The 107,301-nt window shown below is 60.9% G+C and carries 128 protein-coding genes, 2 tRNA genes, 1 rRNA gene and 1 pseudogene (1 of these 132 only partly in view); 50 read left to right on the top strand and 82 right to left on the bottom strand.

Annotated features, from left to right (window positions below; all coding sequences use genetic code 11):
* A protein-coding gene (locus ACN5AZ_RS12815) for a GntR family transcriptional regulator (RefSeq protein WP_419429283.1) crosses the window boundary here: on the bottom strand, positions 1 to 157 show its beginning. Its footprint begins 545 nt before the window's first position; 157 of the gene's 702 nt are visible here — the first part of the coding sequence; its start codon is at positions 155 to 157; its stop codon lies beyond the left edge, outside the window.
* A gap of 84 nt (positions 158 to 241) precedes the next feature.
* On the opposite strand from ACN5AZ_RS12815, the gene ACN5AZ_RS12810 reads away from it, so the two are divergent.
* The 4 genes from ACN5AZ_RS12810 to ACN5AZ_RS12795 all read left to right on the top strand — a co-directional run bounded on the left by ACN5AZ_RS12810 (position 242) and on the right by ACN5AZ_RS12795 (position 4,332).
* Positions 242 to 1,396 (top strand): LLM class flavin-dependent oxidoreductase, encoded by a 1,155-nt coding sequence (locus ACN5AZ_RS12810; RefSeq protein ID WP_419429282.1) that lies wholly within the window; start codon positions 242 to 244, stop codon positions 1,394 to 1,396.
* Positions 1,396 to 2,289: an aldo/keto reductase gene (locus ACN5AZ_RS12805; protein ID WP_419429281.1), complete on the top strand. Its 894-nt coding sequence runs from the start codon at positions 1,396 to 1,398 to the stop codon at positions 2,287 to 2,289. The genes ACN5AZ_RS12810 and ACN5AZ_RS12805 overlap by 1 nt, the downstream gene beginning before the upstream one ends.
* Positions 2,290 to 2,299: 10 nt before the next feature.
* Entirely contained in the window at positions 2,300 to 2,821 is a 522-nt protein-coding gene (locus ACN5AZ_RS12800; protein ID WP_419429280.1) for a flavin reductase family protein, read from the top strand.
* Between the two features lie 209 nt (positions 2,822 to 3,030).
* Positions 3,031 to 4,332, top strand: coding sequence for a cytochrome-c peroxidase (locus ACN5AZ_RS12795; protein WP_419429279.1), 1,302 nt, complete (start codon positions 3,031 to 3,033; stop codon positions 4,330 to 4,332).
* Between the two features lie 40 nt (positions 4,333 to 4,372).
* On the opposite strand, the gene ACN5AZ_RS12790 is transcribed toward ACN5AZ_RS12795, so the two are convergent.
* On the bottom strand, positions 4,373 to 4,834 hold the full coding sequence (locus tag ACN5AZ_RS12790; RefSeq protein ID WP_419429278.1) for an NUDIX hydrolase: 462 nt from the start codon (positions 4,832 to 4,834) through the stop codon (positions 4,373 to 4,375).
* 220 nt (positions 4,835 to 5,054) lie between these two features.
* On the bottom strand, positions 5,055 to 5,135 hold the full coding sequence (locus ACN5AZ_RS12785) for a hypothetical protein (RefSeq protein WP_419429467.1): 81 nt from the start codon (positions 5,133 to 5,135) through the stop codon (positions 5,055 to 5,057).
* A gap of 120 nt (positions 5,136 to 5,255) precedes the next feature.
* On the opposite strand from ACN5AZ_RS12785, the gene ACN5AZ_RS12780 reads away from it, so the two are divergent.
* On the top strand, positions 5,256 to 5,384 hold the full coding sequence (locus ACN5AZ_RS12780) for a hypothetical protein (protein WP_419429277.1): 129 nt from the start codon (positions 5,256 to 5,258) through the stop codon (positions 5,382 to 5,384).
* Between the two features lie 137 nt (positions 5,385 to 5,521).
* Here the strand turns inward: ACN5AZ_RS12780 and ACN5AZ_RS12775 are convergent.
* From ACN5AZ_RS12775 to ACN5AZ_RS12760, 4 genes are all read right to left on the bottom strand, one after another.
* Positions 5,522 to 5,598: transfer RNA gene (locus ACN5AZ_RS12775), tRNA-Arg, on the bottom strand.
* Positions 5,599 to 5,653: 55 nt separating this feature from the next.
* On the bottom strand, positions 5,654 to 7,036 hold the full coding sequence (locus ACN5AZ_RS12770; protein ID WP_419429276.1) for a sensor histidine kinase: 1,383 nt from the start codon (positions 7,034 to 7,036) through the stop codon (positions 5,654 to 5,656).
* A gap of 6 nt (positions 7,037 to 7,042) precedes the next feature.
* On the bottom strand, positions 7,043 to 8,452 hold the full coding sequence (locus ACN5AZ_RS12765; RefSeq protein ID WP_419429275.1) for a dihydrolipoyl dehydrogenase family protein: 1,410 nt from the start codon (positions 8,450 to 8,452) through the stop codon (positions 7,043 to 7,045).
* A 1-nt stretch (position 8,453) separates the two neighbouring features.
* Positions 8,454 to 9,200: a TVP38/TMEM64 family protein gene (locus ACN5AZ_RS12760; protein ID WP_419429274.1), complete on the bottom strand. Its 747-nt coding sequence runs from the start codon at positions 9,198 to 9,200 to the stop codon at positions 8,454 to 8,456.
* Positions 9,201 to 9,597: 397 nt separating this feature from the next.
* Here ACN5AZ_RS12760 and rpmH point away from each other — a divergent pair, with 397 nt between their 5' ends.
* The 10 genes from rpmH to ACN5AZ_RS12710 all read left to right on the top strand — a co-directional run bounded on the left by rpmH (position 9,598) and on the right by ACN5AZ_RS12710 (position 17,922).
* Positions 9,598 to 9,732, top strand: a complete 135-nt coding sequence (gene rpmH, locus ACN5AZ_RS12755; protein WP_050929300.1) for a 50S ribosomal protein L34 — start codon at positions 9,598 to 9,600, stop codon at positions 9,730 to 9,732.
* A 17-nt stretch (positions 9,733 to 9,749) separates the two neighbouring features.
* Complete coding sequence (gene rnpA, locus ACN5AZ_RS12750; protein WP_419429273.1) at positions 9,750 to 10,145, top strand: ribonuclease P protein component; 396 nt, start codon at positions 9,750 to 9,752, stop codon at positions 10,143 to 10,145.
* Positions 10,142 to 10,375: a membrane protein insertion efficiency factor YidD gene (gene yidD / locus ACN5AZ_RS12745; protein WP_419429272.1), complete on the top strand. Its 234-nt coding sequence runs from the start codon at positions 10,142 to 10,144 to the stop codon at positions 10,373 to 10,375. Before rnpA ends, yidD begins: the two co-directional genes overlap by 4 nt.
* A gap of 57 nt (positions 10,376 to 10,432) precedes the next feature.
* Positions 10,433 to 11,275: a tRNA 2-thiocytidine(32) synthetase TtcA gene (ttcA, locus tag ACN5AZ_RS12740; protein ID WP_419429271.1), complete on the top strand. Its 843-nt coding sequence runs from the start codon at positions 10,433 to 10,435 to the stop codon at positions 11,273 to 11,275.
* Positions 11,276 to 11,366: 91 nt separating this feature from the next.
* Positions 11,367 to 12,911, top strand: a complete 1,545-nt coding sequence (locus ACN5AZ_RS12735; protein WP_419429270.1) for a putative bifunctional diguanylate cyclase/phosphodiesterase — start codon at positions 11,367 to 11,369, stop codon at positions 12,909 to 12,911.
* A gap of 165 nt (positions 12,912 to 13,076) precedes the next feature.
* Positions 13,077 to 14,876 (top strand): membrane protein insertase YidC, encoded by a 1,800-nt coding sequence (yidC, locus tag ACN5AZ_RS12730; protein WP_419429269.1) that lies wholly within the window; start codon positions 13,077 to 13,079, stop codon positions 14,874 to 14,876.
* 288 nt (positions 14,877 to 15,164) lie between these two features.
* On the top strand, positions 15,165 to 15,818 hold the full coding sequence (yihA, locus tag ACN5AZ_RS12725; RefSeq protein ID WP_419429268.1) for a ribosome biogenesis GTP-binding protein YihA/YsxC: 654 nt from the start codon (positions 15,165 to 15,167) through the stop codon (positions 15,816 to 15,818).
* A gap of 67 nt (positions 15,819 to 15,885) precedes the next feature.
* Positions 15,886 to 16,776 (top strand): acetylglutamate kinase, encoded by an 891-nt coding sequence (gene argB / locus ACN5AZ_RS12720; protein ID WP_419429267.1) that lies wholly within the window; start codon positions 15,886 to 15,888, stop codon positions 16,774 to 16,776.
* Positions 16,773 to 17,429 carry a ferredoxin gene (locus tag ACN5AZ_RS12715; protein ID WP_419429266.1) on the top strand — a complete coding sequence of 219 codons (657 nt, stop codon included), beginning with the start codon at positions 16,773 to 16,775 and terminating at the stop codon, positions 17,427 to 17,429. Before argB ends, ACN5AZ_RS12715 begins: the two co-directional genes overlap by 4 nt.
* 4 nt (positions 17,430 to 17,433) lie before the next feature.
* Positions 17,434 to 17,922 (top strand): SixA phosphatase family protein, encoded by a 489-nt coding sequence (locus ACN5AZ_RS12710; protein ID WP_419429265.1) that lies wholly within the window; start codon positions 17,434 to 17,436, stop codon positions 17,920 to 17,922.
* Between the two features lie 4 nt (positions 17,923 to 17,926).
* Here the strand turns inward: ACN5AZ_RS12710 and ACN5AZ_RS12705 are convergent, their stop codons facing one another.
* From ACN5AZ_RS12705 to ACN5AZ_RS12680, 6 genes are all read right to left on the bottom strand, one after another.
* On the bottom strand, positions 17,927 to 18,937 hold the full coding sequence (locus ACN5AZ_RS12705) for an amino acid ABC transporter substrate-binding protein (protein WP_419429264.1): 1,011 nt from the start codon (positions 18,935 to 18,937) through the stop codon (positions 17,927 to 17,929).
* A 158-nt stretch (positions 18,938 to 19,095) separates the two neighbouring features.
* The gene (locus ACN5AZ_RS12700) at positions 19,096 to 19,818 is read right to left on the bottom strand and encodes an ATP12 family chaperone protein (protein ID WP_419429263.1); all 723 of its coding nucleotides are present in this window, start codon (positions 19,816 to 19,818) and stop codon (positions 19,096 to 19,098) included.
* Entirely contained in the window at positions 19,815 to 20,483 is a 669-nt protein-coding gene (locus ACN5AZ_RS12695) for an HAD-IA family hydrolase (RefSeq protein WP_419429262.1), read from the bottom strand. The genes ACN5AZ_RS12700 and ACN5AZ_RS12695 overlap by 4 nt, the downstream gene beginning before the upstream one ends.
* Positions 20,480 to 21,523: an RluA family pseudouridine synthase gene (locus tag ACN5AZ_RS12690; RefSeq protein WP_419429261.1), complete on the bottom strand. Its 1,044-nt coding sequence runs from the start codon at positions 21,521 to 21,523 to the stop codon at positions 20,480 to 20,482. Before ACN5AZ_RS12690 ends, ACN5AZ_RS12695 begins: the two co-directional genes overlap by 4 nt.
* Positions 21,520 to 21,894, bottom strand: a complete 375-nt coding sequence (crcB, locus tag ACN5AZ_RS12685; protein ID WP_419429260.1) for a fluoride efflux transporter CrcB — start codon at positions 21,892 to 21,894, stop codon at positions 21,520 to 21,522. The genes ACN5AZ_RS12690 and crcB overlap by 4 nt, the downstream gene beginning before the upstream one ends.
* A gap of 70 nt (positions 21,895 to 21,964) precedes the next feature.
* Entirely contained in the window at positions 21,965 to 23,341 is a 1,377-nt protein-coding gene (locus ACN5AZ_RS12680; protein ID WP_419429259.1) for a trypsin-like peptidase domain-containing protein, read from the bottom strand.
* Positions 23,342 to 23,473: 132 nt separating this feature from the next.
* On the opposite strand from ACN5AZ_RS12680, the gene ACN5AZ_RS12675 reads away from it, so the two are divergent.
* From ACN5AZ_RS12675 to ACN5AZ_RS12665, 3 genes are all read left to right on the top strand, one after another.
* Positions 23,474 to 23,713, top strand: a complete 240-nt coding sequence (locus tag ACN5AZ_RS12675) for a hypothetical protein (RefSeq protein WP_419429258.1) — start codon at positions 23,474 to 23,476, stop codon at positions 23,711 to 23,713.
* 1 nt (position 23,714) lies between these two features.
* On the top strand, positions 23,715 to 24,170 hold the full coding sequence (locus ACN5AZ_RS12670; RefSeq protein WP_419429257.1) for a host attachment family protein: 456 nt from the start codon (positions 23,715 to 23,717) through the stop codon (positions 24,168 to 24,170).
* Positions 24,171 to 24,235: 65 nt separating this feature from the next.
* Complete coding sequence (locus ACN5AZ_RS12665; RefSeq protein ID WP_419429256.1) at positions 24,236 to 24,658, top strand: DUF4174 domain-containing protein; 423 nt, start codon at positions 24,236 to 24,238, stop codon at positions 24,656 to 24,658.
* A gap of 56 nt (positions 24,659 to 24,714) precedes the next feature.
* Here the strand turns inward: ACN5AZ_RS12665 and rplQ are convergent, their stop codons facing one another.
* From rplQ to ACN5AZ_RS12640, 5 genes are all read right to left on the bottom strand, one after another.
* Complete coding sequence (gene rplQ, locus ACN5AZ_RS12660) at positions 24,715 to 25,131, bottom strand: 50S ribosomal protein L17 (protein WP_419429255.1); 417 nt, start codon at positions 25,129 to 25,131, stop codon at positions 24,715 to 24,717.
* 148 nt (positions 25,132 to 25,279) lie between these two features.
* The gene (locus tag ACN5AZ_RS12655) at positions 25,280 to 26,296 is read right to left on the bottom strand and encodes a DNA-directed RNA polymerase subunit alpha (protein ID WP_419429254.1); all 1,017 of its coding nucleotides are present in this window, start codon (positions 26,294 to 26,296) and stop codon (positions 25,280 to 25,282) included.
* A gap of 119 nt (positions 26,297 to 26,415) precedes the next feature.
* The gene (gene rpsK, locus ACN5AZ_RS12650; RefSeq protein ID WP_419429253.1) at positions 26,416 to 26,808 is read right to left on the bottom strand and encodes a 30S ribosomal protein S11; all 393 of its coding nucleotides are present in this window, start codon (positions 26,806 to 26,808) and stop codon (positions 26,416 to 26,418) included.
* Between the two features lie 15 nt (positions 26,809 to 26,823).
* On the bottom strand, positions 26,824 to 27,192 hold the full coding sequence (rpsM, locus tag ACN5AZ_RS12645; RefSeq protein WP_419429252.1) for a 30S ribosomal protein S13: 369 nt from the start codon (positions 27,190 to 27,192) through the stop codon (positions 26,824 to 26,826).
* Between the two features lie 196 nt (positions 27,193 to 27,388).
* Positions 27,389 to 28,258 (bottom strand): calcium-binding protein, encoded by an 870-nt coding sequence (locus ACN5AZ_RS12640; RefSeq protein WP_419429251.1) that lies wholly within the window; start codon positions 28,256 to 28,258, stop codon positions 27,389 to 27,391.
* A gap of 170 nt (positions 28,259 to 28,428) precedes the next feature.
* Here ACN5AZ_RS12640 and ACN5AZ_RS12635 point away from each other — a divergent pair, with 170 nt between their 5' ends.
* Positions 28,429 to 28,887 (top strand): BLUF domain-containing protein, encoded by a 459-nt coding sequence (locus ACN5AZ_RS12635; RefSeq protein WP_419429250.1) that lies wholly within the window; start codon positions 28,429 to 28,431, stop codon positions 28,885 to 28,887.
* Between the two features lie 63 nt (positions 28,888 to 28,950).
* On the opposite strand, the gene ACN5AZ_RS12630 is transcribed toward ACN5AZ_RS12635, so the two are convergent.
* The 3 genes from ACN5AZ_RS12630 to rplO all read right to left on the bottom strand — a co-directional run bounded on the left by ACN5AZ_RS12630 (position 28,951) and on the right by rplO (position 31,548).
* A complete protein-coding gene (locus tag ACN5AZ_RS12630; protein ID WP_419429249.1) occupies positions 28,951 to 29,595 on the bottom strand; it encodes an adenylate kinase in 645 nt (214 codons plus the stop codon).
* Positions 29,592 to 30,956, bottom strand: a complete 1,365-nt coding sequence (gene secY, locus ACN5AZ_RS12625; protein ID WP_419429248.1) for a preprotein translocase subunit SecY — start codon at positions 30,954 to 30,956, stop codon at positions 29,592 to 29,594. The genes ACN5AZ_RS12630 and secY overlap by 4 nt, the downstream gene beginning before the upstream one ends.
* Before the next feature lie 130 nt (positions 30,957 to 31,086).
* The gene (gene rplO, locus ACN5AZ_RS12620) at positions 31,087 to 31,548 is read right to left on the bottom strand and encodes a 50S ribosomal protein L15 (RefSeq protein ID WP_419429247.1); all 462 of its coding nucleotides are present in this window, start codon (positions 31,546 to 31,548) and stop codon (positions 31,087 to 31,089) included.
* 406 nt (positions 31,549 to 31,954) lie between these two features.
* Between rplO and ACN5AZ_RS12615 the strand changes: the two genes are divergently transcribed.
* On the top strand, positions 31,955 to 33,247 hold the full coding sequence (locus ACN5AZ_RS12615) for a DEAD/DEAH box helicase (protein WP_419429246.1): 1,293 nt from the start codon (positions 31,955 to 31,957) through the stop codon (positions 33,245 to 33,247).
* Between the two features lie 59 nt (positions 33,248 to 33,306).
* On the opposite strand, the gene ACN5AZ_RS12610 is transcribed toward ACN5AZ_RS12615, so the two are convergent.
* The 13 genes from ACN5AZ_RS12610 to ACN5AZ_RS12550 all read right to left on the bottom strand — a co-directional run bounded on the left by ACN5AZ_RS12610 (position 33,307) and on the right by ACN5AZ_RS12550 (position 39,785).
* Positions 33,307 to 34,098: an MBL fold metallo-hydrolase gene (locus tag ACN5AZ_RS12610; RefSeq protein WP_419429245.1), complete on the bottom strand. Its 792-nt coding sequence runs from the start codon at positions 34,096 to 34,098 to the stop codon at positions 33,307 to 33,309.
* A gap of 368 nt (positions 34,099 to 34,466) precedes the next feature.
* Positions 34,467 to 34,655: a 50S ribosomal protein L30 gene (gene rpmD, locus ACN5AZ_RS12605; RefSeq protein ID WP_419429244.1), complete on the bottom strand. Its 189-nt coding sequence runs from the start codon at positions 34,653 to 34,655 to the stop codon at positions 34,467 to 34,469.
* A gap of 5 nt (positions 34,656 to 34,660) precedes the next feature.
* A complete protein-coding gene (gene rpsE, locus ACN5AZ_RS12600) occupies positions 34,661 to 35,239 on the bottom strand; it encodes a 30S ribosomal protein S5 (RefSeq protein WP_419429243.1) in 579 nt (192 codons plus the stop codon).
* Positions 35,240 to 35,382: 143 nt separating this feature from the next.
* Positions 35,383 to 35,742, bottom strand: a complete 360-nt coding sequence (gene rplR, locus ACN5AZ_RS12595; RefSeq protein ID WP_419429242.1) for a 50S ribosomal protein L18 — start codon at positions 35,740 to 35,742, stop codon at positions 35,383 to 35,385.
* Between the two features lie 12 nt (positions 35,743 to 35,754).
* Complete coding sequence (gene rplF / locus ACN5AZ_RS12590; RefSeq protein WP_419429241.1) at positions 35,755 to 36,288, bottom strand: 50S ribosomal protein L6; 534 nt, start codon at positions 36,286 to 36,288, stop codon at positions 35,755 to 35,757.
* A 12-nt stretch (positions 36,289 to 36,300) separates the two neighbouring features.
* Complete coding sequence (gene rpsH / locus ACN5AZ_RS12585; RefSeq protein WP_419429240.1) at positions 36,301 to 36,693, bottom strand: 30S ribosomal protein S8; 393 nt, start codon at positions 36,691 to 36,693, stop codon at positions 36,301 to 36,303.
* 13 nt (positions 36,694 to 36,706) lie between these two features.
* Positions 36,707 to 37,012, bottom strand: coding sequence for a 30S ribosomal protein S14 (gene rpsN, locus ACN5AZ_RS12580; RefSeq protein ID WP_419429239.1), 306 nt, complete (start codon positions 37,010 to 37,012; stop codon positions 36,707 to 36,709).
* 13 nt (positions 37,013 to 37,025) lie between these two features.
* The gene (gene rplE, locus ACN5AZ_RS12575) at positions 37,026 to 37,607 is read right to left on the bottom strand and encodes a 50S ribosomal protein L5 (RefSeq protein WP_419429238.1); all 582 of its coding nucleotides are present in this window, start codon (positions 37,605 to 37,607) and stop codon (positions 37,026 to 37,028) included.
* The gene (gene rplX, locus ACN5AZ_RS12570; RefSeq protein ID WP_419429237.1) at positions 37,607 to 37,912 is read right to left on the bottom strand and encodes a 50S ribosomal protein L24; all 306 of its coding nucleotides are present in this window, start codon (positions 37,910 to 37,912) and stop codon (positions 37,607 to 37,609) included. Before rplX ends, rplE begins: the two co-directional genes overlap by 1 nt.
* Positions 37,912 to 38,280: a 50S ribosomal protein L14 gene (gene rplN, locus ACN5AZ_RS12565; protein WP_419429236.1), complete on the bottom strand. Its 369-nt coding sequence runs from the start codon at positions 38,278 to 38,280 to the stop codon at positions 37,912 to 37,914. Before rplN ends, rplX begins: the two co-directional genes overlap by 1 nt.
* 92 nt (positions 38,281 to 38,372) lie before the next feature.
* Entirely contained in the window at positions 38,373 to 38,696 is a 324-nt protein-coding gene (rpsQ, locus tag ACN5AZ_RS12560; RefSeq protein WP_419429235.1) for a 30S ribosomal protein S17, read from the bottom strand.
* A gap of 3 nt (positions 38,697 to 38,699) precedes the next feature.
* Positions 38,700 to 38,909: a 50S ribosomal protein L29 gene (gene rpmC / locus ACN5AZ_RS12555; RefSeq protein ID WP_419429234.1), complete on the bottom strand. Its 210-nt coding sequence runs from the start codon at positions 38,907 to 38,909 to the stop codon at positions 38,700 to 38,702.
* A 177-nt stretch (positions 38,910 to 39,086) separates the two neighbouring features.
* On the bottom strand, positions 39,087 to 39,785 hold the full coding sequence (locus ACN5AZ_RS12550) for a hypothetical protein (RefSeq protein WP_419429233.1): 699 nt from the start codon (positions 39,783 to 39,785) through the stop codon (positions 39,087 to 39,089).
* Positions 39,786 to 39,936: 151 nt separating this feature from the next.
* Here ACN5AZ_RS12550 and ACN5AZ_RS12545 point away from each other — a divergent pair, with 151 nt between their 5' ends.
* On the top strand, positions 39,937 to 40,179 hold the full coding sequence (locus tag ACN5AZ_RS12545; protein WP_419429232.1) for a hypothetical protein: 243 nt from the start codon (positions 39,937 to 39,939) through the stop codon (positions 40,177 to 40,179).
* Here ACN5AZ_RS12545 and ACN5AZ_RS12540 read toward each other — a convergent pair whose 3' ends face one another.
* Positions 40,180 to 40,653 (bottom strand): acyl-CoA thioesterase, encoded by a 474-nt coding sequence (locus tag ACN5AZ_RS12540; RefSeq protein WP_419429231.1) that lies wholly within the window; start codon positions 40,651 to 40,653, stop codon positions 40,180 to 40,182.
* Between the two features lie 18 nt (positions 40,654 to 40,671).
* Positions 40,672 to 41,295 carry a 2OG-Fe(II) oxygenase family protein gene (locus ACN5AZ_RS12535; protein ID WP_419429230.1) on the bottom strand — a complete coding sequence of 208 codons (624 nt, stop codon included), beginning with the start codon at positions 41,293 to 41,295 and terminating at the stop codon, positions 40,672 to 40,674.
* A gap of 153 nt (positions 41,296 to 41,448) precedes the next feature.
* On the opposite strand from ACN5AZ_RS12535, the gene ACN5AZ_RS12530 reads away from it, so the two are divergent.
* Positions 41,449 to 42,582: a calcium-binding protein gene (locus tag ACN5AZ_RS12530; protein ID WP_419429229.1), complete on the top strand. Its 1,134-nt coding sequence runs from the start codon at positions 41,449 to 41,451 to the stop codon at positions 42,580 to 42,582.
* Positions 42,583 to 42,655: 73 nt separating this feature from the next.
* On the opposite strand, the gene rplP is transcribed toward ACN5AZ_RS12530, so the two are convergent.
* From rplP to rplB, 5 genes are read right to left on the bottom strand one after another with little or no spacing between them, the layout of a single operon-like run.
* Positions 42,656 to 43,069 carry a 50S ribosomal protein L16 gene (rplP, locus tag ACN5AZ_RS12525; protein ID WP_419429228.1) on the bottom strand — a complete coding sequence of 138 codons (414 nt, stop codon included), beginning with the start codon at positions 43,067 to 43,069 and terminating at the stop codon, positions 42,656 to 42,658.
* A 2-nt stretch (positions 43,070 to 43,071) separates the two neighbouring features.
* Positions 43,072 to 43,791, bottom strand: coding sequence for a 30S ribosomal protein S3 (gene rpsC, locus ACN5AZ_RS12520; RefSeq protein WP_419429227.1), 720 nt, complete (start codon positions 43,789 to 43,791; stop codon positions 43,072 to 43,074).
* Positions 43,791 to 44,171, bottom strand: a complete 381-nt coding sequence (gene rplV, locus ACN5AZ_RS12515; RefSeq protein ID WP_419429226.1) for a 50S ribosomal protein L22 — start codon at positions 44,169 to 44,171, stop codon at positions 43,791 to 43,793. The genes rpsC and rplV overlap by 1 nt, the downstream gene beginning before the upstream one ends.
* A gap of 3 nt (positions 44,172 to 44,174) precedes the next feature.
* Entirely contained in the window at positions 44,175 to 44,453 is a 279-nt protein-coding gene (gene rpsS, locus ACN5AZ_RS12510) for a 30S ribosomal protein S19 (RefSeq protein ID WP_419429225.1), read from the bottom strand.
* 3 nt (positions 44,454 to 44,456) lie between these two features.
* A complete protein-coding gene (gene rplB / locus ACN5AZ_RS12505) occupies positions 44,457 to 45,299 on the bottom strand; it encodes a 50S ribosomal protein L2 (protein WP_419429224.1) in 843 nt (280 codons plus the stop codon).
* A 388-nt stretch (positions 45,300 to 45,687) separates the two neighbouring features.
* On the opposite strand from rplB, the gene ACN5AZ_RS12500 reads away from it, so the two are divergent.
* Complete coding sequence (locus ACN5AZ_RS12500; protein WP_419429223.1) at positions 45,688 to 46,218, top strand: hypothetical protein; 531 nt, start codon at positions 45,688 to 45,690, stop codon at positions 46,216 to 46,218.
* Positions 46,219 to 46,795: 577 nt separating this feature from the next.
* On the opposite strand, the gene ACN5AZ_RS12495 is transcribed toward ACN5AZ_RS12500, so the two are convergent.
* From ACN5AZ_RS12495 to rpsJ, 4 genes are read right to left on the bottom strand one after another with little or no spacing between them, the layout of a single operon-like run.
* Positions 46,796 to 47,092 carry a 50S ribosomal protein L23 gene (locus ACN5AZ_RS12495; protein WP_419429222.1) on the bottom strand — a complete coding sequence of 99 codons (297 nt, stop codon included), beginning with the start codon at positions 47,090 to 47,092 and terminating at the stop codon, positions 46,796 to 46,798.
* Positions 47,089 to 47,706, bottom strand: coding sequence for a 50S ribosomal protein L4 (rplD, locus tag ACN5AZ_RS12490; RefSeq protein WP_419429221.1), 618 nt, complete (start codon positions 47,704 to 47,706; stop codon positions 47,089 to 47,091). The genes ACN5AZ_RS12495 and rplD overlap by 4 nt, the downstream gene beginning before the upstream one ends.
* Complete coding sequence (gene rplC, locus ACN5AZ_RS12485; RefSeq protein WP_419429220.1) at positions 47,703 to 48,422, bottom strand: 50S ribosomal protein L3; 720 nt, start codon at positions 48,420 to 48,422, stop codon at positions 47,703 to 47,705. The genes rplD and rplC overlap by 4 nt, the downstream gene beginning before the upstream one ends.
* 10 nt (positions 48,423 to 48,432) lie before the next feature.
* Positions 48,433 to 48,738 (bottom strand): 30S ribosomal protein S10, encoded by a 306-nt coding sequence (gene rpsJ, locus ACN5AZ_RS12480; protein WP_017467315.1) that lies wholly within the window; start codon positions 48,736 to 48,738, stop codon positions 48,433 to 48,435.
* A 274-nt stretch (positions 48,739 to 49,012) separates the two neighbouring features.
* Between rpsJ and ACN5AZ_RS12475 the strand changes: the two genes are divergently transcribed.
* The gene (locus tag ACN5AZ_RS12475; RefSeq protein ID WP_419429219.1) at positions 49,013 to 49,750 is read left to right on the top strand and encodes a hypothetical protein; all 738 of its coding nucleotides are present in this window, start codon (positions 49,013 to 49,015) and stop codon (positions 49,748 to 49,750) included.
* A gap of 123 nt (positions 49,751 to 49,873) precedes the next feature.
* Here ACN5AZ_RS12475 and tuf read toward each other — a convergent pair whose 3' ends face one another.
* Together tuf and ACN5AZ_RS12465 are read right to left on the bottom strand one after the other, a co-directional pair.
* Positions 49,874 to 51,049, bottom strand: coding sequence for an elongation factor Tu (tuf, locus tag ACN5AZ_RS12470; protein WP_419429466.1), 1,176 nt, complete (start codon positions 51,047 to 51,049; stop codon positions 49,874 to 49,876).
* Between the two features lie 98 nt (positions 51,050 to 51,147).
* Complete coding sequence (locus tag ACN5AZ_RS12465) at positions 51,148 to 51,726, bottom strand: hypothetical protein (RefSeq protein ID WP_419429218.1); 579 nt, start codon at positions 51,724 to 51,726, stop codon at positions 51,148 to 51,150.
* Positions 51,727 to 51,904: 178 nt separating this feature from the next.
* On the opposite strand from ACN5AZ_RS12465, the gene ACN5AZ_RS12460 reads away from it, so the two are divergent.
* Complete coding sequence (locus tag ACN5AZ_RS12460) at positions 51,905 to 53,203, top strand: cytochrome P450 (protein ID WP_419429465.1); 1,299 nt, start codon at positions 51,905 to 51,907, stop codon at positions 53,201 to 53,203.
* A gap of 16 nt (positions 53,204 to 53,219) precedes the next feature.
* Here ACN5AZ_RS12460 and ACN5AZ_RS12455 read toward each other — a convergent pair whose 3' ends face one another.
* The 4 genes from ACN5AZ_RS12455 to ACN5AZ_RS12440 form a co-directional block, all read right to left on the bottom strand.
* On the bottom strand, positions 53,220 to 53,792 hold the full coding sequence (locus tag ACN5AZ_RS12455; protein ID WP_419429217.1) for a cob(I)yrinic acid a,c-diamide adenosyltransferase: 573 nt from the start codon (positions 53,790 to 53,792) through the stop codon (positions 53,220 to 53,222).
* Between the two features lie 11 nt (positions 53,793 to 53,803).
* Positions 53,804 to 54,007, bottom strand: a complete 204-nt coding sequence (locus ACN5AZ_RS12450; RefSeq protein WP_419429216.1) for a twin transmembrane helix small protein — start codon at positions 54,005 to 54,007, stop codon at positions 53,804 to 53,806.
* A 102-nt stretch (positions 54,008 to 54,109) separates the two neighbouring features.
* Entirely contained in the window at positions 54,110 to 54,940 is an 831-nt protein-coding gene (locus ACN5AZ_RS12445) for an SDR family NAD(P)-dependent oxidoreductase (RefSeq protein ID WP_419429215.1), read from the bottom strand.
* Between the two features lie 40 nt (positions 54,941 to 54,980).
* Entirely contained in the window at positions 54,981 to 55,523 is a 543-nt protein-coding gene (locus ACN5AZ_RS12440) for an SH3 domain-containing protein (RefSeq protein WP_419429214.1), read from the bottom strand.
* Positions 55,524 to 55,699: 176 nt separating this feature from the next.
* On the opposite strand from ACN5AZ_RS12440, the gene ACN5AZ_RS12435 reads away from it, so the two are divergent.
* The 5 genes from ACN5AZ_RS12435 to ACN5AZ_RS12415 all read left to right on the top strand — a co-directional run bounded on the left by ACN5AZ_RS12435 (position 55,700) and on the right by ACN5AZ_RS12415 (position 62,549).
* Positions 55,700 to 58,129, top strand: a complete 2,430-nt coding sequence (locus ACN5AZ_RS12435; RefSeq protein WP_419429213.1) for a DNA topoisomerase IV subunit A — start codon at positions 55,700 to 55,702, stop codon at positions 58,127 to 58,129.
* Between the two features lie 130 nt (positions 58,130 to 58,259).
* Positions 58,260 to 59,501 carry a YjgN family protein gene (locus tag ACN5AZ_RS12430; protein ID WP_419429212.1) on the top strand — a complete coding sequence of 414 codons (1,242 nt, stop codon included), beginning with the start codon at positions 58,260 to 58,262 and terminating at the stop codon, positions 59,499 to 59,501.
* Positions 59,501 to 60,631, top strand: coding sequence for a M48 family metallopeptidase (locus tag ACN5AZ_RS12425; RefSeq protein WP_419429211.1), 1,131 nt, complete (start codon positions 59,501 to 59,503; stop codon positions 60,629 to 60,631). Before ACN5AZ_RS12430 ends, ACN5AZ_RS12425 begins: the two co-directional genes overlap by 1 nt.
* Positions 60,632 to 60,864: 233 nt before the next feature.
* Positions 60,865 to 61,623 carry an electron transfer flavoprotein subunit beta/FixA family protein gene (locus ACN5AZ_RS12420; protein WP_419429210.1) on the top strand — a complete coding sequence of 253 codons (759 nt, stop codon included), beginning with the start codon at positions 60,865 to 60,867 and terminating at the stop codon, positions 61,621 to 61,623.
* Entirely contained in the window at positions 61,623 to 62,549 is a 927-nt protein-coding gene (locus tag ACN5AZ_RS12415) for an electron transfer flavoprotein subunit alpha/FixB family protein (protein ID WP_419429209.1), read from the top strand. The genes ACN5AZ_RS12420 and ACN5AZ_RS12415 overlap by 1 nt, the downstream gene beginning before the upstream one ends.
* Positions 62,550 to 62,629: 80 nt before the next feature.
* On the opposite strand, the gene ACN5AZ_RS12410 is transcribed toward ACN5AZ_RS12415, so the two are convergent.
* The gene (locus tag ACN5AZ_RS12410) at positions 62,630 to 63,475 is read right to left on the bottom strand and encodes a DUF6473 family protein (protein WP_419429208.1); all 846 of its coding nucleotides are present in this window, start codon (positions 63,473 to 63,475) and stop codon (positions 62,630 to 62,632) included.
* Positions 63,476 to 63,633: 158 nt separating this feature from the next.
* On the opposite strand from ACN5AZ_RS12410, the gene ACN5AZ_RS12405 reads away from it, so the two are divergent.
* Positions 63,634 to 64,509: a 3-hydroxybutyryl-CoA dehydrogenase gene (locus tag ACN5AZ_RS12405; RefSeq protein WP_419429464.1), complete on the top strand. Its 876-nt coding sequence runs from the start codon at positions 63,634 to 63,636 to the stop codon at positions 64,507 to 64,509.
* 26 nt (positions 64,510 to 64,535) lie between these two features.
* On the opposite strand, the gene ACN5AZ_RS12400 is transcribed toward ACN5AZ_RS12405, so the two are convergent.
* From ACN5AZ_RS12400 to ACN5AZ_RS12370, 7 genes are read right to left on the bottom strand one after another with little or no spacing between them, the layout of a single operon-like run.
* Positions 64,536 to 65,414: a lysophospholipid acyltransferase family protein gene (locus ACN5AZ_RS12400; RefSeq protein ID WP_419429207.1), complete on the bottom strand. Its 879-nt coding sequence runs from the start codon at positions 65,412 to 65,414 to the stop codon at positions 64,536 to 64,538.
* A 30-nt stretch (positions 65,415 to 65,444) separates the two neighbouring features.
* Entirely contained in the window at positions 65,445 to 65,723 is a 279-nt protein-coding gene (locus ACN5AZ_RS12395) for an HPr family phosphocarrier protein (RefSeq protein ID WP_419429206.1), read from the bottom strand.
* Positions 65,724 to 65,759: 36 nt separating this feature from the next.
* A complete protein-coding gene (locus tag ACN5AZ_RS12390; protein ID WP_419429205.1) occupies positions 65,760 to 66,158 on the bottom strand; it encodes a PTS sugar transporter subunit IIA in 399 nt (132 codons plus the stop codon).
* Positions 66,155 to 67,078 (bottom strand): RNase adapter RapZ, encoded by a 924-nt coding sequence (rapZ, locus tag ACN5AZ_RS12385; protein WP_419429204.1) that lies wholly within the window; start codon positions 67,076 to 67,078, stop codon positions 66,155 to 66,157. Before rapZ ends, ACN5AZ_RS12390 begins: the two co-directional genes overlap by 4 nt.
* Position 67,079: 1 nt before the next feature.
* Positions 67,080 to 67,493 (bottom strand): HPr kinase/phosphorylase, encoded by a 414-nt coding sequence (locus ACN5AZ_RS12380; protein ID WP_419429203.1) that lies wholly within the window; start codon positions 67,491 to 67,493, stop codon positions 67,080 to 67,082.
* A gap of 3 nt (positions 67,494 to 67,496) precedes the next feature.
* Positions 67,497 to 69,215 carry an ATP-binding protein gene (locus tag ACN5AZ_RS12375; protein ID WP_419429202.1) on the bottom strand — a complete coding sequence of 573 codons (1,719 nt, stop codon included), beginning with the start codon at positions 69,213 to 69,215 and terminating at the stop codon, positions 67,497 to 67,499.
* Between the two features lie 3 nt (positions 69,216 to 69,218).
* Complete coding sequence (locus tag ACN5AZ_RS12370) at positions 69,219 to 69,920, bottom strand: response regulator (protein ID WP_419429201.1); 702 nt, start codon at positions 69,918 to 69,920, stop codon at positions 69,219 to 69,221.
* A 347-nt stretch (positions 69,921 to 70,267) separates the two neighbouring features.
* Here ACN5AZ_RS12370 and ACN5AZ_RS12365 point away from each other — a divergent pair, with 347 nt between their 5' ends.
* The 6 genes from ACN5AZ_RS12365 (at position 70,268) to ACN5AZ_RS12340 (ending at position 75,646) form a co-directional block, all read left to right on the top strand.
* Positions 70,268 to 71,866 (top strand): phosphoenolpyruvate carboxykinase, encoded by a 1,599-nt coding sequence (locus tag ACN5AZ_RS12365; RefSeq protein WP_419429200.1) that lies wholly within the window; start codon positions 70,268 to 70,270, stop codon positions 71,864 to 71,866.
* 102 nt (positions 71,867 to 71,968) lie between these two features.
* Positions 71,969 to 72,481 (top strand): DUF3859 domain-containing protein, encoded by a 513-nt coding sequence (locus tag ACN5AZ_RS12360; RefSeq protein ID WP_419429199.1) that lies wholly within the window; start codon positions 71,969 to 71,971, stop codon positions 72,479 to 72,481.
* A gap of 260 nt (positions 72,482 to 72,741) precedes the next feature.
* Complete coding sequence (locus tag ACN5AZ_RS12355) at positions 72,742 to 73,242, top strand: YbjN domain-containing protein (protein WP_419429198.1); 501 nt, start codon at positions 72,742 to 72,744, stop codon at positions 73,240 to 73,242.
* A gap of 66 nt (positions 73,243 to 73,308) precedes the next feature.
* Positions 73,309 to 74,124: a pyrroline-5-carboxylate reductase gene (gene proC, locus ACN5AZ_RS12350; protein ID WP_419429197.1), complete on the top strand. Its 816-nt coding sequence runs from the start codon at positions 73,309 to 73,311 to the stop codon at positions 74,122 to 74,124.
* Positions 74,117 to 74,455: a tRNA-binding protein gene (locus ACN5AZ_RS12345; RefSeq protein WP_419429196.1), complete on the top strand. Its 339-nt coding sequence runs from the start codon at positions 74,117 to 74,119 to the stop codon at positions 74,453 to 74,455. The genes proC and ACN5AZ_RS12345 overlap by 8 nt, the downstream gene beginning before the upstream one ends.
* A gap of 72 nt (positions 74,456 to 74,527) precedes the next feature.
* The gene (locus ACN5AZ_RS12340) at positions 74,528 to 75,646 is read left to right on the top strand and encodes a beta-ketoacyl-ACP synthase III (protein ID WP_419429195.1); all 1,119 of its coding nucleotides are present in this window, start codon (positions 74,528 to 74,530) and stop codon (positions 75,644 to 75,646) included.
* Here ACN5AZ_RS12340 and ACN5AZ_RS12335 read toward each other — a convergent pair.
* Both ACN5AZ_RS12335 and ACN5AZ_RS12330 read right to left on the bottom strand, forming a co-directional pair.
* Positions 75,610 to 76,788: a benzoate/H(+) symporter BenE family transporter gene (locus tag ACN5AZ_RS12335; protein ID WP_419429194.1), complete on the bottom strand. Its 1,179-nt coding sequence runs from the start codon at positions 76,786 to 76,788 to the stop codon at positions 75,610 to 75,612. The genes ACN5AZ_RS12340 and ACN5AZ_RS12335 overlap by 37 nt on opposite strands.
* Complete coding sequence (locus ACN5AZ_RS12330) at positions 76,788 to 77,366, bottom strand: thymidine kinase (RefSeq protein WP_419429193.1); 579 nt, start codon at positions 77,364 to 77,366, stop codon at positions 76,788 to 76,790. Before ACN5AZ_RS12330 ends, ACN5AZ_RS12335 begins: the two co-directional genes overlap by 1 nt.
* A 319-nt stretch (positions 77,367 to 77,685) precedes the next feature.
* Here ACN5AZ_RS12330 and ACN5AZ_RS12325 point away from each other — a divergent pair, with 319 nt between their 5' ends.
* Positions 77,686 to 78,147 (top strand): hypothetical protein, encoded by a 462-nt coding sequence (locus ACN5AZ_RS12325; RefSeq protein ID WP_419429192.1) that lies wholly within the window; start codon positions 77,686 to 77,688, stop codon positions 78,145 to 78,147.
* Positions 78,131 to 79,000 carry a helix-turn-helix transcriptional regulator gene (locus ACN5AZ_RS12320; RefSeq protein ID WP_419429191.1) on the top strand — a complete coding sequence of 290 codons (870 nt, stop codon included), beginning with the start codon at positions 78,131 to 78,133 and terminating at the stop codon, positions 78,998 to 79,000. The genes ACN5AZ_RS12325 and ACN5AZ_RS12320 overlap by 17 nt, the downstream gene beginning before the upstream one ends.
* Here the strand turns inward: ACN5AZ_RS12320 and rimO are convergent.
* From rimO to ACN5AZ_RS12305, 3 genes are all read right to left on the bottom strand, one after another.
* A complete protein-coding gene (gene rimO / locus ACN5AZ_RS12315; RefSeq protein ID WP_419429190.1) occupies positions 78,988 to 80,355 on the bottom strand; it encodes a 30S ribosomal protein S12 methylthiotransferase RimO in 1,368 nt (455 codons plus the stop codon). The genes ACN5AZ_RS12320 and rimO overlap by 13 nt on opposite strands.
* Before the next feature lie 95 nt (positions 80,356 to 80,450).
* Positions 80,451 to 81,041, bottom strand: a complete 591-nt coding sequence (locus ACN5AZ_RS12310) for a GcrA family cell cycle regulator (RefSeq protein ID WP_419429189.1) — start codon at positions 81,039 to 81,041, stop codon at positions 80,451 to 80,453.
* Between the two features lie 133 nt (positions 81,042 to 81,174).
* On the bottom strand, positions 81,175 to 82,302 hold the full coding sequence (locus ACN5AZ_RS12305) for a sensor histidine kinase (RefSeq protein WP_419429188.1): 1,128 nt from the start codon (positions 82,300 to 82,302) through the stop codon (positions 81,175 to 81,177).
* Between the two features lie 235 nt (positions 82,303 to 82,537).
* On the opposite strand from ACN5AZ_RS12305, the gene ACN5AZ_RS12300 reads away from it, so the two are divergent.
* Complete coding sequence (locus tag ACN5AZ_RS12300; protein ID WP_419429187.1) at positions 82,538 to 83,059, top strand: acyloxyacyl hydrolase; 522 nt, start codon at positions 82,538 to 82,540, stop codon at positions 83,057 to 83,059.
* Between the two features lie 33 nt (positions 83,060 to 83,092).
* Here the strand turns inward: ACN5AZ_RS12300 and ACN5AZ_RS12295 are convergent, their stop codons facing one another.
* Entirely contained in the window at positions 83,093 to 83,644 is a 552-nt protein-coding gene (locus ACN5AZ_RS12295) for an NADPH-dependent FMN reductase (protein ID WP_419429186.1), read from the bottom strand.
* A 95-nt stretch (positions 83,645 to 83,739) separates the two neighbouring features.
* Complete coding sequence (locus ACN5AZ_RS12290; RefSeq protein WP_419429185.1) at positions 83,740 to 84,402, bottom strand: OmpA family protein; 663 nt, start codon at positions 84,400 to 84,402, stop codon at positions 83,740 to 83,742.
* Positions 84,403 to 84,637: 235 nt separating this feature from the next.
* Between ACN5AZ_RS12290 and ACN5AZ_RS12285 the strand changes: the two genes are divergently transcribed.
* Positions 84,638 to 84,925: an SH3 domain-containing protein gene (locus tag ACN5AZ_RS12285; RefSeq protein ID WP_419429184.1), complete on the top strand. Its 288-nt coding sequence runs from the start codon at positions 84,638 to 84,640 to the stop codon at positions 84,923 to 84,925.
* Entirely contained in the window at positions 84,922 to 85,677 is a 756-nt protein-coding gene (locus tag ACN5AZ_RS12280) for a sulfite exporter TauE/SafE family protein (RefSeq protein ID WP_419429183.1), read from the top strand. Before ACN5AZ_RS12285 ends, ACN5AZ_RS12280 begins: the two co-directional genes overlap by 4 nt.
* Positions 85,678 to 85,680: 3 nt before the next feature.
* On the opposite strand, the gene ACN5AZ_RS12275 is transcribed toward ACN5AZ_RS12280, so the two are convergent.
* From ACN5AZ_RS12275 to ACN5AZ_RS12255, 5 genes are all read right to left on the bottom strand, one after another.
* The gene (locus tag ACN5AZ_RS12275; protein ID WP_419429463.1) at positions 85,681 to 86,481 is read right to left on the bottom strand and encodes a methylated-DNA--[protein]-cysteine S-methyltransferase; all 801 of its coding nucleotides are present in this window, start codon (positions 86,479 to 86,481) and stop codon (positions 85,681 to 85,683) included.
* A gap of 102 nt (positions 86,482 to 86,583) precedes the next feature.
* Positions 86,584 to 87,990, bottom strand: coding sequence for a PepSY-associated TM helix domain-containing protein (locus ACN5AZ_RS12270; RefSeq protein WP_419429182.1), 1,407 nt, complete (start codon positions 87,988 to 87,990; stop codon positions 86,584 to 86,586).
* Between the two features lie 137 nt (positions 87,991 to 88,127).
* Complete coding sequence (locus tag ACN5AZ_RS12265) at positions 88,128 to 88,487, bottom strand: hypothetical protein (RefSeq protein WP_419429181.1); 360 nt, start codon at positions 88,485 to 88,487, stop codon at positions 88,128 to 88,130.
* An 83-nt stretch (positions 88,488 to 88,570) separates the two neighbouring features.
* Positions 88,571 to 89,431, bottom strand: coding sequence for an SDR family oxidoreductase (locus ACN5AZ_RS12260; protein ID WP_419429180.1), 861 nt, complete (start codon positions 89,429 to 89,431; stop codon positions 88,571 to 88,573).
* 17 nt (positions 89,432 to 89,448) lie between these two features.
* Positions 89,449 to 90,021 (bottom strand): TetR/AcrR family transcriptional regulator, encoded by a 573-nt coding sequence (locus tag ACN5AZ_RS12255; protein WP_419429179.1) that lies wholly within the window; start codon positions 90,019 to 90,021, stop codon positions 89,449 to 89,451.
* A gap of 126 nt (positions 90,022 to 90,147) precedes the next feature.
* Here ACN5AZ_RS12255 and nth point away from each other — a divergent pair, with 126 nt between their 5' ends.
* The 3 genes from nth to ACN5AZ_RS12240 all read left to right on the top strand — a co-directional run bounded on the left by nth (position 90,148) and on the right by ACN5AZ_RS12240 (position 93,077).
* Positions 90,148 to 90,792 (top strand): endonuclease III, encoded by a 645-nt coding sequence (gene nth / locus ACN5AZ_RS12250; RefSeq protein WP_419429178.1) that lies wholly within the window; start codon positions 90,148 to 90,150, stop codon positions 90,790 to 90,792.
* A complete protein-coding gene (locus tag ACN5AZ_RS12245) occupies positions 90,789 to 91,778 on the top strand; it encodes an adenosine kinase (RefSeq protein ID WP_419429177.1) in 990 nt (329 codons plus the stop codon). Before nth ends, ACN5AZ_RS12245 begins: the two co-directional genes overlap by 4 nt.
* A 120-nt stretch (positions 91,779 to 91,898) precedes the next feature.
* Complete coding sequence (locus ACN5AZ_RS12240) at positions 91,899 to 93,077, top strand: S8 family serine peptidase (RefSeq protein ID WP_419429176.1); 1,179 nt, start codon at positions 91,899 to 91,901, stop codon at positions 93,075 to 93,077.
* Here ACN5AZ_RS12240 and ACN5AZ_RS12235 read toward each other — a convergent pair.
* From ACN5AZ_RS12235 to ACN5AZ_RS12215, 5 genes are all read right to left on the bottom strand, one after another.
* On the bottom strand, positions 93,074 to 93,649 hold the full coding sequence (locus ACN5AZ_RS12235; protein ID WP_419429175.1) for a ferric reductase: 576 nt from the start codon (positions 93,647 to 93,649) through the stop codon (positions 93,074 to 93,076). The two genes, ACN5AZ_RS12240 and ACN5AZ_RS12235, sit on opposite strands and share 4 nt — an antisense overlap.
* Positions 93,650 to 94,126, bottom strand: coding sequence for a twin-arginine translocation pathway signal (locus ACN5AZ_RS12230; protein ID WP_419429174.1), 477 nt, complete (start codon positions 94,124 to 94,126; stop codon positions 93,650 to 93,652).
* A gap of 79 nt (positions 94,127 to 94,205) precedes the next feature.
* Positions 94,206 to 97,001, bottom strand: coding sequence for a DNA polymerase I (polA, locus tag ACN5AZ_RS12225; RefSeq protein WP_419429173.1), 2,796 nt, complete (start codon positions 96,999 to 97,001; stop codon positions 94,206 to 94,208).
* A gap of 87 nt (positions 97,002 to 97,088) precedes the next feature.
* The gene (locus ACN5AZ_RS12220) at positions 97,089 to 97,268 is read right to left on the bottom strand and encodes a zinc-finger domain-containing protein (protein WP_419429172.1); all 180 of its coding nucleotides are present in this window, start codon (positions 97,266 to 97,268) and stop codon (positions 97,089 to 97,091) included.
* Between the two features lie 174 nt (positions 97,269 to 97,442).
* Entirely contained in the window at positions 97,443 to 97,811 is a 369-nt protein-coding gene (locus ACN5AZ_RS12215; protein ID WP_419429171.1) for a histidine triad nucleotide-binding protein, read from the bottom strand.
* A gap of 134 nt (positions 97,812 to 97,945) precedes the next feature.
* Between ACN5AZ_RS12215 and ACN5AZ_RS12210 the strand changes: the two genes are divergently transcribed.
* Together ACN5AZ_RS12210 and pssA are read left to right on the top strand one after the other, a co-directional pair.
* Positions 97,946 to 98,629 carry a phosphatidylserine decarboxylase gene (locus ACN5AZ_RS12210; RefSeq protein WP_419429170.1) on the top strand — a complete coding sequence of 228 codons (684 nt, stop codon included), beginning with the start codon at positions 97,946 to 97,948 and terminating at the stop codon, positions 98,627 to 98,629.
* Between the two features lies 1 nt (position 98,630).
* Positions 98,631 to 99,410 (top strand): CDP-diacylglycerol--serine O-phosphatidyltransferase, encoded by a 780-nt coding sequence (gene pssA, locus ACN5AZ_RS12205; RefSeq protein ID WP_419429169.1) that lies wholly within the window; start codon positions 98,631 to 98,633, stop codon positions 99,408 to 99,410.
* A gap of 6 nt (positions 99,411 to 99,416) precedes the next feature.
* Here pssA and ACN5AZ_RS12200 read toward each other — a convergent pair whose 3' ends face one another.
* On the bottom strand, positions 99,417 to 100,994 hold the full coding sequence (locus tag ACN5AZ_RS12200) for a DUF5928 domain-containing protein (protein WP_419429168.1): 1,578 nt from the start codon (positions 100,992 to 100,994) through the stop codon (positions 99,417 to 99,419).
* 158 nt (positions 100,995 to 101,152) lie between these two features.
* Between ACN5AZ_RS12200 and ACN5AZ_RS12195 the strand changes: the two genes are divergently transcribed.
* Positions 101,153 to 101,971: a sulfotransferase family protein gene (locus ACN5AZ_RS12195; RefSeq protein WP_419429167.1), complete on the top strand. Its 819-nt coding sequence runs from the start codon at positions 101,153 to 101,155 to the stop codon at positions 101,969 to 101,971.
* Positions 101,972 to 102,041: 70 nt separating this feature from the next.
* Here ACN5AZ_RS12195 and rpiB read toward each other — a convergent pair whose 3' ends face one another.
* The 3 genes from rpiB to ACN5AZ_RS12180 all read right to left on the bottom strand — a co-directional run bounded on the left by rpiB (position 102,042) and on the right by ACN5AZ_RS12180 (position 104,775).
* Complete coding sequence (gene rpiB, locus ACN5AZ_RS12190) at positions 102,042 to 102,491, bottom strand: ribose 5-phosphate isomerase B (RefSeq protein WP_419429166.1); 450 nt, start codon at positions 102,489 to 102,491, stop codon at positions 102,042 to 102,044.
* Positions 102,492 to 102,564: 73 nt separating this feature from the next.
* Positions 102,565 to 103,968: an aspartate aminotransferase family protein gene (locus ACN5AZ_RS12185; RefSeq protein WP_419429165.1), complete on the bottom strand. Its 1,404-nt coding sequence runs from the start codon at positions 103,966 to 103,968 to the stop codon at positions 102,565 to 102,567.
* A gap of 144 nt (positions 103,969 to 104,112) precedes the next feature.
* Positions 104,113 to 104,775, bottom strand: a complete 663-nt coding sequence (locus tag ACN5AZ_RS12180; protein ID WP_419429164.1) for a GntR family transcriptional regulator — start codon at positions 104,773 to 104,775, stop codon at positions 104,113 to 104,115.
* A 122-nt stretch (positions 104,776 to 104,897) separates the two neighbouring features.
* Between ACN5AZ_RS12180 and ACN5AZ_RS12175 the strand changes: the two genes are divergently transcribed.
* Together ACN5AZ_RS12175 and ACN5AZ_RS12170 are read left to right on the top strand one after the other, a co-directional pair.
* The gene (locus tag ACN5AZ_RS12175; protein WP_419429163.1) at positions 104,898 to 105,983 is read left to right on the top strand and encodes a polyamine ABC transporter substrate-binding protein; all 1,086 of its coding nucleotides are present in this window, start codon (positions 104,898 to 104,900) and stop codon (positions 105,981 to 105,983) included.
* Between the two features lie 182 nt (positions 105,984 to 106,165).
* Positions 106,166 to 106,403 (top strand): annotated as a pseudogene (locus ACN5AZ_RS12170) (transposase); the annotation flags it as partial.
* 419 nt (positions 106,404 to 106,822) lie between these two features.
* Here ACN5AZ_RS12170 and ACN5AZ_RS12165 read toward each other — a convergent pair.
* Positions 106,823 to 106,899 (bottom strand) — tRNA-Met (locus tag ACN5AZ_RS12165).
* Positions 106,900 to 107,007: 108 nt separating this feature from the next.
* A 5S ribosomal RNA gene (gene rrf / locus ACN5AZ_RS12160) occupies positions 107,008 to 107,122 on the bottom strand.
* Positions 107,123 to 107,301: the final 179 nt, after the last annotated feature.

Genomic DNA, 107,301 nt, shown 5'->3' with positions numbered 1-107,301 from the left:
GCGCCTTGCGCAGCGTGCCCACGGAAATGCCCAGCGCATCCGCGTAATCACGCTCTGGCGGCAACCGTTCACCATCCTGCAAACGCCCCGCATTGATGTCGCGGATCAGCATTTCGCTGATCTGAAGATACAGGGGCAAGGCGTGGCGATCGGTCATTCGGACATCCAAGGATTGATACATTATTGATCTACCCAGAATCCCCTGCTACGCAATAGAAAAGATGACCAGCGGAGACATGTCATGACGGTCGTGCCCATCACCTCCCCCGATCTGGACGCCGCCGAGGTGTCATGGTTCGCAGCCCTATGTTCCGACGATTACGAATTCCTCGGCGTGCCCGAGGGCCGGCTGCGGTCCTCTTGGGAGCATTGCTCCGGTATCGTCAAAGAGGCCGAGGCCCAAGGCTTTCGCAACATTCTGTGCCCCTCCTCCTATCAGGTCGGTCAGGACACGCTGTCCTTCGTGGCGGGCTGCGCGCCTATCACCGAGAAGATCAACATGCTGGCGGCGGTTCGCTGCGGCGAGATGCAGCCCATCATGCTGGCACGCACAATTGCCACGCTCGATCATATGCTGCAGGGCCGCCTGACAGTGAACATCATCTCCTCGGACTTTCCCGGCGAAAAGGCCGACAGCGGCTTTCGCTATCAGCGGTCGCGCGAGGTGGTCGAGATCCTCAAACAGGCGTGGACGCGGGACGAGATCAACCATCACGGCGAGGTCTACCAGTTCTCGGGGCTGACCACCGATCCCGCCAAACCCTACCAGACCGGCGGCCCGCTGTTGTACTTCGGGGGCTATTCGCCCGCCGCGCTGGAACTGTGCGGCCAGCATTGCGACGTCTACCTGATGTGGCCCGAACCCAAGGACCAGATCGCCGAGCGTATGAAAGCGGTCAATGCCGTGGCCGAACGCTATGGCCGGACGCTGGATTACGGGCTGCGCGTGCACATGATCGTGCGCGACACAGAGGCCGAAGCCCGCGAATACGCGGAATACATCACGTCGAAACTTGATGACGAGATGGGCCAGCTGATCCGCAACCGCGCGCTGGATTCCGGCTCGCTCGGCGTGTCGCATCAGGCCCGCGCGCGCGAGCTTGCCGATCAATACGGCTATGTCGAACCGCATCTGTGGACCGGCGTGGGCCGTGCGCGTTCGGGCTGCGGTGCGGCCATCGTCGGATCGACCGATCAGGTTCTGTCCGAACTCGAAGAATATCGCAAAATGGGCATCCGTGCCTTCATCCTGTCGGGCTATCCGCATATGGATGAGTGCAAGCATTTCGGCACCCGCGTGATGCCCCATCTGAACACATGCTCCCTGCCCAAAGTCTACGGCAGGGTACCCTCCGAGACCCCGAAGACGCCGCTTGGCGCAGGAGACCGCCGCTGATGACCCTTGACCGCGTTCAACTGACTGATGACCTATCCCTGTCCCGCCTTGTCTATGGCATGTGGCGGCTGGGCGACGATCAGGACACCTCTGCCGATCATATCCGCGCCAAGATCGAGGCCTGCCTTGAACAGGGCATCACCACGATGGATCAGGCCGACATCTACGGAGATTACATGGCCGAAGAGATCCTTGGCCATGCGCTGACGCCTGACTTGCGCGACCGCATCGAGATCGTGACAAAATGCGATATCGTCGCGCCCGTTGGCCGCTATGCCGACAAACGCGTCAAATATTATGACACCACGCGCGCGCATATCCGCAACTCGGTCGACACATCGCTGAAGCTGATGAACACCGACCGCATCGACCTGTTGCTGATCCACCGCCCCGATCCGCTGATGGATCACAAGGAAACCGGCGCGGCGCTGGACGAGATCGTCAATTCCGGCAAGGTGCGCGCTGTCGGCGTGTCAAACTTCCGCCCCTGGGACTGGGAGCTGTTGCAATCCGCGATGGACACCCCGCTGGCGACCAACCAGATCGAGATTTCGCTGGTCCACAACGACCCGCTGACCAATGGCGATCTGGCGTTTCACCAGCGGCAGGACCATCCGGTGATGGCATGGTCGCCCTTGGGCGGGGGCAGCCTGTTTGCGCAAAGCTCTGGCGCGCTTCGTGAAAAGCTGACCGCCATTGGCGCGGAATATGACACTGACGCCGCTGCCGTGGCGGTGGCTTGGCTGCTGCGCCACCCCGCGACGATCCTGCCGGTTCTGGGCACAAACACCCTGTCGCGCATTGCCAGCATCGGTGACGCGGCCCGCGTCAAATTGGATCGTGAAACATGGTATGAGCTGTACACCCTCGCCCTCGGGCATGAGGTGCCCTAAGTCCGTGACCATGACAGATCATCCGCCGCATATCTTTGACCCCTCAGATGCCGACCCGCGCGCCTTTCGCGATGCGCTGGGTCGATTCGCCACCGGCGTCTGCGTGGTCACCTGCAACACGCCCGACGGCCCGCTGGGCATCACGGCGAACAGCTTTGCCTCTGTTTCGCTGGACCCGCCGCTGGTCCTGTGGTCTCCGGCCAAGAATTCGTATCGCCACCCGCTGTTTTGCGCCGCCGAACGCTTTGCCATCCATGTGATGGGCAGCGAGCAAGAGGCGATCTGCAACGGATTTGCCAAAACCGGCGACGCCTTTGACGATTGCACGCTCAGCTATGACGCCCACGGCACCCCATTGATCGAAGGCTGCCTGTCGCGTTTTGAATGCTCTCTTGAAGCGGCCCATGACGCGGGCGACCACACCATTCTGGTGGGGCACGTCCATCGTGTCAGCGCCCGCCCCAAAGGTGCGCCCGATGCACCCTTGCTGTTCCACGCAGGGTTCTATGGGCGACTGGCTGCGCCCACCTGATGGCGCAGCCCCATTCCGTTAACGGGAAATGATCCCTGGAAATCAGCCGTTCGCGCGATTTCCGGGGATAACTCGCCTCAAGGTCCGGAATCTATGGCTTGCGCCAAACCTCTGATCTGTTCACATTTTAGTTAGTAATTTTCATTTTTTCAGATCAAAGGTCTGCCATGCCCTTGATGCATTTATTTTCTCTTTCCATCAGACGCGCTTTGCGCGCCCTGCCCTTTCTTCTCGCCACCGGCGCTTTTGCCAATGGTGATGAGACAATCACCCCCGCCGACTACGTCCACGCCGATCCCGCGCAGGCACGGCTTGGGCAGCTGTTGTTCTACGACAAGATGCTGTCGGGCAATCGCAACATCAGTTGCGCCACATGCCATCATCACAGCCTGCACGGCACCGACGGGCTAAGCCTCGGCATCGGAGAAGGCGGTTTCGGACTGGGGGAAAACCGCCGGTCCGGCACAGTCGGCGCCACCCAGATCCACGAACGCATCCCGCGCAATGCGCCCGCGCTTTGGAACGTCGGGCATAAGGACCGGCATACGCTGTTTCATGACGGTCGGGTGCAAACCGACCCGTCCCAGCCGTCCGGGTTTCGCACGCCCGCCAAGGACCAGACCCCGATGGGCCTAAGTTCCATTGTGGCGGCGCAGGCGCTGTTCCCGCTGACCTCCGCTGCCGAAATGGCGGGACAGGCAGAGGACAACGACATCGCCGCGGCCTTTGCCCAAAGCTTCACAGCCGGGTGGGAGGTCGTCGCCCAGCGCGTCCGCGACAAGCCCGCCTATGTGGCGGCTTTCAGCGTCGCCTTCGATGACGTCACGCAAGCCGATGACATCGAAATCACGCATATTGCCAATGCGATTGCGGCTTTTGAAACCTCGGAATGGCAGAGCTTTGACAGCCCCTTTGATGCCTATTTGCGCGACGGCACACCGCTCGACCCGTTGGCGGAACGCGGGCGTATGCTGTTTTTCGGGGATGCGGGATGTGCCGCGTGTCATTCCGGCCCGCTGTTCACCGATCAGAATTTCTACGCCGCCGGCGTGCCGCAGTTCGGGCCCGGCCGTAAATTCGATGGCAACGACCTGCCCCGCGATATGGGGCGCATGGAAACCACCCGCGATCCGCTGGACGCGTATAAGTTCCGTACGCCCAGCCTGCGCAACGTGGCCCTGTCAGGGCCATGGGGGCACAACGGGGCCTATTCCAACCTGCGCGATATGATCCGGCATATGTGTGATCCCGTGACCATGCGCGCCAATTGGACGCCGGGCATGGCGCGCCTGCCGGACGTGCCTTGGCTGGCGGATCATGACTTCACAATTGTTGCCCACTACGCGGAACAGGAACGGCAGGCGACCACGCTGGATATCGCGCCGGTGGAAATGGTCGAGGCCGACATCGACGCGCTGGAGGCTTTCTTGCATGCGCTGACGGGCGAAACCGCCTTGCAGCGCCCATTGGGACGCCCCGACCGGGTGCCATCAGGCTTGCCAGTGGATTAATCGATGGCGCGGGCGGGCAGCCCCGTCCGCGCAGCTCCGATCAGGCGCAATCCTTGAACCAGTCGAACACTTCGGCGCGGCGGTTTGAATCATCCTCTAGTGACCGAAGCAGCTGAGCCAGTTCGGGCTCTGCAACACGCTTGGCTGCGGCTGCGGGCGAGAACCAGCGGCGCTTCCGCTCCTTACGCTCTTTCCAATTGCGTTTCAGCTTGTCCACCAGCAAGGGGTAGACGCGCACCAGACAGGGCTGAGCCGAGCCATCTTTCAGGATCTTGTCATAGGTGTACGTGCCCAGCAGGTCCGACCCGATATGACCGACGGCCCCCGCCTCTTCGAGCGCTTCGATCTCGGCGGCGCGCCACGGCTTTTTGCCGTCCATCTCCCACCCTTTGGGCATGACCCACCGTCCCGTGTCACGGGATGTGATCATAAGGACCTGAATGGCCTTTTCGCGATCCCACTTCATGGCGAGCGCAGCAATCTGGTCTCCGACCTTGGGCATCGGATTTCCTCCCACGAGGTGAACACAAACACATGCCGCCAACGGGCGGCGCACTTAGAACAGGGAGGTGTTAATATGCCGAAAAGGGCGCGGAATAAAGGGATCGGAGCCGTCGAAAGCGCCTGAATATGTGTCAACGCAGCCATCGCATTGCCACACAAGGACAATTTTATTGCGCGTACGGTCGCAAATATGCCGAGTAATAACTGAAACTCTCCATCTATTGACCGAAAAGACTGACCAGCAGGAACCCAAACACCCCAAGGTAAATCTGCCTACTAGCCCTTTCGTCCCAAAGCACGCCAACGATGAACCTCCCCAGAACACCCACAAGGAAAAGGTACAAAGTCTAAGGCGACCACCCAAAGCCCGTGGCGGCATCCGCGCTCGCTTGACTCCGACCTTTGCCTCCTAACGATTTATGTCCCAGCAGGCGGAATGTACGTCTGCCCCCATATCGAACAACGAGGCACTGGAGGGGGACATGGGCTTTCACCTGCTGCGCCCGAGACAAGAAAGCTCCGAGGCCACATTGCAGACCCGCGCTTGACTGATGAATATGCGGGACACCGAAAGCAGGGCCTAGGCAGATGGCCGTGACCGGCGCCAAATTCGGTTGCCCGTAAACCTGCAAAACCGGCCAAAATAAAAGGCCGTGTCAGGTGTCTGACACGGCCTTCTGAATTCTGGCGGACCGAGGAGGATTCGAACCCCCGACCCCTTGATTCGTAGTCAAGTACTCTATCCAGCTGAGCTATCGGTCCGTGAGGCGGGGAATACATTTGCCACCGGGGATGCGCAAGCGCCTTTTTTGATTTTTTATGACATATTTCCCATCGGCAGCCGGATTTCAAAGCAAGTGCCTGTATTATCTGTATTTTTTAGGGTCAAATTTCCACCATGCCCGCGGATCAGTTCGGAAACGATGGCCAGACCCAGACCAGAGCCGCCCTTGCGCACGCCACCCTGAAACGGCTGGAACAGATGTTCGCGGGCTTTGGGCGGCAGACCCGGTCCGGTGTCCGCAACCTCGATCAGCCAAGCGTCATCTTCACTGCGGGCGGAGACTGAAATCTCTCCCGGCTGGCCGGTCGCGACGATGGCCTGACGCGCATTGCGCACGAGGTTGGACAAGGACCGGTAAATCTGTTCGGGATCGCCGCGCACCATCAGGCTGGCGGGGATGTCTTCGGACAGGGAGACGTCCGCATCGCCGATGGCCAGACGCTCGGCCTCCATCACCTCGTTGGCCAATTCGGCGAGGTTGAACAATGTCAGCGCGGGTGCAGGTTCCTCGGCGCGACCAAAGGCAAGGGTGTTCTCGCACAGGCTGACCGCCCGCGCGATGGAGTTCACCAGCTTGGGCGCCATCCGCTTGACTGTCGGATCCTCGGACATCTCGATCCGGTCGGTGAATAGCTGCGCCGATGTCAGAATGTTGCGTAGGTCATGAGAGACGCGGGCGACAGCGCCACCAAGCTGGGCGAGCCGCTCTTTCTGGCGCAGCGCCTGTGTCAGTTGCGTCTCCATCGCTTGCAGCGCGGTTTCCGCCTCCAGCAGCTCATGCACGCGGGCGCGCGGGGTGATGATCCGCCGCGCGTCTTCAGGGGCTTCGGCGTATAACATCATATGACTGATCACGCCCTTCATCGGCGTCACGATAAGACGACGCACCGCCAGAAACAGCATCCCTGCCGTGATGATCGAAATCACCGCAGACAGCAGCAGAACCCGCATCCCGTAGTCGAGCATGGCCACGCGCAGATCGGCGGTGTCCATCGTGACCTCGATCAGTTGGCCCGCGTCCAAAGACGGCGCGCCAATCACACGGATAATCGACGGCTCGTTCGACAAAAGCCGCATCATGGCGTCACGGATCAGATCCAGCGCCGTGGCGTCGCGTAGATCGAAGGATTGGTCAATCTCCGCCGGGATCGGTGAGCTCAGGACCAACTGCCGGATCGTGTCACGGCGCAAAACCACGTTGTAGACGCCAGCATTGTCGAGCAGCTCCGCCTCCAGCTCCGCCGACAGCATGTCATCGGCCAGCAAAGCCAAAGAGGCGATCTGCGCCCGTTCAAGACGGGCCAGCAGGTAATCCTCTCTGAACCGCGCCACAGAGGGCACAAAAATCAGAACCTCTGCCAGCATGACGAAAATGACGGTCAAGAACAGGAAACGTCCAGAGAGGGAATTCAGCATCAGCACCTACGGCAGCCAGCGTTGCACCAGCTTTACGATCTTTTTCACGGTTTCGTTTTCAAACAGTCTTGGCGTGAAATAGGCACCTGCGACGCGTTTGTTAATCTCTCCGACGGTCGGATAGGGCGAAACCATCGCAGAAACTGCCGACATTTTCAGCCCGTTGGCAATAACCAACGACCAGAGATTGACCAATTCGCCCGCCTGAGCCCCCACAATCGTGACACCGACCGGCTTGCCCTTGACCACCATGGCCTTGATGAAACCGGTGGTCTGACGCTCCGCGATCAGCCGGTCATTGTGGTGAAAGTCAAACCGCGCGACCTCCATCGACTCACCGTGCTTTTCACGGGCTTCCGCCTCTTTCAGCCCGACCTGCGCCAGTTCGGGCTGGGTGTAGGTCGCGCGCGGGATGTGATCCGTTTTGGCCTTGGCCGGCAATCCCAGCACGGCGGAGCGTACAATAATGCCGGCGTGATAGCCTGCCAGATGGGTGAACTGCATCCCACCGGCCACATCACCGATGGCATAGACACGGCGGTTGCTGGTCTTCAGGTGATCGTCGACCTGAATGCCCGCCTTTGTGGTCTCGATCCCCGCCGCCTCAAGGTTCAGGCGTTCCGTGTTGGTCTTGCGACCAACCGCCACCAACAGGTGAGAGCCGGTGAAGCTGCGGCCATCCTCGACCTCGACCGTGATGCCGGCGGCGACCTTGGTGACTTTGGCATCTTCGACGATCTCGACACCTTCGCTGCGCAGGCGATCCAACACGATGGCTGCGGCTTCGGGATCATCGCGGCCCAGCGCCTTGGCCCCCTCGATCACCGTGACTTTGGAGCCGAGCCGCGCATGGGCCTGTGCCATCTCCATCCCGATGGGGCCGCCGCCGATGACCAACAGATGCTCGGGCCGCTCGCGCAGCTCCCACAGGGATTCGTTGGTCAGATAGGGCACATCCGACAGACCGGGAATCGGCGGCACCAACGGTGAAGACCCGGTGGCCAGAACGATGCGCCGCGCGGTGATGCGATAGTCGCCCGCCTCAACCTCTGTCTCGGAAACGAACCGGCCATATTCGCGGATCACGCGGACGCCGAATCCCTCGAACCTTTCGACGCTGTCCATCGGGGCGATCTGGTCGATGACGCCATGGACATGATCCTTGGCCGCGGCGTAATCAATGTCAGGCTCGACCGAAGCCACGCCATAGGCGGAGGCGCCGCGCATACCCTGCGCCCGACCACCGGAGGCAATCAGCGCCTTGGACGGAACGCAGCCGTAGTTCAGGCAGTCGCCCCCCATTTTGTGTCCTTCCAGAAGGATCACATCCGCGCCCATTTGGGCAGCCCCCGCTGCCACGGACAAACCGCCCGAGCCCGCGCCGATGATCAGGATATCACATTTCAGGTTTTGCATTTCAGATATCCTTCTTGCCGCGCAGGGCTTTGATAACAATGGGCATGGCCGACAGGGCCGCCAGTCCCAGGATAGGGCCGATCACATGCGGCGCCCACAGAAGCGACAGATCGGGCCGCTCGCCTCGGTCAAACACCTCACCCAGACCCACGCCAATCGACGTGAAGACCAACGCGCCAGGCACGATGCCCAAGGCCGTGGTGAACACGAAGTTACGCAGCTTCACCCCGACCAGTGCAGGCAGCAGGTTGGCCACAAAGAACGGCACAACCGGCACCAGACGCAGCATGAACAGGACCGAGATTTCGTTGTCTTTCAGCCCGTCACGCACTCGTTTCCATCGGCCTTCGGCCCCGTCCATCCTGGCCGAAAGCGTTTGACCCAGACCAGCGCGCGCCGCCAGAAAGATCGCCACCGCCCCCAAAGTGGCCGCCAGCACATTATATGCTGTGCCCGCCCAAAGCCCGAACAGAAAGCCGCCGGTCACCGATGCCACCGCCGCACCGGGCAGGGAAAACGCCACGATGGCCACGTAGATTGCCACAAACCCCATCGCCATCAGGATGTAGTTGGAATCGCGCAAGGCCAGCAGCTTTTCGCGGTTGGCGGCGAGCGTGTCGAAACTGATGTAATCGCGTAAGGTGAAGGCCCCGACAATCGCCACGGTCGCAATGGCGATCAGCGGCAAATGGCGGGTCCAGCTCTTAGGCTGTTGCGGGGTACTGTCTGTTTGGGTCATGTCACTCATCGGGTTGGGGCCTGTGGTTGCGCTGTAACTTGCATCAAAGATGGCGCTCATGCGCCCCCTGCAACGGCCGCCTCACGCGGGGTTGAAGGAAACGATCACGCCCGTGATAGATTCGCCCCCATCCGGTCAATTCTGAAACATTCGCTGACGGGTCTACTGTCTGGACTGTAACAAAACCCTAGAACGCCCTTGGCCTCAGCCGGATAATGCTCTGGAATTTCAATCGAATTATCAGGTAACATCGCCTATCCGTCGCACGTCGCTTCGAAATCGGAATGAATTGTCGGATGTTCCAAAACGGATATTTGACAATGTCTTTATGCCCCCCTATAGGACGGGCTTCGAATATTCCTGGCGGCGACACGCGTCGTCAGCCAATGAACCCGGAGCAACCGCGATGAAACGCACTTTTCAACCGTCGAACCTCGTCCGCAAGCGCCGCCACGGTTTCCGTGCGCGCATGGCAACCAAAGCTGGCCGCAAGATCCTGAACGCGCGCCGTGCACGTGGCCGCAAGGTCCTCAGCGCCTGAGCCGGACAGACCAGTTTATGGCTGCGACACAAGCACCCGCCCCGGATCATGCCGCGGCGGGTTCTTCGTCATTTGAGGTGCTCGCAAAGCGGGCGGATTTCCTGCGTGCGGCCAATGCACGGCGGGTGCCCTGCCCTGCGTTCCTGCTGCAGGCCCGACAGCGCAAGGCGGGCGAGGCCGAGGGCATGCGCATCGGGTTCACCTGCTCAAAGAAGGTCGGCAATGCCGTCGCCCGCAACCGAGCCAAACGCCGGCTGCGCGAAATTGCGCGGCTAGTTCTGCCCCAGCACGGCTTGCCGGATCACGACTATGTCCTGATTGGCCGCGCTGAAAAGACAGCCAACCATGATTTCGAGGCGATGCAAGCCGATCTGCGCCGTGCTTTGGCCAAGCTTCACGGACCAAAGCCGTGACCCCGCTGGCATGGGTCGTGTCGCTGCCGGTCCGCGCCTATCGGCTGGTTGCATCCCCTTGGGTGGGTCACGGATGCCGCTTCCACCCCACCTGTTCCGCATACGCGATGGAAGCGCTAGAAACCCATGGCGCGCTGCGGGGCAGTTGGCTCACTGTGCGCCGGATTATCCGCTGCAACCCATGGGGCGGATCGGGCATCGACAACGTGCCTCCAAAAGACAAAACCTGAACGACGATACCGTCTTATAAACAGACCGACCTGACGCTGGAACAAAGGGCCCCACCCATGCTTGATGATGCCGACGAAATTCATCCGCTGTTTTACGGCGCGCCCAAAACCACCGAATTTAAAAAGCTGCGCAAACGTCTGGTCCAGAACGTACGCGAGGCCGTGGAACACTATGGGATGGTCGACGGGGACAAGCCTCAAAAATGGCTGGTCTGCCTCTCGGGCGGCAAGGATTCCTATACCCTGCTGGCGATTCTCTACGAATTGAAATGGCGTGGTCTTCTGCCGGTCGAGCTTCTGGCCTGCAATCTTGATCAGGGGCAGCCGGGATTTCCCGCGACCGTTCTTCCCGAATTCCTTGAAAAAATGCAGGTTCCGCATCGGATCGAATATCAGGACACCTACTCCATCGTCATGGACAAAGTCCCCCAAGGGCGCACTTTCTGTGCGCTCTGCTCTCGCCTGCGCCGTGGCAATCTGTACCGGATCGCGCGCGAGGAAGGGTGCAACGCGGTGATTCTCGGCCACCACCGTGATGATATTCTTGAGACTTTCTTCATGAATCTGTTCCACGGAGGAAGACTGGCGACCATGCCGCCAAAGCTGGTAAATGAAGAAGGGGATCTGCTTTTGATGCGGCCTCTGGCGCATGTGGCCGAGGCCGATTGCGAAAAATTTGCCAAAGAAATGAAATACCCGATCATCCCCTGCGATCTCTGTGGCAGCCAGGACGGCCTGCAACGTCAGCAAGTGAAGCAAATCCTTGATGGGTGGGAGAAAAACAGCCCCGGACGCCGGCAGGTGATGTTCCGCTCCTTGATGAATGTGCGCCCGTCCCACATGCTTGATCCGAAATTGTTCGATTTTGCCGGGCTTTCGGTGCCCCCACCGAACGATTGAAGAACGTCTTCTGAACAAAAACGAACCGCCCGTTAAGAACCAAGTTACCTGCCTGCGCTAGTCTGATCCTGTCAGGCAAAGGAACAGGCATATGAAGGCGGCCATAAACCATATTTCGACCCGTCTCATATCCGGGATCAAACGCGGCCTCTCCGGTCCGCAGGCGCTGGCTTTTCTGCCCGCACTGTCGCTGGCCGGGTTTTGGATTGGCGGCGAGGGGTTGTTGATTGCGACCGCCCTTGCCGTACCCGCGCTTTATGCGCTGGCCAACCGCGCCGCTCCGGACCCGCTTCCGCCTCGGGCTGCTGACACGCCTGAAGCCGTCGACCGGAATGCTGCCAAGGACATGGCGCAGCATGCGTTAAACCGTGCGCAAGCCGCCAATCTTGCGACAGCCTGCATGATCGTCCAGGTCGATGGTCTTGAAGATGTGGATATGCAATCCTCTGGGGATACCGCGGATACATTGCGCGACCTTACCTTGTCCCGCATCCGCAACACGCTGCGAAGGGACGATGTCGCGGTTCGCACCACTGACAGCCGTTACATATTGTTTTTGGGCCCATCGCTAAGACTGGATTTAGAAGCGCTGTTGCAGCTTGCCTCGCGCATTCAGAATGCCGTCGAAGAACCCGCCGCCGTCGACAACCAAATGCGCTATCTCTCGGCCTGCATCGGCTTTTGCGGCAGCCCGCGGCTGGCCGCAGCGGCCACTGGCCAACAGCTTATCGAGGCCGCCCAAGTTGCCCTGAAAGAGGCGATCGCCAACGGGCCATCCGCCATCCGCGCATGGTCAGAGCATATGCGCCTCGCCCACCGAGAGCAAAAGGCACTGACCTCGGAGATAGATCAGGCGCTTGCCGATGGGCAAATCCAGCCTTGGTTCCAGCCCCAGATTTGCACATCGACCGGCCGCATCAGCGGGGTCGAGGCCTTGGCCCGCTGGCTTCATCCCACCCGTGGCATCGTGCCGCCCTCGCAGTTCCTGCGCGTGCTCGAGGAATCGGGTCGTATGGAAAAGCTAAGCGAAGTCGTTTTGCAGCACTCGCTAACGGCATTGCGCAGCTGGGACACCGCAGGCCTTGCAGTGCCACGTGTCAGCGTAAACTTCTCTGACAACGAACTTCGCGCCCCTCGGCTGGTTGAACGTATCAAATGGGAATTGGACCGATTCGGGCTGCCCCCGCACCGGCTGGGCGTAGAAGTTCTTGAAACCGTCATCGCCGGCTCGCCGGAGGGGATCGTCGCGCGCAACATTGTTGAGCTGAGCAAGCTCGGATGCCATATCGATCTGGACGATTTTGGCACCGGCCATGCGTCCATCACGTCGCTGCGCAGGTTCGCAGTCCATCGTATCAAAATTGACCGCAGCTTCGTATCACGCATTGACCGCGATGAGGATCAGCGTCGGATGCTCGCGGCAGTCTTGGGCATGGCTGACCGCCTTGGGTTGGAAACCCTCGCCGAGGGCGTCGAAAGCGTCGGCGAACACGCCCTGCTGGCGCAGTTGGGTTGCCACCACGTCCAAGGCTTCGGTATCGCCCGCCCCATGCCAGCGGATCAGCTCATCGAGTGGGCTCAATCCCACGCGGCCCGTATCGCGGAGGCGGAAAAGCTCACCCGTCGCTCTGGATAGCGCGACTTGCGAACCTAGGGACGGGCGTCTTGATCTCTCTTCGAAACACGCATTCTTGTGGCGTTTTGCCCAGATCCCGCTTGCGGAACGGAAATATGCTTGACCTTTGGGCCTTGGGGCGTTTGAACCCGTCGGGACTTTCAAACGGAAAGGCAGGCCCCCCCGATGGATGAACAGAACAAGAACCTACTACTGGCGACGGTGCTTAGCTTTGCCGTCATGCTCGTCTGGTTCATCTTCTTCCAACCGCCCCCACCGGTGGAGGATCCCAATGATCCCGCCGCGGTGACCGAAACTATCGCTCCTTCCGCCGATGGCGTGGCATCTGCCCCTGCCGCGGCACCGGGAACGACAGACCAAATCGCGCCAGAGACCACCGCATCCGATGCACCTCGGATCGCCGTCGACACGCCGCGCGTCGAAGGTAGCATTTCGCTGTTGGGTGGCCGGATCGATGATCTCCGCCTCAAGGACTACACCGTATCGTTGGACAGTGATGAAATCGTCCAGATGCTCGACCCGGTCGGCAACGACGATGCCTATTACGTTCTTTACGGTTGGGCGCCCGGCAACGGCCTTGCCGGTGATGATGTGCCCGGCGCGAACACGCAGTGGACGCTGGAATCCGGTGAAAACCTCACACCGGACGCCCCGATCACCCTCCGTTGGGACAGCCCCACCGGGCTGGTGTTCCGGCGCGAGATTTCCATCGACGCCGACTATATGTTTGACGTCACGCAAACAGTGGAAAACCCTACTGACGCCAATGTCAGCCTCGCGCCCTATGGCATCGTGGCACGTCACGGCGAACCCGAAGGCAAGCGTTTCTTCGTCTTGCATGAAGGTGCCATGCAGATGTCGGACGGCATTCTGGAACTGACGACTTATGCGGATATGCCGGACCTCGACGTCAACGCAAGCGAAGGCGCGCCCGCCACGGTCGAACGCGCTGAACAAAGCGGCTGGGTCGGGTTCACCGATCACTACTGGATGGCCATGTTGGTGCCCGGCAACGATCAGCCATTCAAATCAGTCATCAAATACGATCCGCGCAGCGACATCTATCAGTCCGAGGCTGTTCTTGCGACCCGCCAGCTCGCCGCCGGTGAAACCGTCGCGGTCTCGACCCGCTTGTTTGCGGGCGCCAAAGAATGGGAAACCATTCGCGAGTATCAGGCCCAGGGCATTGACCGTTTCATCGATTCGATCGACTGGGGCTGGTTCTTCTTCCTGACGAAGCCGATCTTTGCGGTTCTGCACTGGCTGAACCTGATGATCGGCAACATGGGTCTGGCCATTATCGCGCTGACAGTTCTGCTGAAGGCGATCCTTTTCCCGCTGGCCTATAAATCCTACGCCTCCATGGCGAAGATGAAAGAGCTCCAGCCGGAAATGGAGAAGATCAAGGAGCGTGCCGGCGACGACCGCGAAAAGCTCCAGCGGGACATGATGGCCCTGTACAAAGAGAAAAAGGTCAACCCTGCCGCCGGCTGCCTGCCGATCTTGCTGCAGATCCCGATCTTCTTCTCGCTGTACAAGGTGATTTTCGTCACGCTGGAACTGCGTCATGCGGACTTCTTTGGTCCCTTCCGCGACCTCAGCGCGCCGGACCCCACCTCTATCTTCAACCTGTTTGGCCTGCTCCCGTGGGGCGCGCCCGAAGGTGGCAGCATCATGGCGCTGATCTTCATCGGCATTCTGCCTTTGCTGCTCGGGATTTCCATGTGGCTGCAGCAAAAACTGAACCCGGCCCCCGCTGACCCCGCACAGCAAATGATCTTTGCGTGGATGCCTTGGGTGTTCATGTTCATGCTGGGTGGGTTTGCATCGGGACTGGTGGTGTACTGGATCACAAACAACGTGATTACCTTTATCCAGCAGTACACGATCATGCGCCGCCACGGGTATAAGCCGGACATTCTCGGCAACATTCGCGGCAACAAGGCCAAGACCGCGTCGAAATAACAGCCGGATCGTCGCGTCACAGATGACGCGGCGATCCACCGTTAGACGGCACACCACCGGGCGGGGCGCATCTTGCGCCCTGTCGTCATTTTAGCGTAACGCACAAACCGTCGGGATGCGTCCCGCACCGCCCTTCATGCCAGTGCCTGGTTTGCCCAAGGCGATTGGCCACCGACATCGAAACAGGTTGCCCGGTCTGATGGCTTGGGTCACCCTATGGCTACGGGAACGCCCCGGAACGGCCCACACGCACAGCATCGCCAAGGGCGACAAGAGACAGGTACTGGCATGCAGCTAGAATTCCCGATTGCAGAGACCCCCGATGACGCGACCCGCGAGGCCGCGCGCAAACTTTTTGTCGGCGACGAGGTCGATTTCGTCAAAGGCGTGGTGGCCATGGACGGCCTGCCCCCCGATGACCGCCCCGAGGTCTGCTTTGCCGGACGGTCCAATGTGGGCAAATCCAGCCTGATCAACGCGCTCACCGGGCGCAAGGCGTTGGCACGTGCCTCCAACACGCCGGGCCGCACACAGGAAATCAACTACTTCACGCTTGGCGCGGAAAAATACCTCGTAGACCTGCCGGGTTACGGTTACGCCAACGCGCCCCTGCCGGTGGTCGAGAAATGGCAGCGCCTGTTGAAACAATATCTGTCCGGGCGCGCCACCTTGAAACGGGCTTTTGTGCTGGTGGATTTCCGGCACGGCGTCAAAGCCGTTGACGAGGAGATCATGTCCCTGCTCGACCGCTCTGCTGTGCCGTTTCAGGTCGTGCTGACCAAACAGGACAAGGTTAAGAAATGGGATCAGGACAAGGTTCTGACCCAAGTGCGCGCCGCGTTGAACAAACACCCCGCCGCCTATCCCGAACTGGTGGTGACCTCGTCGGAAAAGGGTGACGGCATTCCCACGCTGCGCGCCATTATTGCCAGTCTGACCTGACGCAGGGCCACTGGAACTTTGCCCCGCTTCGCGGCATGTTGGCCGCACCCCGCCCAAGGACGTCGAAATGAGACCGCGCAACATGAACAAAGACTGGAAAGCCACCGCCCGCACCCTGTCCGAGGCCCTGCCCTATCTGCAGCGCTACTCGGGCGCGATCGTTGTGGTTAAATTCGGCGGCAACGCCATGGGCGATGCAGAGGCGATGGCCCAGTTCGCCCGTGACATCGTATTGATGCGACAGGTCGGCGTGAACCCTGTCGTCGTTCACGGCGGCGGCCCGATGATCAACGAAATGCTGGCCAAGCTGAACATCGAATCGCGGTTTGTCCGGGGCAAGCGTGTGACTGACCAAGCCACGGTCGAGGTGGTGGAAATGGTCCTGACAGGGCTGGTCAACAAGCGCATCGTTCAGGCCATCATGGACGAGGGCGGCCGCGCGGTCGGCCTGTCGGGCAAGGATGACGACCTGATGGTTTGTGCCGCAGACGACCCCGAACTGGGTTTTGTCGGCAAACCGATCGAAATGAACGTACAGGTGCTGCGCGATCTGTTCGCGGCAGGCATCATCCCTGTCGTAGCGCCTGTGGCCACGGGCGAGGACCCGTTGGAAACCTTTAACGTGAACGGCGACACCGCGGCTGGCGCCATCGCGGGTGCGCTGCAAGCCGACCGCCTGCTGCTGCTCACCGATGTCGCAGGGGTCAAGGACGACAGCGGCGAAGTCATGACAGAGCTCAGCCCCGCCGACATCCGCCGCCTGACCGATTCGGGTGTGATCGCGGGCGGCATGATCCCGAAGACCGAAACCGCGCTCAAAGCGCTGGAGGAGGGCGTTCGCGCGGTGGTCATCGTCGATGGCCGCGTGCCCAACGCCTGCCTGCTGGAGTTGTTCACAGAACATGGCTCAGGTTCGATGATCCGCAGTGAATCGCTGCCCCCGCTGAAACGCAAGTGACCGATCTGGCCGACACGCTGCGCGCGGTCGGTCTGATACCGCGCGCTGTGGTCAACGGGCCCGCCCCCTGTGAGGTGCTGCCCGATGACACGCGCAGCATCGTTCTGGTCGGGCCGGACGAGCCAGCGTTCTGGGAGATCTTCACCGCCTCCCCCGAATACCGCGACCAATCTGCGGACCCGCTGGACCGCTGGTCGCGCCGCGTCCTGTCCCCCATTGCAGAACAATTCGGCGGCAAGGCGATCCTCCCCTCGGACGGACCGCCTTTCGCGCCCTTCATCCAATGGGCGCTGGCCTCGGGGCGCTGCTGGTCGTCTCCTGTCGGGTTGCTGGTGCATGATGTGACAGGGCTGTTCCTGTCCTTTCGCGGGGCGATTGCGCTGCCGGTGCCGTTGCCCGTGGATGCAGCCCCTGATAGCCCCTGCACCGGCTGCCATGCCCCCTGCCTCACCGCTTGCCCGGTGGACGCATTGGGGCAGGACACCTACGACGTGCCAACCTGCAAAGCCTATCTGCGCACGGACGACGGCAAAACCTGTCACCAGGGCTGTCTGGTGCGTCGCGCCTGTCCCGTATCGGGCGCGGCTGCGGCAGAATTCCACCGCCTACCCGTTCAGTCAGCTTTTCACATGGCGGCCTTCATGAAAGAGTAACCTTATGAAACGCCTGATCCTGATGCGCCACGCCAAATCCGACTGGAAACATGGGACCGCCGATGTGGCGCGCCCCTTGAACGGGCGCGGGCGTCGGTCTGCGCAGGCGATGGGGTTGTGGCTGCACGATGTGGGGTACATTCCGGACGAGATCCTGTGTTCCAGCGCGGCCCGCACGCGTGAGACGCTGGAACATCTCGCGATGGCTGCGCCCACCTGTTACCGCAAATCGCTTTATCTTGCGGAGGCAGACTCGCTTTTGGCGGACCTTCGAGGGTGCTCTGGCGACTGTGTTTTGCTGGTCGGCCATAATCCCGGCATTGCCGACCTCGCCCATGTGCTGGTCGCCCAAGCCCCCAATCACGAACGTTGGGAAGACTACCCGACCTGCGCCACATTGGTCACCGATTTCGATATCGACACTTGGGCCGACCTGCGACCGGGCACCGGGCAACTTGTTGATTTTGCTGTGGGACGTGACCTGACGGACTGACGCCTCAGCGGAACGGAGGGCTATACAGCAACCCGCCTTCGGTCCATTGCAGGTTCAAACCACGCGACAATCCAATCGGCGTGTTTGCCCCGATGTTGCGCGCGAAAAGCTCGCCATAGTTGCCACCTGCCTTGATTGCGCGCAGCGCCCAATCCGCATCCAGCCCCAGCATATCGCCCAGCACCCCATCAACGCCGATCAGGCGGTTGATCTCGGGCGTGTCTGTCCCCTGCAGGCGCAATTCGTCGATATTGGCGGAGGTCACGCCCAGCTCTTCGGCCGCAATCAGCGCATTCAGCGTCCAACGCACCACATCGGCCCAGTCGTCATCGCCGTGCCGCACCGCAGGGCCAAGCGGCTCCTTGGAGATGATATCCTCCAGCAGCACATGATCGCTTGGCGTGGCAAAGGTCGCGCGAATCGCCGCCAGTTGCGAGGCATCGGTGCTGTAGACGTCGCAGTCCCCGTTAAGATATTTGGTCTGCGCGTCCGCCGTGTTCTCGATCGCCACGCTCTGGTAGCTCATCTCGTAGCGGCGGAAATATTCGGCGACATTCTGGGCGCTGGTTGTGCCCTCCTGAATACAGATCGACCGACCGTCCAGTTCACGCGCCGACGACAGGCCAAGCGCCTTGGGCACCATAAACGCCTGCCCGTCGTAGTAATTGATCCCTGCAAAATCGACTTTCAGGTCAACGTCGCTGGAAAAGCTCCACGTGGTGTTGCGGACAAGCAGATCGATATCCCCTGCGTTCAGCGCGTCGTAACGGCTGGCCGCAGTGGTTTCGACAAAGTTGACGGCCGCAGGATCTCCCAGAACCGCAGCGGCAACAGCGCGGCACAGGCCCACGTCAAAGCCACGCCAGGTGCCATTGCTGTCCTGCATCGCAAAGCCCACAAGCCCCGCGTTTACGCCGCAGTTCAGCGTGCCGCGTGCTGTGACATCCTCCAGCGTGTTCGCCGTTGCGGTGGTTGCAGCCAGCATCAAAGCGCCAGCGCAAAAAGTCCTGTACATGCCATCCTCTCACTCGGGTCTTCTGGCCTGGGCTCGGCGACCTTTTCGACACCGCAGCCCCGCAGGCCGCTGACCGTACAGCCCCACGAAGCGCCCACAGTTTGGGCGGAATACTGCCAAGAGGTCAAGGGACCAAGACCCGACTCTTTGGCTCGGAATTAACCTTTTACACCCTCGGAAGCCAAGGCATGAAACCGTGCCGCATGCAGGAATTCCCCCTGCTTGTAATTGGCGGTTTCAGTGGCTTCCTCGTCCGCGCCCCATTGTTCTTCGTTCCACAGCTCATCAATGCGCGACAGCTCCCAACCGTCCTGCGCATCAAGCCGCCCCCGCGCGACGGCAAAGGCCACGACCAAAGACCCCGACATTGCCACCAAATCGTGAAAGGCCGCGAGCTGGAACGGCGTCTGCGCATGGACCTGCGCGCGCAGGTTTTCCAGCGCTTCGGGGTCTTGCGGGGCGTGGATCACACCCGTGCGCGCGGCCAGCGGCGCATCCAGATCCTGCGCGGCCCACGCCAGCAGCGGATCCCAGCCTGCGGCCTGCCGGTCGACCAGCTCTTCGGGGTGATCGGCGCGGTAGCACAGCAGATCGCTGTCGCCATAGGCCGCCAGCATATCCGCCACAGCGGCATGTTGCAGAGTGACCTTGTCCAGCGCCGAATTCGACGTGCGCGTAAAGGGCATGGTCGCCGGATCGACCTTGTCCTCCTGCGCCTCCCATTCGGCGGCAATCGCGTCTGCCAGACCGCGTGTGGGCACCACCAGCGGGGTTTTCGCCGGCGTCTTTACGCCGCGCCCGTCAAGCTGGACGGCAAAGCCGCCCTCGACCGCGTCCACAGTGGTGGTTTTCCAGAACCGTTTTGGCGCCCATTCGCTCATAGTTTTATCTCCAGCAGGTCAGCGATTGCGGCGCCTAACGCCTGCGTATCGTCGACGATCCGTGATGCAGCCTGCAGCGCAGAGGCGGGATGATAGCCCCAAGTGACCCCGATGCCGCGTATCCCCGCCGCCTGCGCCATATCCATGTCATAGCTCGTGTCGCCGATCATCACGGCCTGCGCGGCATCCAGCCCGGTGTCCTCCAACGCGGAAAACAACATCGCCGGATGCGGCTTGGACGGGTGGTTGTCCGACACCTGCGTGGTGACAAAGCGCTGCGTCATATTGTGTTCGGCCAGAAGACGGGTCAGCCCGCGCCGCGACTTTCCTGTGGCCACGCCCAGCAGCAACTCGTCAATGGCCGCCAAACGGTCCAGCAGCGCCGGTATCCCATCATACAGAGGCGAGGCTTTGGCCGTCACATGCGCGGCATAGGCCGCCTTGTAGGCCTCGACCATCTGGCTGCGCCGCGCCTCTGCAACGTCCGGGGCCAGCCGCGCCATCGCTTCGGGCAGGGACAGGCCCACAATGGCCAGCACATCCTTGCGCGCGGGCACCACCAGCTCTTCGGAATCGAATGCCGCCTGCATCGCCGCAAGGATATCGCCTTGACTGTCGACCAAGGTGCCGTCGACGTCGAAAATTACCAGCTTCAGATCGGTCAATGCAGCGCCTCGAACGGATCGGGGTCGGCAAAGTCTTCCTCCCAGCCCAGCGTTTGCCAGCTGTGTGCCATATGCTCAGGCAGCTTCGCCGTCACGGTCAGGGGTTTCTTTGTCACGGGATGTTCCAACGTCATCGACCGCGCGTGCAGATGCAGCTTTTTCGAGATAACACCGCCAAGCTGTGCGCCCCAGCCGTCGCCAAGGTTTTCCTGACCCGACCCGCCATACTTGCCATCTCCGATAATCGGGTGGCCAATCTCTGCCATATGCGCGCGCAGCTGGTGCGTGCGGCCGGTCAACGGCTCCAGCGCGACCCAGGACGCGCGGCTCGCCACACGGTAAAGCGTGGCGTAATAGCTGTGCGCACGTTTGGCGCCCTCGGTTCGCTGTACCTCGTTGGGATGGACGCAAAGCATCTTCTCGCCCTCGCCGCCGCGGCCATGACCGGGGGCTTTGACCAGACCGTATTTGATCTCGCCAAGGTAGGGCACCGGCACGCCGGCACACAGCGCCCAGTAGATCTTGCGCGTCTCACGATGGCGGATCGCCTCTGTCAGCGCCTTGGCCATGGCCCGTGTCCGCGCCAACAGCAAAACCCCCGAGGTGTCCTTGTCCAGACGATGCACCAGACGCGGCTTTTCATCGTAGCCAAAGGTCAGCGCCTCGGCCAAACCGTCCACGTGACGGGTCTGTTTGCTGCCGCCTTGCGTCGGCAAGCCCGGCGGTTTGTTAATGGCGATGATGTGGTCATCGCGGTAGATCACACAGCTTTGGATCAGCTCGGCATCCTTGTCGGTGACCTTGGGCTTGGGCGCGCTTTCGATCTGTCCGGGTTCCGGCAGCGGCGGGATGCGCACCTGCTGGCCCGGCTCCAGACGTGTGGACGCCTTCACCCGACCGCCATCAACGCGGATTTCGCCCTTGCGGCACATCTTTTCGATACGGCCCTGCGCCACATGCGGGAACATGCGTTTCATCCAGCGATCAAGCCGCTGGTCTCCGTCTCCCGGCCCGACGGTCACGGTCTGTACACGGCTCATGTGGTCAGGCTCCTTGCGATCAACAGTCCGGAAAACAGCGCTGCGATGGACAGGATCACCGACCCCGCCACATAAAGCAACGACAGCTCCGTCTGGCCGCGTTCGTATAACGTCACAGCATCCAGCGAAAAGGCGGAAAAGGTGGTGAACCCGCCCAAAACGCCCGTCATCAGCAAAGGGGCGAAGCGCTGTCCGCTGCCCTGTGCCAACACCACTACAACAACGCCCATGGCAAAAGAGCCCAGCACATTGACCGCCAAAGTGGCCCACGGAAACCCCGGACCCACCAGACGCGCAACAAGCACGCCGGTCAGATAGCGGCCTGACGCGCCGAGCGCGCCGCCGAGCGCGACTTGAAGCAGTGGTATCATCTGCGTGCCTTGGCCCCTTCGCCCCCGGTTGTCAAGGAAACCACCAAGACCACCCGCGATTCAAGGGAATCTACAGCCGAAAGCTCAGAACCAGACGCCGCGTGCCGCGCAAAACATCCAGTTGCACCCGCCGCCCGACGGACCCCAGCACACGCGCGGCCGTCGCTGGCGTATCGATCCCCTGCCCGTTCGCACCCAGCAACACATCCCCCACACGCAAACCCGCGCGGCTGCCGAATGGTCCGGCATCCATGACCACCACCCCGTCATTGACCGCAAAGCGCTGGTTCAGCTCGTCCTCGACCGCCGGATTGATCCGCGCCAGCCGCAAACCTGGCAGGGCGGTCTGCTCCCCAAGGGACACCTCCGCACGGGATGGCACATCCGGCGCGGCGATCATGGCAACCTGCGTCGTTTCAACGTCGCCATCATGAACATAAGAAATCTCGGCCTGTGCGCCGATCCCGCGCACGGACATGCGAAACAGCATCTCGGCTGGGGTGTTCACCGGTTGGCCGTCCACCTCCAACACCACGTCACCGACCCTCAAACCGGCCTCGGCAAAGGGGCTGCCATCACGCAGTTCGGTGATGACCACACCGCCGGGCGAAGCCAGACCCAGACCATCGAACAAATCGCCGTCAACGCTTTGCCCCGTCATACCGGCCCAAGGCCGCGTGAACCGTTCATTGCCCGCCTCGGCCTGCGCGACAAACTGTTCGACCAAGGCCGTGGGAATGGCAAAGCCGATGCCGTTCGACCCGCCCGAACGCGTCAGAATAGAGGTGTTGATCCCGATCAGCCGCCCCGCCACATCAATCAGGGCGCCGCCAGAGTTGCCGGGGTTGATCGGCGCGTCAGTCTGGATGAAATACCCGCGCGCATTGCCCGTGGCCGTGCCAGAACGCGCCAAGCCGCTGACGATTCCCGACGACACGGTCTGGCCCACGCCAAACGGGTTGCCGATGGCCAGAACAAGCTCTCCGACCTCGACCGTGTCGCTGTCGCGCAGCGGCAAATGCGGCATGTCCTCGGCCCCTTCCAGCCGCAGAATCGCCAGATCCGACTCCTCGTCACCCAACAGCACTTCCGCCGCATATTCGCGCCGGTCGTTCAACACGACGCGAATGTCGGTGGCCTGCCCAACCACGTGATAATTGCTGACCACCAGCCCGTCCGCCGACAGGATCACGCCGGAGCCGAGCGAATTCTGCACCCTTGGGCGGGCCTGAAACTCACGGAAGAAATTGTTGAAAAACGGGTCATCGGCAAAGGGGCTTCGGTTCTCGACCACGCGCCGCGCATAGATGTTCACCACGGCAGGCGTGGCCTGTTTCACCAGCGGCGCAAAGCTGAGCGAAATCTCCGCTTGGGTTTGTGGCACCTGCGTTTGCGCCGACCCAACGCTGCCCAACATCAGCATTACACAGATAAGGAAAATACGCATGGCCTGTCCCCGTTTTTGATGACCGGAATATGTTGCCTGCGCTGCGCGGTTTCAAGCCAAGCACCCGCTTGACGGGAACGCATCCGGCCAAGGCCGCGTTGGGGTGCTGAAACGAAAACGAAGGAGCACCCAATGGCCGAGCGACTAAGATCACATGATGGTGTCCGCGAAACCAAAGACTATCTCGACGACACCGAAACCCCGTCCCAGCAGGGCCGTGCACAGGGCAATCTGGAACGCAACGTGGGCACGCAGGACGACCAAAAGCGCGCCGAACAGGACCGCGCAGGCGCAACCCGCGTCACCAAATCGCTGGAAGAAGGCCAAGGCAACCTTGGCGGCCATCACGGCACAGACAAGGGAAGCTCATAACATGACAACGTTGACAAATGGCACATGGGTTGTGATCGCAGACAGTGAAAAGGCGCTGTTCCTGCGCAATCTGACCGACCACGCCAACCCGAATCTAGACGTCTTTGATGAAGACGAACAAGAAAACCCCTCGGATCGAGCGCAATCTGCCAACCGTCCGGGCCGTATGAACGACACCGGCGTTGGCCAGCGTTCTGCGATGGATGACACCGATTGGCACGAATTGGCAAAGGATCGCTTTGCCTCGGATCTTGCGGATAAGCTGTATACAGAGGCGCACAAGGGCCATTTTGACAAGCTCGTGATCGTGGCCTCGCCGCAGGTTCTGGGCGTCCTACGTGACGAGATGCACAAGGAAGTCGCTGACAAGGTGGTCGCCGAGGTCCCCAAGACCCTGACCAACCACCCCGTCGACGAGATCGAGAAGCTGGTGAAAAGGGAACTGGATGCGGCCTGATCCCATCTGTTGCGGCGCAAGGGGCGGCGCAGCCCGCCCCACCCGCATTATTTGAGGATACTTAGATGACCGCTTTCCGAAAACTTCTTGCAACCTCGCTCAGCCTCTTTGGCTCGGCCGGATTCGCTCAAGGGCCGATTGCGTCGCAATTGGCCCCAACGCGCGCCGATCTTTCCGCCTATCAGTGGGAAGCGCGGCCTGTGCTGATCTTCGCGCCCGACCCGCAAGACCCCGATTTCAAGGACCAGATCGCAGAGCTGCGCGACGCGCGGCCCGCGCTGGAAGATCGTGATATCGTGGTTCTGGCCGATACCGACCCGGACGCCCATGGCCGCTTGCGTGCCGGTCTGGCCGTGGACGGGTTCGAGATCATCCTCGTCGGCAAGGATGGCAGCGTCAAACTGCGGCAGGATCAGCCCATCGCGGCACAAACCCTGATCGATACCATAGATTCCATGCCAATGCGGCAACGCGAAATGCGCGACTGAAACGCAAAAAGCCCCTTCCGATGGAAGGGGCTTTGCGACTGACGTAAGCCAGTGAATTATTCTGCGGCTTCTTCCGCGGCCAGACGAGCCTTGTCGGCTGCGCCTTTTGCGTCCACATCGCGGTCCACCAGTTCGATGATCGCCATGGGCGCCATGTCACCGTAACGGAAACCGGCCTTGAGAACGCGGGTGTAACCACCGTTACGCTCGGCGTAGCGCGGGCCAAGAACGTCGAACAGCTTGGACACATGCATGTCCTGCTTCAGCTGGGCACGTGCCTGACGACGGGCGTGCAGGTCGCCGCGCTTTGCCAGCGTGATCAGCTTGTCCGCAACGCGCTTGAGTTCTTTTGCCTTGGGCAGGGTGGTTTTGATCTGCTCGTGTTCGATGAGCGAGCCGGCCATGTTTGCCCACAGCGCCTTGCGGTGCTCGTGGGTACGATTCAGGCGGCGGTAACCTTTTGCGTGACGCATTGTCTTACTCCAATCATGTCCCTCTTGGGGACGTTTTGCTTTGTCCGGTTGGTGATGCGTGTCACCAACGTCATTGGGGCATGTGCCCTAGGGGTGAAAGACGAGGCGCTGCCGCCTCGTCCGATGATGGGGAAAACCCCACCAAATCTTAGAAGTTGTCTTCCAGCTTCTTGGCCAGATCTTCGATGTTGTCCGGCGGCCAGTCCTCGACATCCATGCCAAGGTGCAGACCCATGCCCGACAGCACTTCCTTGATTTCGTTCAAGGATTTGCGGCCAAAGTTCGGCGTGCGCAGCATCTCTGCTTCGGTTTTCTGGATCAGATCCCCGATGTAGACGATGTTGTCGTTCTTCAGGCAGTTGGCCGAACGCACGGACAGTTCCAGCTCGTCCACTTTCTTCAGCAGAAGCGGGTTGAACTCGAGACCGTCGTCGTCGTCCTGACGCTGTGCGGCTTCCGGCTCGTCGAAGTTGACGAAGATCGACAGCTGGTCCTGCAGGATACGCGCTGCATAGGCAATCGCATCTTCCGGCGTGACGGAGCCGTCGGTTTCCACCTTCAGCGTCAGCTTGTCATAGTCCAGAACCTGACCTTCGCGGGTCGGCTGCACGTCATATGCGACCTTTTTGACCGGCGAATAGATGGCGTCGATCGGGATCAGACCGATGGGCGCATCTTCGGGCTTGTTCTTGTCAGCCGCAACATAGCCTTTGCCGGTGTTCACGGTGAATTCCATGTACACTTCGGCGCCTTCGTCCACGTGACAGATCACGTGATCGCGGTTCAGGATCTCGATGCCTGCGGATTCGGAAATGTCACCCGCAGTCACAACGCCCGGACCTTTGGCGGAAACGGACAGACGCTTGGGCCCTTCCACTTCCATCTTCAGAGCGACCTGTTTGAGGTTCAGGATGATGTCGGTGACATCTTCGCGCACACCCGCAACAGAGGAAAACTCGTGCAGAACGTTGTCGATCTGAACCGAGGTGATGGCCGCGCCTTGCAGTGACGACAGCAGCACGCGACGCAGCGCGTTGCCCAGTGTCAGACCAAAGCCGCGTTCCAGCGGTTCAGCGACACATGTGGCCTGGCGCGACGGATCGGTGCCCGGCTTGATCTCAAGCTGGGTCGGCTTGATAAGTTCTGCCCAATTCTTGTGGATCATGCATGTCCCTCCATACCTGCCTGTCCCCCATGTCCAATAGGAACAGACGCCCGAGGTTTCTGAAACGGCAAGAGCGAGGCGAGGGAACACCCCCGCCTCGCCCGAAATTCACAGTGCGATTACACGCGGCGGCGCTTTGGCGGGCGGCAGCCGTTGTGTGCAATCGGGGTCACGTCGCGGATCGACGTGATGTTGAAGCCGACAGCAGCCAGCGCGCGCAGCGCGGACTCACGGCCCGAACCGGGGCCCTGTACTTCGACTTCCAGCGTTTTCACGCCGTGCTCTTGTGCTTTCTTGCCTGCATCTTCTGCGGCGAGCTGAGCTGCGTAAGGGGTCGACTTGCGCGAGCCCTTGAACCCCATGGTGCCAGCGGAGGACCAGGAGATTGCGTTGCCCTGAACGTCAGAGATCAGGATCTTGGTGTTGTTGAAGGTCGAGTTCACATGTGCAACGCCAGTTGCAATGTTCTTGGAGACCTTCTTCTTGCCACCACGGCGGGTATCACGTGCCATTGGTCGTTCTCTCCCTTACTTCTTCTTGCCGGCAATGGCCTTCGCGGGGCCTTTGCGCGTACGAGCGTTGGTGTGCGTACGCTGACCGCGCACGGGGAGGTTACGACGATGGCGCAGACCACGGTAGCAGCCCAGATCCATCAGACGCTTGATGTTCATCTGCACGTCGCGGCGCAGGTCGCCTTCGACGGTGTAGTTCGCATCGATGTGCTCGCGGATCGCCAGCACTTCTGCGTCAGAGAGTTCGTTCACACGACGGGTCACGTCGATGTTCACCGCGTCGCAGATCGCTTTGGCGGAGGTGTGACCGATTCCGGTGATATATGTCAGCGCGATCGGGACGCGCTTGGCGGTCGGGAGGTTGACGCCGGCAATACGTGCCAAGTCTCTTATCCTTTCGTTGCGAGCCCGTAACACCGGGCCCTTTTTTCACAACATGAGGCCCGACGCAAAAGCGAACGGGCCCGAGCTGATCAGGTGATCTCAGGTCAGGAAGCCCGACCCGAAAATGTCTACTCTTTCGAGATGTGGGTGGGTAGGCGGATTCGCCACCTGTGTCAAGCGGCAAACCCCATACGCCCTACCAGCGATAGCTGCCCACCATAACCATGGACGGATCCAGCCCCGTCACACCCTCCAGCACAGCAGTCAGCTCACCATCGACGCGCACAAGGCTGTTGCCCTCGTCCTCCTCGACGGTGACGTCAAAGCTCGACATGACGCGCGGTGTATCGGATTCAATTAGAATACCCAAGGCATCCTCGTCGGGGTCAAAATCCTCGACAATGATCGGGTCGGCATCGGCTTCTGCAAGCCCAAAGAACACATCCTGCCCTTCGCCGCCATTCAGCGTATCCCCTGCGTCTCCGGCGAGAATATCATTCCCCACACCGCCGGTCAGCGAATCCGCCTCAGTGCGGCCTTGTTCATCCACCGCGCGCAGCACATCGTCGCCCGCGTCGCCTTTCAGCGTGTCAAACCCGATACTATCGGACAAAGAATCATTGCCGTTTCCGCCGCGGACAAAATCATCACCCGCCGCATCATTCCGCAAAAAGGGATCGTAAACGTCGTCCCCCTCTCCCAGAAACACCCGATCATCGCCAGTCCAGGGCAGGACCTCGTCATCTTGATCGGTGCCGAAGATCGCGTTGTCGCCTTCATCCCCGAAAACCAGCGCGTATTGCGTTGGCATTTCTTCCAGAGCACGCACCAGATCTTCGCGGTTTTCGATCTCGACGCCGGTAATCGCAGTCAAACCCTCCGTCACATCCGACAATGGGGGCAGCGCATCGCGGGGCTCGTAGTCGTCGGGCGCTTCAGAAGCGTCACCAACGGATATGAACACAGCCGGCGGGCCTTCAGCAACTTCCCCAAGATCCCCTTCGGATGTGGACACCTCATCCGCCTGATCGTCATCCTCATCCGAACCAAACATGGGCAATGCCATGCCCAACAAACCCAGACCTATCAAAATCGCCAGCATACCGGTTCCAAATTCTATTCGTTGTAAACATTTGCCAAAAAAGCTGTTAACTTTGTCACAAGCAAGGCACCAACGAGACACAAAGTGTTTCATTATCGCAGGGTGGTCCACGCGCACCAAAGAACAACGTCCCGATGATCCGACTGCTCTACCTCAGCCACTTCCGCCCCGAGATGATGGCCTCTGACATCAGCGACATCATGAAGACGTCGACAGAGCGCAACGCAAGCCTTGGCGTCACCGGCTGCTTACTGGCGACCGACGGGCAGTTCCTGCAGCTGCTCGAAGGGCCGCAGCCCGCGATTGAGGAATTGATGCGCTCCATTCGCGCCGATCCGCGCCACATGATCGACATCGAAACCGCCGCCGAAGCCTGCACCACCCGATGCTTTCCGGATTGGTCGATGGGATATGCCGCGCTGCCCTCAGGGCATGTTCTGTTCAACACCGTCATCGAGGACGGAAGCGCGACGCTCTACGAAAGCGTCGCCAAAGCAATCAATCGCCGCATTTCCCTGTATCAATCGCTGAATAAAGTCCGCATTCAGACCAAGCGCTTTCTGGATATCGCAGACGACATGCGCCGGATGTAGGCCCCAAAAACGCAAAAGGCCGCCTCCCCTTGGGAAGCGGCCGTTTTCATTCTTTCGACAGGTTTAACCGTCCAGCTTTTCCGCGATAGCCGCCTTGATGGCGTCGATCTCGCCCAGACCGTCCACGCGGCAGTGGTTGCCCGCGTGGTAGTAGTAGCCGATCAGCGGCGCGGTCTGCTTGTAATAGGCCATCAAACGGGTGCGCAGCGACTCTTCGTTGTCGTCGGCGCGGCGCTTGAACTCGGTCCCGCCGCACTTGACGCATGTGCCGTCCGCCGGAATGGGCTTGGTGATGTCGTTGTAGACCTCACCACAGGAGCCACATGTCGAGCGTGCGGTGATACGCTTGACCAGCGCCTCATCCTCCACCCGCAACTCGACAACGCGGTCCAGGGTCTGGCCCACTTCTGCCAGCAGGTCATTCAACGCATCCGCCTGCTTCAGCGTGCGCGGAAAGCCGTCAAAGATAAAGCCGGTGGCATCAGAGCCGGTCAGCTTTTCACGGATCAGGCCGATGACGATCTCGTCGGTGACAAGCTCGCCCCGCGCCATAACCTCGGCAACCTTGTTGCCCATTTCCGTGCCGCTGTCTTTGGCTTCGCGCAGCATGTCCCCGGTGGACAACTGCTCCATGCCGCGTTCCTCGACCAGGATCCGGGCCTGCGTGCCCTTCCCCGCGCCGGGCGGTCCAATCAGAATAATATTCATCGACGCGCCGGTCCTCCCCGTTTCTTGCGTGCCTTACCCTTACCGCTCAGCTTGGATTTCTGGATAAGACCTTCGTATTGATGCGCCAGAAGGTGGCTTTGCACCTGCTGGATCGTGTCCATCGTCACCGACACCACGATCAGCACCGACGTCCCGCCAAAGTAGAAGGGGATGTTGAGCTGCGTGCGCAGGATTTCCGGCAGCAGCGCGACAGCCGCCAGATACAGCGAGCCGATCACAAGGATGCGGTTCACCACATATTCCAGATAGTCAGCGGTTTTCTTACCCGGACGGATACCGGGCACAAAGCCGTTCTGGTTCTTCAGGTTGTCCGCAACATCGTCCGGTTTGAACGACACGTTGAACGTGTAGAAATACGCGAAGAAGATGATCATCCCGCCGAAGAACGCCAGATACAGCGGCTGGCCGGGGCCAAAGTAGGCCAAGATCGTCGACATCAGCGGGCTGGTTTCAGACCCCGAGAAGGTCGAGATCGTGACAGGCAGAAGCAGCAGGGACGAGGCAAAGATCGCCGGGATCACGCCCGCCGGGTTCACCTTGACCGGCAGATGCGATTGCTGCGCCTCGGTCATTTTCATGCCGACCTGACGGCGCGGGTACTGAATGGTGATCTTGCGCAGGGCGCGCTCCATGAACACCACAAAGGCAATCACCGCCACCACCATCAATATCACACCCACGATCACAGCGGGGCTGATGGCGCCCGACCGACCGGAGGCAAAGAACTGCGCCAAAGCGGCGGGCAATTCAGCGACGATACCGACAAAGATGATCAGCGAGATGCCATTGCCGACGCCGCGTGCGGTGATCTGTTCACCCAGCCACATCAGGAACATCGTGCCGCCCACCAGCGTGATCACACAGGCGGCGCGGAAGTACCAACCCGGATCGGTGACCAGATCCCCGCCTTCAAGGCTGGCTGCCAGACCGTAGGCCTGCAGCACCGCCAGCACCACGGTGCCGTAACGGGTGTACTGGTTGATTTTCTTACGGCCCTGTTCGCCCTCTTTCTTGAGCTGCTCCAGCGCCGGCACCATGGCCGTCAGAAGCTGCACCATGATCGAGGCGGAAATATAGGGCATAATGCCCAACGCAAAGATCCCCATGCGCCCCAGCGCACCGCCGGTGAACATCGAAACGATGCCCGCCACGCCGGTGCTGGCCTGCTCGACGAATTCGCGCAGTGCCGTGCCGTCGATACCCGGAACCGGAATATAGGTGCCAAGACGGTAAACGATCAGCAGACCGAGGGTAAAGAAGATGCGGTTGCGCAGGTCGGTTGCTTTGCCAAGCGCCGCCCAGCTTGTGTTGGCGGCCATTTGCTCTGCTGCGGATACCATGCGGATCTCTCTTTCAGACAAACGCCGCCAAGACGGTTTTCCGTCCGGCGGCGCTCAAGGAAAACTGAGGGTTATGTAAGCGGCTCGGACGCCGCTCACAAGGCGATAAACCGTTCGCCTCCCGTAGGCGTTACTCGGCTGCCGCAGTGGTCAGCTTGCCGCCAGCCTTTTCAACCGCTTCAACGGCCGACTTCGATGCGCCGGTCACGGTGATGGTCAGGGCTGCGGTTGCTTCGCCTTTGGCAAGAACGCGGATGCCGTCGAGCTTGCGACGCACCAGACCGGAAGTGACCAGAGTCTCTTCGGTGATGTTGCCGGCGTCCAGCTTGCCCGCGTCGACGAATTTCTGGATCAGGCCCAGGTTCACGACTGCAAAGGACAGGCGGTTGGGCTTGTTGAAGCCACGCTTGGGCAGACGCTGGTAGAGCGGCATCTGGCCGCCTTCGTAGCCATTGATGGCCACACCCGAACGGGATTTCTGACCTTTGATACCACGGCCACCCATTTTACCACGACCCGAACCGGGGCCACGGCCAATACGCTGTTTACGCTGGGTTGCGCCGGGATTGTCGCGCAGTTCATGAAGTTTCATATCGCTTCTCCATTGCCGGATGTGACCCTCGAAGCGAGATGGGCCAACCACGGCTTTTCTTGGTTTTCTGACGTGTGGACGGCTCCGAACGGAATCGGCCACCGGGGGCGTATAGCGGCCCGCCCTCTCCCGTTCAACCCTTCTTTGACCGCGCGCAGTGCATCGGCCATTGACTTATGGCCCGTCAGCGCGCATATGCCCCTCAACCGCATCCGCCGCGTGAGCGGAACTCGGGCCGAAGCTGCCCGCCGGTTAACATCCCCGAACATGACCCCACATCACGCATGGGTTCAGATCCGCAACAGGGTCTCGGCATGCGGTCGAGGTCTCAGAGCTGCGGTTCCCCCTGCGTCCGCGCGTCTTTGCGCCCGGGCCATCACGCGCCTTTGGCGCAAAGGAAGATCCATTGGATTTTGACATGCTGGGACTGCCGTCCCGTCTTCAGGCGAATCTCGCCGAACTGAACATCACCGAACCGACCCCGATCCAGAAACAAGCCATCCCGCACGCCATGAATGGCTGCGATGTGATGGGTCTGGCGCAGACCGGCACCGGTAAAACCGCAGCCTTCGGCCTGCCGCTGCTGTCCGCCCTGCTGCGTATGGAAGGCAAGCCCGACCCCAAGACCGTGCGCGGTCTGATCCTCGCCCCCACCCGCGAGCTGGCGAAGCAGATCGTCGACAACCTCCGCGATTATGCGGCGGGCACCCAGGTGCGTATCGGCATCGTCACCGGCGGCGTGTCGATCTCCGGTCAGGAAAACCGGCTCGCGCGCGGCTCGGATCTGGTGGTCGCCACGCCCGGTCGTCTGCTCGATTTGATGGAGCGCCGCTCCATCCGTCTGGATGCGACGAAATTCCTCGTGCTCGACGAAGCCGACCAGATGCTGGACCTCGGCTTTATCCATGCGCTGCGCAAGATCGCCAAGGCCCTGCCCGCGACGCGCCAGACCATGCTGTTCTCGGCCACCATGCCGAAACAGATGGCTGAGATCGCCTCCGCCTATCTCGAGGATCCGATTCGCGTCGAAGTCACCCCTCCGGGCAAACCGGTGGACCGCATCGACCAATCGGTGCACTTCGTCGAACAATCCGACAAGATGCGCCTGCTGATCGACCATCTCGACGCACACCGTACCGAAGCGGCGCTTGTCTTTGCGCGCACCAAACACGGTGCCGAGAAGATGAAAAAGACACTCGAAGCCAAGGGCTTTGCCGCCGGTTCCATCCACGGCAACAAAAGCCAGGGCCAGCGTGATCGCGCCCTGACGGCCTTTCGCAACGGCGAACTGATGGTGCTTGTGGCCACCGACGTGGCCGCGCGCGGCATCGACATTCCGGCGGTGCGCCACGTCTACAACTATGACCTGCCGAATGTGGCCGACAACTATGTGCACCGGATCGGTCGGACCGCACGCGCAGGCCGTGATGGCGCCGCCATCGCCTATTGCGCGCCTGACGAGATGGGCGAATTCCGCGCCATCGAAAAGCTGATGGGCCGCTCGATCGAGGTCGCAGGCGGCACCGAATGGGAAGGCGTTCCCAAGAAAAAGCCGGGCCGTGGTGGCGGTGGCCGTGGGCGTCGCTCCGGCGGCGGCAACGGTGGCGGCGGTTTCCGCTCCGAAGGCGGGCCCAAGCCCGGGCGCGGACCCAAGCGCGGCGGCGGCGGCAACCGCAACCGGCGCTCCAAAGCAGCCTGATCCAAAACAAAAGGCCGCCCGCAGATGCAGGCGGCCTTTCTTAATCGCCTAAGGCGATTTTAGCTGTGGTCGTGATCGCCGTACCAATCGGCAATCTTTACCTCAGACGCGTCGCCAACCATTTCGGCAAAGGCCTCGGGGTCTTGCGTGCCATCGTCGCGGCCACGGAAATGATAGGGGTAAACCACCTTGGGTTGGAACGCCTTGGTGGCCTCGGCCGCCTGCTCCGCGTCCATGGTGAACGGCAGGTTCATGCACAAAAAGGCGATGTCGATGCCTTCCAGCGCTTCCATTTCCGGCGTGGGTTCCGTGTCGCCAGAGATGTAGATTTTGAAATCACCCATGGTCAGCACATAGCCGTTGTCGCGCCCTTCGGGGTGGAAGTTCATGCGCTCTTCGGTGGTGTTATGCGCGGGGATCGCATCGATGGTCAGATCGCCGAAGGTCGCGCTATCGCCGTTGGCCAAGGCCTCGGCGCGCTCTTTCGCGTCCTCTTCGAGCATGTCGAATACCGCGGGGTTGGTGTAGATCGCCACCGGTTTGTCCGTGGGGATCAGCGCCGACAGTGTCTCGGCGTTGTAGTGGTCACCGTGCTCGTGGGTGATCAGGATCAGATCGGGGGACGGCAGATCCTCGTAGGACGCAGCCTCGCCCACCGGATCGACGTAGATCACGCCGACGGGTGTCTCCATAACGATGGACGCATGCTGCACCGGATGGATCGATACCGGACCCATACCGGTCTCGAATGTATCGCCCATATGCGCCTCGGCGCGTGCGGCGAAGGGGATCACCGTCACAGCGCCGGTGGCGGCCACGGAATGTAGGAAAGTACGACGGGTCAATGTCATTGCATTTAGCTCCCTGATTGAACCTGAGCAGGAAGCTAGGTCTCACGTTCCGGGAGGCAAACTAACAAATGCGCGACCTGACGTGATCTCACGTCAGCCGCGAAAACCGCCTTGCTGGCGCAGGTATTCGGTCCAGCAGGGGACGGGCTCTTTGGATGCGGATTTCAGGCGGGTGAACAGGTTACGAAAGAACAGGGTCATGTCATTTTCCGACAAATGTTGATGTGCCCCGGCCTCCTACGCCCGGTCCGCCTTCGGGACAAAGACCAATTGCGCAAAGCCGCCATGCAAAATGCGCACAGTTTTTTAGCACAATAAAAAACGCCCCCCGGAAACCGGAGGGCGTCTTTAAAGTCCGTAAAAGAGGCTTAGCCGCGCTCTTCGACGATCTCGACCAGATGCGGGATCTTGTTGATCATGCCGCGCACAGAGGGGGTATCCTCCAGCTCGCGGGTCTTGTGCATCTTGTTCAGGCCCAGACCGATCAGGGTCTTACGCTGAACTTCGGGGCGACGGATCGGGGAACCGATCTGCTTTACGACGATGGTCTTTGGCATGTGACTCAGGCCTCCTCAGCGACTTGGCTGGATTCCTGCGGCGCGTCATCACGCTTGGGCAGGATGTCTGCAACTTTCTTGCCACGACGCTGTGCAACGTTGCGCGGCGACTGCTGGTTGCGCAGACCGTCGAGCGTTGCGTGGATCATGGCGTAGGGGTTCTGCGAACCGGTCGACTTTGCGACAACGTCCTGAACACCCAGCATTTCGAACACGGCACGCATCGGACCACCGGCGATGATACCGGTACCCTGCGGTGCGGTACGCATGACGACTTTACCTGCGCCGGCGTGACCTTTCACGTCGTGGTGCAGCGTGCGGCCTTCTTTCAGGGGCACGCGCATCATTTTGCGCTTGGCTTGCTCGGTGGCTTTACGGATGGCCTCGGGGACCTCCTTGGCCTTACCTTTACCGAAGCCTACGCGGCCTTTCTGGTCGCCAACAACCACAAGAGCGGCGAAGCCAAAGCGCTTACCACCTTTTACGGTCTTGGACACACGGTTGATCGCAACCAAGCGATCTGCGAATTCCGGTGCTTCCTCGCGTTCGCGACGGTTGCCCCGGCGGTTTTCACGTTCTGCCATCAGGCATTTCCTTTTTCAGTGGGCCCAAGAGCCCGTTTATCCAATCCTGGTGACCGCTGAAACGGTCCCGGATCATCGAGGCATCGCTGCCTGCAAAAAGGTGCGCCTTGAAAAAGGCGCACCCGAGAGACCGTCGAAACGGTTTAGATCTTCAGACCACCTTCACGCGCGGCGTCGGCCAGAGCTTTCACCTTGCCGTGGAAGAGGAAGCCACCGCGGTCGAAGTACGCCTCGGTGACACCGGCTGCCTTGGCGCGCTCGGCAATCGCCGCACCGACCTTGGTCGCTGCTTCGATGTTGTTTTTGCCAACCACACCCAGCGAGGGCTCCATCGTGGATGCAGCGGCAAGGGTCTTGCCGGCCACATCGTCGATGAGCTGAACCGAGATGTTCTTGTTCGAGCGGTGCACCGAAAGACGAACGCGACCTGCGTTGACCTTGCGGAGCTTGTTCCGGACGCGCAGACGGCGCTTGAGGAACAACGTGCGTTTGTTGTTTGCCATTTTCCTGCGTCCTTACTTCTTCTTGCCTTCCTTCTGGAAGATGTATTCGCCTTTGTAGCGGATACCCTTCCCCTTGTACGGCTCCGGGCGGCGCCAGTCGCGGATGTTTGCCGCTACCTGACCCACTTCCTGGATGTCGTGGCCCTCGATGATGATCTCGGTGGGCTTCGGAACAGTGATGGTTACGCCGTCAGGGATCTGGAAGTCGACGTCATGCGACAGGCCGAGGTTCAGCTTCAGGACCTTGCCTGCGAGCTGAGCACGGTAACCAACGCCGTGGATTTCCAGTTCCTTCTTGAAGGTGTTCTGCACGCCATGGACCATGTTGGCCACCACGGTGCGGGACATACCCCACTGCTGACGGGCGCGCTTGGACTTGCCGCGCGGCTCTACAGAAATGGTGTTTTCCTCGACAGTGAAGGTCACATCGTCGGTGCCGTTGAAGGTCTGGGTGCCTTTCGGCCCCTTGATTTCAACAACCTGGCCGGAGACGCTCGCCGAAACGCCCGAAGGCAGTTCGATCGGCTTCTTACCAATACGAGACATATTCAGGCCTCCTTAGAATACGGTGCAGAGCACTTCGCCGCCAATGTTGGCTGCGCGTGCGTTTGCGTCCGACATCACACCTTTGGAGGTGGAGACAATCGACACACCCAGACCCTGACGGACCTGCGGGATGTCATCAACGCTCATGTAAACGCGGCGACCGGGCTTGGAGACCCGCTTCACTTCGCGAATGACAGGAGTGCCGTCGAAGTATTTCAGGCTGATTTCGAAGGCGGGGTGACCGCGTTCGTCAGTCGTCGCTTCATAGCCGCGGATGTAGCCTTCGTCGGCCAGTACATCCAGGACCCAGCCGCGCAGCTTGGATGCGGGGGTCGAGGTGGTCGACTTGCCGCGCATCTGAGCGTTACGGATACGGGTGAGCATATCGCCGATAGGATCGTTCATCTTATACCCTCCCTTACCAGCTGGATTTCACAACGCCGGGCAACTTGCCGTTCGAGCCAAGCTCGCGCAGCATGATACGGCTGATTTTCAGCTTGCGGTAGTACGCGTGGGGACGACCGGTCAGCTGGCAACGGTTATGCAGACGGGTCGGTGCCGAGTTACGCGGCAGTTTCGCCAGTTTCAGACGCGCTTTAAAGCGGTCTTCCATGGACTTCGACTCGTCGTTTGCGATTTCTTTCAGTTCGGCACGCTTGGCGGCATACTTCTCCACCAGGCGCTGGCGCTTCTTTTCGCGCTCGATCATGGATTTCTTGGCCATGTCGTCTCTCTCCTTACGCCTTGGTGAACGGCATGTTGAATGCGGTCAGCAGGGCTTTCGCCTGTGCGTCCGCGCTGTGCTCGCCAAAGTCTTTGGCGTCTGTGGTCATGATGATGTCCATGCCCCAAACTTCGTCGACTTTATCGAATTCGATTTCCGGGAACACGATGTGTTCCTTCAGGCCCATGGCAAAGTTGCCGCGGCCATCGAACGACGGTTTCACACCACGGAAGTCGCGGATACGCGGCATCGCGATGGTGACCAGACGGTCGAGGAATTCGTACATGCGCACGTCACGCAGAGTGACCTTTGCACCAACGATCATGCCCTCACGCAGACGGAACGGCGCGTGGGATTTCTTTGCCAGCGTGCCAACAGCCTGCTGACCTGCGATCTTGGTCAGATCCTCGATTGCCGATTTGGCTTTCTTGGAATCACGAACGGCCTCGGCACCACAGCCGATGTTCAGAACGATCTTTTCCAGACGCGGGATCTGCATGTCGTTCGTGTAGCCGAACTGCTCTTTCATCGAGGCCTTGATGGTCTCGCGGTACTGAGCCTTCAGACGCGGGGTGTAGTTTGCGGTGTCCAGCATCAGATCACGTCTCCCGTGGTCTTGGCGAAACGGACCTTCTTGCCGCCTTCCATGCGGAAGCCAACGCGGGTCGCCTTGCCGTTTGCATCGACGATGGCCAGGTTCGACAGGTCGATCGGCAGCGCCTTCGGCGTGCGGCCACCCTGCGAGGTCTGGGACTGGCGAACGTGACGGATTGCAACGTTCACGCCTTCGACCACGGCCTTACCGGCTTTGGGGTCGACGGACTGGATCTCACCGGTCTTGCCCTTGTCCTTACCGGCAAGAACGACGACCTTGTCACCTTTTTTCAGCTTGGCAGCCATTACAGCACCTCCGGAGCAAGCGACACGATCTTCATCATGCCTTTTGCGCGCAGTTCACGCACAACCGGGCCAAAGATACGCGTACCGACCGGCTCACCTGCGTTGTTCAGGATCACGGCGGCGTTGCGGTCGAAACGGATTGCGGTACCGTCTTCACGACGGACTTCCTTTGCGGTGCGCACGACGACGGCCTTGCGGACGTCACCTTTTTTAACGCGACCACGCGGAATGGCCTCTTTCACCGACACCACGATGATGTCGCCGACAGAGGCATAACGGCGGTGCGAACCGCCCAGAACCTTGATGCACTGAACTTTCCGGGCTCCGGAGTTGTCAGCGACATCCAGATTTGTCTGCATCTGGATCATTGGTAGTCTCCCGACGTCCCGGGCCGCTCTGCAGAGAACATTGACCCGGGGGTTTCGAATAAATCAGGGCGCGTCAGACGCGCCCGGAACACTTAGTGTGCGGCTTCTGCCTCGTGGGCAGCTTCCTCGACCTTGCGGGCTTCTTCAGCAGCCGCCTGGCGTGCTGCTTCGTGCTCTGCAAGCATCTCTTCGGTCATGACTTCCCAGCGCTTCGTCTTGGACTTCGGTGCGCATTCACGGATGAGCACGGAATCACCAACGTTGAACTGTTCGTTCTCGTCATGTGCGCGGTACTTCTTGGACTTCTTGATCGTCTTCTGAAGCACGGGGTGCTTAAAACGACGCGTCACCGAAACGGTCACGGTCTGCTTGTTGGCGGTGGAGGTCACGGTGCCGGTCAGGATTCGTTTGGGCATCGATTACGCCTCCACGGATGCGGCCGCTGCGGCCTTTTCGTTCAGAATGGTCTTGATGCGTGCAACTTCGCGACGCACCTGACGGATCCGCGCGGGGTTTTGCACCTCACCGGTGGCCATCTGGAAGCGCAGGTTGAACGCTTCTTTCTTCAATTGGACAAGCTGGTCCCGGAGTTGATCCGGTGTCTTGTCACGGAGTCCCTGGGCGCTCATTGCACCTCTCCTTTTCAATCAACATCACTGGAGGGCCCCTGCCTGCGTGGCGTGCAAGGTCACCCTGATTCCAGTGGAGTCCGTGGATGAAGCGCCCCTATACGCCCGAATCCCTACGCTGGCAAGCGGTTTCGGTCCGTATTTATTGGGCGTCAGCAGATAAACGGGCCGCGCCCGTCAGGCGTCAAAGCGCGACTTCAGCAGCGGCGCAAGATGGCCGTTCTTAATCGCGTCCGGATGCACCACCCCGATCTGCGCGGGCATTTCCGGAAGTTCAAGGATCTTGGCAATGGAAAACCGGTGATAACCGCCACCGCTGCGCAGACATGTGCCATCGCGCGCCACATGCACAAAGGACGCGCCATGTTCGCGCCGGTAATAGGCGTCGGGCAGCTCGTGCATCCGCAACAGTCGGCCCCGCGCCTGCGTCTCGGCAAAGATACGGTCCAGCTTGGCGTAGCGGGATTTCACGTCCTCCACGCTACGACATTCATCCGGGGCACGACCCTTGGCGATCTCGGCGACCATCTTCTGAAAAACCGGTGTCTCTTCCCAATCGGCCCCGTCGACCCACCGCATCCGACAGCTTTGGAACTTGTAATTGTCGGTGGCGCTGGCGCGGGATTTGTCCCAATCGCCGCCCATCACGCGCCCGCTGGCCCGACGGCGCAAACGCAAACCCGGCAAGGTCTGGTAGCACTGGGTGATTTCGCGCGGATCAGGAAAGATCGCCATGTCCGACAAAGGACCATCCGCGCCAAAGCGCACACGGTTCACCAGATCGCGGGCAAACTTGCGCGGACGGTGCGCCTCGATCGCGCGGACAAGCGCGCGCAGAACGCCGTTGTTCAATTCTGAATGCGTGATCAGCGCCATTGTCTTGGAACCTTCGCGAAAGTGACACGAAATCTTTACATAGGTGCAAATGCGCGCGCAACAAAGCCCGATCAACGGCACGTGATCCGGCGGAATGGGGCCAATTTGGCGAAAATCCCGATCTGTGATAGGCTGCGCTATGCGATCTGCCATGAACATAGCCGCGATCATTACACTGGGTGTCGCGCCCGCCCCCGCAGCCGAGGACACAGACTGCGCCTGCCACAACCGTGACGGGGTCAAGGTGCCGGTGGGCCAGACGTCTTGCCTGACGGTCGGCAACCGCAGCTTTACCGCCCGCTGCGCATGGTCACAGAACCTGCTGACATGGCGCAAACTGCACGACGGCTGCCTGTCCAGTCAGACACAGGCACCGCCTGCACATCAGGGGTAATTACCCCTCGGCGGCCTTGCGCATCTCTTCCTCGAACTGCTTGCGCAGCGTCTTGCGCAAACCGGCGGCGCGCTGGCGGCGCTCTTCGGTTTCGGTCAGAACCTTCAACTCCGGCACGGGCGCGGATTTGCCGTTATCGTCCACCGCCACCATCGTGAAATAGCACGAATTGGTGTGCCGCATCTTGCCGCTGCGGATGTCCTCCGCCTCGACCCGAATACCAATCTCCATAGAGGTGCGGCCCGCGTGGTTCACACTGGCACGAAAGGTCACCAGCTCGCCCACATTGATCGGCTCACGAAACACCACCTGATCCACGGACAAGGTCACCGCATAACGCCCCGAGAACCGCGACGCGCAGGAAAAGGCCACACGGTCGAGCAGGTTCAACAACGCCCCGCCGTGCACCTTGCCGCTGAAATTCGCCATATCCGGCGTCATCAGCACCGTCATCTCTAGCTTGCGCGCATCCATTGGCTGCCCCCGTTCCGCTCATTCACCCCATTTATAGTTAAAACTGACGGAAACGCGTTCATCTTCTTCGGCCATGTTCATGGGCACCTCGTGGCGCAGCCAGCTTTCCCACAGCAGCACGTCGCCCACCTCGGGTTTGACGTAGATGAACGGCTTTAACATCTCGCGGGCGTCTTTCTTGCGCGCCGGGGCCGCCATCATCATCTGCAATCGCGGATCTTCAAGCTTCAGCGCCGACGCGCCTTCGGGCATCGACACATAGGTCGTGCCGGAGATCACCGAATGCGGATGGATGTGCGAGCTATGCGTGCCGCCCGGCGGCAGGATGTTGATCCAGATATCCTCCAGCATCAGCTCCTTATCTCCCAGATCAAAGTCCAGTTCCTGAACGAAGGCAGCCACATGCGCGTCCAGCACCTTTACCAGATCCGCGAAGATCGGGAACCGCCAAGGCAAATCCGTCAGCGACGCATATGAGGTGTAGCCGGGATAGCCTTGGGTCTCGCACCACTCCTGTCCGGCCTCGTCATCCTCGGCCACAGAATAGCACGATGCCTCAAGCTCTTGGGCATCGATGGTCCCGTGATCGGACAGCGGCGCGTGATACAGCGGGGTCGCGAACAAAGAGCGGATCTTGGCCATCAGGGATCTCCTTTTGTGCCGGTGTCGCGCCATTCGGACCCTGACGCAAGGCCGCATTGGCTTTGCCTCACCGGCTTTCGGGGAATCTTAAGGGTCTTGGGCGTAGCGTTCAAAAAATTTCCCGCTTTGGATGTAAACATTATGACCCCATTTATGATCATAGCATTGCTGTCCGCCGGTCTTCTGGTCACCGCATGGGAGTCCGGCTCTGACGATATCGCAGACCCCGCCACCGACACCCCCGAAGAAGACCCCACCCCGACGGAAGAGGACCCAACCCCCGAGGACACGGTCGAGGCCGCAGCCCCAACGCCCGATGAAAGCGAGGTGCCAGTGGCTTTGCCCGATGACGACGCCGCCACGCCGGAGGTTTTGCTGGTCTCCTCTGGCGATATGCTTGTCGGCACTTCGGGCAATGACACCATCGCGCTGGAGGCAGAGATCGACGGCCCGCTGGTCGTGGATGCCGCCGCAGGCAACGATGAAATCGACCTGACAGAGGTTTTCGACACCACCGACGGTGTGCCACAGGTGCTGGCTGCAGGCTCGACCATCAACGGCGGCGCGGGCAACGATGTGATCCAAGCCCACGGCGATGGCACAGTTCTCCAGTCAGGTGATGGGCGCGACGACATCGCTGGCAATTTCAGTGACAGCACCATCGATGGCGGCTTTGGTAATGATAGCCTGACAATCACCGGTGCGGGCAATCTGCTGTCCGGCGGCGACGGCGCGGATGCCATCATCATCGACGGGACCGACAACACGGTGCACGGTGGCAGCGGCAATGACACCATCACCGCCACTGGCGGGGGCGTGATCACCGGCGGCGGCGGTTTTGATTTTATCGAGATCCTCATGCAGCCGGATGACATCGCAGGGCTTGATCTGACCGGCGGCACGGGGATCGACGTCTTCGAACTGCATTTTGACGATCTGCCTGGCGATGCCACAGCGCCCGCTCTGGATGACCCGGACGCGATTCTCCCCCGCGACATCGGCGTTATTCAGGACTTTGACGGAGGCAACGATCTGCTCGTCATTCAGCTGCCGTCCGACAGCGCTGGTTACAGCTTTGGCGAGCTAACCCTGCGCGAAGTCACGGACCCCGACAGCGGCATCACCGGGACAGAGGCAACCCTGTCCTATATCCATGAAAACGGCGCCGCCCGCGCGCTGACCGTGCATATGGCCGGGGTCAGCAATCTGCCCGCGAGCAGCATCCAACTGGTTGATCCGGTTATTCTACCGGCACCGAACCTGCCCCCGGTACCACCCATCGCCTGACCCAAAAGAAAAGCCCCCCGATATCCATCGAGGGGCTTTCCAAATCTTGCTCGGGTCAGAAACCCGCGAGGACTTACCAGTCTTCGCGAACCACGACGCGGGTCTTGATCGGCAGCTTCATAGCGGCCAGACGCAGCGCTTCACGTGCGATATCTTCGGCAACGCCGTCGATTTCGAACATCACGCGGCCCGGCTTCACCTTGCAGACCCAACGGTCCACGGAACCCTTACCTTTACCCATGCGAACTTCGATGGGCTTTGCGGTGACGGGCACATCCGGGAAGATGCGGATCCAGACACGGCCCTGACGCTTCATGTGACGCGTCATGGCACGACGTGCAGCTTCGATCTGACGCGCGGTGACGCGCTCGGGCTCGAGAGCCTTCAGGCCGTAGGTGCCAAAGTTCAGGTCAGACCCGCCCTTTGCTTCACCCTTGATCCGGCCTTTAAAGGCCTTACGGAATTTAGTGCGTTTCGGCTGAAGCATTGTTACCTCCGGTCATCACGACGACCGCCAGCACCACGAGGTGCGGGACCGTCCTGAATTTCCTGGCTCTTGCGGTCACGAGCAGCAGGATCGTGCTCCATGATCTCGCCTTTGAAGATCCAGACCTTGATACCGATGATGCCGTAGGGCGTCGTTGCTTCGACGTTGGCATAATCGATGTCGGCGCGCAGGGTGTGCAGGGGCACACGACCTTCGCGGTACCATTCGGTCCGTGCGATTTCAGCACCGCCCAGACGGCCAGCAACGTTCACCCGGATACCAAGGGCGCCCATACGCATGGCGTTCTGAACCGCACGCTTCATCGCGCGACGGAAGGACACACGACGCTCCAGCTGCTGAGCGATGGACTCGCCAACCAGCGTTGCGTCCAGCTCCGGCTTGCGCACTTCAACGATGTTGAGGTGCAGCTCGGAGTCGGTCATCTTGGCCAGCTTCTTGCGAAGCACCTCGATGTCGGCGCCTTTCTTGCCGATGATCACGCCCGGACGCGCGGTGTGAATGGTCACACGGCACTTCTTGTGGGGGCGTTCGATGATCACACGGGCGATACCGGCCTGCTTGCACTCATCCTGAATGAAATCGCGGATGGCGATGTCTTCCAGCAGCAGGTCACCGTAGTCTTTGGTGTCCGCGTACCAACGCGAATCCCAAGTACGGTTCACCTGAAGGCGCATCCCGATCGGATTGGTCTTGTTACCCATTAGGCTTGCTCCTCGACCTGACGCACCTTGATGGTGATTTCCGAGAACGGCTTGTTGATGCGGCCAAAACGACCACGGGCACGGGGGCGACCGCGCTTCATGATCAGGTTCTTACCAACATAGGCCTCGGCGACGACCAGCTCGTCGACGTCCAGACCGTGGTTGTTCTCGGCGTTGGCGATAGCGGACTGAAGGCACTTCTTCACGTCCACGGCGATCCGCTTCTTGGAGAAGGTCAGGTCCGTCAGGGCCTTTTCCACCTTCTTGCCACGGATCAGCCCGGCGACGAGGTTCAGCTTTTGCGGCGAGGTGCGCAGCATGCGCAGCTTTGCCATCGCTTCGTTGTCCGCCACGCGGCGGGGATTCTTATCCTTGCCCATGGCTTACTTCCTCTTGGCTTTCTTGTCCGCCGCGTGACCGTAGTAGGTGCGGGTCGGAGCGTATTCACCGAACTTCTGGCCGATCATGTCCTCGGTCACATTGACCGGAACGTGCTTGTGGCCGTTGTACACACCAAAGGTGAGACCAACGAAGTGCGGCAGGATGGTGGAGCGGCGCGACCAGATCTTGATGACCTCGTTCTTGCCGGATTCCTTGGTTTTCTCGGCCTTCTTCAACACGTAAGCGTCGACGAAGGGGCCTTTCCAAACAGAGCGTGCCATAGATTAGCGACCCTTCTTCTTGGCGTGGCGCGAGCGGAGAATAAGCTTCTGCGACGCCTTGTTGGTGTTGCGGGTGCGCTTGCCCTTGGTCGGCTTACCCCAGGGCGTCACCGGGTGACGACCACCAGAGGTCCGGCCTTCACCACCACCGTGGGGGTGGTCGATCGGGTTCATGACGACACCACGGACGGAGGGGCGAATGCCCTTGTGGCGCATACGGCCCGCTTTACCGAAGTTCTGGTTCGAGTTGTCGGGGTTCGAGACCGCGCCAACCGTTGCCATGCACTCCTGACGCACGAGGCGCAGTTCGCCCGAGGACAGGCGGATCTGAGCGTAGCCACCGTCACGGCCGACGAACTGGGCATAGGTGCCCGCGGCGCGTGCGATCTGGCCACCCTTGCCGGGCTTCAGTTCGATGTTGTGCACGATGGTACCGATCGGCATGCCGGAGAACGGCATCGCGTTGCCCGGCTTCACGTCTGCCTTGGCAGATGCGATCACCTTGTCACCAACGCCAAGGCGCTGCGGTGCAAGGATGTAGGCCTGCTCGCCATCGTCGTACTGGATCAGTGCGATGAATGCGGTACGGTTGGGGTCATATTCAATGCGGACAACGATGCCGTTGACGTCGAATTTGTTCCGCTTGAAATCAACGATCCGGTAGAGACGCTTTGCGCCACCGCCACGACGGCGGGAGGTGATACGTCCGGTGTTGTTCCGGCCGCCCGACTTGGTCAGACCCTCGGTGAGGGCCTTGACGGGGCGTCCTTTATACAGCTCCGAACGGTCGATCAGCACCAGCCCGCGCTGGCCCGGCGTCGTCGGCTTGTACGACTTAAGTGCCATGCTTTCTGTCTTCCGTAAGCTTGGGGGTTCGGATGAACCCTATGTTGTTAGCCCCCCGAAGGTGGCCGTAGATATAGGCCCCCGAAGGTGCCCGATTCTGCATCAGCCGCGCAAAATGCAAAGCCCCGGACGAATCCGGGGCCGCAGCCGATGGGGTCGTGTAGGGGATGGAGCCTAGCTGGTCAAGAGCCAATCAAGATGGCGCTTGGACATGTCAGGCTTCCATGGGATAGTGGCACATCTCTCATAGCAATAAAAAGAACTGCGAATGCGTGTGGAGCAGAAAATCGGACAGAGAGGGAGCCTGAAATGGCTTCAAGTCGCGGTCAACAAGTCTCCCCAGCGACTTCAACCGGCGTCCCTCCCACCGATAACATGGCTCTCACCATTGGCACAGGATCATTATGCCGAATACCGCGACGAGAGCTTTCTGGATCACGTTGGCCTCTCACACCTCGGCGCGTCGCTTAAGACCTTCTGGCCACAGCGTGGACCGCAATGGGATGCGCTTGGGACGACATTCAAAGGTCCGGTACTCGTTGAGGCAAAGGCTCACACCAAGGAGTTCCTGTCACCTGCTTCGCAGGCAGGAGCGGCGTCCCACGCCATGATTGCGCGGGCCTTTGGCGCGATGCATGATGATCTCGGACTTATATCTCCGTGTGATTGGACCAAGGCGTTCTACCAATACGGCAACAGGCTGGCGCACCTCTGGTGGCTAAGAAATAACGGTGTCGATGCGTCATTACTGTTTGTAAGCTTCGTGCACGATACCGAGATGCGTGGTCCGGTCTTACCCGAAACTTGGCATGCAATGTTTGCTGCGGCCAATCATGCCCTTGGCTTATCGAGCGGAATGGATCTAATGAAGCACGTCCATCACGTCACGCCCGACGTAAGGGAACTGTACGTTGCCTAGTGATTGCGTAGGACGTGCCATACACGCCTCGGAGGAGCTGCTCTCTGACCTGTGCAACTGGCAGCTTACCCCTCAGCGTCCGCAGACCACATCTGACTTCCAATACGATTAACCCAAGAGTCGGCGCGTCCCCTCGGAGGCGGGCCAATGGCACCGGCGCATCGTAGGGCGATAGGGCGCTGTGGCTTTGACGCGGCGGGCCTGCGGCCCTTGTTCCGCGCTTCGGTCGTTTCCGAGACAGCGCCCGATCGCCGCACATCACGGACCCGTGAAACCCTAAAACTCAACGTCACGCCTAAATCCGGGGCCCCAGCCCTTGGAAGCGCACGCCTCACCGCAAACGGGCCGAAACCCCGCTTAATACCTCTTACCAACCGACCGTTTTCTCCGCGGAAACCGGTCGGGACTCACCTTTCAATTAGGTTAACGCAGCCGAATCAATCCACCGTGCGTCGCGTTAACCCCCTGCCCCAGCGGCCAAAACCACCGAAATTAACCATTCAAATCCGGCCACGTCTTAACAAAAAAGGCCCCCGCGTTAAGCGAGGGCCTTTCGATCTTTACGATCCGGGCTGAATTACAGGCCGGTGGCCACGTCGATGGTGTTGCCCTCTTCGAGCATCACATATGCCTTCTTCACGTCCTTACGCTTGCCGGTCTTGCCACGGAAACGCTTCACCTTGCCTTTGGTGATGGTCGTGTTCACGGCCTTCACCTTGACACCAAAGAGCGCCTCGACGGCGTCTTTGATCTGCGGCTTGTTTGCGTCGATGGCCACTTCAAAGACAACCGCGCCGTTCTCGGACGCCATGGTGGTCTTTTCGGTGATGATCGGCTTGCGGATCACGTCGTACTGTTCTGCCTTAACGGTCATTTCAGTCGTGCCTCCAGAGCTTCGACACCCGCCTTCGTGATCACCAGGGTGTCACGCTTCAGGATGTCATAAACGTTGGCACCGATGGTCGGCAGGATGTCCAGACCTTCGATGTTGCGCGCTGCCTTGGCGAACGCTTCGTTCACGTCGGAGCCGTCAATGATCAGGGCGCGCTTCCAGCCCAGCTTGGACACCTGAGCCGCGAGGGCCTTGGTCTTTGCTGCACCTTCAACGTTCTCGATCACGACCAGCGAGCCGTTCTTGAGCTTGTCCGACAGAGCCATTTTCAGGCCCAGTGCGCGGACTTTCTTCGGCAGGTCGTGGCCGTGCGAACGCGGCGTCGGACCCTTGTAGATGCCCCCCTTGCGGAAGATGGGCGCCTTGCGGGAACCGTGACGTGCGCCACCGGTGCCTTTCTGGCGGTAGATCTTCTTGGTCGAGTAGGACACTTCCGAGCGGGTCTTGACCTTGTGCGTGCCAGCTTGCGCTTTGTTGCGCTGCCAGCGCACGACACGGTGCAGGATGTCGGCGCGCGGCTCGAGACCGAACAGGGCCTCGTCCAGCTCGACTTCACCAGCGGAACCGCCGTCGAGGTTGATCACGTCGAGTTTCATGCCTCGCCTCCTTCTTCAGCAGGTGCCGCTTCCGCGGTCGCTGCGGAACGCACAGCCGCCGGCAGGACAACGTTGTCCGGGGTCGGCTTTTTCACGGCATCCTTGACGGTGACCCAGGAACCCTTCGGTCCGGGGACGGCGCCTTTGATCAGGATCACACCGCGGTCTGCGTCGGTCTTGACGACCTGCAGGTTCTGCGTGGTCACCCGAACGGAACCCATGTGGCCGGCCATTTTCTTGCCTTTGAACACCTTACCGGGGTTCTGACACTGACCGGTCGAGCCGTGCGAACGGTGGGAGATGGACACACCGTGAGTGGCGCGGAGACCACCGAAGTTGTGACGCTTCATACCACCTGCAAAACCCTTACCGATGGTGATGCCGGAGACGTCCACGAACTGACCTTCAAAGTAGTGGTCTGCGATGATTTCCGCACCCACTTCGATCAGGTTCTCGGGCGCCACGCGGAATTCAACCACCTTGCGCTTGGGTTCGACACCGGCCTTTGCAAAGTGGCCGCGCATTGCCTGCGAGGTACGCTTTGCCTTGGCGGCGCCACAGCCCAGCTGGACAGCGGAGTAACCGTTGGCTTCTTCAGTGCGCTGCGCAACAACCTGCAGGTTGTCGAGTTGCAGCACGGTGACGGGGATCTGCTTGCCGTCTTCTTGGAAGACGCGCGTCATGCCGATCTTTTTCGCGATCACACCAGAGCGCATGGTCACCCCCTTATACCTTGATCTCGACGTCAACGCCGGCGGCGAGGTCGAGCTTCATGAGGGCATCCACGGTCTGAGGCGTGGGATCGACGATGTCGAGCAGACGCTTGTGCGTGCGGATCTCGAACTGGTCACGAGATTTCTTGTTCACGTGCGGGCCACGCAGAACGGTGAATTTCTCGATCTTGTTGGGCAGCGGGATGGGCCCGCGGACCTGTGCTCCGGTGCGCTTGGCGGTGTTGACGATCTCCTGAGTGGAGGCGTCCAGCACGCGGTAGTCAAACGCTTTGAGCCGGATACGGATGTTCTGGTTCATCGAACAGTCCTATTTTGGCATTGAGGTTGAGAGGACGAGCCCCGCTCATCGGAACCCCTCATCGAACCTGAAAGGGCGGAGAATCACCCCGCCCTTCACGACCCTAAGATCGTGTGGCGCGTATAGGGGGTTTGGACGGATGGGGCAAGCGTTTGTTAGGGGCTGTGTATGGTGGTCAGCTCCGGGTCAAACGCGCACACCATTCCCCATACCGCATTCCCAGTCTATCCCTACATCTATAACGTGAAACGTGAAACGTGAGGCTGACTGACGTATGATTTTTGATGAAGTTGATATAACAAAGTTGCCGACGAACCGCGAAGAGGCGTTTGCTCGCTATGAAGCAAAAATTCGTATAGCCTTCGAGCAACGGCGCTCAAATGACCGCGAGTACAATGTCGATCATAATGGGAACTATGAAGGGTTCTTCGAGCCCGAACGCGACTACGTGAATTCCATACTGGCCTTCCTGGATGAATACGGACTCGACACGCAGCTTCCGGACATCAGTGAACTTGGCGATCCAGAATTCATCCAACGCTTCAACGCGTTCCGCTCGAAAGTTGGGTATCTTACTACTAGGTACGCCCTCAGAGCAGAGCGCTTCGAAAACGGTGACGCCGGAACCGTGATCGCTATCGGCCAAGACTATAAGTCGCAGATTGGCGAACACCTTTCTAAAATTCGAAAGATCGTGAACTCCGAAGTTAAAGAGGGTTTTAAGAGGGACTCAATCTTCAAAAAGGTTTCGTCGCTCCAGTCCGAAGTCGATCGTGATCAGACCACGATTGACGCCGCGTTCGGGCGAATGATTGACCTGACTCAAGCTTTAGGAAGCGCAGCAGAAAACCTGAAGCCAGCTATCGATCAGTTAGAACGTGTAAAAGAAATTTTCTTTGGGCACTCAAAAAGAACGGATCAGCTTGCTGCACCCAATCGACCGAAACAGATCGAAGACAAATCCCAAGAGGGCTTAGACGCACCAAATACCGACGACGAAATACCGTTTTGAACAGAAAAGGCCGCCCCAGTATGGAGCGGCCTTCTTTATCTCAACCGGGTGCTGACACCGCGTTCTCGTGCGCTTCCTACGGAAGCCACTGCCACGCGGCGTCACACTGGCGTTGTTTCAAAATCATTCAATGATTTTGGAAACAACGCCGGAACCAACGGTGCGGCCGCCTTCGCGGATGGCGAAGCGGAGACCGTCTTCCATCGCGATGGGCGCGATCAGTTCAACGTTGAACTTCAGGTTGTCGCCCGGCATCACCATCTCGGTGCCCTCGGGCAGCTCAACGGTGCCGGTCACGTCGGTGGTGCGGAAGTAGAACTGCGGACGGTAGTTCTTGAAGAACGGAGTGTGACGGCCGCCTTCTTCCTTGGTCAGAATGTAGACCTCACACTCGAACTTGGTGTGCGGCTTCACCGAACCCGGCTTACACAGAACCTGGCCACGCTCGACGCCTTCACGGTCAACACCGCGCAGCAGGGCGCCGATGTTGTCGCCGGCTTCACCGCGATCCAGCAGCTTGCGGAACATTTCAACACCGGTGCAGGTGGTTTTCGAAGTGTCGCGGATGCCCACGATCTCGATTTCGTCACCCACGTTGATCACGCCACGCTCGACACGGCCGGTCACAACGGTACCACGACCGGAGATCGAGAACACGTCTTCGATCGGCATCAGGAACGGCTGGTCAACAGCACGCTCGGGCTGCGGGATGTACTCATCCACTGCGGCCATCAGTTCCTTGATCTTGTCTTCGCCGATGTTGGCGTCACGGCCTTCCATCGCCGCCAGCGCGGAACCCGCGATGATCGGAATGTCGTCGCCCGGGAAGTCGTATTCGGACAGCAGTTCACGGATTTCCATTTCGACGAGCTCGAGCAGCTCTTCGTCGTCGACCTGGTCAACCTTGTTCATGAACACGACCATTGCGGGGATGCCAACCTGGCGGCCCAGCAGGATGTGCTCGCGGGTCTGCGGCATGGGGCCGTCAGCTGCGTTCACAACCAGGATCGCGCCGTCCATCTGCGCCGCACCGGTGATCATGTTCTTGACGTAGTCGGCGTGGCCGGGGCAGTCGACGTGCGCGTAGTGACGTGCTTCCGTCTCGTACTCCACGTGCGCGGTCGAGATGGTGATCCCGCGGGCTTTCTCTTCGGGCGCGCCGTCGATCTGGTCGTAGGCTTTGAAGTCACCGAAGTACTTCGTGATCGCCGCCGTCAGCGTGGTCTTACCGTGGTCAACGTGACCGATGGTGCCGATGTTGCAGTGCGGCTTGCCGCGTTCAAACTTTTCCTTTGCCATCTCTAAAGACGCCTCGTGGTTCAAGGGGCCAGACTGGCGGCCCGGGTTTCCATCGCGCGCCATGTATTGAGTCGCGCGCGGAAAATCAACCCGTCACATTACTCTGCGCTTTGCGCGACATCCTCGGGTGACGGCCCCGCCACAACCACAGGGGCGGACAGGGCGGGCGCAAACCACGTATCTTCAGTCATACGTTCCCGCAGCCATGTCTCGATCCGCAGCGCGGCCTCTTCGGCCAGCGAGTCGATCTGGCGCTGTTTGCTCATCCCGTAAGAGGGCAGAACCTGAATGACGCGGATGACATGGGTTTCCTCGTTCATCTTGGCTTTGGCAGCATCGTCCCAGACCGTCACACGCAGCGACAGACCCGATTTGGACGGCACCAGCGGCACGGGAACGGCCAGCGAATATTCCTCGAGGCTGATGCCGAGGTGGTAGAACTTACCCCCCTCATAGCGGCGAAAGCGCTGTTCGATGGCCGTGTCCACCGCGCTGATCCAGTCCTCTTTCGGGGCGTCTTTGGAAATGCCAACCATGTTCAGGTTCGGCGCAACCACAACTGCATGTCCCAGCGTGAAATCGCCCAAAGGCTCCACCGGTTCGGACAAATCCTTGGTCGCGTTGGAACAGGCCGCCAACCCGAGAAAACCCAGCAAAAGAACAAAAGACCGCAGCATCGAAATCCCCCTTTGGACCTCAATTTCCGTACCCTCTCCGGCGATATGGTGCAATTCGGCGGGCTTTTGTCTCCGGCGCATTCCCGCCTATGTTTGCAGGGATACCACAGAGAGGGAGCTTTTGGTGCCGACGTCTGACAAACGACAGCCGGTTCACGTGCCGCTGGTGACACAACCTATGGGGCTGTGGGCCTCCCTGCAGGCGACGCGTCAGAACGTGCTGTCCATCATCCCCGATCTTGCTACGCGGCAACCGATGGTGTCCGGCAAAACCGGCAAGCGCTGGCATATGGTGATGGACCCCGGTGCCATCCGACGGATGCTTCTGGAAAACCTCGACAATTATCCGAAATCTCTGGTGACAAAGAACCTGCTGCGCCCCGCGATTGGCGACAGCCTGTTCATTGCCGAAGGGGCGCATTGGCGCTGGCAACGACGCGCGGCAGCACCGGTGTTCAGCCACCGCAACGTGATGAACCTGTCGCCTGTCATGTCACAAGCGGCTGCGCGTTCAGTGGACCGGATCCGTGCATCAGGGCCTGCGGCGATAGATTTCCTAGACGAAATGGTCAGCGTGACCTTTGACGTGATCTCGGATGTGACCTTTTCCGGTGACAGCGCCTTTGATCGCGACGGGGTGCATCGCGCCATCGACGCCTATATCGCAGAGGCGGGCAAGGTGTCGTTGTTTGATATCCTCGGGATGCCCGATTGGGTACCGCGTCCGGGCCGCGCCTTTCATGCCGGTGGCGTCGCTCAGATGAAACGCATGGCGGACCGTGCGATTGCCGACCGCGCGCAGCGCGCGCCGGGGGATGTGCCCGATTTGATGGACCTGCTGCTGGCGGGCGAAGACCCCGAGACGCAGCGCCGCATGTCGCCTTCGGAACTGCGGGACAATCTGCTGACCTTTATCGTGGCCGGGCATGAGACCACGGCGCTGACACTGGCGTGGTCGCTGTACTTGCTGGCCTTTGATCAGGACGCGCAGGACCGCGCGCGCGCCGAGGCGCAGGCCGTTCTCAACGGGCCCACCGCGAGCGGAGCCGATGTGGCCCGCCTGCCCTACATCCGAAAAGTCATTGACGAAGCGCTTCGCCTGTATCCGCCCGCTGGCATGGTGTCCCGCACCGCAATGGGGCCTGATACGCTGTGCGGGCGCGAGATCCGGCGCGGCGATACCGTTATCTTGCCGATCTACGCCTTGCACCGACATCACATGCTGTATGATGATCCGAACCGGTTTCACCCCGACCGCTGGGACCGCAAACCAGACCGCTATGCCTATCTTCCATTCGGGGACGGGCCGCGCATCTGCATTGGCGCCAGCTTTGCGCTGCAAGAAGCGGTGATCACTCTGGCAACTCTGGTGGCCAATCTGCGGTTCACGCCGGTGCAAGGCCGCGACCCTGCCCCCGTCATGATCCTGACCCTGCGCCCGCAGGGCGGCGTCTGGTTAAACGCCGCACCTGTCTGATCCGCGTGAGGTACCTTTACCGGTGCGCGCCGGGCACCCACAGCACGTCATCCTTGCCATCGTTATTGGCAATGCGAGACGCAACAAAGAACCAGTCTGACAACCGGTTGAGGTATTTCACGGCGGCGGCGTTGATGGGTGCCTGACCGGCCAGATCCACCGCAAGCCGTTCCGCCCGTCGCGCCACTGTGCGGCAAACGTGCAGATGCGCCGACAGCACAGACCCACCGGGCAGGACAAATGAGCGCAAAGGCTCCAGCGACGCATTCATTGCGTCAATTTCCGCCTCCAGCCGCGTGACCTGCGCCTCGACCATGCGCAGGGGCGGGTATTCGGCGTCAGCGTCTTTCTCCATATCCGGGCGGCACAGGTCCGCGCCAAGGTCGAACAGGTCGTTCTGAATGCGCGCCAAAGCCGCATCCATCTCGCCAGAGGCCTCCAGCCGCGCGACGCCTACGAAGGCGTTCAGCTCATCCGAGGTGCCATAGGCTTCGACACGCGGGTCGTATTTTTTGACGCGCGTGCCATTGCCCAGCGCGGTGTCACCCGCATCGCCGGTGCGGGTATAGATCTTGCTTAGGACAACCATGAATGCCTCCCTCAGCTTTTGCTGCGCACATAGGCAAAGAGCATGATCAGCAGAACCGCAATAAACTGCGCCGCGACCCGCCATTGCATCGCCTTGTTCGACCATTTCTGACTGAACTTGCCGCCCTTGGCAAAGCTGCCGATGCCGAACATCAACACGCCCACCACGGCGAACATGGCCACGGCCATAACGATAAACAGCGGATCGTCTCTCATGTCTTGTTCCTTGCATGTGCCACGTGCTGTGGCCGGTTTGCCGGTTTGCCGGTGGACATAGCCCTGTGCGCCGCAAAAGCGAACCGCGCGGGTTGTCGCGGGCTAGCCCTTGGAAATCAGCCAATCCAGTTGGCGGGTGGTCATCAGCCGTCGGGCCGCCCCCATCAGATGCGTGGCGCGGGTGATGTAGTAGCGCGGACGGGGGCGTGCCGCCTCGCAGGCATGGATCAGCTTTTCCGTCACCGCCGAAGGCGGCAGCTCGAACACATCCTTGCCCCGGGATTCATACAGACGTGTCAGCAGCTTGTCGCGGTACTGCGCAGCGCGTGGACTGTTTTCCCAGTCCACCCAAAGTTCAAAATGCGGGATCGAATTGACCCGGATCTTCGACGTCACCGGCCCCGTGTTCAGCGCCACCACGTGAATGTCCGTGTCGCGCATTTCGATGCGCAGCGTGTCGGTCAGCCCTTCGGTGGCGAACTTAGTTGCGCTGTAAGCCGCGCGCCACGGCATCACCACAAGGCCCAGCACGCTGGAATGGTTGATGATCCGCCCGTGCCCCTGCGCCCGCATCACCGGAATCACCTGCCGTGTCAGATCGTGCCAGCCAAAGACGTTGGCCTCGAAGATCGCGCGCAGGGCGTCGGTCGGCAGATCCTCCAACGCGCCGGGGGTGGCATGTGCACCATTGTTAAACAGGGCATCCAGCGTGCCGCCCGTGGCCTGCAACACCTCGGCCAGTCCAGTGCGGATGCTATCGGGCTCGGTGTAGTCAATCCGTGGGCTGTCGAACCCCTCCGCGCGCATCCGGTCGCAATCCGATTGCTGGCGGCAAGAAGCAAAAACACGCCAGCCACGGGCTTTCATCCCGTGGGCAGCGTCATATCCGATGCCCGAAGAGCATCCGGTGATCAGGATCGTTTTCTGTGTCATGCGGCGCTAGAGACTGAAGATCCCCCGCGCCGTCAACATATCAGTTTACCGCGACAAGGAAATCGTCGGACATCCAACCGATATCATCGCCCTGCAGCGCGCGCAGCTTCACCCAACCGGTGCCATTGTCGTCGAGAACTTCAACCTCTTGGCCGCGCAACAGTTGCGTCAGCACGTTGTGGCTTGTCGACGGACCACGGCGCAGGTTCACACGGCTTGCAGTCACCTCGCGGTAATCAACAGGGGCTTCTGTAACATCCAGCGCGGCAGGTGCGGCAGCAGCCACCGTGTTGGAGGTCATGACAGCGGGCGTCACCACCGCAGCGGCCTGCGTCACATAAGAGGTTTTGACGCGCTCAACCTGCGAGGCGACAGCGGGCTGGATCACTGCATTCAGATCGCCGGGCGTGCTGCGTGCAACCATTTCCTCGCGCGCATCCGCCTTCGGCAGCGGCGTCTCGATAACATCCGGCACCGCCAGCAATGTCACACCGTTTTGTCCGGGCTGGAATTGCGCCCCACCCGACAGCTCGTACCAAGCCCAACCAAGTACACCAAACGTCAAAAGGATAAGACGTACCATCCCCGAACACCCCCCAAGATTCTTTACGACCGGAAACAGCAACCGGCCAAGTCTTCAGCAGCTAGAAGACCTGTCAATTGATTAACCGATTCCCCGACTGTCCCGAAGGGGAAAGGTCACAAGATTTCCCACAACGTCGCTTGCTGCGCCCGAAAGGCAACGGTATCACAAACGTCATGTCCGACGATGATCTCGATCCCATTGATCCCACCCGCAACATGGCGGAGCCTCTCCGCCGTGCCATTGGCGAGCGCTACCTGACGTATGCGCTCTCGACCATCATGCACCGAGCCCTGCCCGACGCACGGGACGGGCTAAAGCCAGTGCACCGTCGTATCTTGTATGCAATGCGCAGGCTGCGACTTAGTTCCACTGGCGGCTTCCTGAAATCTGCAAAGATATCAGGGGATACCATGGGGGACTTCCACCCGCATGGCGACGCGGCCATCTATGATGCCATGGCCCGACTGGCGCAGGATTTCACAATCCGCTACCCGCTGGTCGACGGTCAGGGCAACTTTGGCAACATCGACGGCGACAACCCCGCCGCCTCGCGCTACACCGAGGCGCGCATGACCGTCATGTCCGAAGCACTGCTGAACGGGCTCGACGAGAACGCCGTTGATTTTCGCCCCAACTACGATGGCCGCTTGACAGAGCCATCGGTGCTGCCGGCCTCTTATCCCAACCTGCTGGCGAACGGCTCCTCCGGGATCGCGGTGGGCATGGCGACGAACATTCCGCCCCACAACATCGGCGAGCTGGTCAATGCCTGCCTGCATCTGATCAAATCGCCCAATGCGGTGGACGACACCCTGTTGCAATACGTGCCGGGGCCGGATTTCCCGACCGCCGGTGTGATTGTCGAACCCGCCGAGAACATCGCCAACGCCTATCGCACCGGGCGCGGATCGATCCGGCTGCGCGCGCGCTGGCATGTAGAGGATCTGGGACGCGGCCAATGGCAGGTCGTCGTCACGGAAATCCCCTATCAGGTGGCGAAATCCAAGCTGGTCGAACGCATTGCCGAGGTCATCCAGACCAAAAAGGTGCCGATTCTCGCAGATGTCCGCGACGAATCAGCCGAAGACATCCGCATGGTGTTGGAACCGAAGTCCAAGAACGTTGATCCTGACGTGCTGATGAACGCGCTGTTCCGCAACACGGATCTGGAAACGCGGTTCTCGCTGAACATGAACGTGCTGATCGACGGCGTTACGCCAAAGGTCTGCTCGCTCAAAGAAGTGCTGCGCGCCTTTCTTGATTTCCGCCGCGAGGTGCTGGTCCGCCGGTCCAAACACCGCATGGCGCAAATCGACAACCGGCTCGAAAAGCTCGAAGGCTTTATCATCGCCTTCCTCAACCTTGACCGCGTGATCGACATCATCCGCTATGATGACGACCCCAAGGCCGCGTTGATGTACGAGGATTGGTCAAAACCGCATCAGGCGGGCATCCCCCGCGCGACTGACGAATCCGATTACCGCTCGCCACTGGTGGGCGTGGACGTCAAATCGCTGACCCTCGCCGAGGACCCCGACGCCATCGAACGCGGTGTACTGGCCGACGATGGCACGGACGCCAAGGTGCCCGCCCGTTTTGTCGGCCGCTCCGAAGGGCTGTCCGATGTGCAGGCCGAGGCGATCCTCAACATGCGGCTGCGCGCGCTGCGCCGCCTTGAAGAGCTGGAACTGATCCGCGAACGCGACGCCCTGATGGAAGAGCGCGCAGGGATCGAGGATCTTCTGGCCTCCGAGGATCTGCAGTGGACCCGCGTCAAGGAAGAGCTTCAGGAGGTGAAGAAACAATTCACCAAGGGCTACAACCGCGGCCAGCGCCTGACCACCTTTGCCGAGGCGACAGAGGCTGAAGATGTGCCGCTGGAAGCGATGATTGAACGCGAACCTGTGACGGTCGTCTGCTCGCAGATGGGCTGGATTCGCGCCATGACCGGCCATATCGACCTCAACCGCGAGCTGAAGTTCAAGGACGGCGACGGGCCGCGCTTTATCTTCCACGCGGAAACCACCGACAAGCTGCTGGTGTTCGGATCGAACGGGCGCTTCTACACCGTTCTGGCCGCCAACCTGCCCGGCGGGCGCGGCATGGGCGAACCTGTGCGGCTGATGGTCGATCTGCCCAACGATGTCGAAATCCTCGATATCCTGATCTACCGCCCCGGCGAGCGTTTGCTGGTCGCCTCCAGCGCGGGCGATGGCTTCCTCGTGCCAGAGGACGACGTTGTCGCGCAAACGCGGTCCGGCAAGCAGGTGCTTAACGTCAAGGAACCCACCCGCGCCTTGGTCTGCAAACCTGTCACCGGCAATGCCGTGGCTGTCGTGGGCGAGAACCGCAAGATGCTAGTGTTCATGCTTGATGAGCTGCCCGAGATGGGTCGCGGCAAAGGTGTCCGCCTGCAGAAATACAAGGACGGCGGCCTGTCGGATGCGCGGACCTTCACCCTAGAGGCCGGGCTGACTTGGCTGGATCCGGCGGGGCGCACCCGCACCGTCGGCGCCGACGAGCTGCAGGAGTATATCGCAAAACGCGCGGGCACGGGCCGCATGGCCCCGCGCGGCTTCCCACGCGACAACAAGTTCAACTGAACCTGACCAAAACCGGGGCCACGCGCCCCGGTTTTTCATTGCGCGCATCCGGATATAGGGCCGTCTCGGCGCTTTACTCCGTCAACTTGGCCGGTAGGCTGACACATGTTAACCAGTCGACGAGGCAACGGTGCAGGACCACAACATCAATATTGACTACACCGGCGCCAAAGGCCCGCTTTTCGGTCTGACGCTGAAAACCGGCCTGCTGACTGTCGTGACGCTTGGGCTTTATCGCTTTTGGCAAAAGACCCGCATCCGCCGTTATATCTGGGCCTCTGTCGATGCGGGCGGTGACCGTTTTGAATACACCGGCACCGGACTGGAAAAATTCCTAGGGTTTCTGGTGGCGGTGGTGTTTCTGGCTGTCTACCTCGGCCTGTGGCAAATCCTGCTGTTCTTTCTGGGCGTGACGTTTCTCCCCGACAGCGGCCAAGGCGCGCTGGCCCAAGCGGTTGTGCTCTCGCTGCCTGCCTTGGCGGTCGTCCCCTTTGCCCTGTTCGCCATCTACCGCGCCCGCCGCTACAAGATGGCCCGCACGCGGTTTCGGGGCATCCGGCTGGGCATGGAAAAAGGCGCGTGGGGCTATGTCTGGCGCGCGCTGGGATACGGTGCCCTGACGGTCGTGTCGCTGGGCGCGCTCTGGCCGCTGATGACCTTCCGGCTCGAAGCCTACATGACCAACCACAGTTATTTCGGCACCACGCCGCTGCGCCAACTGGGTCATTGGACCGCGCTGTACCGCCCCATGAAACACCTGCTGATCGCCCTGATGATCCTGTTTGGATCGGTGGCGCTGTTTGCGCTTGGCGCGGCGCGGGACAGCATTGGCCTGCCGATCTTGGGCGGGCTGGCTGGGATGGTCGGGGTGATCTGGCTGGTTGTCGGCTATGTGTCCTATTCGGTGAACAGTTTTGCCTATCTGATGAGCCATAAGGTGATCGGCCACCCCGGCGAGGGCGACGACATCCGGTTTCACGCCAGCCCCAAAACCCGCGAAGTCATCCGTATCTACGTGCTTGGCGTGATCCTGATCGGCCTGATCGGGTCGGTGGTGTTTGGCGCGATAGGCATCCTGTCCGCGCCGATTCTGATGGGGCCGAATCTGTCTGCTCCGGGTGGCGATGCCGACGCGATGCTTATGCAAGCGGTGGTTCTGGGTGCGGTGATCGTGATCGGTTATCTGATCGGCATCGTGGTGCTGCGCGCCCTGACCATGATTTTGATCACGCAGCCCACGCTGGCGCATTACATCGACACCATCACCGTCACCAACCCGCAAGCCCTGGACCGCATCAGCCAGCGTGAGGCGCTCACCGGCATTGACGCCGACGGCTTTGCCGATGCCTTGGACATCGGGGGGGCGATCTGATGCACGGCCCGATGGCGTACTTCTATGACGGGCTGACCGCGCGCCGACACGCGGCGCATGTGGCCCTGTCCACCGACCGTTCCGCGCTGATTATCACCTCAGACAGCCTGCCCGATCCGGTGCAATGGCGCCTGATGGATCTGCGGACGGTCACCAAACGCGCCGGAGGCGACCGCCTGTCCGTCACCCGCCACACCGCCAGCTTTGACGAAGCGCCCCGCGACACAGCGCGGCTGGTGATCCTTGATCCCGAACTGATCGACTGGATGCTGCGCACACGCCCTGATCTGGGCAAGGTCGAACGCCAGCCCGGTATGCTGCGCAAGCTGGCCGTCTATGCTGCGGGGGCCATTGCTGCGACCGCGCTGATCCTGCTGGTGATCCTGCCTGCCTTGGCCAATGTGCTGGCGCGCGTGATCCCCATCGACCGCGAAATCGCCTTTGGCCGCACGGTCGTGACCCAGATGCAGCAGCAGCTTGAATGGATGGGCGGGGCAGAGACGCTGGTCTGTGACGATCCTGCCGGTCTGGCGGCGCTGGACGTCATGCTAAACCGCCTGACCGCAACCCGTGACATGAGCTATGCGATTGATCTTCAGGTGTTCGATCATCCGATGGTCAACGCCTTTGCCGCGCCCGGCGGGCAGGTGGTTATCCTCCAAGGGTTGATCGACGAATCCCGCAGCGCAGAAGAGCTTGCCGGTGTGCTGGCCCATGAACTGGCCCATGTGGAAAGCCGCGATGCCACGCGGCTGGCTTTGCGCGCGGCCGGGTCTGCCGGTCTGCTGAGTATGCTGGTCGGCGATTTCACGGGCGGGGCCTTGTTCGCCGGTCTGGGCGAACAGCTCTTGTCCGCACATTACACCCGCGATGCCGAAGCCGCAGCGGACATGTTCGCGCTTGAAATGATGGAGGCGGCCCAGATTGATGCCACGGGCTTTGCCGACTTCTTTGAAACGCTGGCAGAGCACGAAGGCCATGACGGTCACGGCCTGCCCGAATATTTCTCGTCCCATCCCGTCACATCGGACCGCGCGGCACGGGCCCAGCTTTTTGCGCTGGAACAAACCCAAACGCGCCCGATTCTAAGCGATGCGCAATGGCGTGATCTGCAACAGGTCTGCGAATAGCCCTGCACCACGCGGCGCCGCAGCGTAAGATCCTTCCTTTTTCTGCGCCGCTATTGCAACTTTAGTGCAGCCTCCCTACCAATTCGTCAGAGCGATGGTGACAGGCAACGCGACGTAGTTTGCCCATAGCGCGACGTTTTTGCCCTGTTTCCACAGGTCCCGCCGCGCTACACCACTAGCCAGAGGAAGTGTGCGGGACGCATCCATCCCGCGAATTGAGGAGAAACACGCTTATGAAGGTACTCGTACCCGTCAAGCGCGTGATCGACTACAACGTGAAGGTTCGCGTCAAAGCGGACGGTTCCGGTGTCGATCTGGCGAACGTCAAAATGTCGATGAACCCCTTCGACGAAATCGCTGTAGAAGAGGCCATCCGCCTCAAGGAAGCAGGCAAGGCGACCGAGGTCGTTGTTGTTTCCATCGGCGTGAAGCAGGCGCAGGAAACCCTGCGCACCGCGTTGGCGATGGGCGCAGACCGTGCCATCCTCGTGAACGCTGCCGATGACGTGCACACCGATATCGAACCGCTCGCCGTGGCAAAGCTGCTGGCTGCCATCGTCAAGGACGAAGAGCCCGGTCTGGTGATTGCCGGCAAACAGGCGATCGACAACGATCTGGGCGCAACCGGCCAGATGCTGTCCGCGCTGCTGGGCTGGTCGCAGGCGACATTCGCCAACACCGTTGACGTGGACGGCGATTCCGCCGTTGTCGCACGTGAGGTCGACGGCGGCCTGCAGACCATCAAGGTCAAGCTGCCCACCATCATCACCACCGACCTGCGCCTGAACGAGCCGCGTTACGCTTCGCTGCCCAACATCATGAAGGCCAAGAAAAAGCCGCTGGAGGAAAAGACCCCCGCCGATTACGGCGTCGATGTCTCTCCGCGTCTGGAAATCGTGTCCACGGGCGAGCCCGCCGCACGCGAAGCCGGTGAAATGGTCGGTTCGGTCGACGAACTGGTGGCGAAACTCAAAGAGAAGGGGATCGTGTAATGGCCGTTCTGCTGCTTGCTGAAATCAATGACGGCGCACTGGCGATGGATGCCACCGCCAAGGCCGTGACCGCATCCAAAGCACTGGGTGACGTGACCGTTCTGGCCGTAGGCTCGTCCGCCAAGGACGCCGCCGCCGAGGCCGCAACCATTGACGGTGTGTCAAAGGTTCTGGTGGCCGAGGACGCGACCTACGGTCACCGTCTTGCGGAACCCACAGCGGCGCTGATCGTGTCGCTGGCTGGCGACTACAGCCACATCGTGGCCCCCGCAACCACCGACGCCAAGAACATCCTGCCGCGTGTTGCCGCGCTGCTGGACGTGATGGTGCTGTCGGACGTGACCGGTGTTGTGGATGCCGATACCTTTGAACGCCCGATCTACGCGGGCAACGCGATCCAGACGGTGAAATCCAAGGACGCGACAAAGGTCATCACCTTCCGGACCTCAACCTTTGACGCGGCTGCGACCGGTGGCTCCGCTGCCGTGTCCGACGTGGCAGCGGGCGAGAACCCCGGTCTGTCCGAATGGGTCGAAGACAAGGTGGCCGAATCCGACCGCCCCGAACTGACCTCGGCGGGGATTGTTGTCTCCGGTGGTCGCGGTGTCGGCTCCGAAGAGAACTTTGCCATCATCGAAAAGCTGGCGGACAAGCTCGGCGCGGCTGTCGGTGCATCGCGCGCAGCCGTCGATTCGGGCTTTGCCCCGAACGATTGGCAGGTTGGCCAGACCGGCAAGGTCGTCGCCCCGGACCTGTATGTCGCCGTGGGTATCTCTGGCGCAATCCAGCACCTCGCAGGGATGAAGGACTCCAAGGTCATCGTGGCCATCAACAAAGATGAAGAAGCGCCGATCTTCCAGGTCGCGGACTACGGTCTGGTAGCCGATCTGTTCGACGCCGTCCCCGAGCTGACCGAAAAGCTGTAAGCACAACGCAACGCGAGGACCCAGTTTGGCCCTGCAGCGTATCGTTTAAGCCCGCCCCCGTGGCGGGCTTTTTCGTGGCCTTAATCCGGTGGCGCGGCACGACCCAACATCGGGGCCAGAACCTGCGCCAGTTTTGACGCGGCCTCTTGATGGGCGCGCGGGCCTTGTAACTCCTGCGCGGCATAGCTTTCGAAATCGGAATAGACCATGCCCGTGGTCCCGTCCTCGCGCGCAGCGGCAGAGGGCAGCACCTCCACTACCTTGGTGACACGCGGTTGCAGCGTCTCGATCATGTCGCGCGTAATGAACAGCGGATCCTGTCCCAGATCCGGCAGATCATCCTGTGGCGGCGGCGATCCGGCAAACCACAGCAGGACCACCTGCCCATGTATCTGGGTCAAAAGCTGCTTCATCCGCGCCACCCAAGCCAGCCGCAGCTCATCCACTATAATTGCAAATCGCTCCTCGCTTACCTCCTGCAGGCGTCCCAGCATATGGCGCACAAAGTGGAACTCGGTAAAATCGACCTCTGGATACAGCTCCTCCAGCCGGTCGGAGGCGCGCAGAAACCGGTCATTGCGACGCGGATGGACTGCGTAATACCGATTGGCCATGTTCTGCGCGCCCATGATCTGGACGACTTTGACCTCTGCCTGCGTGATCAGGTCCAGCACCGCAGGATCGTTGAGATAAAGGTCCACACCCGCATTCACAGCACCGAAATTGACGCATGACACGGCAACCGCATCCTCAACCAGTTTCGGAAACGGCGTTTCAATGAACCGCCCGTATGTCTCAGTCGCGCCGACAAAGGCCACATAGGCCCCGTCCAGTGGCCTGCGCGGCCCACGAAACAGGACGCGCGAATTGCCATAACGGCACGGATAATATTCCAGAGTCGACTGACCCCCGCCATGCATAGACATAGCACCACCCCTTTTCTTTCACCCGAGGAGGAGAATCACCCAAACCCTTTGCGAATTCGCTAATGTTAAAATTTCCCGAGAACCTGAATTGTTTCCGCCTCTTGCGGTTGGACCTCGCAGGGCCATATGGTGCGCCGGAACAGCCGTGGAGACAGCATATGGAAATCAAGTCGGTCGGAGTCGTCGGCGCAGGCCAGATGGGCAACGGGATCGCGCATGTGATGGCCCTTGCCGGCTATGAGGTGCGGCTGAACGATGTCCGCCAAGATGCGCTTGATGATGCCGTCGCCCGGATTACCAAGAACCTCGACCGGCAGGTGAGCCGCGACAAAGTCAGCCAGTCCGACCGCAATGCGGCGCTGGCGCGCATTTCGACCACCTTGGATATTGCCGCCATCGGCGACACCGATCTGGTGGTCGAGGCGGCCACCGAACGCGAAGAGATTAAGCACAAGATCTTTGAATCCTTGGCCAATCACCTTCGGCCAGAGACGATCCTGACCTCGAACACCTCTTCGATTTCGATCACCCGTCTGGCGTCCCGCACCGACCGGCCCGAACGGTTCATGGGCTTCCACTTTATGAACCCCGTTCCGGTCATGCAGCTGGTCGAACTGATCCGCGGCATTGCGACGGATCAGGAAACCTATGACGCCTGCCTGCAGGTGGTGAACAACCTTGGCAAGACCGCCGCCAGCGCCGAAGATTTCCCGGCCTTTATCGTTAACCGTATCCTGATCCCGATGATCAACGAGGCGGTCTATACGCTGTATGAGGGGGTCGGAAACGTGCAGTCCATCGATATGGCGATGAAGCTGGGCGCAAACCATCCCATGGGGCCGCTGGAACTGGCCGATTTTATCGGCCTCGACACCTGCCTCGCCATTATGAACGTGCTGCACGACGGGCTGGCGGATACCAAATACCGTCCCTGCCCGCTGCTGACAAAATACGTTGAAGCCGGCTGGCTTGGCCGGAAAACGCAGCGCGGTTTCTATGATTACCGCGGCGAAACGCCGGTGCCGACGCGCTGAGCCACTGGGCGGGCCACGCGGCCTGCTTATTCGCCTTTCAGGCCAAGCGTTTTCTCACGCAGCCAAGCGACCAGTTCTCGCGGACCGCCGACAAAGGATTTGATCTCCTCCGGCGTCACGGGTTGCCCCACCACAGGGGCCTGCGCGCGTCCGCAGGCGTGGATCACCTCGTGGATCAGCAGCCCTTGGCGCAGCGTCGCAGACAGTTGGTTCGCAATCTGGTAAGCGCGCGAATTCTGCCCCGGGAAATAGATCGGGACAACAGTCGCACCGGACCGCTGGATCATCTTGGCGGTAAACGGGTTCCAGCCCTGTTCAATCGCGGGGCCCCACCAATCCTCGGACGAGGCGACAACCCCCGACGGGAACAGTGCAATCACGCCGCCCTGTTTCAGGTGATCCATCGCCTTGGCGCGCATCTCCAGTGACTGCTCGCGGGCGTCCGCCTCGTGCGGGAAGGGCACGGGGATCATAAAGGGATCGATTTCCTGAACACCCGTCAGCAACGACCGCGTCAGGATCTTGTAATCGGTGCGCACGCGGCCGATCAGTTCCGCCAGAACCATCCCGTCAACCAGACCGTGCGGATGATTTGCCACGACAATCACAGGGCCGTCTTTTGGAATGTTGTCGATCTGCGCCTGCGGGGTTTTCAGGTCAATCCCCATGACCTTAAGCGCTTGCGCCCAGAACGCCTGCCCCTCGACATAGCCCAAGGCCTCGAACCGGCGCACAAGGCGCAGCAGAGGGATTTTGCCGGTGGTCCATTCCATCACCCGGATGGCATTCGCCTTCCACGGGTTGGTAAAGGTGTTGGCATAGCTGACACGCCGCTTGTCATACGGCTCTGATGCCTCGGTGGCGGGCCGTGCAGAAATGCCCGTTGTCTGGCTGCTGTCTACCATGGCCCCTGTCCCATTTTGGTGACCCGGGGCTTAGCAATCCTCGCCGAAACGGTCGCCCACCAGGGCCTCCACCGCATCGGCCAGCGCCTCGGCGTCCGGGCCAGAGGTTTGAACCTCAATAGTGGTTCCTTTGGCCGCTGCCAACATTAAAAGCCCCATGATGCTGTCGCCACCTGCGGACATGCCATCCCGCGACACCTCGCAATGGGCATCAAACCCTTCAACGACTTCGACAAGTTTCGCCGAAGCCCGCGCATGAAGGCCTTTTTCATTTATGATTTTAAGGGTGCGGCGGAAGCTGTCGCTCATGCGTTTGGTCTTTCTTGCGGTCTGGGTACGCGCGTCTCAGCCGGGCTGGGACGGGACGTTTTGACTGTCGATGTATTTGCGCCCGGCCTCCAACGCGCTGCGCACAGCGTCTGCCACCGGCAGATGCCTGCTTTTGGCCAGCTTGATCAGCATGGGCAGATTGGCCCCATACAGGATGCGGCGATCATCGGGGCGGCAGGCGTTCAAAGACAGGTTTGACGGTGATCCGCCAAACATGTCGGTCACCACGACCACACCCTGCCCCTGATCGACGGAATTGGCCGCCTCCATGATCTCGGATTGCTTGAGCGGCCGGTCACAATCCGCCTCGATCGAGATAGCAGCCATACCGGGCTGCCGACCAACGACATGCTCCACCGCAAGCAGATATTCCTTTGCCAACCCACCATGGGCGACGATGACAATCCCGATCAACCGGCTTTCCTTCCACTCAGATCGTCCGCAGACACCCGTATCGGTGCTGCACTGCGGCGTTCCAGTTCACGGTGGCGAATAGACACGCGCCAGCCCTGACGTGCAAGGGCGGCCGAGATGCTTTCGGCAAGGAAAACGGAACGGTGCTGGCCCCCGGTACACCCGAAGCCGATAGAGAAATGGGATTTCCCTTCTTCGATACAAGCGGGCAACAACATCGTGATCAGATCCTCGACCTTATCCGCGAAAGGGGCAAAGCGCGCATCTTCGGTGATATACGCCCCCACCTCGGGATCGAGCCCCGTCCCCTGCCGCAACTCGGGCTGCCAATGCGGATTGCGCAGGAACCGGCAGTCGAACACCATATCCAACCCCTGCGGAAGACCACGTTTGTACGAGAAACTGTGCACCGACAGCGCCATGCCCTGCCCCGTCACCGCGCCGAACCCGCCTTCGATCTCGGCGCGCAGATCGTGGACCGTCAGCTCGCTGGTGTCGATCAGGATGTCAGCCCGGCTTCGCAGGTCTTCGAGCAACTGCTTTTCGCGCAAGATACCGTCGTTGGGGCTTTCGTCGCGGGCCATCGGGTGCCGCCGGCGGGTTTCGGAATACCGCCGCATCAGCACCTCGACCGAGCAGTCGAGGTACAACAGATCAACATTCTGCGTCTGCTTGCCCAAGGTTTGTCGCAGATGCAGCAGACCCTCGACGCTGAAATCGCGGTTGCGGACATCGATCCCCAAGGCAAGCGGCTGGTCCAAAGGATCGCTGCCCTCCAGCAGTTTGGGGATCAGGCTGAGCGGGATGTTATCGATGGTCTCGAACCCGATGTCTTCCAGCACCTTGATCGCAGAGGACCGGCCCGCGCCCGATGGCCCGGTGATCAAGACAACCCGTGTTTCCTGCGTCGACTCACCCATGTCACTCTCTTCGTCCCGCTTTCATGTATTGTACGAGCATGGCGGGGAAATAGGCACCCTCGGATTTGTGCAGTAACGGGACATCTACCCCAAGGAGATTTCTCATTCGTATAGGCGGGAGGCGGCTGTCTTCTGTGATGTCCATATCAAGCACCGCATGCAATGGGGCCTTAACCGTATCCGCCGAGAGAATGCCCAGCCCGCGCGCCTCGATCATGCCGTTGATCGACGGAGGGGCCTGCAGCAAGATCGCATCTCCGCTGCGGCGCAGGATCGTCTGATCGTCCGCAACCAGCACCGCACCCAGCCCCATCATGGCCAGCGCCAGCGATGATTTACCACTGCCGGATGCTCCGCAAATCAGCAGACCGCGGCCATTGACCGCGACCGCTGATCCGTGGAGCCGCATGTCCATGCTTTAAACAGGAAGCCCGACGACAAAACGCGCGCCCAAGGGCTCGGATGTGGCATCTGCCTCCGTCGGGCGGATGTTTTCCGCCCAGATCACGCCGCCGTGCGCTTCGATAATCTGCTTGGAGATCGCCAGACCGAGGCCCGAGTTGTTGCCGAACTCCTGCTGCGGACGCGATGTGTAAAATCGTTTAAAGATTTTCTGCAGAGCCTCTTCGGGGATGCCGGGGCCGGTGTCCTCGACCACCACAAGAACGCGATTGTCGCGTCGCCGTGCCCAGACGCGGATCGCGTCCCCGTCCTCGCAAAACGAAATGGCATTGGTGATCAGGTTCACAAAGACCTGCGCAAGACGTGCCTCCAGCCCGTTGATCGGAATGGGACGTTTCGGCAGATCAGAGATAAATTCGATCCCGCGTTTGCGCGCATCCTCACCCAGGAATTCCGACAGGTTGCTGATCATCTTGATCAGGTCGAATTCCAGCTCTTCCTCTTTGACCAATTCGGAATCCAGACGCGACGCGTTGGAGATGTCGCTGACAAGACGGTCCAGACGCCGTACATCGTGTTCGATCACGTCCAGCAGCTTTTGCCGGTGCTCTTCCTTCTTGACCATGCGCAGGCTGCCCACGGCAGAGCGCAAGCTGGCCAGCGGGTTCTTGATCTCATGCGCCACATCCGCAGCGAATTGTTCATTGCTGTCGATCCGGTCGTACAGCGCGGACACCATCCCCCTGAGCGCGCCGGACAAACGCCCGATCTCGTCGGGGCGTGCGGTCAGATCCGGAATACGGATGCGGCCGGTGGTTTTGTGCTTGCGGTCCCGATCGCGGCCGATCTCTGCCGCGTCGGCCAGATCAGAGATCGGATTGGCGATTGTGGAGGCCAGAACAAGGCTCAGACCAATAGAAACCAGCGTTGCAATGATAAACATCTGCAGCACGCGTTCGCGTTCGGCCCGGACAGCGGCGTCGATCTCCCTTGCAGAGGATACGACCGCCACAGTTCCGGCAATCGCATCGCCCACGCGGATCGGAGAGAACGCGTGGAATACCGTATCGCCCGTGTAGGTCTGCTGCGCGACGCGGGTCACGCCAGACGCGCCGGTTTCGATATCGCGACGCAGCCGATCCTCGATCAGCATGTCTTGCTCGTCCGAGAAATAGCTGAACAGCCCAGCAGCCCCCTGCCACAAACCGTTCAGGAAATCCGAAATGACCGTGCTGTCATCCTCATTGGCACGAGGCGCAATGACCGGCGCCATCTGTCCGGCGGTCTCGCCCACAAGAAACGTCGCCGCGTCAAAGACATAGACCTGCATCCCTTGGCGCAGATCAATGCCGTTGAGCGTGCGCGCCACATCCACGCCACCGTCCGCCCCCAAAGGCGCGCTGTCATCGGTAAGCTGCGCCTCAAAGGTATCGGCAATCAGCTCCACCTCGGACTGCAAGGAGTTGACGCGCTGGATCGCCAACGTGTCGCGCGACGAGTTCAGCCACAGCACACCCGCGACCAACACATTCAACGCAATCAGGTTAAAGGTGATGATCTTGCGGGTCAGCGGTGATCGGTTCAGCGTGAAAAGACCGCGCTGCGCACGCTGCGCACGCAGTTCTTGTTCAACAGTGCTGTCAGGGGCGACCCAATCGTCCCCCAAAACAACATCGGCATCCCGACGATTTTCGTCGTCCCCATCGCGCATGGGTATCCGTTCGGCCAGGGCCATCGATCACTCTTCGTTGTAGCGGTACCCGATACCGTAGAGCGTTTCGATGGCGGAGAAGTCAGGATCGACAGTCCGCATTTTCTTGCGCAGGCGCTTGATGTGGCTGTCGATGGTGCGGTCATCAACATAAACTTGGTCGTCATAGGCGACGTCCATAAGTTGATCCCGAGATTTCACAAAACCCGGACGTTGTGCAAGGGCTTGCAGCAACAAGAATTCCGTAACCGTCAGCGACACGTCTTGGCCGCGCCAGCTTACAGCGTGGCGCAGCGGGTCCATCGTCAGCGATCCGCGGGTCATCAGCTTGGTGTCTTCGGTCTCGCCGACCACCTCGCCGGCGACGGCCTCTTGGCGGCGCAGCAATGCACGGATACGTTCAACCAACAAACGCTGGCTGAAGGGTTTCTTCACGTAGTCATCCGCACCCATCCGCAGGCCGAGAACCTCGTCGATCTCGTCGTCTTTGGAGGTGAGGAAAATGACCGGCATTTTGGACTTCTGGCGCACGCGTTGCAGCAGATCCATGCCATCCATGCGCGGCATCTTGATGTCGAACACGGCCATATCGGGCATCTTCTTGTTGAAGGCGTCCAATGCGGCTTGGCCGTCGTTATAGGTCTCGACCTCAAAGCCCTCTGCTTCCAGCGTCATCGAGACCGATGTCAGGATGTTCCTGTCATCGTCCACTAGGGCGATCTTAGACATTTTAGTGTCCTTATACTGCTCTGTTACCTTGTTTTTTCCTCAGTATCCGCGAAATCCCGCATCCGGGCAATCCTTAACTGCGAATCGGCCATTCGCCTGCCGTACATCGGACCCGAATTTGGCAAAGGAATGGCTAAAATGTACCACCCCTTTTGTATAGTATTCCGCCTTTCGGCGGCAGACGTTCCGGATCGGGGAAAATGGTTGCGCTAAAATATAAATGATTGCGCTAAACCCACCGCGTCACCCTATTGCGCCACAAGACCCCCATGTTAAGGGATTGATTACCGGCGACATCCGCCGCGCAATAAAATTACGCCATCAGTGCGCTGCATAGGAGCAAGCATATGACATTCGGACGGGTAAACCCCCAGTTCAAGCTCGAGGATCAAGGGATCACGGGGCTCGGCAATGTCTATTATAACTTCATGGAGCCCGCGCTGATCGAAGCGGCGCTGAAACGGGGCGAGGGCACGCTGGGCAAGGGCGGCGCATTCCTTGTGACCACCGGCAAATACACGGGCCGCTCGCCGCAGGACAAATTCATCGTGCGCACTCCGGAGGTCGAGGACACCATCTGGTGGGAAAACAACGCGCCGATGGAACCGGACGCCTTTGACCGCCTGCACGCCGACATGCTGGAGCATATGAAGGGCGGCGAATACTACGTGCAGGATCTGGTGGGCGGCGCGGATCCCGCAAACGCTATCGATGTGCGCGTGATCTCGGAACTGGCATGGCACAACCTGTTCATCCGCCACATGCTGCGCCGTCCCGACCGCGAAGACCTCGACAGTTTCACCGCCGATTTCACCATCATCAACTGCCCGTCGTTCAAAGCCGATCCGGCCAAACACGGCTGCCGCAGCGAAACCGTGATTGCGCTGAACTTTGAAAAGAAGCTGATCTTGATCGCGGACACTGAATACGCGGGCGAGAACAAGAAATCTGTGTTCACCCTGCTGAACTACATCCTGCCGGGCAAGGGCATCATGGCGATGCATTGCTCTGCCAACCACGCGCCGAACAACCCGGTGGACACCGCCGTCTTCTTTGGTCTGTCCGGCACCGGCAAGACAACGCTGTCCGCCGATCCCGAGCGCGTGCTGATCGGTGACGACGAACATGGTTGGTCAGAGCGCGGCACCTTCAACTTCGAGGGCGGCTGCTACGCCAAGACGATCAACCTGTCCGCCGAGGCAGAGCCGGAAATCTACGCCACCACCGAGAAATTCGGCACGGTGATCGAGAATATGGTCTTCGATCCCGAGACCTTCGATCTCGATTTCGAGGACGACAGCCTGACGGCCAACATGCGCTGCGCCTACCCGCTGAACTACATCTCGAACGCTTCCAAAACCGCGCTTGGCGGCCACCCGAAGAACATCATCATGCTGACCTGTGATGCCTTTGGTGTGCTGCCTCCGATCGCGCGACTGACGCCAGCGCAGGCGATGTACCACTTCCTGTCCGGCTTCACATCCAAGGTGGCGGGGACAGAGCGTGGCATCACCGAGCCGCAGCCGACCTTTTCGACCTGCTTTGGCGCGCCCTTCATGCCGCGTCGTCCAGAGGTTTACGGCAACCTGCTGCGTGACAAGATCGCCAAGCACGGCGCGACCTGCTGGTTGGTGAACACCGGCTGGACCGGCGGCGCCTATGGCACCGGCTCGCGGATGCCGATCAAGGCGACCCGCGCCCTGCTGCACGCAGCGCTGAACGGCTCCCTCAACGATGCGCCCATGCGCAAAGACCCGAACTTTGGCTTCGAGGTGCCGACCCATGTCGAGGGCGTGCCGGACATGCTGCTCGACCCGCGCAAGACATGGGATGACAAAGCCGCCTATGATGCGCAGGCTGAAAAACTGGTCACGATGTTTGCGGACAATTTTGCGCAATACGTCCCCTACATCGACGAGGACGTCAAAGCCGCTGCAATCGGCTAAGACCCACAACAGCGAACGACATCAGACCCCCGATCCTGTCGGGGGTCTTTTTATTGGGGCGAGTGTTGCGCTACCATGGGCCGTACCCAGACCGGAGCCCCCATGCGCTTGATGTTCCCCGCCCTGATGTCTTGTCTGCTGCCGCACAGCGCGGTCGCGCTGGACATTATCGAACACGGGGTAATTTGTGACGCGCCCATCGGACGCCCCGTGCCCGCCCCCGATACCGTCAGCGGCATCCTCAACACGATTGAGCAGGGTCTGGCATTTGATGTCACCACGACGGTTGTGCCTGCCGAGCTTGGGCTGACCTTTGGCATCCGCGCGGCCTTGCCGCAGGGCAGTCCCGCCATCGATCTGACGGTCGTGGTCACCCATCCGCCGATGGGGCCAAGCGGGCAGCAGGTGGAAAGCTGGCCCACCACGGTTTACCCCGACGCGCCCGCGCTGAACCTGTTCACCTTTGAAGAGCCCTTTGAGCTGATCGAAGGGCCTTGGCACTTTGCGCTGATGCAGGGCGAAGAGACGCTGGCCGAGAAGCAATTCACCATCACGCCCAAGGGAACCGCGCCGGAGGTTCAAAGCATCTGCTTTGGCGCAATGATCCTGTCCTGAGGCGAATTGTCCGTCGCACACGGCGAACACGCACAACCCCCAGCGCGCAATCTTTGAATCTTAACCATTTTCCGCACGCCGAATCGGCGTCTATCCACAACTTATTCCAAGAGTCACCAAAAATTTGCTTTACGGCGAATCATTCGACAGGCACGATATATAGTAAGGGCGCGGGTCGAGCCCCGCAGCCCTAGAGCAGTCAGCAAGCGCTAGGGCAAAATACTTTACCCCGCGCTAAAAATGATAAGCGAGGTGGCGAAATGGCCCTGTCCGAACACTACCTGACGGAAGAATTGCACCCGATCGACATCGTCGAGAGCATTGCCGCGTATAACGAATGGGATTTCGACCGCGTTGGTGATGACCAGATCGCGATGGCCGTGGACGGCCAATGGCGCGTTTATTCGATCACCCTTGCGTGGTCCCACGCAGACGAAACTCTGCGCATGGTCTGCTCGTTCGAAATCGATCCCCCCGAGGACCGGCTGAACACCCTGCATGAGGGGCTGAATGCGGTGAACGACCAATGCTGGGCAGGCTGCTTTAGCTATTGGGCCGAACAAAAGCTGATGGTCTACAAATACGGGCTGATGCTGGCGGGCGGCAATATCGCTTCGGCAGAACAGATCGACACGATGATTTCTGCCGCGGTAATGTCGGCCGAACGCTATTACCCCGCGTTCCAACTGATGTGCTGGACCGACAAAACCGCCAAGGAAGCCCTGCAAATCGCCATCGCCGAGGCCTACGGCCACGCCTGATCGCCGGCGATTGCGGACGCCCCTGCTTCGCGCTACGCCTGTCACGACACGAGACAGGAGATCGGCATGCACGACGGGGTGATCGCACAAAACGGGCTGGTGCTTTTGGGCTGCGGCAAAATGGGGTCCGCCATGCTCGAAGGCTGGTTGAAACGCGGATTGCCTGCCGGTTCGGTCTGGGTGCAGGACCCCAACCCGTCGGATTGGGTCAAGGCGCAGGGCGTGCATCTGAACGCCCCCTTGCCTGATAGTCCGGCCATCGTGCTGATCGCCGTCAAACCGCAAATGATGTCAGAGGCGCTGCCCGCGCTTCAGGCCATGGGCAACGGGCGCACGCTGTTTGTCTCTGTGGCGGCGGGGATCTCGATCGCCACCTACGAGACGCTGCTGGGGCAGGACACGCCCATCGTGCGCGCCATGCCCAACACCCCCGCCGCCGTCGGTCAGGGCATCACCGCCATCATCGGGAATGCAAAGGCGGGCAGCGATCACCTTGATCTGTCCGAAAGCCTTCTGTCTGCCGTGGGCGAGGTCGTCCGCCTTGACCATGAAAGCCAGATGGACGCGGTCACGGGGCTGTCCGGCTCTGGTCCCGCTTATGTGTTTCACATGATTGAATGTCTGGCCGCCGCAGGCGAGGCACAGGGGCTGGCCCCCGATCTGGCGATGTCACTGGCCCGCGCCACCGTGGCCGGTGCCGGTGCTCTGGCGATGCAGGCCGACGACACGCCTGCGCAGTTGCGCCGCAATGTCACCTCGCCCAATGGCACGACACAGGCAGGACTGGAGGTGCTGATGAATGACACCGACGGGCTGCCCCCGCTGATCCGGGCCACGATCAAAGCGGCTGCAGACCGCTCGCGCGAGCTCGCCAATGGCTGAGATCTCCTTTGACGACTTTTTGCGGGTCGATATCCGTGCCGGCACCGTTCTGCGCGCAGAACCCTTTCCCGAAGCCCGCAAACCCGCGATCAAGCTGTATATCGATTTCGGCCCCGAGATCGGGGAACGCAAATCCTCGGCCCAGATCACCCATCACTACAGCCCCGACACGCTGGTCGGCACGCAGGTCATGGCAGTCGTGAACTTCCCTCCCCGCCAGATCGGCCCCTTCATGTCCGAGGTTCTGGTGCTGGGCGTGCATGACAGTGACGGTAACGTCACCCTGTCACGGCCCGATCATCCGGTTCCGAACGGCGAACGGCTCTGTTAAAGGCGCTGAAACCGTCAGCTTGACTTAGGCCCGCCCATGATGATGCTGGCGCGCACCCGAAGGAGACCCGTTATGTTCCAGCCCGCCATCACCGGCCACGGTGTGTTCACGCCATCCCAGATCATCACCAACGACGAACTGGTGGTGGCCTTTAACGCCTATGCCGACCGCTGGAACGCAGATCACGCGGACGACATCGCCGCCGGCACGCTGGAGCCCAAGGCGCATTCCTCCTCCGAATTCATCGTGAATGCCTCGGGGATCGAACAGCGTTACGTGCTGGACAAATCGGGCGTGCTGGATCCGGCCCGCATGTACCCCAGCCTGCCCGCCCGCGACGACGAGGCCCCCTCGCACATGGCGGAAATGGCGCAGGATGCCTGCAAGACCGCATTGGATATGGCGGGTGTGGATGCCGCTGACATTGATCTGGTGATCTGCGCCGCATCGAACCATGAACGGGCCTACCCTGCCGTGGCCATCGAGATCCAGAAGCTGATGGGCTGTGGCGGCTTTGCCTTTGACATGAATGTGGCCTGCTCCTCGGCCACCTTTGGCATTCAGGCGGCGGCTGACATGATCCGCACCGGATCAGTGCGGCGTGCGCTGGTTGTCTGCCCCGAAATCTGCTCGGCCCATTTGGAATGGCGCGACCGCGATTGCCACTTTATCTTTGGCGACGTCTGCACGGCGGTGGTTCTGGAACGGACCGAAGATGCAAAGGGCGCGCGCTTTGACGTGTTGTCGACCCGCTGCGCCACGGAATATTCGAACAACATCCGCAACAACGACGGTTTCCTGCGTCGCACCCATGACCAGATGGAAGACCGCCGCGACATGCAGTTCATGCAAAACGGGCGCAAGGTGTTCAAAGAGGTGCTGCCCATGGTGTCGCAGCATATCTCTGACCACATGGCCGATCAGGGCTGGCAGGCGGATGACTTGAAACGGCTCTGGCTGCATCAGGCCAACAAAACCATGAACGATTTCATCGGGAAAAAGGTGCTTGGCCGCGTGCCCGAGGACGGCGAGCAGCCCAACATCCTGCAGGATTACGCGAACACGTCCTCTGCCGGATCGATCATCGCCTTTTCCAAACATTCCGGCGATCTGCAGCCCGGCGACAAGGGTGTCATCTGCTCTTTCGGGGCGGGCTATTCCGTCGGATCGGTACTGGTCGAACGCGCCTGACGCCAGACCTGTACCAGATGAACGGCGCTGCCTGCGATCAATCCCCAGACCGCGCCGCCAATCCCGAACAAGCTTAGCCCCGACGCGGTGATGACAAAGGTCAGCATGGCCGCCTCACGCGTGTCGGGGGCCGTCACTGCGGTCGCCATCGAATTGATGAACACCGGCAGTAGGGCCACGCCCGCCAGCGCGGCCATCGCCATGGGCGGTGCTGCGGCTGCAACAAAGGTGACGACTGCGGCGAACACGCTGAACACAGCATAGAACAGCCCCGCCCAGACCGCCGCCCAATAGCGCTGTGCCGGATCGGGGTGGGCGTCATCGTCTGAACACATCGCCGCAGTGATCGCCGCAAGGTTGGTTGCGATCGCGCCAAAGGGGGCGGTGATGACCGACAGCGCGCCCACGGTCGCAAACATCGGTCCGGGGTTCGGCGTGTAGCCATTCGCCTTGAGCACAGCGACACCGGGAATGTTCTGCGTGGCCATGGTGACGATGAACAGCGGGATCGCAAGGCTGATAACCGCCTGCAGCGAAAAGGACGGCGTCACCCAAACCGGCGCGGTCATCACATGATCCGGCAGGGGCAGCGTGCCGTTCCACCAGATCACCAGCCCCAGTGTGACCAGAACCGTGGCCGGAACCGCGAACAGGCGTGACAGCCGCGACACCAGAAACCAAGTGCCAAGGATCGCGCAGCCCACCACCGGTGCCTCGGACAAGGCGCGAAAGGGTGCAAAGCAGATGGGCAGCAGAACTCCGGCCAACATGGCCAGCGTGATGGGTCCGGGGATGGATTGCGCCAGACGCACCAGCGGACGCCAGAACCCGGCGATCACCACCAGCAGCCCCGCCACCACAAAGGCCCCGACCGCGCCGGAAAAGCCCGCCGCATCCGCGCCAGATCCGGCCAACAAGGCGGCCCCCGGCGTTGACCACGCACAAGACGCAGGTGTGCGGGTCCACAAGGCCAGCACGATACCCGCAACGGCCATGGCCAATCCGCCCGCCATCAGGGCCGATGATGCTTGCGCCGCCGAAGCACCCATCGCCTCGACCCCCGCCAAAAAGATCGGAAAGGACGAAAAGAACCCGACAATGGCCACCACAATCCCGGTGGCCAAGGCGCGGATGCCCCCCATCAAAGCCCCACCTCGGCCCGCCAGTGGCGACGACACAAAGACACGTAGGTTTCATTGCCGCCGACCTGCACCTGCGCACCGTCGGTCAGGGCCTTGCCGTCGGCGCCCCGCCGGATCACCATGGTGGCGTTGCGCCCGCAATGGCAGATTGTGCGCACCTCGCGCATGACATCGGCAATGGCCAGCAGCGCGGCTGAACCGGGGAACAACTCGCCCCGGAAATCCACGCGCAAGCCATAGGCCATGATCGGCACGTTCAGATCATCCACCACGCGCGCCAGTTGCCAGACCTGATCACGGGTCATGAACTGCGCCTCGTCGATGAAGACGCAGGCGATCGGCCCCTCCTCCATCCGGTTGCGAATCTTTTCGAACAGATCGCAGTTGTCGCCGAACACATCGGCCTCGCGCGATAGTCCGATCCGCGACCCGATGCGCCCTTTGCCTGCGCGGTCATCAAATGCCGCGATCAGCAGGTAGGTCTCCATCCCGCGTTCGTTGTAATTGTGGGCAGCCTGCAACAACAGCGTCGACTTGCCCGCGTTCATGGTGGAATAATGAAAGTGAAGCTTGGCCATGTGCTGCTTTTGCGTGACTGTCAAAGGCGTGACAAGTCTGCGCAAGGCCCAAAGGGAAAAGCGGCATGGACCGGTGCCCGGGGGAAACACCCCAGGGGTCTCGGGCCCGATCCATGCCGAACTGGAAGGCGGCGCAACACTCGTTACGCTTTGGGGATATGGAACTGCACCACCCACCCCCGAAACAGATAACCACCTCGGGCGCTGGCCCCGACCTTGCCGAGGTTGATTTCACAATGACTTTCCCTTCGGTTAAGGATAATGGGAAAGGAATGTTCCGGTTCCCCTACCGAATGAGGGGAGAGACGAAGGGGAAGGCATGTCCAGCGTTGCACGCTACCTGAAGAAACACACCGAGGCTTTGGTCAAGGATGTCGGCGTCGAAGCCGCTTGCGAGATCACTGGAAAATCAAAGGCGACCCTTGGCCGCTATTATTCAGACCATAGCGAACACGCCGACCGTTTCATGCCTGTCGATGCTGTGGCCCTGCTCGAAGAGGCCGCATCCTACCCGCATGTCACCTCTGCTTTGGCAGAGCTCAAAGGCATCACGCTGGAGTTCGATGAATCCCGCCGCAATTCCAAGCCCGAAGGCGGCGTGAACAGTGACGTGATTGCCCTGTCACAGCGGTTTGCCATGCTGATGGCCGAATACAACCAGTCCATCGAGGACGGCGTGATTTCCGCCAACGAGGCAAAGCGCCTGCTGAAAGAGACCCTCGCCATCCAGAAGGTTCTCATCAATATGAAACTGCACCTCGAAGATGAGCACGTCAACTGAACGCAAGACGTCCCGGCCCGCCATCGTGGCCGAGACGTATTTCCCCGACAAGGGACAGGCCTGTCTGCGCGCGCTGGAGACGACACAAACCGCCGAAGAGGTCTGGCAACTTGTTTGCCAGCTCGGCGCGGATGTGGGGCTTCCGTTTATCGACTTTATCTCCGCCAGCGATTGGCGCGATTGGAAGCGTGCGCTGTTTGTGCGCACCTCTTACGACGCCTCATGGCTGGAAAAGGCCAACACCAGCCCGGAACTGTACCACGGATCGTATTTCCGCATTCACGGGGAACACAGGCTGACCCCGATCTGCATGGGGCTGGAATTTATCGACGACCACCCCGACCTGCCGGAATATCGCCGCGACATCCTGAAACAGGCCGCCGCGCGTGGCATGCGCGCGGGCATCTCCATCCCCTTGCGCCAGCACACGCCGCGCGCCACGGCGATGGTGTCCTTTATCGGCGACCACGACCGCGAGGCATTGCTGGATATCCTGTCGCGGGAATACGGAACCTTGGCCATGTGCGCCTGGGCCGCGCATCACCGCTACCTGCTGCACTTCTCCGAAGAGTATTTCGACCGCAACGGGATCACGATCAAACAGCGCGAACTGCTCGAGATGATCGGCTCCGGTCTGCTGGACAAGCAGATCGCCGAACAGCTTGGGGTGACGGTCTCTGCGGTGCGACAGCGTCAGAATGCGCTGATGCAAAAGACCAACACGTCTAAGCGGACCGAACTGGCCGCGCTAGCGATGTCATTGGGCCTGCTGCCCGATCCGCACAACCCGCCCGAAGACGACGTGACCGACGGGTCAGAGGTGCACCCCCGCATCGATGGTCAGACCAGCTGACCCCAAAGATCGTATTCGCCGGCCTCGTCGACCTCGACCGTGACGATCTGGCCGGGTTTCAGATGGTCCGCGCCTTCATCGATAAACAGGTTGCCGTCGATCTCGGGCGCATCGGCCTTGGTGCGGCAGGTGGCAATGCCATCCTCGTCCACATCATCCACGATCACATCCAGACGCGTGCCAACCTTTGCGGCCAGTTTGGCCTCTGAAATGGCCTGCGCCTTTTGCATGAAGCGGTCCCAGCGGTCCTGTTTGACCTCTGCGTCGACGTGATCCGGCAGATCGTTCGACCGCGCGCCGTCAACGTTTTCGTACTGGAAACAGCCCACACGATCCAACTGCGCCTCGTCCATCCAGTCCAGCAGATGCTGGAATTCGGCCTCGGTCTCGCCGGGATACCCCACGATAAAGGTCGAGCGCAGCGTAATATCGGGGCAGGCCGCGCGCCAGGCCGCGATCTCGTCCAGCGTCCGCTCTGCCGCGGCGGGGCGCGCCATCCGGCGCAGCGTGTCGGGATGGGCATGCTGGAACGGAATGTCGAGATAGGGCAGGATCTTGCCCTCCGCCATCAGGGGAATCGCCTCGCGCACATGCGGATAGGGGTAGACATAATGCATGCGCACCCAGACCCCCAGCTCGCCCAGATCGCGGGCCAGATCGAGGAAGGGGAACTTGCTGTCGCGGTCCTTCCAATCGGTGCCATAGGCCGAAGTATCCTGACTGATGACCAACAGCTCCTGCACACCGGCCTCAACCAGCTTTTCCGCCTCGCGCAGCACAGCCTTGGCCGGTCGGCTGGCCAAACGTCCGCGCATGTCAGGGATGATGCAGAACTTGCACTTGTGGTTACAGCCTTCGGAAATCTTCAGGTAGCTGTAATGGCGGGGGGTCAGGCTGACACCGGACGCGGGCAACAGATCGACAAAGGGATCAGGCGACGGCGGCACCGCCCCGTGCACCGCATCCAGAACCTGCTCGTACTGGTGCGGCCCCGTCACGGCGAGCACCTTGGGATGAACACCGGTGATATACTCCGGTTCTGCCCCCAGACAGCCGGTCACGATCACCTTGCCGTTCTCGGTCAGCGCCTCGCCAATTGCCTCAAGGCTTTCGGCCTTGGCACTGTCAAGAAACCCGCAGGTGTTCACGATCACCGCATCCGCACCGCTGTAATCCGCGCTGATGCCATAGCCTTCGGCACGCAAACGGGTGAGGATGCGCTCGCTGTCCACCAATGCCTTGGGACAGCCAAGCGAGACCATGCCAATGGTCGGCTGGCCGTCACGGCGGGTTTCAGAGACGCGCGCACGCGCCAGATCAGGGCGGAGATCAGGGGGATTCTGCATGGGCGGCATATACGCCTTTGCCTGCTGTGCGAAAAGCCCCCACAGCACCGCCCGATACGAAAAAGGCGCCCGACCGGGGCGCCCTTTCAGTCATGTTGCCGATGTTAGCGGCGACGGTCGCGACGCGCGCTCATGGGCTGGAACGCCACACCCACATGCGCCTCGCAGTAGGGTTTGCCCTGCTGCACAGGCAGACCGCAAAACCAGAAATCATCGGTCGCGGGATCGCCCACGGGCCATTTGCATGTCCGCTCTGTCAGCTCCATCAAGGTCAGCTTCTTGGCCTTCTTCTCGACTTCGCTGACCTTGGCCAGCGCTTCGGGGCTGATTTCATTGGCAGAGGGCTGCGGCGGCAGGGGCTGACCGGCCGGAATGATCTGCTTGCGCGCAGGTGTCGGCGCGGGCGTGGTGGCCACAGCCGTGGCTGCGGCGGGCGCAGGCTCGGGCTTGGGCGCGGCGGGCTTTGCCTCCACCGGCTTGGGCGCGGGCTTGGGTTTGGCCGCTGCGGGTTTGGGTTCGGGCTTGGGCTCTGCGGCGGGGGTGGCCCCTGCACGGTTCGACAGGCCCAGGCGGTGCACCTTGCCGATCACGGCATTGCGCGTCACGCCACCCAGTTCTTTGGCGATCGTACTGGCCGATTGGCCTTCGGACCACATCTTCTTGAGCAATTCAACGCGTTCATCGGTCCAAGACATCGAGGCTTCCTACTGAAAAAGCGGCCACGTGTCCGGGCCGCCTGACGGTCTATTGGTTGGCTCTATTCTAAGCATCATGGCACGAGATACAAGGCGGGGCGGCACAATCCGGCCACTGGCTGCCACCTTGCGCCTATCCGGCGGACGCCGCGCGATCCCCGCCAACAGCCAGACCGATCACATCAGCGCGGGTCTTCGGCAGGTCGAGATGAAAGGTTGTCCCCTGATCCGGCACGGATACGCAGCTGAGACGACCGCCATGGCGTCGCGCGATACGGGTACAGATCGACAGGCCCAGTCCCGTCCCCTCATATTCGCTGTCGCTATGGAGACGACGAAGCGGCTGAAAGATGTCCTCCGTGTGGGCGCTGTCTATCCCGATCCCGTTGTCGGTGATGGAAATGCGCCACAAATCGCCGCGATCTTCGCAGGATAGCTGCACCAGCGGGGCCGCTGCTTCGTTAAATTTCAGCCCGTTGGCGATGAGATTCTGCAAAAGTTGAGCCAACTGCGTCTCATCCCCGCGAATCACCGGCAGGGGGGAGATGACAGATACCTCCGCACCCCGCCGCGCGATATCTGCCGACAGAGCCATGCGCAGCTTGTCAACAACAGCGGACAGGTCCACCTCTGCACGGGGCTGCGCCGCCGAGGCCACCGCACAGTGTCGGTGCAGATCGACGATCAAACGGTCCATATGTTCGGCGCCATTGCGGATAAAGCCAAGCACCTCGGCATGTGTTTGCTGTTGGGGCGCTTCCAGATCCTCCATCAGCATGTCGCCCCCCCCACGCACGGAGCGCAAAGGCGCGCGCAGGTCATGCACCAACACGGCGGCAAAGCTTTGCAACAGCTCGCGGCGGTCATCATCACGGCGGTCCGCCTCTGCCCGCGAAATTGCGTCCGCAACGGCCAAGCCAAGACGCGGCCCCAGATCCACGCCACGTCGCAACACGTCACGCGCCCCTCGGCGCATCGCGGCAATGGCGTGTTCGCCATCGTAGTCCTCCACCAGAACAATCACCGGAAGAAACCTGTCCCGCGCAAACAGGTCGTCCAACAAACATCGCCCCGCCCCGCCAAAGAATGCACCGTCAATCACGACACAATCCGCAAGGAATGTGTCATTCAATGCAGACAGACAACCATCGGCGCTATCTGTGACCTGTCCGCGCAAAGGATCGGACATCCCCTGTTGCAGGGTCGCCAAGGTATCGTTTGCGCGATCCGTGTCGGGATCGGCCAGCAGTAATCTGATCATGGTCCACCGTCATGTTCTTGGGCGCTTTGCGCCAGCCGGGCTGTGGCCATTCTGGCCCGGTGCCGCCATTTTGGGACACGCGCGAAATTCCTTAAACCGCCACTCGTTTTCGTGGCTTGGCGCTCCATATCCCACAGCAACGTAAGCAAATCGTATATCAGCGCGAAATTAGCCCGTGGTGGACTCACACGCTGATCTGCGGCATGAAATTAGCAGTTTATAAAGGAATCGATTGATGGCAGACGGAACATTCGCAGTGCTGATGCTGGTCCTCGGGATGACCGATATGGGCCTGAACCACTGCGGGACAGCCGACGGCTGCATCGGAAAATCCGATACCACGCCACGCCTTCTGGTTTCTGGCGGCGAGGTTCTGGAACGCAACGCCGACACCATGGGCGAAGTCTACCTGCGCTACGATCTGCCCTACAAACGCGGCCCCTTTGGCGAGGCGATTGGCCTGTCTGTCGCCGAAGGTGGCGAGACATGGATCGGCTTTGGGCACACCTACAAGATGCAGCTCGGATCGACCCCGATTTACGGCGAGCTGCACGCCATGCCCGGCCTGTATTTCGACAACGGCGGGTTTGACCTGGGCGGCCCGATCGAATTCCGCTCCGGCGTGGAAGTCGGTTGGGAGGCGCGCAACGGCCTGCGCATGGCGCTGAGCTATGACCACCGGTCAAACGCGGGGATCTATGACGAGAACCCGGGGATCGAAACGGTGGCCTTCCACGTATCGGTGCCGCTGCGCTGATGCGATGGGGCGCGGAATGCGCCCCTGCCCCGATCAGGCGCGCGCCTCGGCGGCGCGGCGCAGATCGGCCATAAGCTCTGACAGCAGTTTCGCGCCGAATTCATTGGTCAGACGGCCGTCCGCATCCCATTGCTGCGCCGTCTGCCCCACCAGAACCTCTGGTCCTGTCAAAAGATGCGGGCGAAAGGCGGTCAGACACAGCCGTGTCATCGCCTGACTGCGCGCACCCCCGGCGGCCCCCGCCGCAGCGGACACGATGGCCACAGGTTTGTCGCGCCACGGGTTGCTGCCGGTGCGGCTGAGCCAGTCAAAGGCATTCTTCAGCGCGCCTGTAATCCCCTTGTTGTATTCGGGGCTGGCCACGATCACCGCATCCGCGCCCGCGATCATATCCGCCGCATGCTGGACCGCATCGGGGATGCCCTGCCCGGCCTCCAGATCCTCGTCAAACAGCGGAAAGCGGATATCAACCTCGGCAAAGGGCGCGTCCTCGCCAAAGCGCCGCGCGGCTTCATGCATCAGCAGCCGGTTGGTCGATGCGCGGCGCAGCGACCCGCAAAGGCCGACAAGGGACAGGGTGGACATCAGGCAGGCTCCTTTTCAGTGCTGCCAGATGATCTAAACGAAAAAACGCCGCGGCAAGGCCGCGACGCTTTGAATTGTCGTAAATGACAGCGCGATTACGCGTTGGGCAGGATCACGATCTCGACGCGACGGTTCTGCAGCTTGCCATCGGGCGTCAGGTTCGACGCGATGGGCTGGTCTTCGCCACGGCCGATGACCTGAATGCGACCAGCGGGCACGCCCTGACCGATCAGCACGTTGGCCACGGACTGTGCGCGGCGCTGCGACAGCTGCAGGTTATAGGATGCTTCACCATCGGAGTCGGTGTGACCGATGACCTGAGTGGTGGTGTTCGGATAGGCCAGCAGGGACTGCGCCACATCGCGGATGTCGCCTTGCAGATCAGGACGCAGGGTCGAGCTGTCGGTGGCGAACAGGATGTCCTGCGGCATGGTCACGATCAGGCGGTCACCGGTGTTCTGGATATCCACGTTGCTGCCAAGTTGCTGGCGCAGCTCTGCTTCCTGCTTGTCGAGCTGGTTGCCGATGGCGGCCCCTGCGGCGGCACCCACCAGCGCACCGGCCAGCGTGGCGCGGTTGCGCTCGCCCTTGTCGTCACCGCCTGCCAGACGGCCTGCGACCGCGCCGGTTGCCGCACCGATCAACGCGCCGGACTTGGCTTTGCGGTTCGGGTCGGTTTCGTCAAAGACAGGACCGGTGGTGCAGGCGGTCAGGCCCAGCGCGGCGGTCATGGAAAGCAAAAGGGAAGAGCGGATCATAGTCACTGTGTGCCTCTCGTCGGTGGCCCGTCTGACGCGGGCGCGTTGTTGTCCAGACGGTTAATGCCACAGTCAAACGGTTGGTTCCCGTGAAAATACGGCAATCCCCCTGTACAGGCGACAAATCGCCCATGTGGTGTGCGCCCCACTGTTGCAGCCACGGATGCAGGCAGGCGTTTCCAACAGGCGTGGCACAGGGTAAGCTGCCTAAAAAACATGCGAGCAGGAGACATTCATGAAACACCTACTGGCTGCGGCCCTTGCGGGTCTGATGCTGGCCGCCCCGGCGCAGGCCGCGTGGCGCGACCGTGCCGAAGTGATCGGCGTCGATGAAGACGATATGCTGAAACTGCGCGCAGGCCCCGGCACCGGCTTTGTGGTGATCGTCGGCCTGCCCAACGGCACCATCGTACGGGTGCGCGATTGCGAGCGGACAGGGGCCACCAAATGGTGCGAGGTCGCGCTGGACGTGGCCCCCGGCTTGCGCGGCTATGTCTCGGACGCTTATCTGAGCGCGCGTTGACGGCCTTTTCCCTGACAGAACTTGCCATCCTGACGCTTGCGGGCTTTGCCGCCGGCGTCCTGAATGCCGTGGCAGGCGGCGGAACATTCCTGTCCCTGCCTGCGCTGATCTACGTGGGCGTGCCGCCGGTGGCCGCAAATGCCACGGCGACGCTCAGCGCCTTGCCCGGGTATCTCAGCGGGGCATGGGGCTTTCGCCACGACATCCGCGACGAGGGGGTTCTGGATCTACGGACCATTGCGGGGATCGCAGCTGTGGGCGGGCTGACGGGCTCGGGCCTGTTGATTGTCACGTCAGAGGCCGCGTTTTTGTGGATCGTGCCATGGCTTTTGACGCTGGCCACGACTCTCTTTGCCTGCGGCCCCGCGATCCAAAGACGCCTGCGCGGCGGCGGCGAGCTTGGTCCCGTGTCTGGGGGGGCGGTGGTGCTGGCCGTGTCGGTTTACGGCGGGTATTTTAACGGCGGTCTTGGCATCATGCTTTTGGCAGCCTTTGGCCTGCTAGGCTTTCGCAACCTTCACGGCATGAACGGGCTGAAAACGGCGCTGTCCGCCCTGTTGTCCCTTGTCTCGGCGGTGACCTTTATCAGCGCCGGTCTGATTGCGTGGGAGCAGGCGGCCATCATGGCGCTCAGCACGGCGGTCGGCGGCTACGTGGGCGCGCGCAGCAGCCGTCACTTGCCCGTGCCCTTGCTGCGGGTCGGGGTCATTTGCGTGGGCGCGGTCACGGCGCTGGTGTTCTTTGCCCGTTAGGGGTCAGGCATCCGCCCGCGCGCCCTCATAGGCCAACAAGGCACGTTTCACCGGCAGTCCCCAGTGATAGCCCCCCAAGCCGCCGGATTTGCGCAAGGCCCGATGGCAGGGGATCAGATAGCTGATCGGATTGCGCCCCACCGCCGTGCCGACGGCCCGCACTGCGCGCGGCGTGCCGATGGCCTGCGCGATTTCGGAATAGGTCGTGACATGGCCCGACGGAATGCGCATCAGCGCCTCCCAGACCTTGATCTGAAAGGGCGCGCCAATCAGAAACAGCGGCACCTCGGCCTGCTGCCTGCCAAAGGCCGCATCCACCCAAGGGGCCAGCCGGTCCGGCGCCTCGACATAGCTGGCATTTGGCCAGCGCCCGCACAGATCGGCCATGGCCTCTGCCTCGGTGCATTCGGCTCCAAAGCCGATCCCGCAGAGCCCCCTATCCGTCCCCATCACCAGCGCAGGGCCAAAGGGGCTGTCAAACCAGCCATAGTGGATCGTCAAACCGGCACCGCCACGGGCAAAATCGCCGGGGCTCATCGCCTCCCACCGCAGGAACAGATCATGCAGCCGCCCGCCGCCGGACAGCCCCGTCGCATGGGCGGTGTCCAGCGTGGTAAAGCGGTTCTGCAGCAGCCGTTTGGCATGGCCGAGCGTGAAATACTGCTGCAACCGCTTGGGCGACACGCCCGCCCACTGGCTGAACAGACGTTGGAAATGGGCGGTGGACATGCCCATTTCCGCCGCCAACTGGTCCAAAGTCGCCTGCGGCCCCAGCCGGTCCACCGCCTCGATGGCGCGGCCCATGATCTGATAGTGATAGCTGGCGGTGTTTTCAGGCAGAACAGTCACGGCTTGGGTCTCCTTTGCCCCGACAGTAGCGGGACAAAGGCAGGCGCACGATCCGTTTTATGCGCTTTGTGCAGGTCGAATCCGCAAAATCGGCAGCACCAGCGCGTCCAGCAGCAGCACGGCAGCCAAAGCCACACCGGCCAGCGGAAAGGCAAGGCTTAGCACCAGCGCAACCGCCACCGCGCCTTTCCACTGCGGCATGTCCCGCGGTGCTGGCGGGGCTGCCAGTCGCAGACCGCCTGCCGGACGGCGCTTCCACCACAGAACAATCCCCGACACAGACAGAAAGATCACCGCCAAACACACCAGTGTATTGGCCAGAACGCTCCACAACCCCAAGGTCCCCATATGCAGCGCGATGCCCACGGCCATAGCCTTGCCCATCAAGGAATAGTCGGCATAGCCCACATCGGCGAGGATCTCTCCGCGGTAGCGATCCAGATGCACGATCCGGTCCGATGTCGGGTTACGGCTGTCGGTGGACATGGAATCGCGGCTCAGGCTCCAGACACCGGTGTCGCCTTGCGGCCAGTTCAACTGGTATCGCCCGGCGAAACCGATCTGGCGGGCGAAGGCATCGACCTGATCCACGCTCGGACGCAGGCCCGCGCTTTGGTCAGAGGCGCCGCTGGCGGGGGACTCGCTATGGTCGCCGTGACCTGCATGGGCGTCAGAGGCAGGCATCGGCGTCTGTTCCAGTGCCCAAGGGACCTCCTTGGTGCCGCCGTTCAGCGCCTCTGCGTGGCTGATATCGCTGACGGGAATGCCCGAGTATTTACCGGCGGGAAAGCTCGACCAGGCCTGGACCAGCTTGCCGCCCCAGACACCGGCCCATGCCAGCCCCGAGATCAGAAACGCCAGAAGAACCACGGACACCCAGATCCCCACGGTGGCGTGCAGTGATTTCCACAGGCTGCGCCCCCGCGCCCCCAGCCGGGGCAACAGCGCGCGCAGCCCCTGCCCGTCGCGCGGCCACCACAGGTACAGCCCCGTCGCCAACAGGATCACGCCCAAAGACGCCGCCAGTTCAATCATCCGGTCACCCGTCACGCCCAGCAACAAGGTGCCGTGGATGTTGTCCATCGTGTCGTACCAGCCGCTGCGACGGGCAAAGGTGCTGACCACCTCTGCGGTGTAGGGATCAACCACTGCCATCATCGGCCCCTCTGCCGTATTGACGCGGAAGATCGCGGCCAGATCACCGGCGCGCGGCGCGATATACTGTGCAACCGTCCCGTCAGGATAGGCCGACTGCGCAGCGGCCACCTGCGCCGACAGCGCAAGCGGCGCCTCCGCAGGGATGACGGAGATACGCTCGCCATCGCGCCCGTCCAGATAAGCGATCCACAGCATCGTCATGCCGGTCATGGCGAGCATCAGAAAGAACGGAATGACATACAGCCCCGCATAGAAATGCCAGCGCCACACCGCGCGGTAGAATTTGGATTTGGTATCAGTGGTCATTGGCTTGCCTCCGCAAAGGACGGGCAAACGGATTGGGTCCGCGCGGCGCGCGGCATTGGAAAGAAGGTCATGGAATACCCCTATTGCGCCAAAGACACGCTTTGGCCGGTGTCGTGATGTCAGGAAATGTCAGGCAATCACGACAACGGGGGCGCGCGGGGCGCGGCATCATGCAACGGCAGCCGCGTGGCATCGGTCACCGTCAAAGGCAGGGTCAGGGCAACGTCCCGCGACAGCGCCACAGGGTGCGTCACATCCGGCGCGCTGCCGCCATCGACCGCATGCACCATCAGACACAGGTGGCCGTCGGTCTCATCCTCGGCAACAGGGTTACCGTTGGCATCCAGCGTGATGGTGCGCAGCCCCTCGCCGGTACAGATCACGATGATCTGCGCACGGCTCAGCCCCAACGCCACAAGCGCCGCCGTGGATTTCGGCAGCGCGATGCCGAGGATCACGGCACACAGAAGGGAAAGACGGAACAGACCGTGCAACATGCGGCTGTCCTACCCGCATGTTGCTCCATCTCAAAGCGAAAAGGCGCGCCATGACCAAAGGCCGCAGCACGCCGATACGGGGCTTACAGATCGCCCAGAAAGCGGGAGACGATCATCTCTTGTTGTTTGCTGCCGTCGGGGTCGGTTGTGGTCTTGAAGCGCGTCAGCTCTTCGGCCCAGTCAGAGGTGCGGATGCGCAAAGGCGGCTGTGTGGTAGAGATGACGGACATCACCACTTGGGCCACCTCATCCGGTGTCTGGTAGGCGCCCGCCCCCATCCGCGACTGCGCGCCCCCGATATAGGTCTGCAGAACGGGCAGATACTCATCGTCGAACATGCCGCCCGTGTCCTCGATTTGCTTGAGCACCGTTGCCGCAAACTCTGTCGAGATGCCCCCCGGTTCAACGGCGGTGAACCGAATGCCAAAGGCCGGTGTCAGATAGCTGGCCATGGCTTCTGTCAGACCTTCGACCGCGAATTTCGCCGCGCAGTAGATCTCGTTAAATGGCTGTCCTACCAGCCCGCCGACGGAGGTGATATTGACGATATGGCCCGAACGCGCCGCGCGCATATGCGGGATCACCGCCTTGATCGTGCGGACAACCCCCATGTGGTTGATGTCCATAACGCGGCTGATCTCCGCCTCTGTGGCCTGTTCGATCGTGCGCACAAACCCTTGGCCTGCATTGTTCACCAGAACATCGATCCGCCCGTGCAAGGCGATGATCTGATCGACGGCCGTGTCGATGCTGGACTGATCCTGCACGTCCAGCGTCAGCACATTAAGCGACACACCTGCCTGCTCCGCAGCCGCGTCCAGAAGCGCACGTTTGGCCGTATTGCGCATGGTGGCATAGACCGTGTGGCCCGCCTGTGCGGCCTGCACCGCGACGGAGATGCCCAGTCCGGTCGATGTGCCGGTGATAAGTATGATCTTGCTCATGGTAATTCCTTTGCGGGTCAGGCCGCGATGGACAGCCAGACGCGGTCAAACGTCTGCTCTACGCTGTCTTTGGGTATGGGTTGGCCGCGCATCACCGCGCCGCGCGCCATCTGCATGGCAGGCGCGGTCAGCAGCAGCGACAGCAGTTTGGTATCCAGCGGGGCAAGCGTTCCGTCCTCGACCCCGCGCCGCAACAGCGCGGCAATATCGTCGGCGAAGGCATCCGCTTCGGCCTGTTGCGCCTCGGTCAGCAGACGCGCCGCCGCCCCGAGGTCGAGAAACAGAAAATCACGCGGTCGCTCTGCGATCCAGTCGAACATGTCGAACCAGATGGCGCGAATCATGTCCCGTGTGGGGGTGATGTCGCGCTGCCGCGTGACCGCCCCGTGGAACTGGCGCTTCAGATCCATATACACCTGTTGCAGCATGTCGGTCTTGTTGTCGAAATGCACATAGACCGTTCCTGCCGACACCTGCGCACGCTTGACCACATCGCCCACGGACAAGGCGGCAAAGCCTTTGTCCACGGCCTCGAACACGACAGCATTGCGCAGTTTCAGGCGGGTTTCATCCTTGGTCAGGCGGGGCATGTGGTGTCCTTCTTGATACAGGTACCAAATATGATAATGAACATTCATTATCAATAGGTGCGACATTCACCTTCCTGTGAGCCCCAAGACTTGCGGGATTGGCCGCCAGCGGGCATTACGCCCGTCATGGCAAAGCAGATGGACTATCACACCCTGCGCGAGGTCTTTACGCGCTTTCGCGAGGCAGAGCCCGAACCCAAGGGCGAGCTGAACCACACCAACGCCTATACGCTGGTGGTGGCGGTGGCGCTGTCTGCGCAATCGACCGATGCCGGTGTGAACAAAGCCACCGAAAAGCTGTTCCAGATCGCGGATACGCCGGAAAAGATGCTGGCGCTGGGACTTGATGGGGTGATCGAGCACATCAAGACCATCGGCCTGTACCGCAACAAGGCCAAAAACGTCATAAAACTTAGCCAGATTCTGGTGGATCAGTATAATTCCGAGGTCCCCTGTTCCCGCGCTGCATTGGAAAGCCTGCCGGGCGTCGGACGGAAGACCGCGAATGTGGTGCTGAACATGTGGTGGCACTACCCGTCGCAGGCCGTGGACACACATATCTACCGTGTCGGGAACCGTGCGGGCATCTGCCCCGGCAAAGATGTGGTTGCTGTGGAACGCGCCATCGAAGACCACATTCCCGTAGATTTTCAACAACACGCGCACCACTGGCTGATCCTGCATGGACGCTACATCTGCGTCGCGCGTAAACCGAAATGCAAGGCGTGCCTGATACGCGACCTGTGCCAGTTCGAGGAAAAGACCGAATGAAAAAGTACCAGCTCGCCGGAATCGGCAATGCCGTTGTGGATGTCATCGCACGCGCCGACGACAGCTTTCTCGATCATATGGGGATCGAAAAGGGCATCATGCAATTGATCGAACGCGAGCGGGGCGAAACCCTGTATGGCGCGATGGGCAACCGCGTCCAAACTCCCGGCGGGTCGCTGGCGAACACCGTGGCGGGCGCAGGCGCGCTTGGCCTGCGGACCGCGTTCTTTGGCCGGGTCAAGGACGACGCCCTGGGCCGCTTCTACGCGGATGCCATGACGAACGAGGGGATCGCCTTCGTCAACGCCCCCGAGGCGGAGGCCGAGCTTCCCACCTCGCGCAGCATGATCTTTGTCACGCCGGATGGCGAGCGATCGATGAACACCTATCTCGGCGTGTCGTCCGAGCTTGGTCCCGACGACGTGGATGAAAATGTCGCCGCCGATTCCGAGGTGATCTTCCTCGAAGGATATCTGTTCGACAAAGACAAGGGCAAAGAGGCATTTCTGAAGGCCGCGCGCGCCTGCAAATCCGCCGGTGGCAAGGCCGGCATCGCGATCTCGGACCCGTTCTGCGTCGAACGCCACCGCGACGATTTTCTGAAACTGATCGCGGAAGAGATGGATTTTGTCATCGGCAACGAGGCGGAGATCTGCTCGCTCTACCAAAACAACGATCTGGATGCGGATCTCGCGGCAGTGTCCGCGATCTGCCCGCTGGTGGTCTGCACCCGCTCGGGCGACGGCGTGACGATTATCAAGGATGGCGAACGCACCGACGTTGGAGTGACCAAGGTCGTGCCGGTGGACGCCACCGGCGCGGGCGACCAGTTCGCCGCCGGTTTTCTGTACGGGATGATCACCGGCCGCGACATGGAGACATGCGGGCGCATGGGCTCCATCGCGGGCGGCGAAGTCATCGGCCATATGGGCCCCCGCCCAGAGGCAAGCGTCTCCGAATTGTTCAAAGCCGCCGATCTGATCTGACCCGCAGTCCTTTGGTGACGTGAGATCGCGTGTTTTTCACGCCGATTTCACGACCACCACCTTTGAGTGATCGCGCTTCAGGCATTAAACTTCTGGCAGTAATTTTGGGCCGGGGTTTTGATGACCAGATACATTGTCCTACGTGATCGCGCCAAGGTCTGGCGTCGGACCACTGGTCCGACGGCCCCCTTTATCGCGCCTGCGGGGGGCAGCCTTTCGGGTGATCCGGTAATAGAGACTGCAGACCTGTCTCCCGATGCGCTGCGCGCAACCATGACCGATCCCGACTGCCTTGCCGTCTGTCCGACCATGCCCACCCGATTGGTGCAGCCGGAACCGGTGGACGGAATGGATGCGCAAGCCACCGCCCCCGGCTGGGGCGTAACCGCCATCGGGGCAGACCAGTGCCCATGGGACGGCGCAGGCTGCCGCATGGCCGTGCTGGACACAGGGGTCGACCGACAACACCCCGCCTTTGACGGGGTGGGCTTTGTCACCCGCGATTTTGTCGGCACCGGCGTCACAGATGCCAACGGCCATGGCACCCATATCGCGGGGACGATCCTCGGCCGTGATCTGGGTGGCGTCCGTATCGGCGTGGCGCGTGGCATCACCGATCTGATGGTGGCCAAGACCTTGTCCGACAGCGGGTTGGGCTGCACCGGCGCCTTCATGGAGGCCTTTATGTGGGCCGTGGATCAATCCGCCGATATCGCCATGTTCGCGCTCAGCTTTGACATCGCGGCGCAGGTGTCTGCACTGGTCGAGCAGGGCTTTCCGCTGGTGCAGGCCAACACCGCCGCGGTGAACGCCTATCGCGGGAACCTGCGCCTATTCGAGCTGGTCACGCTGATGCTGCCCGTCGCGCGCAGGCCATTGACGATCGCCGCCGTTGGAAACGACAGCCTGCGCTTTATCGCGGATGATTTTGAGACCGGCCCCTCGGCCCCCGCCGCGTCAGAGCGGGTTCTGGCCGTTGGTGCCGTGGCCAGCGATGGCGAGACCTTTAGCCTTGCGCATTTTTCCAACCTCTCGCCCGCACTGGTCGGGCCGGGCGTCGGAATCACATCTGCGGCTTTGGGTGGGGAGTCGCGGGCCCTGAACGGCAGCTCCATGGCGGCAGCCCATGTGGCGGGGGCCGCCGCGCTTTGGCTGCAACAGATGCGCAACACGGGCGAGACGGTCAATGCCAACAAACTGGCAAATCGGCTGATCCAGACCGCCAAGGACAGCGGCCCCTGCGCCGCGCTTAGCCGGACGGAACGCGGTCACGGTATGGTGCAGGTTCCGCAAGGCTAACGCAGCAGACGCCATGCCTTGCGCCGCCAAAGCGCTGCCGCCAAACCAAAGAGGACGCCCAAGCCCAGCACGATCTTCCCTGATGAGGCCATGGTGCCGTCGATCAACGCGGCGTGGGCCACTGTGGCCCCCACGGCCAAGCTTACCGCACCTATATGCACAGCCCGAAACCTGCGGGGGTGAAGCCTGCGCCGCAACACAGCGACACCTGCGGCCAAAACGACGGCCCAAAGCGCCAGAACGCCCCAAACCGAAAACCACGTCGGCGCACGCAGCAACAGCGCGTCGACCACATCCGGCGGGCTGGTCAGCCATAGACCCGCGACATGCGCCAGCACCAAAGCGAGCAGGGCAATACCGCCCCACCTGTGCCACAGACCAATGCGCCGGACAGGCAAGACTTGGGCGATCCACAAAGGCTGCAGCACCATCACGCCCAGCGCCAGAACACCCGCAAGACTGGCGGCGATATAGACCGGCTGTCGCCACGCCATCAGCGGGCTGACGGCCGCTTGCGCCAATGGCAGCATCAAAATCACCGCCACAGCGGACCAGATCAGCGCCGCCCGCATTCAGGCAGGTTGCAACACAAAGTCAGCCTGCAGGCTGGTTGCACGGGGATCGGCCATCACAGGCCGCAGGAACACGGTTTTGAAATCACCACTGTCATAGGCCAGATGCCCATGCGCCTGTCCGAAAGCGGGGACAATCTGCGGCATCTCCAGCCGGAACACGCCGCTTGCATCGGTCAGCGTGGCCCCATGGCTTGCGGGATCCCGTTCATGCCCTTCGGTTGTATGGGCCCAGATCTGAATGCGTTGCCCGGCCAGCGGCGTGCCATCCCCGGCTCGCCGCACCGTTCCGGTCATCATGAACCCACCATTGCCGATGCGGTCCACGATGGGCGCTCCGGGGCGATAATTATTGGCGCCGCTGCGCATCGACGGGGTCGGGGCCAGCCCGGCCGCCCGCGCAGGCACCCGCAAACCAGAGGCCGCAATCAGCAGTGCAGCCCCCGCAGAAGACAGAAACGTTCGTCGTGACAGCATGGGAAACCCTCCGGCAGTGACGCCACAAAACATAGCGCCTCCCGTGTCCGGAACGAAGGCCCCCCACGTCTTTGTGACGTCAGTGTGCCTCGGCCCAGTTGGCCCCCTGCCCCGCATCCACGACCAAAGGCACATCCAGCTTCAGCACGGGATCACAGGCGTTCTCCATCACGTCTTTTGCCACGCCGATCAGATCATCCACCGCGCCGGCCTCGACCTCGAAGATCAGCTCGTCATGCACCTGCAACAGCATCTTCGCGGGAAGCTGAGCAATCGCGTCCGGCATCCGCACCATGGCGCGCCGGATGATATCCGCCGCCGTTCCCTGGATCGGCGCGTTGATCGCGGCCCGCTGGGCAAAGCCCGCACGCGGCCCCTTGGCGGCAATCTCGGGCGTGTGGATCTGGCGGCCAAACAGGGTTTCGACCCGCTTGTGTTCCTTGGCAAAGGCCTTGGTGTCATCCATGTACTGACGGATGCCGGGGAAGCGTTCGAAATAGCGATCAATGAACCCCTGCGCCTCGGCACGCGGGATGCGCAGATTGCGCGCCAGACCAAAGCCCGAGATGCCGTAGATCACGCCAAAGTTGATCGCCTTGGCCTGACGGCGAATGTCGCTGGTCATCTCGTCCATCGGCACGTTGAACATCTCCGACGCGGTCATGGCGTGGATGTCCTGCCCGTCGCGGAACGCCTGCTTCAGCGTCTCGATCCCCGCCATATGGGCGAGAATACGCAATTCGATCTGCGAGTAGTCGAGCGAGACAAGCACCTTGCCCTCGGGCGCGACAAAGGCCTCGCGGATGCGGCGGCCCTCCTCGGACCGGACCGGAATGTTTTGCAGGTTAGGATCATTCGACGCCAAACGCCCCGTGTTCGCCCCCGCAATAGAATAAGACGTATGGACGCGCCCCGTATCGGGATTGATATGCTCCTGCAGGGCGTCGGTATAGGTCGATTTCAGCTTGGACAGTTGCCGCCAGTCCAACACGCGCCCCGGCAGGTCGTGTTCGGTCGCCAGATCCTCCAGCACATCTGCAGGGGTGGAATACTTGCCGGTTTTGCCCTTCTTGCCACCGGGCAGGGACATCTTCTCAAACAGGATTTCTCCCAGTTGCGCGGGGGAGCCCACGTTGAATGTCTCCCCCGCCAAGGCGTGGATCTCTTCCTCCAGCATGGCCATCTTCTGGCTAAAGGCATTGGACATCCGCGACAGCACATCACGATCCACGGCAATGCCGGTCATCTCCATACGTTTGAGCACCGGCACAAGCGGCCGTTCCAGCGTCTCGTAGACGCGGCTCACACCGGCACGGTGCAACTGCGGCCGGAAGGTCAGCGCCAGCCGCAAGGTGATGTCAGCGTCTTCGGCGGCATAGCCGGTGGCCTTGTCGATCGGCACGCGGTCAAAGGTGATCATGCTCTTGCCAGAGCCAAGCAGATCCTTGATCGGAATGGGCGTGTGCCCAAGATAGCGCTCCGACAGGGTGTCCATCCCATGCCCGTGCTGCCCCGCGTTCAAGGCATAGGACATCAGCATCGTGTCATCGATCGGCCCAATCTCGATCCCGTAGCGCGACAAAACCTTTGCGTCATATTTCATGTTCTGACCGATTTTCAGAACCGCCGGATCTTCCAACAGGGGTTTGAGCGCATCCAGCGCCGCCTGCATCGGGATCTGCCCTTCGGCAAGCGCGTCGCCGCCAAACAGATCGTCACCGCCTTCGGCCCGATGGGCCAGCGGGATATAGCAAGCCTCGCCCGGCGCCACCGCCAAAGACACCCCGACCAGCTCGCACAGCATATCGTTCAGTCCGGTGGTTTCGGTATCCACGGCCAGACTGCCCACCTCCTGCGCGCGGGCGATCCAGCCCGCCAAGGCATCCAGATCACGCACGCATTCATAAGCCGCGGCATCGATTGCGGGCCAATCCGGTGCGCTGGTCTCGGCTTCCACGGCTTTGGGCTCCGGAATCGCCGGGGCCTCCTGTCCGAAACGGTCCGCCACGCGCTTTGTCAGGGTGCGGAACTCCATATCCGTCAGGAAACCCAACAACACATCAGGCTCCGGCGCGCGCACCTCGAGATCATCCAGACCAAAGGGCAGATCCATGCCCTCGTCCAACTGGACCAGCTTCTTGGACAACTCGATCTGCGCGCGCTTCTCGATCAGGGTCTGGCGGCGCTTGGGCTGTTTGATCTCCTCGGCACGGTCCAGAAGCTCCTCGAGCGATCCGAACTCATTGATCAAAAGCGCCGCCGTTTTGATCCCGATCCCCGGCGCGCCCGGCACGTTGTCCACCGAATCGCCTGCGAGCGCCTGAACATCCACGACCCGCTCCGGCCCGACACCGAACTTCTCGAACACTCCCTCGCGGTCGATGCGCTTGTTCTTCATAGGGTCAAGCATTTCGACCCCGTCGCCCACAAGCTGCATCAAATCCTTGTCAGACGACAGGATGGTCACACGCCCGCCAGCCTCACGCGCCCGACACGCCAGCGTCGCCATGATATCGTCCGCTTCAAAGCCTTCGATTTCCTTGCACGCGATGTTAAAGGCTTCTGTCGCCTGACGCGTCAACGGGATCTGGGGGCGCAGATCCTCCGGCATGGCCTCGCGGTTGGCCTTGTACTGATCGTACAGATCGTTGCGGAAGGTATGCGATCCCTTGTCAAAGATCACCGCCACATGCGTGGGCGCATCGGGGCCTGCGTTTTCCTCGACATAGCGCTGCAGCATGTTGCAAAAGCCGCTCACCGCACCGATGGGCAAACCGTCGGACTTGCGCGTCAGCGGCGGCAGCGCGTGAAACGCCCGAAAGATATAAGCCGATCCATCGATCAGATGCAGGTGACAGCCCTTGCCGAATGCCATGTCGCGCGCTCCTTGAGGTTTGCGCCAGATGTGCCACGACACAGGACGGGACGCCAGACCCGACTGTCACAACCGCCTGAGGGCGGCTCAGACCTTGCCCTCGAAATCCTTGTGCACCAGCTTGGCATCACAATAGGGGCATTCGACAAAACCCACCTCTTCGGGGATCTGCAACCAGACGCGCGGATGCCCCAGCGCGCCCTCGCCGCCGTCACAGGGAACACGGTACGCATGCACAATACGGGTTTCGGGGGCCTCGATGGTCATGAACATCCCTTTCACAAAGCTCTTACCGCTATATGAGCCAAGCCCGCCCACGGGGCAAGCGCGACAGAGATCTTGTCGCGCCTTGGTTTTTTCTTGGTAAAAATACCTCCGCCGGAGGCATCCGGCAGGCGGCCCACCGGGCAGCCTGCCGCAAGACATGGCACGCCTGACCGCTCAGGCAGGCTGCAGCATCCGGCCCAATGTGCGCCCTGCCAGCACATGGACGTGCAAATGCGGTACTTCCTGCACCCCGTCTCGGCCCGCATTTGCGATCAACCGCCAACCGTCGACCTCCAAGCCCTCCATGCGACAAACCTCACCCACCGCGCGGATGTAATCGACGATCTCTGCATCCGACGCCGTCTGCGCGAAGTGATCGAAACAGACATAAGGCCCCTTGGGGATCACCAGAATATGAGTGGGCGCTTGCGGCTGGATATCGCGAAAGGCCAGACTGTGCTCGGTCTCCAGCACGGTCTGGTTCGGGATCTCCCCGCGCAAGATCTTGGCAAAGATGTTCTGGTCGTCATAGCTATGGGCCATCTGCGCCTCCTATAGGTCCGTTTCGCGCATCAAGGCCCATTCCGCAGGCAGGCGCAACCATCTCGCGTCGAAGCAGCACTTTGCTTCTGCTGCGTTTCTCTCTAGGTACATGCCCATACAGACCAGAGGTTCCCATGTCCGTTTCCATGATGTCCACCTTCATTAAGCCCATGCACCCCGAGGGCCGCAAGTTCGTCGCCATTGCGGCGGCGATCACCCTCGTGCTGTTCCTCATCTGGGAGCCGCTCGGCTGGATCGGTGTCGGGCTGACTGTCTGGGTCTACTATTTCTTCCGCGATCCCGAACGCGCCACCCCCACCCGCGATGACATCATGGTCTCGCCCGCCGATGGCATCGTCTCGCTGCTGGAGCCGGCTGTGCCGCCCGCCGAGCTGGGCCTTGGCGATCAGCCGATGGTGCGCGTCTCCGTGTTCATGTCGGTATTCAACTGTCATGTGAACCGCCTGCCCACCGCAGGTGTGGTCGACAAGGTCGCCTACCGCCCGGGCAAATTCCTCAACGCCTCGCTGGACAAAGCGTCCGAGGACAACGAACGCAACGGTCTTGCCGTCACCCTGCCCGATGGCCGCCGCTATGGTGTTGTCCAGATTGCAGGTCTGGTGGCCCGCCGCATCCTGTGCTGGACCGCCGAGGGCGACACGCTGGAACGTGGCGAACGTTTTGGCCTGATCCGCTTTGGCTCGCGTCTCGACATCTACCTGCCCGAGGGCGTCACCCCCACCGTCCGCATCGGCCAGACCATGGTGGCGGGCGAAACCGTGATCGCCGACCTGACCGGCCAGATTGCCGAGCGCTGAGATGAGCCAGCAGCCCGACGACCTCGACGACCAGACCGCAAGCGACTCCAAAGCGCAGCGCGAAGTCAGCCTGATCCTGCTGATCCCGAACATGGTGACCCTGATCGGCCTGTGTTTCGGACTGACGGGCATCCGCTTCGCGCTCGAAGGGCACTACAGCTGGGCGGTGTTCCTGATCATGCTGTCGGCGCTGGCGGACCTGTTCGACGGGCTTCTGGCGCGGCGTCTGGGGGCGCAATCGGAAATGGGCGCCCAGCTCGACAGCCTGTCGGACTTTCTGTGCTTTGGCGTGGCCCCCGCCATTCTGGTCTACGAGGTGCACCTCGGCGAATGGCGCGGCCTTGGCTGGATCTTCGCGCTGATCTTTGCGGTCTCTGCCTGTCTGCGTCTGGCGCGCTTCAACGTGATGTCCGGTCAGGCTGACCCTAACGACGCCCCCAAACGCCACTTCGTGGGCGTGCCCGCGCCCGCCGGTGCGCTGCTTGGGCTGCTGCCGGTCTTTCTGTCCTATATCGACGTGCTGCCCATCGGTGCGGCCCCGGTGCTGGTCAGCGCTTGGCTCGCCTTTGTCGGGGCGCTGATGATCTCCAACCTCCACACCCCCTCGCCCAAGGGCGTCAAAGTGCCCCGCCGCATGGTCGCGGTGTTGTTCTTCGCCATCGTCGTGGCCATGGGGCTTTTGTTCACCCGGCCCTGGGCCCTTCTGGTGATTGTGGATCTGGCGTATCTCGCCGTCATCCTCTGGGCCTTGGTCAAGGCACGGGGTCGCCTGTTCGGCTGACCCCGATCAATCCGCAAACAGGTGGTCGAGCTTGACGATGTCATGCGCCGTGCTCGTCGGCACGGTCAGGAACTCGGCCACCGCACGCGCATTCACCTCGGTCGGGTCAATTTCACGCATGTGATTGTGATGCTCGAACTCCGCATCCCGCATCCGGTCGCTTTCATGCGTCATGTCATTGCGCACTGTGGGCAGCAAACGCTCGATGGTTTCCCGCGGTGTGCGATCACCGGCCAGCCCCACACGCATCGCGTGGCCGATCAGGTAATCGTCCGAGAACTGGCACTCGATTTCCAGAAACCGAGTCGTTGACCGGTCGCGCCCGAAATCCTCGAGCAGATCCAGATTGGCCGGATCCATACAGACCACCAAGCGGTCTGTGTCGTAATAGTCGAACAGCATCCGCATCAAAGCCCGCCGATGCCTGTGACGCTTGCCCATGGTGGACTGGATGCCCCCCAGATCCGGCAAATGGCAGGATTCCTCGTTAAACAGATATTCGACACACGGGATGTTCGTCATCTGGCGAATGCGGTCCACCAGACGTTTGGCCACGTGCCATTTTTTGCAAACCACGATCAGCAGCTCGCGCTCCCGACCGAGCGACGATTCCTTCTCCCAGAAGCGGGGGGCAAATCGGCGACCGATGCGCCCCTTGCCCGACAGGAACTTGAACAGAGACCGCCCCTCGTTAGAGATCTGGAACTTCGCGCCCTCGGTCGAAAAGAGCACCCCCAGCCGACGCTTCAGCTCCTGCGCCTCCGGAGAGATCTTGCGCGCGAACAAAAAGTCCTGACTGAGCAACAGGTCATAGTGATCGTTATAGAACACCACCGGCATGCCGTATTCGGTGAACATCAAAAACGTCAGCGTCCGGCATTCAATTTCTCCCTCAGGGACCAAATGGCGCACCAAGGTCTGGAAAAACGTCTCATCCGGGATCCAGGTGGTCGAGAAAAAGCGCATCACATCGCGCCGACGCTTCGTGAAATCGATGATCCATTCGATGGTCCGGCGCCGCAGACACCACCACTGCGACCCGATCATCACATCGATATCCGCCGGAATTTCGCGCGTCAGCCCCAGCCGCTTTTGCAGCTCGAACATGCCATAAAACCTGCGCTTTTGCGTGCGCTCATTGAACCAATGGCGGTAGATCAGCCGCTCTTCCTTCCAACCGGTCTTGATCCAGTCCGATTGGAAATAATCGAAGCTCTCGATGTAATCCTTGTCATGGCGATCCAGAAAATCATGCGCGTATTCCGCCGATTTGATCGCCATGCAGTCACCCGACAGCATGTAGAAATGCGTGGCGCGCGGGAATGCATCGACTGCGGCTTCAACCGCATGCAGCGTCGCCGCCACCAAGGACCACTCCCCCCAGCCACATTTGATCCGTTTCTTGGCAAAGGTGACATTCGGGTTGTCTCTCAATGCCTTACGGATCTGCGCGTAATGCTCTGGCCGCGCCGAGGCGTCGAAGTGGATCGCCATATAATCCCCCGCAGCCGTAAGGCTTTGGGCCTGACGGATGATCGCGTCAGGGTCCTTGTGGCACAGCAGGATAAAGGCAATCTTCGCCATCTGGGAAACGGTCTACCCCGTAAAGGTGTGATTGTTTACGTTACTAAAGATGAACGCCCATTGAATAAACCGTCATTTTAGGGTTATTTCGCATAGGAACGGGTCCTAGGGTACAACGATCCGAAAAGCAAAAAGAACAGGCAGCCAGAGGCAAGACAATGGGCTTTCCCGGAACTTGGATGACCGAAAGCGAAAGCGTCGTATACCGCGTGGTGCCGAAATGCGCATGCTCGACCATCGGTCAAATCATGTATTATTCTGATCACGGCGAATTCTTCGACGGCGATATTCACGACGCCACGGGCGGCATGCACAAATGGGCCATCGAAGACAGCCAGCCCAAGATCAACGCAAACGTCAAAACCCGCGCCTCCTACGCCTTCACCTGCGTGCGCAACCCCTACACACGCATCCTGTCGTCCTTCTTCGACAAGATCTGCGGCATCCAGCGCAATGGCCGCCGCTACCGTGGCAATCTCGTGCCATTATTGATCCAGAAATACGGGATCGAGGTCGGCGGCGACGACGGCAAAGACGACTTCGACCAGATCCGCAGCTTCCGCCGCTTCTTGCTGTTCACCCGCGACACCATCCGCTGGCGCCGCCCGATGGAGCCTGACATCCACTGGTCCGCCATGTCCGGCCACGTCTCGACCTTCATCGTCAACGGCGGCCGCTACAACAAGATCTTCTGGACCGAGCAATTCAACGACGGCATGCAACAGGTGCTCGACGCCATCGAGACGCCGCACAACGTCGACCTCTCGGCCATCCCGCGTTTCAACGAATCCGAAGGCCACGGTCCGAAACGCGCCCACCCGGTCGAAGACTACTTCGACGATCTGTCGATGCATCTGGTCTATGAAATCTACAAACGCGATTTTGACCTGTTCAAATACGACTTCGAAAATCCGGGCAACAAGATGCCCATCGCGGAAATCGACCTCGACGAAGTCCACGCAAAGCTCGGCGACTGACCGCACGCCTTTGCTTTTTCTTGGCTCAAATACCTAAAATGCGCCCGGCCAATGGTCGGGCGCCCGTGTTTCAGGCCTCGATCGCCTTGATCAGATCGACCCGCGTCCCGTGACGCCCGCCTTCGAACTCCGTCTCCAGAAACGCATCCACAATCGCAAGCGCAAGGCCCGGACCCACGACCCGTTCGCCAATCGACAGGATCTGTGCGTCGTTATGCGCGCGGATCATCCGGGCAGAGAACTCGTCCGCACAAACACCGCAACGGATGCCTTTGACCTTGTTCGCGGCCATCATGATGCCTTGGCCGGTGCCGCACAGGATGATGCCGAACCGACACTCCCCCGAGGCCACCCGCTCCGCTGCAGCCTGCCCATGGATCGGGTAATGTGTGCTCTCAGGCGTGGTCGGGCCGATGTCGACCGCTTCCCATCCCTTCGCTTCGATGTGTTGCGCGATCTGCTGGCGCAGCGCGATGGCGGCGTGGTCGCTGGACAGAACGATACGCTTGTTCTCGGACATGGTGGATCTCTTTGCATGAAAAAGGGGCGTCGCGGTGCCTTTACCACGACGCCCCCTGCTTTTCCTACCCCGTTCAAACGGTGGGAATGGCGATCATACGTCCTTCGGCCTGCAACTGCGCATGCGCCTCATCAAGGCTCAGCCGCGCCCGTTCGATCAGGATGTCGACCTCCTCTTTCGAGATCACCAACGGCGGCGAGATAATCATCCGGTCGCCCACATGGCGCATGATCAGATTGTTGGCAAAGCACCGCTCCCGCGTGATAAACCCTGCGGTGCCGCCCTCGCCTGCGAATTTCGCGCGCGACGCCTTGTCCGGTGTCAGCGCGATCGAGCCCATATGCCCCACAATGCTCGCCTCGCCGACCAGAGGGTGATCCATCAGCCCTTCGAACTTTTCCTTCAGATAAGGCGCCACGTCGGTGGCAGCGGTGGTGACGATGCCCTCTTCGTCCAGCAGCCGCAGGTTTTCCAGCGCCACGGCACAGGCCACGGGATGCCCCGAATATGTGTAGCCGTGGTTGAACTCCACACCGTCAATGACCTTGGCCACCCCGTCGGACACGATCGACGCCCCGATCGGCTGGTAGCCAGAGGACAGCCCCTTGGCCACCGTCATGATATCGGGGCGGATCCCCATCGTTTGCGAGCCGAACCATTCGCCCGTGCGGCCAAAGCCACAGATCACCTCATCCGCGATCAGCAGGATGCCGTATTTGTCGACGATACGCTGGATTTCCGGCCAGTAGGTGCTGGGCGGCACGATAACGCCTCCGGCTCCCTGAATGGGCTCCGCGATAAAGGCCGCGACCTTATCCGCACCAAGCTCAAGGATCTTCTCCTCCAACAGCTGCGCGCGGGCCAGCCCGAACTCCTCCGGCGTCATATCGCCGCCTTCCATGTACCAATAAGGCTGGTCAATGTGGTGAATGCCCGGAATGGGCATGCCGCCCTGCGCGTGCATCCCCTTCATCCCGCCAAGCGAACCTGACCCCATGGCCGACCCGTGATAGCCGTTCCAGCGCGAGATCACATGGCTGCGTTCCGGCTGCCCCTTCTCCTGCCAATAGGTCCGCACCAAACGCAGGTTGGTGTCATTCGCCTCCGACCCGGAATTGGCAAAGAACACATGGTTCAGATCGCCCGGGGCAAGCTCGGCCAGGCGCGCTGCAAGGTTGATCGCCGGCACATGGCTGGTCTGGAAAAACGTATTGTAGAACGGCAGTTCGCGCATCTGGCGCGCGGCGGCCTCGGCCAGCTCCGGGCGGCCATAGCCGATGTTCACACACCACAGCCCGGCCATGGCATCCAGAATGCGGTTGCCTTCGGAATCATTCAGCCAGCAGCCGTCCGCGCGGGTGATGATCCGCGCGCCCTTGCCGCCCAATTCGGCGCCGTGGGTGAAGGGATGCATGTGGTGTGCGGCATCCAATGCCTGCAAATCTGCGGTCGGTGAATTGGGGGTCAGGATCGTCATCAGGAGCCTCCTTCAAGGTTGGCGCCGAGAATATGATCAAATTATCCAAAGTCAATCTGGCCCGTAACATGACACCCCGAAACGGGATCGCCCCGGGCGGGCGGGGCGCTTTTGCGCAGCAAACAGCTCCGCGCGACCGACACCTCAAACAGCGGCGGCGATCATCTCCATCCCCTGACGAACATCGCCTGCCACCGCTTCCGCCGCCGCCGCAGTATCCCCTGCGTCCAGCGCGTCGAGCAATTCCTTATGCAAATCCCGCATGGAGCGCGTCCCCTCCTGACCACAGACCACCCGCAGCGACGGACCGAACCGCAGCCAAAGGCTCTCTGTCAGCGATGTCAGCACAGGGGCCGCAGCCTGCGCGTTCAGCGCCGCGTGGAACGCATGATTCTCCCGGAGGTAAACTTCGACATCACCCCGCGCGATACCGCGATCCAGTCGCGAATCGATCTCGCGCAGCACAGCGATCTGGTCTGGCGTGATCCGCTCGGCCGCGCGAGCGGCCAAACGTGGCTCGATCGCCAGCCGCGCCTCCGTCAAATCCTCGACCGCATCGGCATCCAGCACAGGCACCACAATCCGGCGGTTGCCAAGGCTCTCCAGCGCGCCCTCCGCCGTCAGCCGGCGCAAGGCCTCGCGCACCGGCGTCATCCCCGCCCCCAACCGATCCACGACACCTTGGATCGTGACAGGTTCACCGGGGGCCAGCACGCCGAACAGCACCAGATCGCGCAGATCACGATACACCTGTTCATGCACCGGAACACCCGCGCCTGTGCCGCGCTCTGCCTCGTGTTTCACCATAAACCGCCGACCCTTACCTGTCTTTTCCCTGCCAAAGCATCGCCGAAGTTGCCAGACCATGCAACTTATGATCAAAATTCCGCACGGGCCGAAAGACGCCCCGCGACCCACGGGAGATTCTCATGACAAAGACACTGATGACCCTGACCGCATCTGCGGCGTTGATGGCCGGACTGGCCCACGCCGAAGAGGTGCGCGTCTACAACTGGTCCGATTACATCGACGAAGCTCTGCTGGAAAAGTTCGAGCAGGAAACCGGCATCGATCTGGTCTACGACGTCTTTGACAGCAACGAACTGCTGCAAACCAAGATGCTCGCAGGCGGTTCCGGCTACGATGTGGTTGTGCCCACCGGCACCTTCCTGCAGCGCCAGATCGCAGCGGGGTCTTTCCAGCCGCTCGACAAATCCAAGCTGTCGAACCTCGACAACATGTGGGATGTGATCTCCGACCGGACGGCCAAATATGACGCGGACAACGCCCATGCGATCAACTACATGTGGGGCACCACCGGCATCGGCGTGAACGTCCCCAAGGTCAAGGAACTGCTCGGCGAAGACGCCCCCCTGAACAGCTGGGATCTGGTCTTCAAAGCCGAGAACATGGAAAAGCTTGCCGAATGTGGTGTCCACTTCCTCGACGCTCCGGCTGAAATGTTGCCCGCGGCTCTGAACTACATCGGCGAAGACCCCGACAGCCATGACCCCGACGTCATTGCCAAGGCCGAAGCGGTCTACGAACCCGTCCGCCCCTACATCCAGAAATTCCATTCCTCGGAATACATCAACGCATTGGCCAATGGCGAAATCTGCGTGGCGGTCGGCTGGTCCGGCGACGTGCTGCAGGCCCGCGACCGCGCCGCCGAGGCGGACAACGGCGTCGAAGTGGAATACATCATCCCGACCGAAGGCGCTCAGATGTGGTTCGACATGATGGCGATTCCGGTCGATGCCCCCAACCCGGACGGCGCGCATAAATTCCTCGACTTCATCATGAATGCCGAGAACATGGCCGCCGCATCGAACTACGTCTACTACGCCAACGGCAACAAGGCGTCGCAGGAATTCCTCAACGAGGACGTGATCGGTGATCCCGCCGTCTACCCCGACGAGGCGACCATGGAAAACACCTACACCACAACGCCCTACCCGCCCAAGGTTCAGCGCGTAGTGACCCGCCTGTGGACCACCATTAAATCCGGCACCTAATTCGAGGCTGTACAGAAACTTGCAAAGCCCCACGCCACGCGTGGGGCTTTTTCCATTTCCACCGCCGCCGGAGCCGATGCCATCGGCGTTAACTGCCTGCCAGAAACGGAGTGGAATTGACCTGCTCCCCTGAACAGTCCGGTGTTCTGAGTTAGCCTGTTCTCCAAACGAGGAGACAGACGATGAAGAGAAGCCGTTTCAGCGACGAACAGATTATCGGGATATTGAATGAGCATCAGGCTGGGCTTGGGGCGAAGAGCTGTGCCGCAAGCACGGTCTCAGCGATGACACTTTCTACAAATGGCGCTCGAAGTATGGCGGCATGCATTGCCCCGGCAACACATGCAAAGCATGTGTGAGAGGGAAGTGCCCGAAGCCAAGAGGCTAAAGGCCTTGGAGACTGAGAACGCAAAGCTGAAGAGTTGGAGGGATCAGCAAAGTCCCCAGTGGGGCGTTTGCCCTGAACAACGCTCGCGGAGCACATGCTTGACGTGGCCACACTGAAGGAAATGCTGGAAATGGGACAGGCGAACGCCATGCGTTCGAGTGAGCCTGCGGACCCTTCTGAAGCCCGGTGCAAGGCGACGAGCCGTGGACTGGGCCATGACAGAGAAAAGCTACGGGCGTGCGCCTTGGCCGGGATTGATCCGCGCGTCTACAGGCGGCGGTCAACCAAACTGGACCTGTCGCGGTTTGATGCCGCTCCTTTGATAGCATTTCCTGCAACAAAGGAGACTGAGCTACTCCCCACAGATCAAAGAAGCCTCTGAATCGCAGATCGGGCGTCATGCTGTAAGTGTGGGAGCGGCGCACCGCTTACTTATGTTTGACTTTGGATTTGGTTGCGGGAGTAGGATTTGAACCTACGACCTTCAGGTTATGAGCCTGACGAGCTACCGGGCTGCTCCATCCCGCGACACTTTGATTGTGCATTGGCCGCATGGCTTTGCACGTGTCTAGCACTTCGTGTTTTATGGAAGTGCGCGTATCGCATCGTTTAGAGAGGATTGTCTGGATCTACTAGGTTTGGCGGTTACCTACTCTCCCACGTCTTAAGACGCAGTACCATTGGCGTAGAAGCACTTAACGGCCAGGTTCGGAATGGAACTGGGTGTCTTGCTTTCGCTATGTCCACCAAACCGAGAAGATCCAGAAGACGTTCCCGGGGAACGTCTGATCAATCACGTCGCGCCCCGGTTTTCGGGGTGCGTGTTGTCCAGGTTTTGTACACGTTGTGTGTATGCTTGTATCTGGTAACGGTTCGTTTGGAACCTTGCTGTTACTGGATCAAATCAAGCCTATCGGACCATTAGTACCG

Origin of the sequence: Sagittula sp. SSi028 (assembly GCF_048553715.1) — a bacterium.
Lineage (GTDB): Bacteria > Pseudomonadota > Alphaproteobacteria > Rhodobacterales > Rhodobacteraceae > Sagittula.
This window is presented reverse-complemented; position numbering and strand designations above follow the sequence as displayed.

Coding starts and splice junctions, on each gene's coding strand:
- ACN5AZ_RS12810 (WP_419429282.1), top strand. CDS start 242: ATGACGGTCGTGCCCATCACCTCCCCCGATCTGGACGCCGCCGAGGTG.
- nth (WP_419429178.1), top strand. CDS start 90,148: ATGGCAAAGCAGATGGACTATCACACCCTGCGCGAGGTCTTTACGCGC.
- rplR (WP_419429242.1), bottom strand. CDS start 35,742: ATGGCAAACAACAAACGCACGTTGTTCCTCAAGCGCCGTCTGCGCGTC.
- ACN5AZ_RS12340 (WP_419429195.1), top strand. CDS start 74,528: ATGTTCCAGCCCGCCATCACCGGCCACGGTGTGTTCACGCCATCCCAG.
- ACN5AZ_RS12185 (WP_419429165.1), bottom strand. CDS start 103,968: ATGACGATCCTGACCCCCAATTCACCGACCGCAGATTTGCAGGCATTG.
- ACN5AZ_RS12290 (WP_419429185.1), bottom strand. CDS start 84,402: ATGATCCGCTCTTCCCTTTTGCTTTCCATGACCGCCGCGCTGGGCCTG.
- ACN5AZ_RS12800 (WP_419429280.1), top strand. CDS start 2,300: ATGACAGATCATCCGCCGCATATCTTTGACCCCTCAGATGCCGACCCG.
- rplF (WP_419429241.1), bottom strand. CDS start 36,288: ATGTCTCGTATTGGTAAGAAGCCGATCGAACTGCCTTCGGGCGTTTCG.
- ACN5AZ_RS12355 (WP_419429198.1), top strand. CDS start 72,742: ATGGCCCTGTCCGAACACTACCTGACGGAAGAATTGCACCCGATCGAC.
- ACN5AZ_RS12265 (WP_419429181.1), bottom strand. CDS start 88,487: ATGTTGCACGGTCTGTTCCGTCTTTCCCTTCTGTGTGCCGTGATCCTC.
- ACN5AZ_RS12670 (WP_419429257.1), top strand. CDS start 23,715: ATGACAACGTTGACAAATGGCACATGGGTTGTGATCGCAGACAGTGAA.
- pssA (WP_419429169.1), top strand. CDS start 98,631: ATGAGCCAGCAGCCCGACGACCTCGACGACCAGACCGCAAGCGACTCC.
- ACN5AZ_RS12240 (WP_419429176.1), top strand. CDS start 91,899: ATGACCAGATACATTGTCCTACGTGATCGCGCCAAGGTCTGGCGTCGG.
- polA (WP_419429173.1), bottom strand. CDS start 97,001: ATGGCATTCGGCAAGGGCTGTCACCTGCATCTGATCGATGGATCGGCT.
- ACN5AZ_RS12230 (WP_419429174.1), bottom strand. CDS start 94,126: ATGCTGTCACGACGAACGTTTCTGTCTTCTGCGGGGGCTGCACTGCTG.
- ACN5AZ_RS12665 (WP_419429256.1), top strand. CDS start 24,236: ATGACCGCTTTCCGAAAACTTCTTGCAACCTCGCTCAGCCTCTTTGGC.
- ACN5AZ_RS12550 (WP_419429233.1), bottom strand. CDS start 39,785: ATGGCGCTGATCACGCATTCAGAATTGAACAACGGCGTTCTGCGCGCG.
- ACN5AZ_RS12640 (WP_419429251.1), bottom strand. CDS start 28,258: ATGGCATTGCCCATGTTTGGTTCGGATGAGGATGACGATCAGGCGGAT.
- rplQ (WP_419429255.1), bottom strand. CDS start 25,131: ATGCGTCACGCAAAAGGTTACCGCCGCCTGAATCGTACCCACGAGCAC.
- ACN5AZ_RS12415 (WP_419429209.1), top strand. CDS start 61,623: ATGGCCGTTCTGCTGCTTGCTGAAATCAATGACGGCGCACTGGCGATG.
- rplE (WP_419429238.1), bottom strand. CDS start 37,607: ATGCTGGACACCGCAAACTACACCCCGCGTCTGAAGGCTCAGTACCGC.
- ACN5AZ_RS12700 (WP_419429263.1), bottom strand. CDS start 19,818: ATGAGCGAATGGGCGCCAAAACGGTTCTGGAAAACCACCACTGTGGAC.
- ACN5AZ_RS12765 (WP_419429275.1), bottom strand. CDS start 8,452: ATGCAAAACCTGAAATGTGATATCCTGATCATCGGCGCGGGCTCGGGC.
- ACN5AZ_RS12305 (WP_419429188.1), bottom strand. CDS start 82,302: ATGATCAGATTACTGCTGGCCGATCCCGACACGGATCGCGCAAACGAT.
- ACN5AZ_RS12450 (WP_419429216.1), bottom strand. CDS start 54,007: ATGAGAGACGATCCGCTGTTTATCGTTATGGCCGTGGCCATGTTCGCC.
- ACN5AZ_RS12365 (WP_419429200.1), top strand. CDS start 70,268: ATGACATTCGGACGGGTAAACCCCCAGTTCAAGCTCGAGGATCAAGGG.
- ACN5AZ_RS12495 (WP_419429222.1), bottom strand. CDS start 47,092: ATGACCGTTAAGGCAGAACAGTACGACGTGATCCGCAAGCCGATCATC.
- ACN5AZ_RS12245 (WP_419429177.1), top strand. CDS start 90,789: ATGAAAAAGTACCAGCTCGCCGGAATCGGCAATGCCGTTGTGGATGTC.
- ACN5AZ_RS12405 (WP_419429464.1), top strand. CDS start 63,634: ATGGAAATCAAGTCGGTCGGAGTCGTCGGCGCAGGCCAGATGGGCAAC.
- ACN5AZ_RS12335 (WP_419429194.1), bottom strand. CDS start 76,788: ATGGGGGGCATCCGCGCCTTGGCCACCGGGATTGTGGTGGCCATTGTC.
- rpsK (WP_419429253.1), bottom strand. CDS start 26,808: ATGGCACGTGATACCCGCCGTGGTGGCAAGAAGAAGGTCTCCAAGAAC.
- ACN5AZ_RS12195 (WP_419429167.1), top strand. CDS start 101,153: ATGGGCTTTCCCGGAACTTGGATGACCGAAAGCGAAAGCGTCGTATAC.
- ACN5AZ_RS12255 (WP_419429179.1), bottom strand. CDS start 90,021: ATGCCCCGCCTGACCAAGGATGAAACCCGCCTGAAACTGCGCAATGCT.
- rpsN (WP_419429239.1), bottom strand. CDS start 37,012: ATGGCCAAGAAATCCATGATCGAGCGCGAAAAGAAGCGCCAGCGCCTG.
- argB (WP_419429267.1), top strand. CDS start 15,886: ATGAGACCGCGCAACATGAACAAAGACTGGAAAGCCACCGCCCGCACC.
- rpmH (WP_050929300.1), top strand. CDS start 9,598: ATGAAACGCACTTTTCAACCGTCGAACCTCGTCCGCAAGCGCCGCCAC.
- ACN5AZ_RS12275 (WP_419429463.1), bottom strand. CDS start 86,481: ATGGGCCGCGCCATCGAGGCGGTGGACCGGCTGGGGCCGCAGGCGACT.
- ACN5AZ_RS12400 (WP_419429207.1), bottom strand. CDS start 65,414: ATGGTAGACAGCAGCCAGACAACGGGCATTTCTGCACGGCCCGCCACC.
- ACN5AZ_RS12465 (WP_419429218.1), bottom strand. CDS start 51,726: ATGCTGCGGTCTTTTGTTCTTTTGCTGGGTTTTCTCGGGTTGGCGGCC.
- ACN5AZ_RS12475 (WP_419429219.1), top strand. CDS start 49,013: ATGATTTTTGATGAAGTTGATATAACAAAGTTGCCGACGAACCGCGAA.
- ACN5AZ_RS12445 (WP_419429215.1), bottom strand. CDS start 54,940: ATGACACAGAAAACGATCCTGATCACCGGATGCTCTTCGGGCATCGGA.
- yihA (WP_419429268.1), top strand. CDS start 15,165: ATGCAGCTAGAATTCCCGATTGCAGAGACCCCCGATGACGCGACCCGC.
- ACN5AZ_RS12395 (WP_419429206.1), bottom strand. CDS start 65,723: ATGAGCGACAGCTTCCGCCGCACCCTTAAAATCATAAATGAAAAAGGC.
- ACN5AZ_RS12300 (WP_419429187.1), top strand. CDS start 82,538: ATGGCAGACGGAACATTCGCAGTGCTGATGCTGGTCCTCGGGATGACC.
- crcB (WP_419429260.1), bottom strand. CDS start 21,894: ATGATACCACTGCTTCAAGTCGCGCTCGGCGGCGCGCTCGGCGCGTCA.
- ACN5AZ_RS12310 (WP_419429189.1), bottom strand. CDS start 81,041: ATGTCTTGGACCGATGAACGCGTTGAATTGCTCAAGAAGATGTGGTCC.
- ACN5AZ_RS12220 (WP_419429172.1), bottom strand. CDS start 97,268: ATGACCATCGAGGCCCCCGAAACCCGTATTGTGCATGCGTACCGTGTT.
- rpsH (WP_419429240.1), bottom strand. CDS start 36,693: ATGAACGATCCTATCGGCGATATGCTCACCCGTATCCGTAACGCTCAG.
- rapZ (WP_419429204.1), bottom strand. CDS start 67,078: ATGGGTGAGTCGACGCAGGAAACACGGGTTGTCTTGATCACCGGGCCA.
- ACN5AZ_RS12325 (WP_419429192.1), top strand. CDS start 77,686: ATGTCCAGCGTTGCACGCTACCTGAAGAAACACACCGAGGCTTTGGTC.
- ACN5AZ_RS12545 (WP_419429232.1), top strand. CDS start 39,937: ATGAACATAGCCGCGATCATTACACTGGGTGTCGCGCCCGCCCCCGCA.
- secY (WP_419429248.1), bottom strand. CDS start 30,956: ATGGTATCCGCAGCAGAGCAAATGGCCGCCAACACAAGCTGGGCGGCG.
- ACN5AZ_RS12760 (WP_419429274.1), bottom strand. CDS start 9,200: ATGAGTGACATGACCCAAACAGACAGTACCCCGCAACAGCCTAAGAGC.
- ACN5AZ_RS12330 (WP_419429193.1), bottom strand. CDS start 77,366: ATGGCCAAGCTTCACTTTCATTATTCCACCATGAACGCGGGCAAGTCG.
- rpmC (WP_419429234.1), bottom strand. CDS start 38,909: ATGAGCGCCCAGGGACTCCGTGACAAGACACCGGATCAACTCCGGGAC.
- ACN5AZ_RS12260 (WP_419429180.1), bottom strand. CDS start 89,431: ATGAGCAAGATCATACTTATCACCGGCACATCGACCGGACTGGGCATC.
- ACN5AZ_RS12210 (WP_419429170.1), top strand. CDS start 97,946: ATGTCCGTTTCCATGATGTCCACCTTCATTAAGCCCATGCACCCCGAG.
- ACN5AZ_RS12180 (WP_419429164.1), bottom strand. CDS start 104,775: ATGGTGAAACACGAGGCAGAGCGCGGCACAGGCGCGGGTGTTCCGGTG.
- rplV (WP_419429226.1), bottom strand. CDS start 44,171: ATGGGCAAGGATAAGAATCCCCGCCGCGTGGCGGACAACGAAGCGATG.
- rplN (WP_419429236.1), bottom strand. CDS start 38,280: ATGATCCAGATGCAGACAAATCTGGATGTCGCTGACAACTCCGGAGCC.
- yidC (WP_419429269.1), top strand. CDS start 13,077: ATGGATGAACAGAACAAGAACCTACTACTGGCGACGGTGCTTAGCTTT.
- rplB (WP_419429224.1), bottom strand. CDS start 45,299: ATGGCACTTAAGTCGTACAAGCCGACGACGCCGGGCCAGCGCGGGCTG.
- rplD (WP_419429221.1), bottom strand. CDS start 47,706: ATGAAACTCGACGTGATCAACCTCGACGGCGGTTCCGCTGGTGAAGTC.
- rplC (WP_419429220.1), bottom strand. CDS start 48,422: ATGCGCTCTGGTGTGATCGCGAAAAAGATCGGCATGACGCGCGTCTTC.
- rpsQ (WP_419429235.1), bottom strand. CDS start 38,696: ATGCCCAAACGAATCCTGACCGGCACCGTGACCTCCACCGCCAACAAG.
- ACN5AZ_RS12200 (WP_419429168.1), bottom strand. CDS start 100,994: ATGGCGAAGATTGCCTTTATCCTGCTGTGCCACAAGGACCCTGACGCG.
- rpsE (WP_419429243.1), bottom strand. CDS start 35,239: ATGGCAGAACGTGAAAACCGCCGGGGCAACCGTCGCGAACGCGAGGAA.
- ACN5AZ_RS12235 (WP_419429175.1), bottom strand. CDS start 93,649: ATGCGGGCGGCGCTGATCTGGTCCGCTGTGGCGGTGATTTTGATGCTG.
- ACN5AZ_RS12440 (WP_419429214.1), bottom strand. CDS start 55,523: ATGGTACGTCTTATCCTTTTGACGTTTGGTGTACTTGGTTGGGCTTGG.
- ACN5AZ_RS12175 (WP_419429163.1), top strand. CDS start 104,898: ATGACAAAGACACTGATGACCCTGACCGCATCTGCGGCGTTGATGGCC.
- ACN5AZ_RS12460 (WP_419429465.1), top strand. CDS start 51,905: ATGGGGCTGTGGGCCTCCCTGCAGGCGACGCGTCAGAACGTGCTGTCC.
- ACN5AZ_RS12735 (WP_419429270.1), top strand. CDS start 11,367: ATGAAGGCGGCCATAAACCATATTTCGACCCGTCTCATATCCGGGATC.
- ACN5AZ_RS12380 (WP_419429203.1), bottom strand. CDS start 67,493: ATGGACATGCGGCTCCACGGATCAGCGGTCGCGGTCAATGGCCGCGGT.
- ACN5AZ_RS12215 (WP_419429171.1), bottom strand. CDS start 97,811: ATGGCCCATAGCTATGACGACCAGAACATCTTTGCCAAGATCTTGCGC.
- ACN5AZ_RS12370 (WP_419429201.1), bottom strand. CDS start 69,920: ATGTCTAAGATCGCCCTAGTGGACGATGACAGGAACATCCTGACATCG.
- ACN5AZ_RS12610 (WP_419429245.1), bottom strand. CDS start 34,098: ATGACATTGACCCGTCGTACTTTCCTACATTCCGTGGCCGCCACCGGC.
- ACN5AZ_RS12285 (WP_419429184.1), top strand. CDS start 84,638: ATGAAACACCTACTGGCTGCGGCCCTTGCGGGTCTGATGCTGGCCGCC.
- ACN5AZ_RS12360 (WP_419429199.1), top strand. CDS start 71,969: ATGCGCTTGATGTTCCCCGCCCTGATGTCTTGTCTGCTGCCGCACAGC.
- ACN5AZ_RS12710 (WP_419429265.1), top strand. CDS start 17,434: ATGAAACGCCTGATCCTGATGCGCCACGCCAAATCCGACTGGAAACAT.
- tuf (WP_419429466.1), bottom strand. CDS start 51,049: ATGGCAAAGGAAAAGTTTGAACGCGGCAAGCCGCACTGCAACATCGGC.
- ACN5AZ_RS12680 (WP_419429259.1), bottom strand. CDS start 23,341: ATGCGTATTTTCCTTATCTGTGTAATGCTGATGTTGGGCAGCGTTGGG.
- ttcA (WP_419429271.1), top strand. CDS start 10,433: ATGCTTGATGATGCCGACGAAATTCATCCGCTGTTTTACGGCGCGCCC.
- ACN5AZ_RS12805 (WP_419429281.1), top strand. CDS start 1,396: ATGACCCTTGACCGCGTTCAACTGACTGATGACCTATCCCTGTCCCGC.
- ACN5AZ_RS12535 (WP_419429230.1), bottom strand. CDS start 41,295: ATGGCCAAGATCCGCTCTTTGTTCGCGACCCCGCTGTATCACGCGCCG.
- ACN5AZ_RS12345 (WP_419429196.1), top strand. CDS start 74,117: ATGGCTGAGATCTCCTTTGACGACTTTTTGCGGGTCGATATCCGTGCC.
- ACN5AZ_RS12530 (WP_419429229.1), top strand. CDS start 41,449: ATGATCATAGCATTGCTGTCCGCCGGTCTTCTGGTCACCGCATGGGAG.
- rpiB (WP_419429166.1), bottom strand. CDS start 102,491: ATGTCCGAGAACAAGCGTATCGTTCTGTCCAGCGACCACGCCGCCATC.
- ACN5AZ_RS12420 (WP_419429210.1), top strand. CDS start 60,865: ATGAAGGTACTCGTACCCGTCAAGCGCGTGATCGACTACAACGTGAAG.
- ACN5AZ_RS12320 (WP_419429191.1), top strand. CDS start 78,131: ATGAGCACGTCAACTGAACGCAAGACGTCCCGGCCCGCCATCGTGGCC.
- ACN5AZ_RS12690 (WP_419429261.1), bottom strand. CDS start 21,523: ATGAGCCGTGTACAGACCGTGACCGTCGGGCCGGGAGACGGAGACCAG.
- rpsS (WP_419429225.1), bottom strand. CDS start 44,453: ATGGCACGCTCTGTTTGGAAAGGCCCCTTCGTCGACGCTTACGTGTTG.
- ACN5AZ_RS12630 (WP_419429249.1), bottom strand. CDS start 29,595: ATGAATATTATTCTGATTGGACCGCCCGGCGCGGGGAAGGGCACGCAG.
- rimO (WP_419429190.1), bottom strand. CDS start 80,355: ATGCCGCCCATGCAGAATCCCCCTGATCTCCGCCCTGATCTGGCGCGT.
- ACN5AZ_RS12455 (WP_419429217.1), bottom strand. CDS start 53,792: ATGGTTGTCCTAAGCAAGATCTATACCCGCACCGGCGATGCGGGTGAC.
- ACN5AZ_RS12635 (WP_419429250.1), top strand. CDS start 28,429: ATGATCCGACTGCTCTACCTCAGCCACTTCCGCCCCGAGATGATGGCC.
- ACN5AZ_RS12540 (WP_419429231.1), bottom strand. CDS start 40,653: ATGGATGCGCGCAAGCTAGAGATGACGGTGCTGATGACGCCGGATATG.
- ACN5AZ_RS12705 (WP_419429264.1), bottom strand. CDS start 18,937: ATGTACAGGACTTTTTGCGCTGGCGCTTTGATGCTGGCTGCAACCACC.
- ACN5AZ_RS12675 (WP_419429258.1), top strand. CDS start 23,474: ATGGCCGAGCGACTAAGATCACATGATGGTGTCCGCGAAACCAAAGAC.
- rplP (WP_419429228.1), bottom strand. CDS start 43,069: ATGCTTCAGCCGAAACGCACTAAATTCCGTAAGGCCTTTAAAGGCCGG.
- ACN5AZ_RS12410 (WP_419429208.1), bottom strand. CDS start 63,475: ATGTCTATGCATGGCGGGGGTCAGTCGACTCTGGAATATTATCCGTGC.
- ACN5AZ_RS12375 (WP_419429202.1), bottom strand. CDS start 69,215: ATGGCCCTGGCCGAACGGATACCCATGCGCGATGGGGACGACGAAAAT.
- rpsJ (WP_017467315.1), bottom strand. CDS start 48,738: ATGAACCAGAACATCCGTATCCGGCTCAAAGCGTTTGACTACCGCGTG.
- rnpA (WP_419429273.1), top strand. CDS start 9,750: ATGGCTGCGACACAAGCACCCGCCCCGGATCATGCCGCGGCGGGTTCT.
- ACN5AZ_RS12770 (WP_419429276.1), bottom strand. CDS start 7,036: ATGCTGAATTCCCTCTCTGGACGTTTCCTGTTCTTGACCGTCATTTTC.
- rplX (WP_419429237.1), bottom strand. CDS start 37,912: ATGGCTGCCAAGCTGAAAAAAGGTGACAAGGTCGTCGTTCTTGCCGGT.
- ACN5AZ_RS12425 (WP_419429211.1), top strand. CDS start 59,501: ATGCACGGCCCGATGGCGTACTTCTATGACGGGCTGACCGCGCGCCGA.
- rpsC (WP_419429227.1), bottom strand. CDS start 43,791: ATGGGTAACAAGACCAATCCGATCGGGATGCGCCTTCAGGTGAACCGT.
- proC (WP_419429197.1), top strand. CDS start 73,309: ATGCACGACGGGGTGATCGCACAAAACGGGCTGGTGCTTTTGGGCTGC.
- ACN5AZ_RS12295 (WP_419429186.1), bottom strand. CDS start 83,644: ATGTCCACCCTGTCCCTTGTCGGCCTTTGCGGGTCGCTGCGCCGCGCA.
- ACN5AZ_RS12435 (WP_419429213.1), top strand. CDS start 55,700: ATGTCCGACGATGATCTCGATCCCATTGATCCCACCCGCAACATGGCG.
- rplO (WP_419429247.1), bottom strand. CDS start 31,548: ATGAAACTTCATGAACTGCGCGACAATCCCGGCGCAACCCAGCGTAAA.
- ACN5AZ_RS12780 (WP_419429277.1), top strand. CDS start 5,256: ATGTCCCAGCAGGCGGAATGTACGTCTGCCCCCATATCGAACAACGAG.
- rpmD (WP_419429244.1), bottom strand. CDS start 34,655: ATGCCAAAGACCATCGTCGTAAAGCAGATCGGTTCCCCGATCCGTCGC.
- ACN5AZ_RS12655 (WP_419429254.1), bottom strand. CDS start 26,296: ATGATCCACAAGAATTGGGCAGAACTTATCAAGCCGACCCAGCTTGAG.
- ACN5AZ_RS12270 (WP_419429182.1), bottom strand. CDS start 87,990: ATGACCACTGATACCAAATCCAAATTCTACCGCGCGGTGTGGCGCTGG.
- ACN5AZ_RS12790 (WP_419429278.1), bottom strand. CDS start 4,834: ATGCCCAAGGTCGGAGACCAGATTGCTGCGCTCGCCATGAAGTGGGAT.